Consider the following 115,343-nt stretch of genomic DNA (forward strand, 5'->3'; position numbering starts at 1 on the left):
TGTTTAACGGTATAATTTTACAATTTTGAAACTCACACCCTAAATACTCCACTAAAACTATATATTTTTCTTTAAATAATAATGCAAGATTTTCACTATTTACAACACTTCAAAAAGTAGGGGTTCTGGGATTATATAATCAATATCTAAAATATCTTCATACTTGCACAAGAATACATGAGTAAAAGATTTATCTTGAAAATACTTTAGCTTATAAGAAAAATCATCTTTAAGACCAAGCTCCTCAAAGCTCTTTTTTAAAATTTCATCTTCGCTAATAGGATTTGCAAATTTAATATATAAAAGCTTTTCATAAGCAAGAAAATCTTTTAGAATTGTTTTCTTACTCATCATAAAGGATTTTCTTAAGGTTTTGCTCGTTTTTATGCCAATTTTTCTCAAGTTGAACGAACAATTTTAACATTACCTTTTTTTGTGCTAATTTTTCTATTTTAACCCTAGCTTCTTTACCTATACGCTTAATTGTAGCACCATCTTTACCTAATATCATTCCTTTGTGAGAATTACTATCTGTAATGATAATGGCATTGATATAATAAATTTGCTCTAGTTCTTTGATTTTTTCTATTTTTACTTCAGTGCTATAAGGAATTTCATCACTTAAATTTTCATATATAGCTTCTAAAATAAAATCTCTATAAATATCCTTTTCATTTGTGGTAGTAATAAACTCAGGATCAAAATAATACGGATGTTCAGGCAAATACTTAATCATCTCATCTAAAAGAATTTTTTTATAAAATTTTTGCTTTGCAGAATAGGGGATAATAGCACTAAAATGTGAGCTATACTGAGAATACTCACTTAATTTTTTAAGTAAAACTTCTTTTTTTACCAAATCAACCTTATTGATTAATACAATATGTGGCACTTTAGGGTTTAAACTTAAAAAATTTTCATAATCTTTAATATCATCATAAATACTAGCTACAAATAAAATCACATCACAATCTGCAATGCTTTTAATCGCCAAATCAATCATAAGCTGATTCATAGCTTTAGAGCTTGCATGCAAACCTGGTGTATCTATAAAAATAAGCTGATGATTTTCATGCATTATAATCGCATTGATCTTTCTTCTTGTGGCATTTTGCTTATGAGAAACCATAGCAACTTTTTCTTCTAATAAAGAATTTAGGATAGAACTTTTTCCTGCATTAGTTCTACCCACTATGCTTATAAAGCCACTTTTCACAAGATATACCTAGCTAAATCTTTATTTTCTATGATATCTCCAAGTTTAACTTGCACTTTAAAATCATCTATTTTATAAACTTTTCCAGCATATTCATCTGCTTCAAAACTAATATCTTCTAAAAGTTTTTCCACTACTGTATGTAAGCGTCTTGCACCAATATCTTGCATTTCTTCATTGGCCTTACTTGCTATTTTTGCTATTTCTCTAATAGCCTCATCTTCAAAAACAAGCTCTACATTTTCAGTTTTTAAAAGCTCAATATATTGTGTTAGTAATGAATTTTTAGGTCTTGTTAAAATAGCATACAAAGCATCTTCATCTAATGAATCAAGCTCAACTCTTAAAGGAAAACGCCCTTGAAGTTCAGGGATTAAATCACTTGGTTTGCTTAGATGAAAAGCACCTGCTGCAATAAATAAAATATGATCAGTTTTTAAAGGTCCAAATTTAGTTTGTATAGTACTACCTTCAACTATAGGAAGCAAATCTCTTTGCACCCCTTCTTTGCTTGGATCTTGACGGTTTGAATTTGAGCTTGAAACTGCTACTTTATCTATCTCATCAATAAAAATAATCCCTTCATTTTCTGCTCTTCTTAAAGCCTCGCCTTTAATGCTTTCCATATCAAGAATTTTCTCACTTGCTTCTTGAGCTAAGGCTATTCTTGCATCTTTTACTTTCATTTCTTTTTTAACTTTTTTATTACCCACGCCAATAACTTTTACTATATCTTGCATAGCACCCATTTCAGGTGGTAAATTTGGATTAGTATCAAACACGCTTTGTGAAATTTCAACTTCTATTGTGCTATCATCTAAATCACCAGCTTTTAATTTCACGCGCATTTTTTCTAAAGAATTTTGATATTCTTCTTGTTTTTCTTCACTAACACCTTTTGGTAAAGGCGGTAAAAGTTTTTCTAAAATCTTATTTTCTATAAATTCATTAATTTTGTCTTTATTTTTTTCTTTTTCTTCATTTTTTACTAAATTTAAAGCAGCATTAGCTAAATCTCTAACCATGCTTTCCACATCACGTCCAACAAAACCAACTTCAGTATATTTACTTGCTTCAACTTTTACAAAAGGAAGTCCCATCATCTTAGCAAGGCGTCTTGCAATCTCTGTTTTACCAACCCCAGTTGATCCTATCATTAAAATATTTTTTGGCATGATATCATCTTGAAGTTCAGGACTAAGCTGCATTCTTCTATAACGATTTCTTAAAGCAATTGCTATGATTTTTTTGGCGTTTTTTTGTCCAATTACATAATCATCTAAAAATTTTACAATCTCTTTTGGAGTTAAATTCATTTATCATCCTCAATTACATAAGTTTTAATATTTGTATTAGTATAAATGCAAATTTCACCAGCTATTTGCAAGCTTTCTTTAACTAATTCTTCTTCATCTAAACTTGAATGTTTAGCTAAAGCTCTTGCAGCAGAAAGTGCATAGTTACCCCCGCTACCAATAGCTGCTATAGCACCATCTTCAGGCTCAACTACATCTCCAGTTCCTGAAAGTAAAAATATATGATTTCTATCTAATACTAGCATCATTGCTTCAAGTTTTCTTAGGTATTTATCCTTACGCCATTCTTTTGAAAAATCTATTGCAGCTTTTAATAAATCACCCTTAGAACTAGAAAGTAGTTTTTCAAACATATCAAAAAGATTAAAAGCATCAGCAGTGCTTCCTGCAAAACCTGCTAATACTTTTCCATTATTTAATTTTCTAATTTTAACTGCATTATTTTTTAAAACAGTGTTTCCAAAACTTACTTGTCCATCTCCGCCAATTACAGACTTATTTTTACCTTTATAAGCTAAAATTGTAGTTGCGTGAAACATTATTCTCCTTTAACTTCTAGCTTAAACACAGCATGAATTGCATGGCCTAATTTTGCTGAAATTTCATGCACACCAAGTTCTTTTATAGTATCACATTCTAAGCTTTTTTTATCAAGCTCTATGCCTTTTTGATCCTTTAGCGCATGTGCGATTTCATCTTTAGTAACCCCACCAAACAAGCTTCCATTAGCTCCTACAGGCTTAGCTATACAAATAGTGATTTTAGATAATTCTTCTTTTAATTTTTCCAAATTTGCAAGCTCAAATCTTAAATTTTCTGCCTTTTTCTTTTGCTCTGCTTCGTATTGTTTTAAAACTTCATGTGTAGCAGCTTTGGCAAAACCTTTGGCAATTAAAAAATTTTGTCCATATCCATCTTTTACTTCTTTAACTTCTCCTGCTTTTCCTAAGCTTTTTACATCTTTAATCAATAATACTTTCATTGTTTTCCTTTTTTAAAATTTTCTTCCATTTTTACCTGCGATGATAAATCTCAAAGCATTTAATCTTATAAAGCCTGCTGCATCTTTTTGATCATACACAGCATCTTCTTCAAAAGTACAATAAGCCTCGCTAAATAAACTATCATTCGCACTTTCTCTGCCTATTACCATTACATTACCTTTATATAATTCAAGTTTAACTTTACCATTTACATATTTTTGTGACTCATCAATTAAGGCTTGAAGCATTAATCTTTCAGGCGAGAACCAATAACCATTATAAATTAAACTTGCATATTTTGGCATTAATTCATCTTTTAAATGCGCTGCTTCTCTATCAAGAGTGATACTTTCTATAGCACGATGTGCTTTTAAAAGTATACTTCCACCTGGAGTTTCATAACAACCTCTACTTTTCATACCCACATAGCGATTTTCAACAATATCAAGACGACCTATACCATATTTTGCACCAAGCTCGTTAAGTTTTGCTAAAAGCTGCGCAGGAGACATTTTTTCTCCATTAATAGCACATAAATCGCCTTTACTAAACTCAAGCTCTATCACTTCACTTTCATTTGGAGTTTCTTTTAAATCTTTCACCCAGCGCCACATATCTGCTTCAGGTTTAGCCGCAGGATCTTCAAGCACTAAACCCTCATAAGAAATATGTAATAAATTTGCATCCATAGAATAAGGTGATTTACCTGGTTTTTTAGCTATATCAATGCCATGTTTTTGTGCATAAGCTAAGAGTTTTTCACGGCTATTTAAATCCCATTCCCTCCAAGGAGCAATGATGGCTAAATTTGGATTTAGCGCCAAAGCACCTAATTCAAAACGCACTTGATCATTCCCTTTACCGGTTGCCCCATGGCTAATAGCATCTGCTTTTGTTTTATTTGCTATTTCTACTAAAGCTTTTGCTATCAAAGGTCTTGCTATACTTGTACCTAGTAAATATTCTCCTTCATAAATAGCATTTGCTCTAAACATAGGAAATACATAATCTTTTACAAATTCATCTTTTAAATCTTGAATAAAAATATTTTCTTCTTTTACACTCAAAGAAAGTGCTTTTTTTCTAGCAGGCTCAAGCTCTTCACCTTGTCCAATATCTGCTGTGAAAGTTACTACTTCACATTTATACTCATCTTGTAACCATTTTAAAATTATACTTGTATCAAGTCCACCAGAATATGCTAAAACCACTTTTTTGATATCTTTTTTCATTGTCTTTCCTCTTTGTAAAAATAATTGTAAAATTTAACGAATTTAGCTTAATATAATGTAAAATATTCAGACATTTTATAACATTTTCTTGTATTTTTTGATAAAATATTTTTATGAGAATAGATAAGTTTTTAAATGTAGTTAATATCACTAAGCGCCGTGCTATTTCAGAAGATATGTGTAAAAGTGGCGTAGTAAGTATAAACAATCAAGCAGTTAAAGCTAGTAAAGAAGTAAAAATTGGCGATGAAATAAGCATTAAATTTATAGAATATACTAATATCTATAAAGTCTTAGACATACCAACAACCAAAAGCATACCAAAAGCTATGCAAGAAAAATATGTGGTAAAAATTCAATGAAAGAAATGATTTTAAGCCAAAATGAGCTTTATAAGCTTTGTGAAATTTTGCCTAAAAATGGAGTTATTTTACTTCAAGGGGATTTAGCAAGCGGTAAAACTACTTTGGTGCAAAATTATGCTCAATTTCTTGGAGTGGAAAAAACGCTTAATTCTCCTACATTTTCTATCATGCAAGAGTATGATTTTCAACAAGGTAAAATGTATCATTATGATATTTATCAAGAAGGTTTTAATGGACTTTTAAAAAATGGTTTGATTGAAAATTTTTTTGAAGAGGGTTTGCATTTGGTAGAGTGGGGTGATGAAAAATTAAAAAAATACTTAGATAAATATCAAATTTTTAATATAATTTTACAAATCATTCCTTATGAAAATAAAAGAAAGTATATAATACATGAGTAAGCTAGAAGCTAGAAATTTAGAAAAAATCATTAAAAAAACTAAAATCATACATGATGTTTCACTAGAAGTGCAAAGTGGGGAAGTTGTTGGACTTTTAGGGCCTAATGGGGCAGGAAAAACTACCAGTTTTTATATGATATGTGGACTTATTTTACCAACAAGTGGGCAGGTGTTTTTAGACTCACAAGATATCACAAAAGAACCACTTAATAAAAGAGCAAAGCTTGGCATTGGGTATTTACCTCAAGAAAGTAGTGTTTTCAAAGACTTAAGCGTAGAAGAAAATTTACTTTTAGCCGCCCAAGTAATATATAAGGATAAAAATTTATTAGAACAAAAGATAGAGCAAATGCTAGAATTACTTAGCATAGAACCTATTAGACACAGAAAAGGTATGAGTTTAAGCGGGGGCGAAAGAAGGCGTTGTGAGATAGCAAGATCACTTATGTGTGATCCTAAATTTTTACTTCTTGATGAACCATTTGCTGGGGTTGATCCTATAGCAGTGAGTGAAATTCAAAGTTTAATTAATGATTTAAAAGCTATGAATATAGGTGTTTTAATCACCGATCATAATGTAAGAGAAACTCTAGCAATTTGCGATAGAGCTTATGTAATTAGAAGCGGAAGGTTGCTAGCTAGTGGCAATGCTAATGAAATTGCGCATAATGAAGATGTGAAAAAATACTATCTTGGAAGTGAGTTTAGACTTGAATAATGCTTAAACAAAAAACCTCTATAACACAAAAAGCAAAACTATCACAAACCTTAAGATCTTGGCTTCCTATATTGCAAGCTAATATTGAAGATCTAAAAGAAAGCTTAGATGAATTTGCTAAAGAAAATCCTTTTATAGAGATTAAAGAAAACTCAAGCATTACAAACAATCAAAACAAGTATTATCAAGAATATTTTAGTAAAAATACCACCACGCAAATGATTGATGCAAAAAGCTTGGAAGTAAAAAATGTGTATGAACTTTTAAGCGAGCAAATCATACCACCATTTTTTCCTACTAAAAAATCCCAAACCATTGCTGAAAAAATCATAGAATGTTTAAATCATGAAGGTTATTTTGAATATGATGAGGAAATTTTAGGTGAATTTGATCCTTTAGAAGTAGAAAAAATCAGACAAAGATTTAAATACCTTGATCCCGTTGGAGTAGGGGCAAAAGATAATCAAGAAGCTTTTATTTTTGCACTAGAACATTTTGACTTAGATGATGAGCTTTATGAGTTTTGCAAAATGTTAATTTTAAATTTAGAAAATGCAAAAGATTTTATCAAAGATCCTTTGTATAAAAAGGCTATAGCGATAATTAAAAAAATCTCCATTCCGCCTTTTTTAGAATATTTTGAAGAGAGTATGGAAATCATTCCTGATATATTTATTTATCAAGAAAATGGTGAAATTAAAATTAAAATCAATGATGATTATTACCCTGAAATTGCTTTTGAAGCAGATGGTTTAGATCATGAGTTTTTAAGTGCTTATTTAAAAGATGCTAAAAATTTAATCGATGCACTAGCCATGCGTAAAGCTACCCTTTATAAAATAGGGCTTATGATTATAGAATATCAATATGATTTTTTCATGGGCGGGGATATTAAACCTATGCAGCTTAAAGACTTAGCACAAGATCTTGAAAGAAATGCTTCTACCATTTCAAGGGCAATTGCAAATAAATACCTAAGTTGTGATAGAGGTTTAATACCCTTAAAGTCTTTCTTTACCACCGCAGTTGATGATGGTGAAACTTCTAATGCAACTATTAAAGATTTTCTTAGTAATTTAATTAAAAAAGAAAATCCTAAAAAACCTTTGAGTGATTTAAAAATTCTTGAACTCACTCAAAAAGAATTCCCAAGTGTACAACTAGGGCGTAGGACTATCACTAAATATCGTATGCAACTTGGCATAGGAAGCTCAAGTGAGCGTAAAAAATTATATGAATTGATGTAGGAAAAGATGAATTTAGAAAGTATTTTTGAAAAAACCATAAAACAAAATGTGCGTTTAGTAGCAGCTAGCAAGTATGTTCAAGATGAACAAATTCGAGAGCTTTTTAAGCAAGGTGTTGTAGAGTTTGGAGAAAATCAAGTCCAAGCTTTAGCTTTAAAAAAAGAAAAACTTCAAGATTTAGAAATCAAATGGCATTTTATAGGTAATCTTCAAAGTAACAAAATCAATCTTTTAATCAAACAAAACCCGTTACTTTGGCAATCTTGTAATGGCTTAAAAAGCGCCAAAGCTGTAGATAAAAGACTTAATTATAAATTAGATACTTTATTAGAAATAAATACTGCCAATGAAAGTTCTAAAAGTGGTATAGAGCAAAATAAGGCCATAGAAGAGTATTTGCAAATACAAGAAGAGTGTAAAAATTTAAATCTAGTAGGCATTATGTGTATAGGTTCTATGGATAAGGAAAAAGTTCAAGAAAGTTTTGAGCAAACTTTTAAAATCTATGAAAATTTACAAAAACATGGGGCAAAAATTTGCTCTATGGGTATGAGTGGGGATTTTGAGCTAGCTATAAAATGTGGCTCAAATATGGTGCGTTTGGGGAGTATTTTATTTAAATAAACCCCATTTGTTTTGCTTTTTCTATCATAAAATCTGCACCATTTTCACTTTTTAACTCTTGCAAGGCTAAAGATTTTTCTTCTAATGAGAAATTTTCTACCAAATTTAAAAATTGATATTTTTCTTCTTGGGTTAAAATTTCACATAAATTACGCTCTTTTAAATACAAAGCATTAAAATACTGATGATTTTTAGCTGCATAGGGATAAGGTATGAAAATACAAGGAAGTAAATTTGCACTAAGCTCAAAAAGACTACTTGCACCTGATCTTGATATGGCTAAATCTGCTTTAGAAATTTTATCTATAATGTTTTTATCAAAGTCAAAAAGCTCTACATTGACATTTAAATCCTCATAAGCTTTTTTACATCTTTCATAATCATTCTTGCCACATTGATGAATGATATTTATACCTTTTTCTTTAAAGTATAAAGCATTTTCTAAAGCAAGATCATTAATAAATTTAGCCCCTTGAGAGCCACCAAGAAAAATAATATTTTTTAATTCTTTTCTCACTCTTGCTTTTTGTGAAAAAATTTCGCTAATAGGATAAGGACAAAAGAAAGTATTTGCTTTATTAACTTGATCATCAAAAGCAGTAAAAAAAGCTTTAGAAAAAGGCTTTAAAAGTGAATTTAAACTTCCCATTTTTGAATTTTGCTCATGGATTAAAAGTGGGATATTTGCCATTAAAGCACCAAAGGCACCTGGAGCACTGCTATATCCACCCACACTAAAAACTACTTTAATATTATGTTCTTTTAAAATTTGTTTTGTTTTTCTTGCAAGTTTTACAATATGCAAAAACGATTGAACCTTAGCCAAGCCTTTTTTATTAACAACGCCTTGAGAACTTAGAAAGTATTTTTTATAAAAACCATCTTCATTTTCAAACCAAAGTCTATCTTGGCCATTTTCACTTCCTATGTAAATACACTCTAAACCTTGTTTTTTTGCACTTTGTAATAAACATCTAGCTATAGCCAAATGTCCTCCTGTGCCTCCACCTGTAATTACTATCATTTATCCTCTTTATTTAGCTTTTCTTCTAAAATAGCAAGTCTTGCTTCTAATTTAGCGATTTTTTCTTCATAATCAATCTTACCATGTTCTTTAATATAAGCAGGTATGCCAATAGCTGTTAAATTTGACCCAACATCTTTTAATACAACTGCATTTGAACCTATTTTGGCGTTTTTACCTATGGTAATATTGCCTAAAATTTTAGCCCCAGAACCTATAATCACACCATCTTCTATAGTAGGATGTCTTTTGGTATTTTTATCTAAACTCGTTCCACCCAAAGTAACACCTTGATAAATCAAAACATCATCACCTATAATAGAAGTCTCACCAATCACAACCCCACATGCATGATCTATAAATATCCTTCTACCCAAATGTGCCCCAGGGTGCAAATCAACTCCAGTAAGAAACTGTGAAATTCCACTAATAATTCTTGCTATTTTTTTAAAACCTTTTTGGTAAAAAAAATGTGCAAAGCGATAATTTACCACAGCCCAAACGCCAGGATAGTTAAAAACTAATTCCACACAAGATCTATATGCAGGATCTTTTTGCTTTGGCATAGAAAAATCTTCTTTGATTAGTTTAAAAATACTCATTTAGAACCTATGCTTTTTAAATATCCATTATCATTTAAAAATAAATAAATTTCACCCAAAATATGCTTTTTTTGATTTTCATTAACAAGTTTTGAAGCATAAATTTTTTCATTAATATTATCCATAATTGCATGAATATCATAGTCAAGATCTTCTAAGGTATCTAAAATAGATTGAGCCTCTAGTACGCTTTCTACTTCAAAACCCTTTTCATTAATGCTTATACAAGCTTCGGTTGGATGTGTAAAAAGATTATGCTTCATACCAAGGACTTCTTGATAAGCTCCCACTAGGAAAAATCCTAAAAAATAATCTTCAGCTTCTACATCAATATCATGTAAAAACAAAGGATTATCTTTAGAATAAGAAATTTCTCCATCACTATCACAAGTTATATCCCATATACTTGCGCTTCTTGTAGGTTTTTTATTGAGTCTATCAAGTGGCATGATAGGGAAATTTTGCTCCAAGCCCCAAAAATCAGGTAAAGACTGAAATACTGAAAAATTCACTAAATATTTTTCTTGTACTTCATTTTGCAAACTCGATAAATCAGCTTGATCACCCACTAAAGAAATAGCTTTTCTCATAATCAAATGCACTAAAATTTCACTATTAGAGCGATCTTGTAAATCTACATAACCCAAATCAAACAAGGTTAAAATACTCTCCATATGATCAATACTATCATGTAAATACTCAAGCGCATTAGAAGCTTTTATATTTTTATACAAATCATAAAGCTCATCAATAAGTTTTGGATTTTTATCTTTTAATAAAAGCTTGCTTTCTGTGTATTCTTGAGAAAAAAGCTCTAAAACAGGCGCTACTAAAACAGCATGATTAGCCGCTACAAAACGCCCACTTTCTATAAAAATATCAGGCTCTAAGTCTTTTTTTTGTTCTGCAATGCCTTTTAAAATAAACACAACATCGTTTGCATACTCACTTAAGGTGTAATTTCTACTTGTTTCATTTTTAAACTGAGAGTATTCTACTGCCAAACCCCCGCCAAGATTAATAGCTTTTAAATTTTTTGCACCCATTTTTCTAAGCTCAGTGTAGATATTACCCGCTTCATTTAAAGCTTTTTTCAAAGGATGAATTTCAGTAATTTGTGAGCCTAAATGAAAATGTATCATAGTAAATTGATCTAAAAGTTTATTAGCTTTTAAAAGATTTACCGCTTCAATAAGCTCAGTAGATGTTAAACCAAACTTTGAATTTATACCACCACTTTTTGCCCAAATTCCTACCCCAGCTGAATGCAAGCGCACCCTTAAGCCTATATTTGGCTTTGGCTTAAAACGATTTTTAGCAATTTCAATCATCGCTTCAAGCTCATTAAGTCCTTCCATAGTTAAAGTGATATTATGACCCATTTCACACGCTATAAAGCCCATGTTTATAAGTTCTTTATCTTTAAAACCATTAACCGTTATAGGTGCACCTTCATTATTATAAGCCATAGCTAGTAAAAGCTCAGCCTTACTTCCTGCTTCTAAGCCATAGTTATATTCTTTACCTAGATTAACTAAATTTTTTACAAAACCTGGATATTGATTGACTTTTAAAGGATACACAGCATTAAAAGAACCTTTATAATTAAATTCTTTTTTTGCTTTAGCAAATTTATCATAAATTTGCTCAATTTGCTTATGGATTAAATGAGGAAAACGAAGTAACAATGGCCCCTTATAACCATCATCACGCAAAGTATTTACTATATCTATAATAGCAGGTTTTTTACCATGATTTACACATACTTTGCCATTTTCAATGATAAAATTATTTGCACCCCAAATATTAATACCATAATCAATCATAACTCATTCTCCAAATTTGCTAATTTTATATTTTTAGTATCTTTATTTTCCAAATTTTTATAAAAAATCTCTTCTTTTTGCATTTCATCTTCACCTATACACAAAAAGATTTTAGCATTAGCATTATCTGCTTGGTTTAAATGCTTTGCAAGTTTTTTTGCTTCATAGCTTAAATATACTTTATGTTTTTTTCTTAAAGTATTTGCTAATTTAAAAATAGTATCTATATAAGCTTCATCCATAGCACAAAGATAAATTCCTTCTCTTGATTTTACGCTTTGTTTTTGCTCTAAAATAGCCATAATCCTTTCTATACCCATAGCAAAACCCACGCCATAGCCACTTTTACCATCTAAATACTCAATCAATCTATCATATCTTCCACCACCTGCCACAGCAGCTTTTGCACCGATTTCATCACTAACAAACTCAAATGCACTTTTAGAATAATAATCAAGCCCGCGTACTAATTTCTCATCACATTCAAACTCAACATCATTTTCTTTTAAAAGTTTTTGTAATTTTTCATAATCTTTTTTACAACATGGGCATAAATTTTCACTTAGTTTTGGCGCATTTTCGATTAAACTTTGACAATGATCATTTTTACAATCAAGCACTCTAATAGGATTTAAGTCTTTTCTTCTTAAGCAATCCTCACAAAAACCTTCTTTAGAATTTAAAAAAGCTATGAGTTTTTCTTTATATACACCCATACATTCTTTACAGCCTAAAGAATTAATTTTCAAGCTTGTGTGAATTTCTAAGCGTTTAAAAATTTCATTTAGCATTAAAATAATACTCGCATCTTCATATACATTTGCTATGCCAAAGCTTTCTACACCAAATTGATGAAATTCACGCAATCTTCCTTTTTGTGGCCTTTCATAGCGAAACATAGAGCCATGATAAAACCATCTTTTAACACTTTGAGCCTTATCCATTTTAGCTTCTATGTATGATCTTACCACTCCAGCTGTCCCTTCAGGCCTCAAACACACATCATTACCTGCTTTATCAACAAATTCATACATTTCTTTGCCAACTATATCAGAGCTTTCCCCAACACTTCTTTTAAAAAGCTTAGTAAGTTCTAAATGCGGACAATTAATAAAAGTAAAACCATAGTTTTTAGCTACTTCTTCACAAGTTTTAACTACTCTTTCATAAAGAATAGCTTGGTCATCTTGTAAATCTTTCATTCCTTTTAAAGCATTAATCATCTATAAATTCCTTAATCTTTTCATGTAAATTTTCAATACTCAAAGAAGCATCTAATTTTAAAATTTTTATATCTATTTTAGTTTTTAAAAACTCTAAAGTTTCTTCTAAAGCATTTTGTATATTTAAAAAATACTCAATCCCTCTTTTTTCAATACTATCTAGATCTTTTTTAGAAAGTCTTTGCTCAATAAGCTCTTTAGAACCATGCAAAAATACAACCTTTTGTGGAAAAAGTCCACCTGTGGCAAAAGAATTTAACTCAAATAAAATATTTTGATCAAAATCACATCTTGCATAAGCCATATTAGAAATAAAACTACGATCTGAAATGATAAGTTTGTTTTTATTTTGCGCTAAATGCATGTCGATTAAATTTGCTCTATCTGCTAAAAAAAGCAAAAGCTCAGCCTTTTTAGAAAATTGCATTTTACTTTCTAATAAAATTTTTCTCAAATGCACTCCAAGCTCACTTCCACCTGGTTCTTTAGTAAAAAATGCATTATGAAAATATTTTTTCAAAAGCTCTATTTGCGTGCTTTTACCCACACAATCAACCCCTTCAAAAGCTATATACAATCTCTCTCCTTTAATAAAGGTATAATTTCTTTTGGCACAAGCTTGCTCACATCACCATTATGAGCACAAATTGATCTTACTATAGAGCTTGAAATAAAAGAATTTTTTAAATTTGGCATAAGATATATGGTTTCAAAATCTTCCCAAAGCATGTGATTTGCATAACCAAGTTGCAGTTCATACTCAAAATCACTCACCGCTCTTAAGCCTCTTATAATGATATTTATTTGCAAATTTTTAGCAAGATCTACTAGTAAGTTATCAAAAGTTACAATTTTAACATTTTTTAAGTCTTTTGTAGCAATTTTTACCATTTTTTCTCTATGCTCTAAGCTAAACATAGGCTTTTTACTCTCACTTTTAGCTATAGCAACGATTACTTCTTCAAACATCTTACTAGCTCTAATGATAACATCTAAATGTCCATTAGTGATAGGATCAAATGTCCCTGGGTATATACAACTAGCCATCATTGCCACCTTTGGTATAAATTATGCTCAATATTTGCTAGATCAAGCCATTTTCCTATGATAAATTCATATAATTTTTCTAAATTATCAATCTTAGCATAACTTGCTATTACAGGAGGAGCAATGATAACTCCATAGCTAGAAAGTTTAGCCATTTGTTCTAAATTTAAAGTAGAATAGGGCATTTCCCTTACTCCAAGTATAAGTTTTTTGCGTTCTTTTAAAGCCACTCCTGTAGCCCTTGTAAGTAAAGTATCATTTATACCACAAGCAATTTTTGCTAAAGTGTTAATAGAGCAAGGTGTGATAAAAGTCGTTTCTATGCCAAAAGATCCACTTGCAACGCATTGACTAATGTCTTCATTATCTAAAAAATTTACATGTTCAAGCTCAAATTTATCTTTTATGTGTTGCAAAAAGTCTATATTTTCTAAAAGAGAATTTTCTTTTGCAAAGCTTATTTTTGCATTTTTGCTTATAATGGCATAAATTTGCCCTTTTTCTTTTAAATGTTTTAATAATAAAAAGCCAAGCTCACAAGAACTAGCCCCGCTAATACCTACTAAAATTTTTCTCATTTTAACTCCACATAATTTTTACTAATAACTTTACCATGCACGACTTTTCCATCTTTATTCTTAAGGCGAATTCTTTGGTTTAAATTCCCACTTTGCAAGGCTTTTAATTCTATCATCATGCTTAAATCCCCATCTTTGATAATACCATAAACAGAATCATTTCTTTGTATAAGGGTTTTGGTTTTAAACATATTATATTTTAAAATCATATTTTCTCTTATATTGCTTTTGGCTATTAAATTTGCGATTTCATCTTTTTTTAATACACCTTGAGGAGCTTTATCAAAAGGAATTTTTAAAATTTTAAAACTAGCAGGACTTAAATTTTCATTACGCGAAATAGGGCGCGTAGTTTGTAAAACTTCTAATTTTGCCTTTAAAAAATACTTAAAAAATATATTTTTTTTAAACTGCTCTGGAGTTTTAAATTCAGCCTTTACAAAACCATCAGCTCTATCAAAATTATGATTACCTAATTTTAAAAAAATATATTGATTAAAATCAGCAGGCAAGCTTGATTGAGTGTTAAGATCTAAAGAAATGATTTCTAGTTGCGGATAATTTGTCTTAAATTCTTTAATCAAAGCTAATTTTACTTCATCAAAATTTGAAGCAAAGCTAAAAGTATAAAAAAATAAAACTAGAATGATTTGTTTAAAAAACAATACAGCAACCTTTTATAAAAATATATTAATCATATAATACATTAAAAAAGTTTGATTTTAGTTAAAAGAAGTGGAGCGGGAAACGAGATTCGAACTCGCGACCCCAACCTTGGCAAGGTTGTGCTCTACCCCTGAGCTATTCCCGCATTTTGAAAGTAGAGTGTGATTTTATCAAAACTTTATTTTATTGTCAAGTTTTTAAAATTAAGGAATGTTTTTTGCTTGTGATTATTAAATTTTAAAGGAGTACTCATGCAAGTAAATGATAAAAATAGTCCGCTAGCCCTAAATAATATGACAAAAATCAAAGAAAAAAACACATCTTCAGATGAATTTCAAGCTACTTTAAATGCTTTAAAAAACAAAGAAGAAAAAGAGTATAAAAAAGATAGCAACAATGCTTTTAGTAATACAGATTTAAATATAGGTTCGATTTCTAAAGATTATAGCGTATATGCTTGGGAGAAACTACGCCAAAGCAAATACCAAAAAAATGAAGAAAATATCTTAAATAATCTTTTTAAAACCTTAGATAAAGCAAGAAGTTAATCATTCAAAATAGCAATACCCTATTAAATTTTTAAAACTTTAACTTCTTGATCTTTTACTAATTTTATATCATCAATTTGCGTGATTAAAATATGCGTGTTTTCACATAAAGGTTTTAGCATACCTGAGCCAAATTTAGCTTCACTTGGTTTAAAATATCCATCGACTAATTTTCCAAAAGCAAAATCATTTCTTTGACCTTTGAAATTTAAATCTTTAGTCAATCTTGCATTATCAAATTTCAAAAGTTCTTTACCATAAAGTAAATTGAGTATATTTTTTGCAAAAATACGCGTTGAAACTAAAGAGGCTAAAGGATTTCCTGGTAGGGCTAGAAAAAACATATCGCTTTTACTAAAAAGTTTTACATGCTTGCAAAGTTTAGCATTGACTTTTTCAAAAATAGGGCTAAAATCACACTCAAGCAAAGCTTGTTTGATAAAATCAGCCTCACCCACGCTAGCTCCACCACTGCTTATAAGCATATCAAATTCTTTATTTTTTAAAAGCTTTTTATATGCATTTAAATCATCTTTTATAAGCCCTAAATACTCAACATCAGCATAATCTTGCAAAATAGCATAAATTCCAAAAGCATTTGCATTGTATATGCTGTATTCATCGGCATTTTCCCAAGGTTCTACAAGCTCATCTCCGCTTGAAAAAATCCCAACACGCAATTTTTTAATGACATTTAACTCATAAATTCCTTGAGCAGCAAGCATAGCTATCATACCTGAAGTGATTTTTTGTCCCTTTTTAAACAAAAGCTCTCCAAGCTTTGCTTCCTCGCCTTTAAAACGGATGGCATTGTTTTCTTTAGCGTTTTTGGCATTGAGCTTTTCATCTTCAAGCAAAGCTTCTTCAAACATTAAAATGGTATTTGCATTTTGAGGAATTTTAGCTCCTGTCATAATTTTATAGCATTCATTTTTTTCTAAAATATAATCATTTTTATCGCCTGCTAAAATGCTTCCTTTTATTTTTAGCAATTCATTCTTATGTGCATAATTTAACGCATAACCATCTAGAGCAGAATTATCAAAAGTGGGTAGGTTTTTTTCCACAAAAACATCTTCATATAAAATACACCCCAAAGCTTGCGTCAAATTTACTTTTTGAAATTCATTTTTTGCTTTGATTTGTTCTTTTAAAAAATTTAAAGTTGCAAAAATATCTCTCATTCTTCAAGCCTTCTTATACTTGCACCTAGTTTTTTAAATTTTTCTTCTAAATTTTCATATCCTCTATCAAGATGATAAATTCTATGAATTTTACTAGTTCCTTTAGCTGCTAAAGCTGCTAAAATCAAAGCAGAAGACGCACGCAAATCAGTAGCCATAACATCAGCTCCCAAAAGCTCTTTAGTGCCATTTATAGTAGCAATATGCCCGTTTAATCTTATATCAGCTCCCATTCTTAAAAGCTCACTTACATGCATAAAACGATTTTCAAATAATCTCTCATCAATAATACTTGTACCATTTGCTTTTAAAGCTAAAGCCATAAATTGTGCTTGCATATCCGTTGGAAAACCTGGATATTCGCTAGTTAAAATTTCAACCGGTTTGATTTCTTTAGCAGGATTTATACTAATACTATCTTCATTAATATCAAAGCTAAAACCCATTTGCTCTAGCTTTGTCAAAACTGCGCTAAGATGGCTTGCATTGACTTTTTTTAGAGTGATTTTTGAGTTAGTGATAGCTCCTGCACACAAATAAGTTCCTGCTTCAATGCGATCAGGAATGATTTCAAAAGGTTTAAATTCTAAAAGTTCTCCACTTGTGCCATAAATTTCAAGTTCAGAAGATCCTATGCCTTGTATATCAAGCCCAGCCCTAGCTAAAACCTCACAAAGTTGTACCACTTCAGGCTCTTTAGCAACATTTAAAAGTCTAGTTTTACCATGAGCTAGAGCTGCTGCCATGATGATATTTTCACTACCTGTAACAGTGATTTTATCAAACATTACATCAGCACCCTTAAGCTTTCCGCTAGCTACCACATAACCTTGCTTGATCTCAATATTAGCCCCCATTTTTTCTAAAGCTAAAAGGTGTAAATCAATAGGGCGTTGGCCTATAGCACAACCTCCCGGTAAAGAAACTTCGCAATTTCCAAATCTAGCTAGTAAAGGCCCTAAAGTAAGTATGGAAGCGCGCATTTTACGCACGATGTCATATTTTGCTATGGTTTTATTTAAATGCTTTGTATTTATTTTTGCAAAATTGTCTTTAAAAGTATAATTTGCTCCTAAATTTTCAAGCAAAGAAAGTAGGGTGCAAATATCTGCTACATTTGGTAAATTTGAAATTTGAACTTCATTTTTAGCTAAAATACTTGAAGCTATCAAAGGAAGTGCTGCATTTTTTGCACCACTTATTATCACTTCTCCATTTAACTTTTCAACACCATCAATCTCTAAATAAGTCATTAATTTTCCTTAAAATATATACATAATGATATAATAATATTTTACTACAAATATTATATAAATTAATAAGATTAAAGGTATTTTTTGGGAGTTTTTCTAGTCATACTTGGTGGGATATTTTGGGTTGTAAGTGGAGTTTTGGCTGAATATTTGTTTAAAAATCATTATTCTGCTGAATGGGTAAGTTTTTATCGTTTGCTTTTTACTGGCGTTATTTTAATAATTTTGGGTGCAAAAAATTTAAATTAAAATTACTAAAGCAAAAACAAGAACTTAGCTCTCTTTTAATTTTTCTATCTTTGGTTTATTGATAACTCAATATGGTTATTTTAAAGCCATTTATTATACCGATGCAGGAACTGCCACGGATGATACAATACAACGCACCATTAATCATAATGCTTTTTATGTGTTTTAAAAATAAAATTTTACCTAAAAAAATAGAGCTAATCGCTTTGTTTTTAATACTTTTTGCCTTATTTTTACTTATAACAAATGGGGATATTAATGCATTAAAACTTGACATAAGAGGTGTTATTTGGGCTTTTTTGGAGCTCTTGGAGTGGCATTTTATTCTTTGAGTGCTAGACTTATCATAGCAAAATATGGCTTATTTTTAATCATGGGTTTGGCTAGTTTATTTGCTTCTTTTTTGCTTTTTGTATTATTACAAGGAAATATCCCAAAACATGATTTTTCTTTAAATTCCTTTTTGGCTATGAGTGGGATTGTATTTATAGGTACAATAGGGGCTTTTTGTTTATATTTAAAAGGAGTTGAATTAATAGGAGCTTTTAAAGCTAGTATGATAGCTTGTATAGAACCTGTGGCTGCTACTTTTATGAGTTTTTTATTTTTAGGAACTATTTATAGCGTGATTGATCTTTTTGCTTTTGCTTTGATCATTCTTAGTGTGTTTTTAAATGCTAAAAAACATTAAAGTCATTGCATAGCTTGCATTGCTTGAGATAACATTTGAGTTATTCTTGCATAAATGCTTTGCATTTGCGAATTTAAACTTTGAATTTGAGAATTGATCATTTGAGCTTTTTGTGGATCTTGGCTTGATTGTAATTTAGCATTTAATTCTGCTATTTTAGTTTGTATTTTAGAAAGTTCTTTATAAAGCTTACTTAACTCATCTTCTGATTTTTCTCCATTTTGACTTTCTTTAACACTTTTTTCAAGTTCTTTTATACCTTGAGTAAATTTAAACTCTATAAAATTCTTATTTTCTTTGCTTTCTTTTTCTTTTGTTTGAGTGTTTAAAACATAAGGATTGATTTTACTAGCATAATCATTTATTTGCATGATATATCCTTTCTTTTAAAGGATATATCGGATTTTTTTATAAAAAATTAATTTCTATCGTGAAGTTTTTTTGCTACTTCTGCGGCTAATTTGAGCTTTTCATTATCAAAGTGTGTGTAAATTCTTGAAGTATTTAAGCTTGCATGACCTAGTGCTTCTTGGACCAAAACTAAATCTTTTTGTTTTTTATAAAGTAGGGTAGCAAAAGTGTGTCTTAACATATGAGCTCCGTTTTTTTGCTTGCGAATTCCTGCTTTAAATAAAATTTGTTCTACTATACGAGAAACATAAGCTTGGGTTAGGGCTTTACCATTGCGATTGACAAACAAAAGCCCATCACAAGAAAGATAATTTACCCTTACATCTTTTAAAAGATGTTCTATAAGCTCTTTTTTAATCATCACAACGCGGTATTTATTACCTTTAGCTCTAATGCGTATAATATAAAGATCATTTTCTTCGCTAATATCTTTTAATTTTATATTAATAGCTTCACTAACCCTAATTCCTGTAAAAATGATGATTTTAATAATCAAACGATTGCGTATAGTATTGCTTTTAAAATCTGTATTATCGATAGCATCTAAAAATTTACTCACTTCATCTTCACTCATATACTCAGGTAGCTTAACCCCCTTAGAACCACTTATACCCGCCCAATTTTTAAGATTAATATCAAAAATGTGCGCCTTTTGATCTTCTTCATTTTGCTTATCTAAAAATGCAAAAAAATTAATCACAGCTATACGATAATTTTTCTTACTCGCATCAGATAAAGAAGCACTAATACTTGCTAAAATTTCCACTAAAAGCTCTTCATCAATTTGTTTTAGTGAATAAAGCTTGTAAAATAACAAATACTCATAAAGTTTTTTCAAAGGATTAAAATACGTATTTACACCGCTAAGTCCTGCATTTCTTGCTTTTTTTACATAAGCATCAAGCTCTTGTATATTTTTAACACCCTTATTTAGAGCTAAATTTACTACAGCCAAGGCTTGGGGGTCTTTTAATTCCTTATTTGACAAAGAATTAAGCTTAAATTTCACATATCTACAAAGCCAAAATAAAAATGACTTTTCAAAATTTTCTTTATAATCTAGAGGATATTTCATTTTTAGTCTCCAAAACTTCTAAAACAGCTTAAAAAATTATAAAAAAATATTACTTAAAAAATATCAAGCTATAATTATAAAAAACAAAATAGGGTGATAATATGTTTTTTAAGAAAAAAACTACGCAAAAGCAAGTAAACCAAAGCAACACCTCAAAACAAAATAATACTTCAAATGACTTTGCACAAGAAAAAAGGCTTTATGAATTTAGAGAAAATATGAAAAAACTTAGTAAAGATGAAAATAGCGCTAAACTTTTAGCAAGACAACTTTCAAGATTAATCCAAAAATCCAAATAAAACCAAAAATTCCATACAAGCTAAACTTTTATATTTATTTTCCTTTTAGCTTTTTTAGTCTATAAAAATATTTTAACTTAAACTTAATATGTATGTAAAATTATATGATAAATAGTAAAATCTTGAAATTATATATATTTTGTATTGAAAACTATAATTTTCAAACTTTTATATTTATCTACACTTTCATAAGTAAAATGTATTTTAAAATACCTATATTATAGTATTTTAAAGCATTTTGATTTTTGAGTGAAAATAACTTATCCATAAAAAAATAAGTATAATTTTTTGAAAAATATTATAAGTTATTTTATGTAGCTATGAAAGACTAAAGATGTATATTTTTTATTTCAACTAAATTTTAGTTTGTATTTTTGCTTAAATAAAATTGAAGTTTAAAAATGTAGATTAGTTATTTTCTTGACTTTTAGGATAATCAAAAAACACAACTTCCCCACTGTGTTCTTTTATATCTTTAAATTCTTTTATATCAAATTGCATACATAAAATAGCAGAAGTTGGAAAATTTTCTAAATCTATATGGGCTAAATATTCACAAAGTTCTTGCAATAAAGGATTATGCATAATTAGCACTACCCTACTCTCTTTTAATTCTTTTATAAAATTTAATACATCCTCTAAATTACCATCATAAAAGTTTTTTTCTATCTTAATATCTTTTTCTTTTAAAGAAAAGCTTTTGCAGAGTTTTTGCGCTGTTTTTATACAACGCCTAGCAGGACTTGAGATAATGCTTTGAGCTTTAAATTCTAAATCTTTAATCCTATAAATCATAGTTTTTAGATCATCTTTTCCACTGGAACTAAGCTCTCGTTGCAAATCTTGATCGTAATTTTCTTTTTGAGCTTTAGCATGACGAATAAAATAGATATATTTCATCTTATAACCTTAAATTTACCCAAAACATATCCACATATAAAGCCAAAAATATGTGCATACCAAGCTATATTTACACCCATAAAAATAGGCACAAAGCTCATTAACAATATAGCTACGATAAGTCCTTTAGTAGCAGTTTTATCCAAATATGCATAATATCCCATTAAAACACATATAGCACCACTTGCACCCACTACATTTACAAAACTACCATCAAAACTCAAATACACATAAAAAGCACTAAGTAAAGAGCAAAGAATTCCACCGATTAAATAAAGCAAAGCGAATTTAAAACTTTTTAAGTATTTTTCAAGCATAGAGCCAAATTGAAAAAGCACTATCATATTTAAAATCAAATGAGGCCAATTTCCATGCATAAACATTGAGCTTAGAATTTGCCAGTAAAATCCTTGAAAGAAAAATAAATTTAAACCTAAAATAGCATCTAAATTTAAAGATCCAAAATAAAGATAATTCACAAAGACAAATATCACAATATTTAAAGCGATTAAAAAAGAAGCTATCATTGCCCTACTTTGTATTTTTAATAATTATAACAAAAAGCTATTTAAATTCTAGCTTACACATAAAATTCACACTAATAAGATACAATATCGTCAAAAATAAAATAAGGTTAAAAATGAAAAAACTAGCTTTAGCTTTTTTTATCACTCTAAATACTCTTAATGCGGGCATAGTCATAGCACCTGATTCTTTGCCGGTAAACATCAAACAATTTATTAAAGATTATTTTAATGCAGAAATAGGTCTAGTAGAGCAAGATGGTTATTCTTATGAGATTTATTTAAGCGATGGGAGCGAGATTGAGTTTTCACTTAATGGAGAATTTAAAGAGGCTGAAAATTTTAGATCGTTAAATTATGCGATTTTACCCCTAGCAATACAAAATACCATTAAAAATATCTATCCTAACACAGCAATCATAGAAATAGAAAGAAAAATTTCTTATTATAAAATCAAACTTAATAATCAAATGAAACTTTACATAGATGATAACGGAACGATTTTAAGGCAAAAATTTGATGATTAAAAGCTTATTTGATTTTACTCAAATAAGCTAATTTTGAATTATTTTTCCAAAAAGGTTTTAACTCATCATAACTTATAAAAATTTCAATTACTCCTGTTGAATATGGAGCTATATCATAAGGCTCCCATATCAAAACTAATCCGTTTTTTCTCACTTCGAAAATTTCACTTATTTTAAGCTCTTTAATATCAAATAACTCATTTTCATTATATAAACTTAAAATTTTTTGCTTAATCATATTCTGAAAATCTTCATTTTCTATTTTTAACTCATTTTTCAATCTAAGAAGCTTCATGTCATCAATACTATAAGTTTTTCTTAAAAAATTAGTCATACCATGAGCACCACCTTTATACTCATAAATATTTTTTCCCAAAGAGATAATATGCTCATCTTGATAAAATATATAAGCTTGAGAAAAAAACTCATTATTAGAAATATCTTCTTTATTCCATTTACCAAAACTTTCTTTTGCTTTTTGTTTTAATGAATTTTTATCCAAATTCTCATTAAAATCATCAATAATTTTTTCTAAATTTTTATTTTGACTTGATAGTTTTAATATATCTTCACTAAAATCAAACTCAATGTTCTTATTGTCTTCTACTTGTTTTTGTTCTTTAAGTGATAATTGATAAATACTTGCGTTGGATTTATTAGTTAAAAAGCTAAATTCTTTTTTTATACCATCTATTTTACATAGGGCTTCAAATTTATTTTTGTATATATCTTTTAAAACGCAAGTTCCAAAATCTGCTATATCTATATAATACTCATCATTTTTAGCACTACCCCAAAAACTGTATTGCTTTTGTTTTGTTTGGACAAATCCATAGCTAGTATTGCTTTTGCTAGAGCTATATAGGTAAATATCAAATTCATTTCCTTTTAAAATATTTAGTGTAAATGTATTTTCATTATAAGCATACAAACTCGCGCATAAACTTAAACTCAAAGCAATCTTTTTAAACATTTAATCCCCTTGCACTCTTATAATCAAACTTTTTGGCAATTTAAAATACTCAATCCATTCTTGTTCTTTTTGTCTCATCTGTCCTTGATCTATCTCATGATCATAACCTTGTAAATGAAGCATAGCATGTATAAAAAGCAGTGCCATTTCTTCTTTTTCACTATGTTTATATTCCATAGCCTTTTTACTTACTTCATCTAAATTTATCACTATACTGCCAAGTAAATTTTCACAATTTTGCACTAAAGGAAAAGATAAAACATCTGTAGTTTTATCTACCCCCCTTTGATTAAGATTAATTTCATGCATGGTTTTTTCATCTACCAAAACAAGTTCTATATTTTGATCACTCATTTTTTGGGCAATTTTTTTAAGAAAAGAAATATCCATTTCTTCTTCACAAAAAATCATTATTATCCTTTTGATTTTATAATTTCAAATTATATCAAAATTAAGGAAAAGTATGAAAAAAGCTCTTTGTATTATAAGTGGTGGTATGGATAGTACTTTATGTGCATATTTAGCCAAAAAAGAAGGATATGAAATCATTGCTTTGCATTTTGATTATAATCAACGCACCATGTTTAAAGAAAGAGAATGTTTTAATAAAACTTGTGAAAAACTTAATATAAAAACAAAATATATTTTAGATGTTTCATTTATAGCAAATATCGGTGGTAACTCTTTAACGGATTTAAATTTAGAAATTCCCAAAGAAAAACTACACGAAAAAGAAGTTCCAAATACTTATGTTCCTTTTAGAAATGGCATTTTTTTATCTATTGCAGGAGCTATAGCCGAAAAAGAAAAATGCGAAAGTATTTTCATAGGAGTAGTGCAAGAAGATAGCAGTGGTTATCCTGATTGTAGTGCTAATTTCATACAAAAAGCGAGTGAGTTTATCAATGAAGGCACAACAAAAACTTGTAATGTTACAATTAAAACCCCACTAGTTCATCTAAGTAAAGGACAAATAGTTGATTTAGCCTTAAAAGAAAAGGTAGCCTTAGAGCATACTTGGTCTTGCTATGAAAGAGAAGATAAAGCTTGTGGCAAATGCGATAGTTGTTTATTAAGATTAAAAGGCTTTAAAGAAGCTAATGTGAAAGATTTTATAGAATATATTTAAAAATTTATTTTCATTTTATTTTCGTTTGTATAATTTGCATTTTTAAATATTAAGGAGAAAACATGAAAAAATTACTACTTGGTTCTTTTTTAGCTGCTTCTATTTTAGCAAGCAATGCTTTAAGTAAAGAATTTATTCTAGATAAAGCTCATACAAATGTAGCTTTTAAAATCAAACATTTACAAATTAGTAATGTAAATGGAAATTTTAAAGACTATGATGCGGTGATTGATTTTGATAGTGCTAAATTTGAATTTAACAAACTTCAAGCAAATGTAAAAGTTGCTTCTATAAATACTGAAAATAAAGCAAGAGATGCTCATTTACAACAAGATGATTTTTTCAAAGCAAAAACTCATCCAAACATCACTTTTACCATGAGTAAATATGAAAAAATTTCTAATGAAAAAGGTAAAATGTATGGTTCGTTAAACATTGCTGGTGTAACTAAAGATATCGTTTTAGATACTGAAATTGGTGGGGTTATTAAAACAGATAACGGTAAAGAAAAGGCAGGATTTACTTTACAAGGACAAATTAAAAGAAGTGATTTTAAATTTGCACCTGATACTTCTAGCTTGACACTTAGTGATGAAGTGCAAATCAACATCGAAGCAGAAATTAACGAAAAATAATTTAAAAAGCATTTTACTCTAAAGTAAAATGCTAATTTTATTACTTATTAAAATAATTAATCAAACAAACTAATATTTTTTTCTTGAGTAAGAAAGTATTCTAAAAAGTCTTCTTTATTTTCTTTGATCAGACAATATTTAAAATCAAAAAAATTTTTTAATTCATTTAAATTTACATAGGAAAAATCACAAAATAATGAATTTCTTAATGCGATTTTAAAGCCCTTGGTATATTGAAGTTTTTGCGCTATAAAATCAAAGTCTTTTTCATTTTCTACAAGCAAAACCACTCTAGAACTACCCCCAAAAGCACAAATTTCATTTTTTGAGTTCAAAAAATAGGCTTTAAAAAGTTCTAATTTTTTATCATTAAAACTAAAGGGTAATTTTTGACTTTCTATAAATTCAATAAAACTAGCAAAAATATCTGCATAAAAAAATGCAAACTTTAAATCTTTAAAATACAAATTTTTACAAAGCAAACTCGTTTGAAATAAAGATTTTGAGCCTAAAATTTCATATTTACAAGCTTTTAAGGTATGAAAATTTGATTTTAATTTTAAAATAAATTTTTCATTATCAGAACAAAAGAAAGTTTTTTCTTTAGAATTTTTTAAAAGATCAAAATCTAATAAAATATTTGAGTTTAAGGCTTTAAAATTAAAGGCTTTTGCAAATTTTAATTCTACATGATTACAGTGTAGAAATTCATAAGATTTTTCTTCGCATAAAAATCTAAAAAGCCTAAAAATAGCTTCTTCAAGATCATCAACTTGAAGATAAAACACATCTTTATCTTCAAGATTTAATTTCTCCTCGCTTACTATAACATAAGCTCCAAGTTTTATAGCAAAACTAGCTTGTTCATTATTCTTAGCAAAAAATACACTTGCTTGTTTGACTTTGTTTAAATCTATACTAAAATCATAAACACTAGAAGTTGCTCCATAGTTTAAAACTTGGGCATTAACAAGCTCAATAAAATTAGAAATATTCATTTAGCCTATTATGGCCCCATTTTCTATAAAACTTTGTGGACTAATTAAAACTAATTTTTCACCTTTTTGGGCACTTAAAATCATGCCTTGGCTTTCATGGCCAAAAATTTTAGCTTTTTTTAGATTGGTAATCACACAAACTTGCTTACCTATTAACTCACTAGCTTTATAAAATTTAGCAATACCCGAAAGCACTTGTCTTAGTTCACCATTTTCAAGTTCAAGTTGAAATTTTAAAAGCTTTTCACTGCCTTCTATATTTTGACAATCTTTTACTAGTGCTACTTTAATTTCAATTTTTTTAAAATCATCAATTTTAATTTGAGCTAAGCTTGGCTTCTCTTCTACTTTTTCTTCTTTTTTATTTTCTTGGGTTAATTCAACTTTTGGAAATAAAGCTTCACATGCACTTGATTTTAAATCGCATAATTGATTATTTAAAATTAGTTTTTGATAGTTTTCGTTTGAAATTTCAAAATTTAAAGCATTGGCAATTTTTAAAGCTGTTTTTGGCATAGCAGCTGAAAGTAAAATAGTAACTTTTGTTAAAATATTAGCACATAAAGCCACTAAGGCATTAGCTTTTTGCATTTGATCATTTTTAATTAAATTCCAAGGCTCATACTTACTAATACTTAAATTTGCTAAAGACAAAGCCTTAAGAAGCTCTTCTAAATAGCGATTTGGCTGAATATTTTCCAAAGCATTGATCGCATTATCTAAATACTCTTTACATTCGTTTAATTCTTGATTAAAATATAAATTCACATCTTTACAATCAATAATATTTTGAGAATACTTAGCACTCATACCGATAATTCTGTTTAATAAATTTCCAAGCTCATTGCTTAATTCTGCATTGATTCTAGTGATTAATGCTTTTTGTGAAAAATCCCCATCATTGCCAAAAGGAACTTCTCTGAGTAAAAAATATCTAAAAGCTTCTAAACCAAAAGTATCTGCTACTTCTTTAGGTGCTACTACATTGCCTTTAGATTTGCTCATTTTTTCACCATCTTTAGTCCACCAACCATGTGCTGCTACAAATTTAGGTAAAGGAAGTTCTAAACTCATCAAAAACGCAGGCCAATACACTGCATGAAAACGCAAGATATCCTTACCTACAAAATGAATATGAGCAGGCCATAGATCCATATTTTTATCATCAAGTCCATAGCCCAAAGCACTCACATAATTCATCAAAGCATCAAGCCAAACATACACCACATGTTTTTCATCATTTAGTTCTTTCGGAAGTTTTATACCCCATTCAAAACTTGTTCTTGTAATAGAAAGATCTTTTAAGCCACCTTTTACAAAATGGATTAATTCATTAGCCTTATTTTTAGGTAAAATCGGCTCTTTTTCTTTATACCATTTAAGAATTTGATCTTGATATTTAGAAAGCTTGAAAAAATAACTTTCTTCTTTTAAAAGCTGTGTTTTTTTACCACAATCTGGACAATGACACTCATTTACAAGCTGAGTTTGGGTAAAATAACTCTCACAAGAAACACAATAAAAGCCTTCATAAGTTCCTTTATAAATATCACCTTTATCAAACATTTTTTTAAATGCTTTTTGTACGCTTAACTTGTGATTTTCATCTGTAGTTCTAATGAAATAATCATAAGAAATCTCAAACTCATCCCAAAGTTTTTTGAACTTAGAACTGATTTCATCTGCATATTCTTTAGGGGTAAAATTTCTAGCACTAGCAGCTTGCTCTATCTTTTGGCCATGTTCATCTGTACCTGTTAAAAAGAATGTTTTTTCTCCTTGCAAGCGATAAAATCTAGCCAAAGTATCTGCTATAATCGTAGTGTAAGCATGACCAATATGAGCCACATCATTTACATAATATATCGGAGTAGTAATATAACGCATTTTCAACCTTTAATTAAAAATCAAATCCACCTTCTTTACCTTTAGACATACTCTTATAAACTGCATCAATATACTCTTTTCTTAAAGAGCATTCAAAAACCATAGAGCAAGGTAAACAAGATTTTAAGTTTTTATCATTTTGACAAGCTTGAAGTTCATTTTTTTTAACTTCTAAAGCTAGCTCAAATTCATCTTTAACTTCAGCCATTAAAGCCCTTTGTAAGCTTGTTTTAGTTTTTCAATTTCATATTTTGAACCCAAAAAGCATGGCGTACTTGCATGGATTTTTTCAAATTCTAAATCAAGCAAAGAATCATTTTCTCCATTAGTAGAAAGCCCTCCTGCTTTTTCAAAAATAAAAGCAAAAGGAAATACCTCAAAATATGCTCTTAATTTTCCATTTGGCGCATCACTTGTTGCAGGATATGAAAATAATCCTCCACCTTTGAGTAAAATTTGGTGTAAATCACTCACCATAGCACCAGAATATCTTAAGCGATATCCTTCATCAAATAAAGCTTTTATAAAAGCTCTATGAGTATTTAACCAATTTTTTTGTGTCCCACCACTTGCGTTTAATTTGCCTTTTTCGTTTAATTTTAAATCCTTGACAAAAACAAATTCATCATTTTCATTTAACCTATAAAGCTTAGGAGTATCTATGCATACTATAAGCTCTAAACGTACACCATAAATAGCATAAACTGCTGCTTTTAGATTTTTTGCACTAGCCTTTTGCTCATAAATAGCAAAAATAGAACCTATAGCAAAATTCACATCCACCAAAGATGAGCCATCTAAAGGATCATAAGCAACGACGTATTTTTCATTTTCATTGATTAATAATTGCTCTTGTTTTTCTTCACTAATTAAGCTTTTTATACCTTTGCTTTGCTTTAAAATTCTAGTAATAATCTCATCGCTTTTTACATCAAGTTTTAATTGATTATCTCCGGTGGCATTTTGAGAAGTAGTATAATCAAAATCTTTTAAATATCTAAGTTCTTTTGAAATTTCAATCACTGCTTTTTGTATATCGTTAATTAATTCTTGCATATTTTACCCCTATACTTTTTTTGAATTTTTTAATATAAAATCACAAATACTTTCTAAATCATCCAAATAAAGCCAAGTTAAATTTTTATTTTCGATTTTCTCATAGCTTGCAATAGCCTTAGAATAAGCAAAATAGCTCTCATCTACTTCTTTGCAAAAAACACTAATTCTTGGCATATCTAAGGTTTTTAAGCCCTCTATAAATAAAAAATCAAATTCCCCTAGTTTGGAAATAGCTTCATCTAAAGTACTTGGAGAATGTGTAAATAAAGTTGTCCTCGTAGGGCTTAAAACCATTACATCAGCACCACTTTGAAAAAATTTAAAACTATCTTTTTTTGCTATATCAAAACTTGCTTTATCTTTTGGATCATGTTTTATAATACATACTTTATAATTTTGTTCCATAAAATATTTAGCAACTTGAGTTATTAAAGTTGTTTTACCTGAATTGGAAGGCCCACTAAAAGCCATTGCTAATCTTTTCATAACTTCCTTAAATCAAAGAAAATAAACAAAATTATATCTTTTTAAAAGTTAAAAGCTTATAATTATAAAAAAATTAGGAATAAAAAATGAAAAAAATTTATATGATTATTTTTTTAACACTTATTTTTACTGCATGCTCAAATAAAACCCAAAAACAAAGCGAAATCGATTTAAAAAGCCAAACTCTTATGTATGCACAAAAAATCAATTTTAATTATAAAGATAATAGAGTAGTTGCTTTGTTAAGTTATCTAAATCCTGTATTAGATAAAAAAAGCCAAAAAGAAGTTTTTGTGCTTAGTTTTTTACCAAATATCAATATCAAACAAGAACAAATTTCAATACTCATAGATGGAGAAAAAACTAACTTAAAAGCCTTAGATCAAAATGATGAGTTGTTTAAATATATCATCAAAAGTGATTATGCAAGTTATTACAAAATCACCCTTGATGAGTTGGTACAAAAACCTATTTTACAACTTGATTTGTGTTTTGAGAATCAGTGTTTTGAGTTAAAGTTTCAAAAAATTTCGAAATCGGTGTATTATCGTTCAGAAGATGCAAATACACAATATAATTAGCTAAAACTTTTTTAGCATACACCCTACTTTCTGCATAAGGAACAAGTTCCATAGATAAAAATGGCTCGTACTTTCCCGCTCTAAACATATCTTCTCTTTTGAGCATTCTAGTAGCAAATCCTATACCTCCATTATAAGCATAAGCCACAAATACCGGAGAATTAAGTTTAGATTCTAAATAATCTAAATGATGATTTGCAAAAGTATAGGCTGTTTTTGGATCAAAAAGCATATCTTGGTCAAAATTTGGAATTTGCAATTCTTTATTGCCTATATGATTAGCTAAAAATGGAATAAATTGCATAATACCTAAAGCATAAGAAGTAGAAATGGCTGTTGGTATAAAACGACTTTCTTGTCTAGCTAAAGCTAAAATCATAGCCTTTCTTTGTATAGAATAATCTTTTAAATACTCAAAATAAGGCATAATGAAATAATGTTTTTTAAAACCCTCAGCTCTTTCTTTAATATAAGCATAAATAGCGATATTTTCTTTAGTATAAAAATCTTTTGCAAGTTTTTCTAGCTCATTAGGAGTGCCTTTTGCAATTTCTTTTGCAAGTTTTTGCCAAGCAAAAGGATCTTTCATATCAAAATCATTTTTTTGTTTTTTTGGCTTTAATTTTTCTATTTTAGGCAAAGGCAAGCCTTTTAACTCTCTTGCATAAAGACTATAAATATTTAAAGAATCACTTTGAGCAAGCTCATCAAGATACTTTTTATCTTGAGTGATTAAATAAATCCAAAAATTTGCATTATCTGCTAAAGGCTTGCTTTTAAAAGTATCTTTTGCTACTTGGAAAAATTCCAGTGCTTTTTTATCGTCATTTTCTAAAATAGCATTCACTCCCAGATAAAAAGCATTATCTTGAAAAGTTAAATTTGCATCCACATTGACCAAAGATTTTCTTATCAATGGACTTTTTTTCTTAATGATAATTTCTTTTACAAAATTTGTAAATTCTTTTTCTTTTGCTAATTCATCAGCAAAATCTTTTTCTAAGAAAAAATCCTTTTTATCTTTTAAAAAGCCATAAATTTTATAAAAATTTGCACTATCATAATTTAAAATTGCATAACTTAGAGGATCTTTAGTATTAAAAGCTTCTAAAAGCTTTACTAAATTTGGATTATCTTGTGGGATAATTTTTTTCATCTCATTACGCGTTGAAGCATTAAGATCTTGTATAAAAGTTAAACTGTTTAATCTTATAAGCTGACAAGTAGCATTAGCATCTAAGATATTTTGCGTGTTAAATTTATAACAAGCTTCATATTCTTTATTATATCCCAAAGGTGGAATAATCGTTTCAATAGCATTTTTAATACGCCCTGCATAACGATAAATATGTTCTTTTAAACCCTCAACTTCTTCTTTTTTAAATTCATTTTTTTCTAATAAACGATATAAATAATAATCCTTAGCCAAAGAATTTGGTTTTTGCTCTAATTCTTTATAAGAATACATAGCACTATTTGCAAAAACTACTCCGGCTAAAAGCAATACTACACTTTTTTTCAACACTTATAAACTTCCTAAAATTAAATTTGATAAAAATATTTGAATAAATTTTAATCCTAAAATAATAATCAAAGGTGCTAAATCAATACTTCCTATAGTAGTAGGGATAAATCTTCTTACAAAAGCATAAGCAGGATTAGTTAAACGATATAAAATTTGCACTATAGGATTATACGGATCAGGCCTTACCCAAGAAATCAATGCAGCAATGATTACAATCCATACATAAATTTCAATCACTAAAGAAAAAATTTGCACCAAAGATACAATCAAACTTGTTCCAACTCCCATTTTACTCCTTTATAATTTCTTCAACAAAAGGCTTAATTAAAGTATAAATTTCACTCATTTCAGGTCCGTGAGTAACCCCTGTTAATACTAAACGCAAAGGCATAAAGAAATTTTTACCTTTTAAATTTGTTTTTTCCATCAAAATCTTTTTAAACTCATCGTATTCTTGAGGTAAATCCAAATCTTTTAAAATCTCTTTAATCAACTTACATTCATTTTCAAATTCATTATAATTTTTAACTGCAAAAATGGCCTGTATTTTTTCTCTTATCTCATTTAGCGTGCTAGCTTCTTGAGTATAAAATTTTGCAAGCTCCGCTACATCTTTACCTAAATTCAACAAAGAATTTAATTTATCATTATCAAGCATTTTTATATGCTCACGGTTAATTTGCATTAAACGCTTAGTGTCAAATCTTGCGGGAGATTTTGAAACTTTTTTCAAATCAAACCATTCTATGGCTTCTTCTAAGGTAAAAATCTCTTTTGGAGTTTTATTGCCTAAAAGGATTAAATAATTTGCAATAGCACTTGCTAAATATCCATTATCAAGCATCCATTTTACACTAGAATGAGCCTCTCTTTTGCTCATTTTAACACCTTCTTCATTTAAAATGATAGGTAAATGTGCATAAGTCATACTTTTATCATAACCCAAACTAGCTCTAATATGTTCTTGCTTAGGAGTATTTGAAACATGATCTTCTCCCCTTATAATACAAGTAACACCTTCTAGCATATCATCAACCGCACAAGCAAAATTATAAGTTGGGGTTTTATCTGCTCTCATAATCACAAAACTATCAATATCTTCAGGATTAAAACTAATCTCGCCTTTAATATAATCAGTAAATTGCATTTGTGATTGAGGTTTTTTAAGACGGATTACAAAAGGTTTCTCACAATTTAACACATCAATATCTGCTAATTTTTCACAAGTGCCATCATATCTATATGCTTGATTTTTACTTTTAGCTAATTCTTTTTTATGCGCTAACTCATCCTCAGTACAAAAACAAGCAAAAGCTTTTTTTTCACTTACTAGCTTTAAAGCCATTTGACGATGAAATTTCAAATTCTCACTTTGTACATAATAATGCTGCCAAGTTATACCAAATTCTTTTAAAATAGCTTTTATTTCTTCTTCTTTTCCAGTAATATTTCTAGCATTATCCGTATCTTCAATACGCAAAATAAAATCTGTATTTTCTTGTCTTGCTTTAATATAATTAAACAAAGCTGCTCTTAAATTTCCAATATGCATATCTCCAGTAGGCGATGGTGCAAACCTATACATTATTTATCCTTTTAAAACTTTTTTATCATTATACAATTAAATACTTGCTATTTATTTTAAAAAAACAAAGTTCACATAAAATTCACTCAATATTTATATGATTTCACAAATAATTCAATTTAAAGGATAAAAAATGAAATTAAAAATAGCTTTAGCGGCATTAACTCTAGCAAGTTGTGTTTTTGCAAGAGATATGGTTGTAGGTGTAAATGCTTTACCGGCAAATTCTAAAAATTTTATACAAAAACATTTTACAGGCTCAAACATTGCTTTAGTTAAACAAGATATTGATAGTTTTGATGTTTATTTAGATAATGGAACTGAACTTGAGTTTTTTATCAATGGAGATTGGAAAGAAATTGATGCAAAATACAGACCAATTGATACTTCTTTTTTAAGTCCAAATGTTTTAGCAACGATTAAGAAAATGCACCCAAATGCAAGTATAATTAAAGTTGAAAAAGAAATTCAAGGTTATAAATTTAAACTAAATAATATGATGGAAATTTATACTGATGTAAATGGAAATTTCTTAGGACAAAAATTTGATGATTAAAAATTAAGCTAAGCTTTTTGCTTAGCTTTTATAAGAATTTAGAGCAAGCTCTTGTATATTATAATTAGCAATTCTCTCATAAGCAAAGCCTTTTTTCTCTAAAAAATCAAGTAAAATTTTCTCCATTTTTTCTAAAGCATTCAAGACTTCTTTTGAAAGTTCAAAACTCAATGGTTCTATGCGTTTTGGCACACAGGCTAAAATTTGAGTTTTAGGTAAATCTCCCATAAGCTCCATATATTGTAAAGTTTGAAGCATTTCAACCTCATGTGCGCTACCACTCCAATTAACTTTTTTTGGCATTGCATCATAAGGAAAGAAAAAAATATCTCCGATCTTAGCATCATCTGCTGCAATACAATCAATCACAACCATTTCATCATATTCAGCTATAATATAGCTAAGTTGCAAAGCCAAAGTTCCACCATCTACAAAGCTCACTGAGTCTTTTTCGTGATAAAACTTATAATTTTTTTCTAAAAGTTTGCAAAGATGAACGCCTAAGCCCTCATCTGCAAACATAATATTACCAATGCCTAAGATTAGAAGTTTCAATGATTTTCTCTTACAAATTTATAACCACTAAAGATAGCATCTAAAGCACCATCTTTGCCTTTAACTGAGTTAAACACAGCCATATAAATATGCACTGGAACAAAAATCAACACAACCCACATTAAAATTCTATGGTAGGTTCTAACATCAGCTAATCCACCTAACATTACCTCAATAGGTCTTAAGATATTGTATAAAAATCCACCCAAGCCTTCATGATACACATGCATATAAAGGATTAATCCCGTTAAAATAAGCCCAAACATAACAAGATAAAAGAAAAAATAAGTTGCAAATTGCAAAGGATTGTACACACCTTGTAAATGCGGGTGCTTTCCTAAGAAAATGTAAAATTTAATCTGATCTATCCATAATTTTACATTAAAAATATCTTTGATACTTCTTCTTTCATTTGCACTTTTTGGATCAAAAAAGAACAAATATGTTTTAAAAAGCACACAAGCTATCATGATGAAACCAAAAATTTGGTGCACCATGCGGTATTTTGCCTGCATAAATAAAGTCGGTTCAGATGAAATAGAAGGAGCTTGGAAAACATAAGAAATATAATATCCAGTTCCCACTAAAATCACGATTGCAACCGCTCTTAACCAATGTGTAAAACGAAGGCCGATACTAAATTCATACTCGGCCTTTCTGTTTGATTTTAAGGAATGTTTAGAATCCATACTAAAGTCCTTTCCTTATAAATTTACATTTACTTTATACTCGCTAAGATTATTGCCTTTAGTATCCATTACATGCACAGCACATGCTATACAAGGATCATAAGAGTGAATAGCTCTTATTACCTCCAAAGGCTGTTTAACATCAGCTAGTTTCATACCGATAAGACATTGCTCATAGCTACCACCTACTCCATTTGCATCTTTTGGACTTGCATTCCAAGTAGAAGGTACTACTGCTTGCCAATTTTCAATTACACCATTTTTAATTCTACACCAATGGCTCAACGCACCACGAGGCGCACTTCCCATAAATCTACCTTTGTATTCTTTGTTTTTATCAATTACATAAGTAGCACAAGTACTTTCATCTGTTTTTAAATTTTCAACCAAAGAATTAAATGCTTTTAAACCATGATCAGCAATGATTTTAGCTTCAATTGCTCTAGCACCGGTTCTTCCTAAAGTACTCATAAGTGCTTTAACTGGTAAATTCGTAGCTTTCAAGAATGAATCAACCGCTTCTACTACGATTTTATTACCCTTAGCATAATTAACTAAAATATTTGCTAATGGTCCAACTTGCATAGGTAAATTTTCATATCTTGGAGCTTTAATCCAGCTGTATTTACCTTTGGTATCAAATACCTTACTATGAACCATATTGCCTTTATCATCAATACTTTCACCATCAACTAAGCCTGTATAGTTTGGATTGGTTTTACCATCATAAGGATGTAAAGCTTCATTGTCTGCATACCAAGCTCTTGTAGCCTCTTCGGTGATTTTAGCTTCATCTACTTCTTCAACCTTACTCAAATCACCATTTCTAATAATACCACCTTCAAACAACCACTCATCACTTGAAACTTGGAATTCTCTCTCGGTGTAGAAGTTATTTACCCCTACATCATTTAATACGCTTGCTTCTTTAGAATAAGCTTTTGCTGCCATGATTAAATCCGGATAATAAGCACGATTAATAAAATCAGCTACTTCTTGGAATTTAGTCATATATTCAGCCATTCTTGATGGGTTTAAAAGATCCATAACACAAGTTACACCACCTACTGTTAAACTTTGTGGATGAGGATTTTTAGCACCAAAAATTGCCATAGCTTGAGCTATTGTTCTTTGAATTCTTAAACATTCTAAATAATGTGAAAGTGCAATAAGGTTTTGCTCAGGAGTAAAGCGATAAGTTGCGTGTCCATAATAAGCATTTGCAAATGGTCCAAGATTTCCTTTATCTACAAAGGTTTTTAGTCTTTGTTGTACTTCTAAAAGTTTATCTGCACCTGTTGCATAAGGCATATCGGTATATTTAAATGCTTCATCACTTGCTTTTTTTACATCAGCACTTAAAGCACTTACAACATCAACAAAATCAAGCCCATGAAGTTGATAAAAATGCACAGGATGATCATGCATATATAAAGCTGCATTCATTAAAGTTCTAGTTAAAACTGCGTTTAATGGTGGAGTAATACCTAAAGCATTTTCCACTGCAATAATCCCTGCTCTATAGTGTGAAAAAGTACAAACACCACAAATTCTTTGAGTTAAAAAGCCCGCATCTCTTGGATCACGACCTTTTACAATAGTTTCTAAACCTCTCCATAGAGTTGATCCTGAATATGCTTCTTTAATAACATTATTTTCATCAACTACCACTTCAACTCTTAAGTGTCCTTCTATTCTAGTAAGTGGATCTATAATAATTCTTTTTGACATTCTTAATCCTTATTCTTTTCTAATGAAGCAATCACAGCATGCGCAGCAACAGCAACACCTGTTACACAAAGCACACCTATACCTATTTTATCTGAAATACTATCCGCACCCAAGCCATAAACAGTATCAAATAACCTTCCTGCCATCACTTCTTCAAAAGGTCCCATAGTATCCCAAAAATCCGGTTCAGAACAACCTATACAACCATGTCCAGCTTGTACCGGCCATGAAGTATGTTGATTAAATCTTTCTTTTGAACAGTTATTAAAAGTATAAGGTCCTTTACAACCTACTTTATAAAGACAATATCCTTTTTTCGCTCCCTCATCACCAAATTGTTGCACAAACTCACCCGCATCAAAGCGTCCTCTTCTTTCGCAAAGATCATGAATTCTTAAAGCATAAGCCCATTTTGGTCTATTGTAAGCATCAAGTGCTGGTAATGTCTGATACAATATATAATGAATCACATTACCTATAATGTTTTTCTCACTTGGAGGACAGCCTGGAACATTAATAACTGTTTTATTTGTAACTTTGCTTAAGCTTACAGCATTACTTGGATTAGGTCTAGCAGCTTGAATACCACCAAAAGCTGAACAGGTACCTATAGCAAAAATAGCCAAAGCATTATCACAAGCTTGTTGTGCTATTTGTTTTCCTGTTTTACCGTGTGGTCCTATGGTTAAAAAGTTTTCTGTAGCACCTGTTGGTATACCACCTTCTACCATTAAAATATATCTACCTTTATATTTTTCCATAGCAGCTTCAAGATTATGCTCAGCTTGCCAACCTGCTGCACCCATTATAGTTTCATGATATTCTAAAGAAATATGATCAAAAATTAAACTATCAATAGTAGGAGCATCACTTCTTAATAAACTCTCAGAACATCCTGTACATTCAGCCATATGAAGCCAAATCACTGGAAGTCTATCACTAAGCTCAGCAGCTCTTGCAACTACTGGAGCAAAGCTAGCAGGTAGTGCTAAAAATGCAGTCATTGCACTAGCCCATTTCATAAAATCTCTTCTTGAAAAACCTGATTGCTCTAAGGCTTTAGAGATAGAAATCTCATTTTTCAAAAGAGGAAGTTTTTCTAATGCGTCTAAACGGCGATTAAAAATATCTAAATCACTCATTTGTTGTTCCTTAAATAATAGAAATATCATTAAAGATTTTAAAACATTTATTGTTAAGAATAGATAAAAAATAATAATTTTTTAAACAAATATACGAAGCATTTACAATTTAATGCTAATTAGGAGATTTTTACTCTAAAATAAGCAAGTATTGCACTTGCTTATTGTTTAACAATGATAATCTCATCATCTTTAGAATCTATAATAATCTCATCGTTTTCATTTAATTCATCCGATAATATCATATCACTTAATTTATCTTCTACCATGTCATATAAAGCTCTTTTTAATGGTCTTGCACCAAAATCAACATCAAAACCAACCTTTGCTATTAACCTAGCAGCATTATCGCTCAAGCTTGCTTTAATACCTCTATTTTCAAGACTTTTTTGCAAGGTATTAAAAAGCAATTTAACTATTTTTTCAGCTTCACTTTCTCCCAAAGGATTAAAAGTAATAATATCATCCAAACGATTTAAAAACTCAGGTCTAAAAAAGCTTCTAAGAGCTTCTTTAATAGCTTTTTCTCTTTCTTCACCCTTTAGCTCCATGATAAAATTTGCACCTATATTAGAAGTTAAGATAATGATAGTATTAGTAAAATCAACCGTTACACCTTTACTATCTGTAGCTCTACCATCATCTAAAATTCCCAAAAGTATATTAAATACATCCTTATGAGCTTTTTCTACTTCATCAAACAAAATCACACTATAAGGCTTTCTTCTAACAGCTTCGGTTAGCTCCCCGCCTTCTTCATGCCCTATATATCCTGGAGGTGCACCTAAAAGTCTTGATACGCTATGTTTTTCCATAAATTCACTCATATCAAAACGCACCATAGCTTTTTCATCATCAAATAAAAATTTAGCCAAAGCCTTAGCACTTTCTGTTTTACCTACTCCAGTTGGCCCTAAAAACAAAAAGCTTCCTATAGGCTTAGTTGTTTGATTTAGCCCTGCTTTATTACGCTTAATAGCTTTAGCCAAGGCACTTAAAGCCTCATCTTGCCCTATGACGCTTTCTTGTAAATACTCTTGAATGTGTAAATATTTTTGCTTTTCAGAAGTAAGCATTTTTTGCACGCTAATGCCTGTCCATTTACTTAAAATACCAGCTACTAAATCCTCATCTACTTGATTTTTAAGCAAAACTCCTTCTTGGGTCATTTGTTTCCATTTTTCTTCTAAATTTAATACCTCTTTTTCACACTCTAAAATTTTGCCATATTCTATTTCAGCAGCCTTTTGAAAATCTCCTTTGTTTTTAGCTAAAACAGCTTCATTTTTTAAAGTATCGATTTCTTTTTTCTTTGCACTTATGCCATTAAATACTGCTTTTTCATTTTCAAATTTAGCATTAAGTTTGATTTGCTCTTCTTTTAAATTTGCTAATTCTTTTTTAATCTCTTCCAATCTTTTTTCATTAGCTTCATTTTCTTCCATTTTTAAAGCTTCATTTTCTACTTCCAAACTTTCAATTTGCTTTCTAACCTTTCTTAGTGAATTTGGCTCACTTTCTATTTGCATTTTTAATTCCGCTGCGGCCTCATCAATTAAATCAATCGCCTTATCAGGTAAAAATCTATTAGCTATATAACGCTTAGATAGCTTTGCAGCTGCTACTAAGGCACTATCATTAATAGTTACATTATGATGAATTTCTAATTTTTCTTTTATACCTCTTAGCATAGCCAAAGCTTCATTTACGCTAGGTTCAGCTACATTTACGGGTTGAAATCTTCTTTGTAAAGCAGCGTCTTTTTCAAAATATTTTCTATATTCTTTTAAGGTTGTAGCGCCTATAGTATGAAGCTCACCTCTTGCTAAAGCAGGTTTTAAAATATTTGCTGCATCCATACTTCCTTCATTTGCACCCGCACCTACAATGGTGTGAATTTCATCTATAAATAAAATTATATTTTTATGTTTTATTACTTCATTTACAACAGCTTTTAATCTATCTTCAAATTCACCTCTGTATTTTGCTCCTGCTATTAAAGCACTCATATCCAAGGCTATGACTTTTTTATTTTGCAATGAAGTAGGAACATCTTTTTTAACTATCCTTTGTGCTAAGGCTTCTACTACAGCAGTTTTTCCTACTCCTGGTTCACCTAATAAAATAGGATTATTTTTAGTTTTTCTGATTAAAATTTGCATTAATCTTTGAATTTCTTCTTCTCTGCCTATGACAGGATCAAGTTCATTGTTTTTAGCTTTCATAGTCAAATCAATACCAAATTTAGACAAAGAATCAAGCGTTTCATCGCTTGTTTTAGTTTCTATTTTAGCTCCTGCTCTAATGAATTCTAATTCTTTTTTAAACTCATTTAAATCTACAAATTTAGATAAAAGTTCTTTAATAACCCCGCTCGTACTTTCTGAAACAAGCCACATATCCACAGCCAAATAGCTATCTTTGTTTTCTAAAGCCAAGCCTTTTGCTTTTTCTAAAGAATTAATAAATTCATTTGAAAATTTAATATTATCTTTATTTACATTTGAGCTAGTAGGAAAAGATGAAATTTTACTTTTTACTTCTAACTCAAATGCCTCTTTAGAAACATTTAATTTATTAAAAACTTGATTTAGTAAACTTGAACTATCAACACTTAAAGCCCATAATAAATGCAAAGGTTTTATTTCACTATTCTTAGAATGAATGGCCAAAGAAATCGCACTTTCTATATTTGAAAGCATAGAATCTGTTAAAAAATCTTGTATATTTGCCATTTTTACTCCTTTTTACTTTTATATGAAGTGTATTATATAACTTTAGTCTATTATTGTCAAGTTTATTTAGTTATATTTATAAATAATTTTTTATATATACACACTAATATAATAAAAATATTTACTTTATTTACGATTTTTTAAGCAAAAATAACTAAAATTAGATAATTATTTTATGAATTCATATTTATTTTGGAGTTTTTCCTTTGAAGACAAAAAGAAATCTTATTATCGCAGCTAGCATTTGTAGTTTAGTAACTGCTTCTTTTATTTTTACGAATTTACAAGCTAAAAACCCCACTCCTAGTGAAACAGAAAAGAAAATAGAAGCTTTATCTAAACTCACAAGAACCATGTCTATCATAGAACAATACTATGTTGATGATGTTAATTATACAGATTTAGTTGATAAATCCATAGCAGGTTTACTAACAAATTTAGATGCTCATTCTTCTTTCTTAGATGAAAAAGGCTATAAAGAACTTAAAGAACAAACTAATGGAGAATTTGGAGGACTTGGCTTTACTATTACGCAAAAAGATGGAGCAATTAGCGTTGTAGCCCCTATAGAAGGAAGCCCAGCAGATAAAGCAGGCATTAAAACTGATGATATTATTTTAAGAATTAATAACGAATCAACCTTAGGTATGACTTTAAATGAAGCTGTTTCTAAAATGCGTGGAGAACCTAAGACAAAGGTTACTCTAACTATCTATAGAAAAGGCGATGCAAAACCATTTGATGTTAATTTAAAAAGAGATATTATAAAAGTAGATAGTGTTTATACAAAACTAATTGAAAATGAAAACTTGCTTTATTTAAGAGTAACTAATTTTGATAAAAATGTCGTAGATGAAGCTAGTAAAGCAATCAAAAAATATTCTAATGTAAAAGGAATTATACTAGATCTTAGAACCAACCCAGGTGGTATTTTAAATCAAGCTGTAGGTTTGGTAAATCTTTTTGTAGATAAAGGAGTCATTGTCTCACAAAAAGGAAAAATAGAAAGTGAGAATGTAGAATTTAAAGCAAATCCTAGTAAAAAAATCACTAACGCACCTTTAGTAGTGCTTGTAAATGGTGGTAGCGCTAGTGCAAGTGAGATTGTAAGTGGGGCTTTACAAGATTTTAAACGTGCTATTATAGTGGGTGAAAAAACCTTTGGAAAAGGTAGTGTGCAACTTATATTACCTATGGATGAAAAAGGTAAAGAAGGCTTAAGACTTACTATAGCAAAATATTATTTACCAAGTGGTAGAACCATACAAGCTGTCGGGGTTAGTCCTGATATAGAAGTATTCCCAGGAAAAGTAAGTAAAGAAGAAAATCATGGCTTTGAAATCAAAGAAAGCGATCTAAAAAAACACCTACAAGCTGAACTTGATAAAATCGGACATCAAGAAAAGAAAAAAGATAACAAAGAAGATAAAAATATCATCACCAAAGAACAAATTGATAATGATATACAATTAAAAACTGCAATAGATGCAATCAAAATTTTAAACATCACAAAAGGAGAGTAAAATGGCAACAAAACTAGATCTTTTATACGAGGGAAAAGGTAAAAAAATGTTTAAAACTGATGATGAGAATTTACTCATCACGGAATTTAAAGATGATTTAACTGCTTTTAATGCAGAAAAAAGAGGTAATGAAGCGGGAAAAGGTGCGTTAAATTGTAAAATTAGTACTGAAATTTTTCATCTTTTAGAAAAAGAAGGTATTAAAACACATTTAGTAGAAACTATCAGCGATAAAGAACAAATTGTAAAAAAATGCAATATTATACCTATTGAAGTTATTACTAGAAATGTAGCCACAGGATCTTTAACAAAAAGATTGGGCATTAAAGAGGGTACGATTTTACCTTTTGCTGTAGTTGAGTTTTGTTATAAAAATGATGATTTAGGCGATCCTATTATCAATGATGAGCATTGTTTGATTTTAAATTTAGTAAAAAGTGAAAAAGATTTAGAATTAATAAAAAACATTGCAAGACAAATCAATTCTATCTTGGTTAAATTCTTTGAATCTAAAGGTTTAAGATTGATTGATTTTAAATTAGAATTTGGTATTGATGGTGAAGGAAATATGATACTAGCTGATGAAATTAGCCCTGATAGTTGTAGATTTTGGGATAGCAAAACTAATGAAAAATTAGACAAAGACCGCTTCAGACAAGATCTAGGTAATGTAAAAATGGCCTATGAAGAAGTATTAAAAAGAATTTTAAGTTAGGAAAAATAATGAAGGTAACTGTAAATATCACACTAAAAAACGGGGTTTTAGATCCTCAAGGCAAAGCCATAGAAAAGGCTTTGCATTCTTTAGATTTTAATAACATAGCAAATGTTAAAACCTCAAAACAAATTAGTTTTGATATAGCTTGTGATGATAAAGAAGAAGCTTTAAAACAAGTTGATTTAATGTGCAAAGAATTACTTGCAAATACTGTGATAGAAGATTATGAGATAATATTATGAAAGTAGCTATTATTCGTTTTCCTGGAACTAATTGCGAGTTTGATACAGCTTATGCTTTTGAAAAACTAGGCGTAAAAACTGAAATCATTTGGCATGAAAGACAAGATTTTAGCGCAGATTTAATCGTTTTACCAGGTGGATTTTCTTATGGAGATTATTTAAGATGTGCAGCTATTGCAAAACTTGCTCCTGCTATGAAAACACTTAAAGAACATGTGCAAAAAGGTGGCTATGTACTAGGTATTTGCAATGGCTTTCAAATTTTATTAGAGCTTGGTCTTTTAAAGGGAGCTATGAAACATAATAATAACTTAAGTTTTATTTCTAAAATGCAAGCATTGCAAGTAGTATCAAACAATAATGCTTTTTTGAAAAATTTCCAAAAAAATGACATTATAGAATTACCTATTGCTCATGGAGAAGGAAATTATTTTAATAGCGAAGATGGTATTAAAATGTTAGAAGATAAAGATATGATTTTATTAAGATATATCAATAATCCAAATGGATCTTTAAACGATATAGCTGGAATTTGTAATGAGAATAAAAAAGTCTTTGGACTTATGCCACACCCTGAAAGAATGTGTGATGATATACTTGGCTCAAAAGTAGGACTTAAAATGTTTGAAGGATTTTTAAATTGCTAAAAACCTTCAAAGTTTTTTGTATTTTTTTACTAGCACTTAATTTATATGCTCAAGAAAACAGTGTTTTTGAAGATTATAACACCTTAGAAAAAAATTACAATCAATTAGATGATCAAGCTAAACAAATTTATCAAACCATCGCTCCAAGTGATGAGAGTAATTATGAAAGTAAAGTCAATGATGAAAATTTTATTCCTCAAGGTTCTTTGGTATTAAATGCAAAAGAATACACTGATGAAGCTTATATAGATGAAGCTTTTGCTATAGATCTTGAGGTTATCACCACAACTAATGTAAGTTTTGATTTAAATGTGAGCTTTGAAAAAAATGACGATATGCTTTGGATCAATCCTAATCCTATTTGGGAGCAAAAAGCTAATTCATATCACACAAAATTATGGTTTGAAGCAAAAAGTTTAAATGCCAATTTAAATAAAATCATCGTTTCTTTAAGCAGAAATGATCATATTTTTCAAAGCTCATCACTAATTATAAAACCTATTAGACTTAAAAAAATCGACGCCCCTTCTAACAAATACTCACACATAGTTGCAAGTAATTTAGAAGTAAAACAAGTAAAAGCAAGCCATTTTGATAATGACAATATGATTTTATTTATAAAACTTGTAGGAGAAAACACAAACCTAGCAAGTTTTAATATAAAAGATATTCAAAAACAAGGTGTAGAGGCTATTAAAGGCGATTTTGAAAAACAAAGTGGATTTTATTATGCTATTTTAGATAAAAGCAAAACGCGTTTTGATTTTTCTTATTTTAATTTAAATTCTAAAGAACTAAAAGATTTTTCCTTAAAAATAGAACTTAAAGAAGATAGTATAAGCACACAAAGTGATTTAAATCCAAAAACTAATGATTTTAATTTTTACAAACAAGTGTTTTTGTGGAGCTTGTGTGGTATTTTTGCTTTATGGTTTGTATTTAAGAAAAGCTATGTAGCTTTAGGCTTAGCAATTTTGGCTCTAATAGCAAGTTTTTTAGCCCAAAATAACATATATAAAGCTATATTAAAAGCCGAAAGTAAAGTACAAATTTTACCAACTCTAAACTCAACTCATTTTTATTCTGGAAAATATAAACAAGAAGTAGAAGTGCTAGATTCAAGAGATGAATATAAAAAAATTTTATTTAATAATGGAAAAATAGGCTGGGTAAAAAGTGAAGATTTATCAAAGATTTAAAGCTTTAATATTTTGGATTGAATTTATTTTATCTATTATATTTTTATGTATTGCTTTTTTATTATTACAATCACAAGAAAAAATTTGGAAAATCAGAAAAGCATGGTCAAAACTACAAAAATATGTAATAAATTATAAAATCCAAACTCAAGGTTCTATACACCCTCAAGCTAATTTACTTTTAATCAATCACCAAAGCTTGTTAGATATAGTTGTTTTGGAAGATTTATACCCAAAAAATATATCTTGGATAGCAAAAAAAGAACTTGGCGAACTCCCCGTTTTTAAAACTTTGATTAAAAAACCTAAAATTATTTGTATAGATAGAAGCCCAAAGGGTCTAGTAAAACTTTTAAAAGAAGCTAAAGAAAGACTAAAAGAAGATAGAATTTTGGCTATTTTTCCAGAAGGTACAAGATCTAAAACACAAAAACTTTTAAAATTTAAAGTTGGAGCTAAAATTTTAAGTGAAAAACTTAATCTAAAAGTCCAACCTGTGGTAATTGTTGATTCAGCTAAAATTTTAGACACACAAAACTTTAGTGCAAAGAGTGGTGTTTTAAAAGTAGTATTTCTTGATCTTGTTGATACAAGTAAAGATGATTGGCTTGATCAAACTAGAGAAAAAATGCAAACAATCTTAGATAACGAAAGGTCAAAAGCTTGATTAGTACGGTTTTGGCTGTAGGTTTTGGTGGCTTTTTAGGGGCTATATCTAGAATGCTTACTAGTAGCTTTTTTAATAAAATCATTCCACATGATTTTCCCTATGGTACTTTACTTGTTAATATCATAGGATCTTTTTTAATGGGCTTGTTTTTTTCTTATGCAAACTCTAAAGGCGTGCATATTTTTACTAAAAGTTTAATTAGCACGGGTTTTTTAAGTGCTTTTACGACTTTTTCAACTTTTTCTTATGAAAATTTGCTATTTTTGCAAAGTGGTGATTATTTTCACTTTTTTCTAAATATTATTTTAAATATTATCCTTTGTCTTTTGGCAGTATGGATTGGTTTTTTAATTTTTAAATAAAGGAGATATAAATGCAATTTCAAACTGAAGTTAATCAACTTTTACAACTTATGATTCATTCTTTGTATTCAAACAAAGAAATTTTTTTAAGAGAGCTTATTTCTAATGCAAGCGACGCACTTGACAAACTTAGTTATTTAAGCGTGAGTGATGATGCTTATAAAAATTTAAAATTTGAACCAAAAATTCAAATCAACTTCAATCAAGAAGCAAAAACCCTAACCATAAGCGATAATGGTATAGGTATGAATAAAGAAGATTTGATCAATCATCTTGGAACCATTGCCAAAAGTGGTACAAAAAGCTTTTTAGAAAACTTAAGTGGTGATGCCAAAAAAGACTCTCAACTTATAGGACAATTTGGTGTAGGCTTTTACTCTGCTTTTATGGTGGCTTCTAAAATAGAAGTTTTAAGCAAAAAGGCATTAGATGATAAAGCTTATCTTTGGACTTCTGATGCAAGTGGTTATGAAATAGAATATGCAAATAAAGATGAGCAAGGCACTTGCATAACCTTACATTTAAAAGATGAAGAATTTTTAAACTCATACCGCATTGAAAGTATAGTAGAAAAATACTCAAATCACATACAATTTCCTATTTTTATGGAAAAAGAAGAGTATTTACCACTAGAAGAAGGCGAAAAAGAACCTAAAAAAGAATTAAAAAACACTCAAATTAACACAGCAAGTGCTTTATGGAGACAAAATAAAGCAAGTTTAAAAGCTGAAGATTATGAAAGATTTTATGAACAAAACTTTCATGATTCAAACAAACCTATGCTTTATATCCACACAAAAGCTGAAGGTTCTATAGAGTATAATTCTTTATTCTTTATACCTGCACAAGCTCCATTTGATTTATATAGAGTAGATTATAAAAGTGGTTTAAAACTTTATGTAAAAAGAGTTTTTATCAGCGATGATGATAAAGAATTATTACCAACTTATTTAAGATTTGTACGCGGGATTATTGATGTAGAAGATTTACCGCTTAATGTTAGTCGTGAGATCTTGCAAGAAAATAAAATCTTAAAAAGCGTTCAAGAAGCAAGTGTTAAAAAAATCCTAGCAGAACTTAAAAAATTCAAAGAAAAAGATAAAGAAAATTATCTTAAATTTCATGAGAATTTTGGAAAAGTTTTAAAAGAAGGTTTATATGGTTTTGGCGAAAATAAAGACGCTATAGCTAAGCTTTTATACTTTAAAAACTCAAACAAAGAAGAATTAATTGATCTTGAAGAGTATAAACAAAACTTAGCTGAAGGACAAAATGAAATTTTTTATATCAGCGGAAAAAATGAAAAACTTTTAAGAAATTCTCCATTACTTGAAAGCTATAAACAAAAAAATATCAATGTTTTATTACTTGATGAGGAAATTGATACCATAGTTATGCCTATGATGAATGAATTTGAAGGTTTAAAATTTAGCGCTATCAATCATCTAGCTAGTGAAGAAACTAGCGAAGAACAAAAGGCTGAATTTGCAAGCTTACTCATCAAAATAAAAGAAGTTTTAAAAGATGAAGTTGAAGTGGTAAAACTTAGCCAAAGACTTTCAAATAGTCCAAGCTGTATTGTTTATGATCAAAATAAACCTGATTTTGCTATGCAACAAATTCTTAAACAAATGGGACAAGAACAACAAGTTAAACCTATACTTGAAATCAATCCTAATCATGAAATTTTAAAAGCCTTAAAAGAAAATGATACCTTAGCTAATGAAATGGCACATATTCTTTTAAATATGGCTAAACTTAGTGAAGGTATGGGTATAGATAACCCTAGCGAATTTAACAATGCCTTAAGCAAAATCGTTTCTAAGGCTTTAGAAAAATGAAAAATATAACTATTTCTAAAGATATTTTACACGAATTTTGCATTATAGATGTAAGAACCCCAAGCGAATGGAAAAGCGGGGTTATAAAAGAAGCTATACTCATCGCACTTTGCGATGATAATGGCTTTATGAATGAAAATTTCATCCAAGAGTTTAAAGAAAAAGTAGATTATCAAAATAAAAACATAGCCTTTGTATGCGCTACAGGCTCAAGAAGCAAACACACTGCTATGATGATAGAAGATGCTCTAGGTATAGAATGTACTAATTTAGATGGTGGCATGGTAGCACTTTTATCGCAAGGCTATGAAGCTACAAAAAAGGAAAGTTGATTATGAAAAAAATATTTTTATCTTTAGCACTTTGTGCTAGTTTTGTTTTAGCAGAAGTGAAAAATATCGATATTAATGCGGATATTTTGGAAAATTATCAAGTAATTGATGTTAGAAAACCTAGCGAATGGGCACAAACTGGTACTATAAAAAATGCCATTAAAATTAGCTTTTACAATGAAGATGGCAGTGTAAATGAAAATTTCGTTGAGGAAATTAAAAAGATTTCAAGTAACAAACCTATCGCTATAGTTTGTAGAAGTGGCTCAAGAAGTGCTAAAGCTTCTGCTTTATTAGATCAAAATGACATAGAAGTTACTAATTTAAAAGGTGGTATGAACGCACTTTTATCGCAAGGTTATAAAACCTCAAAGTAAGTCTAGTTAGACTTACTTTTTCTTTGGTCTAAATACAGAAATTACCTCTTCATTATTTTCAATATAAGCTCCACCTATTAAATCCACACAATAAGGAATAGCAGGAAATATAGGCTCAATGCATTCTCTTATAGCTTTTGGATTACCCGGTAAGTTGATAATCAATGATTTTCCTTTTATACCTGCGCTTTGTCTTGAAAGTATAGCCGTTGGTACATACTCTAAGCTTTTTGCACGCATTAACTCCCCAAAACCTGGAAGCATTTTATCACACACTGCTTGCGTTGCTTCTGGTGTCACATCACGCAAAGCAGGCCCTGTACCTCCTGTAGTAAAAATCAAATCACATTTTACTTCATCTGCTAAATAAGCTAATTTTTCCATGATTAAATCATACTCATCAGGAATTAGCTCATAATAAAAGCTTTTTTCATTCTTTATATAAGAATCTAAAATTTTTTCTATCTCTACTCCGGATTTATCTTCATAAACTCCACTACTTGCTCTATCTGAAAGTACTAAAATTCCTATTTTTACCATTTTTACTCCATTATGATTTTTTCTACATCTTGTTTTTCTATTTTTTCATTTTCTAAAAGAATACTAGCTAATCTCACTACTTTTTCTTTCATTAATTCTAAAAATTCTTTCACTTCTTGCTTTTGCTCTTGCAATAAACCCTCATTTGCCATAGCAAAAGTTTCCATAAAAGTGAGTAATTCTTTAACCTTTAAAAGATCACTTTGTGCATTAGTGTAACTTTCATTAAAAATAAGCTCCATAGCAACTGAGCCTGCTAGAAAAACTTTTATTTTATTTAATAATTCTGATTTTGATTTGATGGTATTTTCATACTCTTTAAATCTATCTTCAATTAAGGTAATTTTTTCAAATTTAACATCAAAATAAAAAGCACACAAGGCTTTAGCTGCTTGATATGTGGCTTGAATTTTTCTTTCCTTATCACTTAGAGAGAAAATCTTTTTTTTACCCATTAAAACTTTATTAAGCACTGCAAAAAAATCATTTTCTTCTATTAAATCTGATTTTCTTCTTATAGCATTAATAGCCGCTTCATTAACTAAAGTCTCTAAAGCTGCTCCGCTAAAACCCACACTAGCTTTTGCAATTTTTTCTAAATCTACACTAGATTTTTTTTCTTTCATATAATTTTGTAAAATATGCATTCTATCTTTAAAATCAGGTAAAGATATAAAAATTCTTCTATCAAAACGCCCTGATCTTAATAACGCATTATCCATAAGATCGATTTTATTTGTAGCAGCCATTACTATAACCCCGCTATTATCTTCAAATCCATCCATTTGAGTTAAAAGTTGATTTAGCGTATTATCTCTTTCTACATTAGAAAAATCCCCCCTACTTTTACCAACTGCGTCAATTTCATCTATAAAAATGATACTTGGAGTTTTTGATTTAGCTTTTAAAAAAAGCTCTCTAACTCTTTTTGCGCCCATACCCACATAAATTTCTACAAAACTAGCCCCACTTTGATAAAAAAATGGTACCCCAGCCTCACCTGCTACTGCTTTTGCTATCAAGGTTTTACCTACTCCAGGAGGACCTACTAGTAAAACACCTTTTGGCATTTTCACGCCAAAATCTTTATATTTTTGAGGATTTTTTAAAAAATCAACAATTTCTAAAAGCTCTACCTTGACCTCATCAACTCCTGCTACATCTTTAAATTTAACTTCACTTACTACATCTTGTATAGCGCTATTTTGTTCATTTTTTTCTAAAATATTTTTTTCTAAAGAAAGTAAATTTTGTCTATCTTTACTTTTTTTATTAAGAAAGAGTAAAAAACTTACAAGAAAAGCAAGCAAAATAAATATCAAAAAAAACTCACTTAAATTATAATCTTTAGCATATTCTAAAGGAATTTTTTGCCATAAAGCATTTAAATCTACTACATCTTTAGCAATTAAAAAATTTCCTTCTTTGCTTTTTAATAATATTTCATTATTTTCTACTATGGCTTTTTGAATTAAATTTTGCTCTAAAAGCTCTTCATAAGCAGCTTTACTAATATAATCAGGTTGATTTTTTATAAACGCAACTATTACAAAAACACAAAGCAATAAAAATGAAGCTAAGATAATCTTTTTATTTTTCATCCTCTAGCCTTACATAGTTACAATCTTCTTTGCATTCATATTTTTCAATATTTATCCATTGTTTAGCAATATCTTCTTTGCTTGTAATTTTGATTTTATTAAAAAATTGATCATAGCCTTCATAAAAATCATCTTTTTTACTTTCTACTAAAATTTCTAAAGTACCTTTTTGATTTTTTCTAAACTCATAATTATTTTGTGCGACTATATCTTTTAAAATATTTAATCTTTCTTTGGCTATTTCACCATTAATTCGCTCACTCATAGAAGCAGAATACGTTCCATCACGCGGTGAGAAAATAAAAGCATGAATATGTGTGAGTTTAAATTGCTTGAAATTTTCTAAAGCTTCTTGCCATATTAACTCACTTTCTCCAGGGTGTGCTACGATAAAGTCTGTCCCTAAAGCAAAACCTTTTTGACTTAACTCATTAAACAGTGCTAAATCATTTTGCGTGTGTGATCTTCTACGCATTATGCGTAGCATTTTTTCATGGGTGTGTTGTAGGGCAATATGCAAATGCTTTTCAAGCCAAGGCTCATTTAAAATTTCTTTAAAACTCTCATCAATTTGAGCAGGCTCCAAACTCCCAAGTCTTACTCTTTTTATACCATTAACCTTGCCTATTTCTTGTAATAACTTTCCAAGTGTAGTTTTATCTTTTAAACCATAACTTCCTATATTAGTACCCGTTAAAACTACTTCACTATAACCATTTTGAGCCAAAAGTTTGATTTGCTTTATTATTTCCTCACTTGGCATACTTCTTGATTTACCTCTAACACTTGGGATTATACAATAACTACAAGCAAAGTCACATCCTTCTTGAATTTTTACAAAAGCTTTAGTGTGATTTTCATAATTACTTACGATTTTTGTATCGATAAAGCGTAAATTTCCAAGCTCATAAAAGGCTTTATCTTGCGAGATTAACTCATTAATTTTATCTTTATTAGAAGCTCCTAAAACTCCAAAAATTTCTTTTTTATCAAAAAAATCCTTTCCCTTGCTTACAGCACCACAGCCTGTAAGTATAACCTTAACTCCATTTTTCTTTACACCATTAATATAGCTTCTAAGCCCGCTATCAGCACCATTTGTAACCGTGCAAGAATTTATCACTATCACATCAGCTTCTTGCTCGTTTTGTGTAACAATATGATCTTTAATATAAGTTTTTAATAATTGCGTATCATAAATATTAGTTCTACAACCAAAAGTTTTAAAATATACCTTTTTTTTCAAATATCTTCCTTATTTTCTATAAATTCGTGTTTTGCCATATATAAATTTTGCGATGGATAAGCTATTTTTATATCATCATGTTTATTAAATTCATTGATAATCTCTTTACTTATATTACTTCTTAAAATCAAAGCCGCATAAGAATTTGTCATATACCAAGCAGAAATTCTCATGCCATAACCTTCTAAAAATGTAAAAAACCTAGGCTCTACTTTAGGATTTCTAATGCTGTATTCATTTCTTAACTTACTCATAGATTCTTTTGCTATTTTTGTATAACCTTTAGAAGCTTTTATAACGATTTCTTCTACTATTTCTAAGGCTTTTTGATGATTTGAATCAAAAGTTAAAGTAATATCAAGTCCATCCCAAACTGTCTTCATACCATGATGAGTATAATTTGATATGAGATTAGTAAATATAAAATTATTTGGTATGAAAATTATCCTACCACTTCTTCTATTATCTGTATAAGTTAGTAAAGAAATATCTTCATATAAGGTTATTCTTAAAAATGAAATGTCGATTATATCACCGATATAATATGTATTGTTTTGAAAAACTCTAACTCTATCGCCCACTCTAAAACTTCCACCAAAAACTATCACACACCAACCAAGCATAGACATAAACATATCTTTCATAGCAATAGCCAAACCAGCAGAAGCAAAACCAAGCACAGTAACCAAATAGCTAATATTTTCAATATACCCAAAAAGCAAAATCAAAATAATCACATTAATATTAATAAAATTAATGATTTTATTTGCTGTATAAAAGCGATCATTATCGCCTATATATTTTCTAGCTATAAATTTGAGTAAAAATGCTATGGCTACAACGATAATAATAGCCAAAACTATATTAAAAGCTCTTACGCCTTGAATTTTAATAGAAGCTGTTGTTTTCTCAATTTCTTCTTGAATTTTTTTCTCATACACAGAATAAGAAATTTCTCCAAAACGCAAGGTTTGTGAAAAATCTCTTACCATTTGATTAGATATTTTTAAATGCTCATCATGTTCTTTACTTGGAGCTAATTTAGCTATCTCAGCAACCAAAACATTTTCTTTTATAAGCTCATCTAAAGTCTGCTTAAAACTATTCAAAAGATTAATATATTCTTCTTTATCGCGTCGTAGTTTTTTTATGTGTGAGTATGCTGAAATGATGGCTAAAGGATTAGTTAGTTTATCTATTTTATCAACTTCTTCAGGTGCTAAAACCATCTTTGAAAAATTTGCACTTTTATACTCACTTAAAAGCTCTAATCTTTCTTTTAAAATTAAAATTTGCCTTTCTATAATGCTTTTATTGCGTTCATTAGCCTTTAAACTTTCTTTTTCTAAAGCTAAAATCTCATCTTGGGTTTTTTTATAAATATTAAAATTATTATATTTAATCACCCAAGTATTGTAAGCTAAATTATTATGTAATTCATTGAGTTTTTGATCTAAATGTTCTATATCATCTTGTGCTAAAAGCACTATAAATGGTAAAAATAAAAGCAAAAAAATCTTTTTCATACAAACACCTCTAAAGTGTGTAAAATATCTTCTTTGCTTATATCATTTTTTATGCAAGCTTTTCCCAAACCACAAGCTAAAATGAAATTAATCTTTTGAAAATGTGTCTTTTTATCCAAGAAAAAGGCATTATAAAACTCTTGTGTATTTGCAATTTTATAAGATATGGGTAATTTAAATTTCATAAGTAAATTTTGTAGTCTTTGGCATTCTTGCTTACTTAATAATCCTAAATTTAACGCTAGAATATTTGCCATATTCATACCTATAGCCACGGCTTCTCCATGTAAGTACTTTTTATACACTGTTTGATTTTCTATAACATGAGCAAAAGTATGCCCATAGTTTAAAAGCATTCTTAAGCCACTTTCTTTTTCATCTTGTGAAACCACATTAGCTTTAAGCTCTATGCTTTTTTGGATGATTTGAGCCAAGGTAATATCATCAAGTTTAGCATTTAAAAATTTATCCTCATCTAAATTTTCTAAAAAAGATAAAATTGCTTCATCAAAAACCACAGCCATTTTGATAAATTCAGCCATACCAGCAGCTAGTTCTCTTGAAGGTAAGGTTTTTAAAAACTTACTCTCACAATACACCGCTTTTGGTTGATAAAAAGTACCTATTAGGTTTTTGCCAAATTTATTATTCACTCCAGTTTTACCACCCACACTTGCATCCACACAAGCTAGTAAAGTTGTTGGGATATTGATAAATTCTATCCCTCTTTGATATATACTTGCTACAAAACCACCCATATCAGAGATCACCCCACCACCAAAGCTTATAAGCAAGCTTTTTCTATCTAACTTATAAGCACACATTTGATCTAAGATATATTCTATAGTTTGTAAATTTTTATACTCTTCACCATCTTTGATTTTTATAACAAAAAGTTCTTTAGCTCGAATTGTTTCCAAAAGTATATCTAAATGTAATTTTGCTACTAATTCATTAGTTAAAATCACGACTTTAGTATCAAAATTTAACTTTTCTAGCTCATTTATATAGACATTATAACTTGTATTTTTATCTAAATTTACCTTAACTTGCATTATTTTCTCACAGTGATGGTATAAATAATTGATAATTTTTATTCATCTTATAATATATCGTATTTAAATCCGTTTTTAAAATTTTATTGAAGTTACTACCTAAAATTTTTTCATTAAATGGTACAAAATGCAATATATTTTGTTTATAAGAAAATTTATTGATAGGATTATGTTCTTTTTCTTCTATTAAAAGTAATTTTTCATCATGAAGTTTTGAAAGGCTTTCAAAATACTGATGATATTCAAAAATTTCGGCTTTGTTTAATTTTAAAGCATAATAATACAAAGTAAGTCCTAGTTGAATTTGCTTATTTAAATCAAGCATAATAGAAGCAATACCTTCTATATCTTCAAAATTTGAGCTTAAAACCACCGATGATTTTAAATCCGCAAAATCCCCTTTACCTGCTTTTAACACAGGAATTTTTAAAGTAAAAAGAAAACTTTTTTCTTTTTCAAAAAGATAATCCTCCACCACTAGCAAACCTATGCTAGTATTTTCCATAAAAGGTTTAATGTTTTTTATATTTGTACTTTCAAAGTCAAATATCACTTCAGTACTATTTTTATGCAAGGCTTTAAGTTTATAATACATAGGATTTAAAGTAGGATTAATCACTTTAAAATAAAGCTTTTTACTATTAATCCTTATATGCAAAAGCAAGCTTGCAAAAATAAGCTTTTCTATGGCAAACTCACTCATTTTTTTCATATCTATAATACAAAGTATATTATCCCCAAAAGGCGATGGAAAGCGTCCTAAACTTGTTTTAACATTAGTAAAAACACTTTGTAAAACTTTAGGATCGCCTACGATTAAAATACTATCATTTGGCATTAAAATAAGCCCAGGTCTTGCTAAAATAAATTCATTATTTCTATAAACCATTACGATTTTAAAGCGTTTTTGACTAATAGAACTTATATGTCTGTAAGCAAAGCTTGATCCTGCAGGAATTCTAACCTCCATAATCTCACCTTGCCCAAGTCCTATAAATTGAGCAGTTGATGGCATATTATCCAAACAGCCTGTTAATCTCGTGCTTAAAGTATCATAGATATTAATCACTTCACAAAAATTATCATCAATTTGAGTATTCCATAAATCCATGATAACTATATTTAATCTTGGGTGTAATTTTCTTAAATTTTTATAGCAAGCTAGCATATCAGCTTCTTCTTGCATGTAAATGATAGCTTGATGGAATTTTTCTTTTAATAAATTTTCTAGCTTAATCAAACTCGTAGGATCAAACTTATAAAAAGAGATTTGTTCATTTTCTAAGCTTAAATCCACACTATCATCATTATAATAAACAACACTCAAGGACTCTTTGAAAGTTTTATTGCTATGAATTTTCCTTAAAAAATCTTTCGCATAAACTCCATCAGCTAATAATAAAATTTTATTCATTTACACCTCTAAAATATAAAGTATAATTATAGCAAAGTTATAGTTTATATTTTAAAGTTTTTAATACTGGTTTTTGTTTTAAAAATACTTTTATCAAAAATATGCTTAACAAACTAGCAATCACTATAAAAATAATATAAATATAAAAATACTTCTCATACATAAAATTAACAATAAAGGGTGTTAAAAAACCTAAAATCGCATAAGAGATATTATAAGCAAAAGAAAGACCGCTTGATCTTAACTCTGTAGTAAAAATTTGGGTCATAAAAATAGGAGCAAAAGCTATAATACCTTGCGCAAAACAAGCAAGCAAATAAAATGATAAAAACCACTCATTATAAAAGCTAAAACTTATACCAAAAGCTCCAAAAACCACAGTAAAAATCAAGCAAATCCTAAAATGTCCTAAAAAATCCGCTAAATACCCTTGTGCTAAACTTCCTAATATGATCATAATTATGGCCAAATTTTGATATGTCAAAGCAGTAGTTTTACTAACTCCTAATAAGCTTTCAAAATATTGTGGTAATATCATTAAAGTAGCTACTCCACTTGTTAAAACCACAGTAAGTAAAGCGCATATTAACATACTTTTCTTATGCGTTTTTAAAGCTTGTAAAAGTGGAAAATTTAAAATTTTTTCTTTTTCTTTTATATTTTTAAAAGCTGGTGTTTCGTTAAGTTTTGTACGCAAAAATAAAGCTAATATGCCAAAAAATCCTCCTATAAAAAAAGGAATTCTCCAAGCAAAGCTTTCTACTTCTTCTTTATCAAAATACGCATATATACTTAAAGTCGCTAAATTTCCAAGTAATAAACCTAAAGTTAAAGTCGCTGAAATAAAACCAAGTGCCAAACCAAGTCTTTTTTTACTCACAAATTCACTCACAAAAATCCAAGCACCACTAACTTCAGCTCCTATGGCTAGTCCTTGAGCTATCCGTATAATAAAAAGCATAAAAGTAGCTAAAAGCCCCACACTTTCATAAGTAGGTAAAAAGGCCAAAACAAAACTTGGCACGACCATTAAAAGCATACTGATATAAAAAACATTCTTACGCCCTTTAACATCTGCAAAATGCGCTAAAACAACAGCACCAAAAGGTCTAGCTAAATACCCTGCTCCAAAGGCTACATAGGTATAGATTAATGGCCAAAAATCATCATTTTGAGGAAAGAAAATTTTTGCAAAAACACTTGCAAAGAAGATAAATAAAACAAAATCATAAAATTCTAAAATACCACCTAAAGAAGCATAGATGGTATTTTTAAAGGCTTTTTGCATTATTAAATTTTGCCACCTTCGATTACTACATCATCAGCTTTTACATCATCACTAAAAAATGGCTTTAAAGTTTCATCATAAGCTTTATGAAAAAACTGCTCATTTTGTAATTTTATAGTCAAATCATTGATAAATTTCAACATAGCTTCATCGCCCTTTTTTACAGCAGGAGCTATAACATCATGATTTCCAAGTTCTTTAATCACCACTTCAAAATTTGGATTTTCTTTAGCCCATGCAAAAAGCAATGCATTATCATGACTTAGCGCATCGCCTCTTTTACCGATTAAAGCTGCAAAAGTTTCTGTGTTTTGATCAAATTTAATGGTTTTAATTTCTGGCATATTTTTTGTAAAATACGCATCAGCTGTTGTACCTTTATTTAAAATTAAAGTTTTACTTTTTAAATCATCTAAAGTTTTAATATCTGATCCTTTAGGGGCCACTACCCCAAGAGCAACTTTCATATAAGGCAGTGCAAAATCCACCACAGCTTCTCTTTCTGGAGTTTTAGTAAAATTAGCTAAGATTAAATCTACTTTATTTGATTCTAAAAACTCCACCCTATTTGCTGCTTCGACTAAAACAAATTGTACTTTAGACTCATCCCCTAAAAGCTCTTTTGCTATGCGTTTAGCAAAATACACATCATAGCCTTGATTTTTCCCTTGAGCATCTAGGTAACCAAATGGAGGTTTATCGCCAAAAACACCTATACGGATAACACCTTGTTGTTTGATTTTTTCTATGGAGTTTTCATTGGAACTTGAATTTGAGCAGGCGCTAAAAAAAAGTGCCATTAAAAACGATAAAAGAAAAATCTTTTTCATATTTTTTCCTTATGATTGAAATTTAATTTTTAAACCTTATATTAATTTTTTAAACAAATCTTTTCTAAAATAAAATTAACGATGAAAATCAAACAAATTGAGAAATTTCTTCGCACGATCAGTTTTTGGATTTTCAAAAAATTCATCAGGCTTTGAAATTTCTACTATTTTGCCATCATCCATAAAAACTATTTTATCAGCAACTGCTCTAGCAAAACCCATTTCATGCGTAACTATAAGCATAGTCATACCATCTTTTGCTAAATTTAAAATCACATCTAAAACTTCACGCACGATTTCAGGATCAAGCGCTGCTGTAACTTCATCAAAAAGCATGATTTCAGGATTCATACAAAGGCTTCTAACTATGGCTATGCGTTGTTTTTGTCCGCCACTTAATTCTTTAGGATAAGCTTTTAATTTATGCAAAAGCCCTACTCTATCAAGCCAGTATTTTGCTTCTTCTAAAACCTCTTCTTTTTTTCTTTTTTGCACCTTTAAAGGCCCTAAGAGTATATTTTGCTCCACATTTAAATGATCAAAAAGTTCATAAGATTGAAATACCATGCCTATTTTTTGGCGAATTTGAGTCCATTTTTTATAATTTTTATCAATTTTTTCATCATCTACAAAAATAGCTCCACCAGCCATTTCTTCTAAACCATTAATACATCTTAAAAGTGTAGATTTCCCACAACCACTTGGACCTAGTATAACCACTACTTCTTTTTGATTTACTTCTAAATTTATATCTTTTAAAACATGATGATCATCATAATATTTTTGTAAATTTTGTATTTTTAAAATGCTCATATTAGCTCCATTTTTTCTCTAAAAACTTTGAATATACCGACAAAGGATAGCAAAGTATAAAATAAATCAATAAAATCAAACCATAAATCACAAAAGCTGCGTAAGAGTTTTGAAATAAATTTAGCTCAATCACTTGTTGACCTACTTTAATAAGCTCTATACCGCCGATTAGATAAATCACTGAAGTACTTTTGATAATTCTTGTAAAAAGATTAATACTCATTGGTAACAATCTTCTTAAAGATAAAGGTATGATGATAAAAAGATAAACTTCAAATTTATTAAAGCCTAGTGAAAGTCCTGATTCATACTGGTGTTTTGGTATGCTTGTTAAAGATGATCTAACTAAATCCATCATCTCAAACACACCCCAAATACTAAAAACAATAATACTAGAACCCAAAGCACTCAAATGCCATCCAAACCATTTCGCCAAGCCAAAATGCACTATAAAAAGCCAAACAATCAAAGGCATAATACGCACAAACTCGAGCATAAAACGACAGAAAGCATAAAGGATTTTATTTTTAGAATGCATTAAAATTCCAAAAAATACTCCTCCTATGAGTGAAATCAAAACACTAATTAATGAAAGCTCTAAAGTAACCTTTAAGCCTTGTGCTAGTCTAAAAAAGGTATCTTGATTTAAAATTTCAAACATAATTTAACCTTTTTTCTATACGGTTTAACACTAAAGATAAAGGTAAAATCAAAATCAAATAACAAAGCACCAAAGCAAATAAAGCTTCATTACTTTTATAATAAAGTCCTATAAGATCTTTAGCCACATATACTAAATCTGCTAAAGCAATAATGCTTACTACTGAAGTTTCTTTGAGTAAAAAAATGATATTTGCACTAATGCTTGGCATAGCTATACCCAAAGCTTGAGGCATGATAATATAGCAGAAATTTTGCCATTTACTCAAACCCAAAGAAAGTCCTGATTCGTATTGTTGTTTTTTCACTGCTTCCATGCCTGCTCTTAAGCTCTCAGCCATATAAGAACCACCTAAAAAACTAAGTCCTATCACAGCACAAGCAAAAGAACTAAGGTGTATCCCAAACTCAGGCAAGGCATAATATAAAAAGAAAAGTTGGATTAATAAAGGTGTGTTTCTTGAAAATTCTATATAAATTTTACAGATTGTATTTAAAAAAGAAAATTTAAAATAACTTACTCCCACACAAAATAAACCTACTAAAAATGAAAAAAATACTCCATAAATAGCAAGTTTTAAAGTAAGCCAAGAAGCTTGTATAAACATAGGGCTAAACTTGATTAAAAAATCAAAATCCATAAAACCTTCCATACTTTAAATACAATATTGTAACAAATAAGACTTAAAAAGACTTAATTAAATTTTGCATTTTTTCTTTATTTAAAATTGCTATTTTACCTTTATTTGTGCAAATAAGCTCATTTTGTTTTAATTCTTTTAAAAAACGCGACAAAGATTCTGGAGGTAAATTTAAAATCACAGCGATTTCTTTTTGCTTTAAATTTTGTAATTTTTCTTCATTTTCTAGTAAAAAGCTTACTAGTCTTGATTTTAAATCCAAAGATTTTTGTCTGATGAAATTTTCTAAAATTCGAATTTTACCGATTAAAGAAGTCAAAAGCAAAAAGCTAAATTCCCCATTTTCTAAGCATAATTTTCTAAATTCATCAAAATCAAAAACACAAATTTCACAATCTTGCTCACAAATAGCATTAGCTGGGTAATTAATACCCTCAAACACAGGCATTTCAGCTATAAAATTTACCGGAGTTAAAGTATGCAGTGTCAGCTCAAAACCTTTTGCATTCACCTTATATATACGCACTTTTCCACTTAGTAAAATGTAAATTTTATTTGCTTTTTCACCTTGAAAAAATAAAATATTCCCTTTGTTAAAATGTTTTTTCTTGCCTTTAGAAATTAAAATTTCAAAGTGTTTATCCATTTTCTTTTTCCATATTTTTAATACTTTCTTTTGCTTTTAAAACTAATTCTTCATCATCTGCAAAATCAAAGAATTTAAAATGATTGCCATGTTGCACTCTACCATCTAGCAAATCCCCGCTTAGTCTGTTTTTTAAATCAAGCTCAGCTATTTTAAATCCATCTAAAGTTTTAGCAAATTCAAGCAAACGACTTGGAATTTCTTTTTGCTTAGTATATAAATAACAAAAACTCTCAAGCCCTACTCTACCTACCCTACCTCGAAGCTGATGTAAGGTAGCAAGCCCAAGTCTTTCAGCTCCAACAATAACAATCACACTAAGTCTTGGTAGAGAAATCCCCACTTCAACCACCGTTGTAGAAAGTAAAATCGTGCCTTTTTCTCTAAATTCTTGTAAAATTTGATCTTTATTTTTATCTTTTCCATGTGTTACATAAACATTTTTGTATTTGTTTATCCAGTATCCTTGTGCTTGTTCTAGTGATAAATAATCTATATTTTCACTTTCATTTACCAAAGGATAAATGATGATTACTTGATGATTTTTAGCTAGCTCATCGTCGATTTTTTTAAGCAAATATTTAAAATCTTTATCTTGTATGCAAAAAGTTTTAATGTCTTTTTTAAAAGGCATTTGTTTAATAAAACTAAAATTTACAAGCTCACTTTGTATCATAGAAAGAGTTCTTGGTATAGGTGTAGCAGAAAATTGCACGATATGCGGAGCATATTGAGAGTTTTTGCTAAGCTCACTTATTTTTTGTCTTTGATTAGAACCAAAACGGTGTTGCTCATCTATCATCACTAAAACTGCTTCAAATTCTTCTTGATGAATGAGTGCATGTGTACCTATGATAAAATGAGCTTGTTCTTTTAATTTTGCTAAATCTTTATCTTTTTTACCACCTTTTAAAAGCAATACATTAACAAAATCAGGCAAAAGTCTTTTTGCTTCATGATAAATTTGCTCTGCTAATATACTAGTTGGAGCCATTAAAATGGCCTTTTTAGGATACACTAGCAAACTTGCAGCAAGTATAACCAAAGTCTTACCACAACCCACATCGCCCATTACCACACGCCTTTTAGCAACTTTATTTTGTAAATCTTTTTTAATATCTTCTATCGCTAAAAGCTGATCATTTGTAGGGCTAAATTCTAAACCTTTAAGCCAAGATCTTATATCAAAAAGTTCTATTTCATAAGCATTTTGTGATATTTTTTTACCCTTTAAACGCCTTAGATGATTAAAAATTTCTATATATTTTAAGTCTTTAACTATGGCGTTAAAATTTTCATAAAGAGTTAAATCATCATAATTGTGTAAATTTAAAAGTAAATTAATGTATTTTTGTTCTAAATTTAGTGCTTTTAAATTAGCTTCATTGACATATTTTAAAATAAGTTTTTTTATACTTTCATCTTTAATAGAACTAATTTGGTATTTAGGGACTATTTGACCTATATTTGTTACTATTTTTGGGTTTATAAACTGCCAAATTCCATTAAAAAAATTCATCTTTGCATGGATACAAACCAAAGCATTATGCTTAAAAATTTTAAAATGCCATTTATTAGGATGAAAAATTACTATATTTGCTTTTATACCCCATTCTAAACATTCACAAAGCATAAAAAGCTGAGAGTGATGATTTTGCGTGCTGATAATTTTTACATTTTGGGTACAAAATGTATCTTTTGGAAACTTTGAAATTCTAAAATCATCAAATTTTTTAGGTAAAATCAAAGCCAAATCGATACAATTTTTAACCCCTAAAGCATGAAGTAGTTTTAAATCCTTTTCTTCAACTTTCATTTTCTATACTTGCAAAACTCACTTTTGTAATTTCACTATGAGCTTTAATAAAGTCATTTAGTTCATCTAAGGTAGTGTTTTTGATCTTTTGCATTTCTTCTTTTAAATTTCCAAGTTTTAAACCATGTAAATATTCATTTAGCATTATATCTAGTCTTTTAGCCAAGCTTTCATACCTTAAAGGCATAGAACCTACTAAAAATTGCTTAGCTAGTTGAAATTCTTTTTCACTCACTCCATTTTGGACAAAATTTTCAAAAACTTCCTTAACTAAAGCTTTAGCCTCATTAGAGCTTTCATTTTTAGTTTGCAAATACCCAAAAACTCTACTATAATTTAAATTTACATCAAGCATAGCATATGCTGAATACGCCAAGCCTCTTTTCACACGCACTTCTTCCATCAAACGCGAACCAAAACCACCTTGACCCAAGATAAATAAAGCAAGTTTAGCTAAATACATTTTTTCATCATTAATTTGTATATTAAATGGAGAGCAAAAGTATATATAAGCTTGTTCGGTACTTTTTTGCTCACTTACTTCTATACTCTCATCAATGAGTTTGTAACTTTTGTTTTGATTTGGAGTATTTCTTTTTAGAATTTGGCAAATTTTTTCTACTTTAATCTTTACTTCATTTTCTTTAATATCTCCACCAAAAACAAATAAAGCATTATCAAGCACTAAATTTTCACTCATAAAATCTTGCAATTCTTTTAAGCTAATCTTTTCTATGCTTTCTTTAGTCCCATCAAGACCACTAGCAAAAATTTCATCTTTGAAAACATTTTTATTTAAAAGTCTTTTTGCTTGATAATCATAATCAGTGTTTAAACTTGCAAGCTCACCTAAGGCTAAAGTTTTTAATCTTTGTAAGATTTTTTCATCAAAACGCACATTTAAAAACAATTCTTGCAATTTTTCTAAAGCAAAATCAAAATGTTCTTTCAAGCATTTAATACTAATTTGAAAATGCTCAAAACTAGCCTTAGCATAAAGCTCTATAGCACGGTATTCTAAGTTTTTAAAAAACTCATCATCACTTCCTTCGTTTAAAAGCCTAGCAAGCATACTTGCACAACCTCTATTATGTTTTTCTGCTATTTTTCCACTATTTTTAAAAATGAGCTTAAAAAATACCACAGGAAGCTCGTTTTCATACTCATATATTATGTCTATTTTAGTATTATTAAATTCTAAATTTAGCATTAAAACCTTTCTAAAATATTATAAGCTGTGTCACGTTTAGCAGGTAATTCTCCTATATCTTTGATAAGTTCTATCATTTGTTCTTGATTCATTCTATATTTTGCACCAGCTGCGGCTACGACATTTTCTTCCATCATAGTTGAACCTAAATCATTTGCACCAAATTTTAAAGCAAGTTGGCCTATTAAAGAGCCTTGTGTTACCCATGAACTTTGTAAATTTTTAAAATTATCCAAATACAACCTTGCTAAAGCTAACAATCTTAAATATCTATTAGAACTTTGCTTGATGATTTCAGGATGTTTTTTAATCAAAGGAGTATTTTCGCTTTGAAATGACCATAAAATAAAAGCTCTAAAACCATTTGTTTTATCTTGTAAATTTCTTAAATGATCAAAATGTTCGATGATTTCCTCATCATTTTCAACCGTACCAAACATCATAGTAGCAGTACTTTTCATACCTATATTATGTGCACTCTCATGCACCCTAAGCCAAGTAGCTGTGTCACATTTGTGTGGTGCTATAATATCTCTTACTCTATCGCTTAATACTTCAGCACCTGCTCCAGGTATAGAAAAAAGTCCTTTAGCTTGTAGTCTTTTTAAAACCTCTTCAATAGAAATTTTAGAAACTCTTGCTATATAAGCTATCTCTACTGCTGAAAAACCGTGCACAGTGATGGTTGGATAATTAGTTTTTATATAAGAAAGTAAGTCTTCATACCATTCTATTTTAAGTTTTGGATGCACCCCACCTTGAAATAAAATTTGCGTTCCACCTATGGCTTGTAATTCTTCTATTTTTTGCCCTATTTCTTCGTATTTTAAAATATAAGAATCATCATCTTTTTCTTTTCTACAAAAAGCACAAAAATCACAATCAATACAGCAAATATTTGTATAATTTATATTTCTATCCACCACAAAAGTAGTTATTTTTTCAGGGTGAAGCTCTAATTTTTTCTCATATGCCATTGCACCTAATTCGTATAAAGGTGCATTTTGGAGTAAATTTAATGCTTCTTTTTTACTTAATCTATTCATTATTAACCTTTTTTATAAAAAAGAATTATTATAGCATTTAAATGTAAAATAATCTTAAAAACGATATAATCAAGCCCTTTAATTTCATATATTCATAGGATACTCATGACTTATAGGTCTTTATTTAAAAACAATAAAACTTTTCGTCTTTTAGCAACAGTACAATTTATAAGTTATTTTGGTGCATGGTTTTCTCAAGTAGGTGTTTTTACTCTTTTAACTAAAGAACTACAAGCACCTGCGAATATCATAGGTTTTTCAGCTATTTTTGTTTTTTTACCTTCTATTATACTTGCACCTATAAATGGAGTTATAGTAGATAGATTTAAACCCAAGAATTTATTGCTAACAATGATTAGTATTGAGATGATTTCTATTTTTATGCTAATTTTTGTAAATTCTTTAGCTATGCTTTGGTTTTTATACTTTTTAACCTTTGTGCGTATGGCGGTTGCAAGTATGTATTTCCAAACAGAAATGTCAGTTTTACCTAAAATTTTAACCCCACAAGAATTAAAACTAGGTAATGAACTTCATAGTATTATATGGGCTGTATCATATGCTTTGGGTATGGGTGCAGCAGGACTTTTTATAGATCTTTTTGGAGTAAAACCAGCTTTTATAGCCGATACTTTAATGTTATTTTGCGCTATGCTTATACTTAAAACTTTAATCTTGCCTGATGAAAAAAACACCACACAAAACAATCTTTTTATACTAATTAAAGAAGGTTTAGCTTATGTATTTAGCAATAAAAAAATCATTCATTTGATTTTGCTTCATGGAGTTGTAGGGATAACCGCTTATGATGTTTTAATCACTCTTTTAGCTGAATATGAATATGCAAAAGTTATTTCCATACCTCTAGCCATAGGGCTTTCTAATGCCATAAGGGCTATATCTTTACTCATAGGACCTTATGTTCTTAGTCCTTATATTAATAAAAACACTTTAGTATATTTATATTTAGCGCAAGGCGTAGGCATAATGCTTTGGGCTTGTTTGCAATTTAACTTTTATCTTGCCTTTATAGGCTTAGTAATGGCAGGTTTTTGCACTTCATCTTTATGGAGCTATACTTACACACTTTTACAAAATGATTGCGATAAAAGATACTATGGTAGAGTGATTGCCTATAATGATATGGTGTATTTAACCTTTAGTGCAATTATTGCTTTTTCAACAGGATATTTATTTGAATTTTATGGAGTAAAATTAAGCCATTTTACTTTTGGCTTAGGAGTATGTTTTATCTTTGCGGCAATTTATTGGTGGTGGTTTAATAAAAAATATAATTAATCCACCTTAGAATAATAAACCCCGCCCGCTGAAAAGTTCTTATCAAAATACGCTGTTTCAGGCACAAGATCTGATTTTCCTGGATATATTCTACCCTCTCTATTTAATATCTTATAAAAACGCTCCATAAGTCTTATTTTAAAATCTTGATCAAAATAAATCATCATATTTCTTGAAAAAATCACATCAAATTTCCCAAGCTTAAACAAAGAATCATCAAAAACATTACAAAGCTCAAAACGACATCTACAAGCTAAAGTCTCTTTTTTAAGCTGATACATCCTATCTTTTACATCAAAATAACGCGTTTTTTGCATAGTGTTTAATCTAGCTACTGAACGCTCTGAATATATCATTTCGTTGCATTTATCTATCATTTTTTTATTAATATCTATACCAACTATATTCATACCTTTAACAAAATTCTCACTTGCTAAAATAGCTAAAGAATACACTTCTTCGCCACTTGAACATGGGGCACAAAGCACATTTACAGGTCGATCAAGAGATTTTATATAAAAAATTACATCTTTTAATTGTTCTAATTCTCTAAAAAAATATGTCTCACAAACTGTGATAAAATCCATAGTTTCTTGTTTTAAATTTCTTTGAAACTGCACTTTTTCATTTAATTCACTAAGACTACTTAAACCTAATTCTTGTAAAAATTTAGGAAGTTTTATAGATAAAATATCTTTTTTAGTATTAAGGTTATTTCCGCTTATTTGTTCTACTATTTTTATAAAATCATTCATTTCATTTTCTGTAATTTTTATCATCTTTCCATCCTATGACTTGATAAAATTAATTATTTCTTTTTTGAGCTCTATTAAACTCATAGGCTTTAAATTTGGGTTAGTATCTCTAGCTTTTTTTGGCATTCCATATACTATAGAATCTGCCTCATTTTCACACAAGCACCTTACCCCAACCTTATAAAGCTCAAACAAAGATTTAGCACCATCATCACCCATTCCTGTCATAATCAAAGCTAAAATTTTATGATATTTGCAAAGATTTACAGCCGAATGAAACAAAACATCAATTCCTGGATTAAAACTACTTGTTTGCTCTGTAGCATTTAATACCAAAGCATTATTTCCGCTTAAAACCATATTTCTTTGGCAAATATAAATTTTATTTTTTAAAACTTCTTTATCGCTTGGTATAATCACATCACTTTTTGCTTCTTTGTTGAATTGATTTACAAAAGAAGGAATAAAAGCTGGGTTCATGTGCTGAGCAATCACCACCGCGCAGTCTTTAAGTTCTACATCGTTTAGTAAAAACTTTAGTTGGCTCGGACCACCCGTTGAAGAACCAATCAAAATAAGCTTCATTTTTTACCTTAAATAATTATTGTTATTATATCAAATAAATATTTGAAAATATCAAAAAATAATTATATACAAGAAAGAAAAATTTTAATTAAATATGATAAAATTAATACTTTAAAATTTCAACGATAAAGTGATTGTTAAATGTTAAGAGAAAAAATTTACATAGCAAGTGATCATGCTGGCTTTGTTTTAAAGCAAGAGATTGTCAATTTTTTACAAGAAAAAAATATAAGCTTTGAAGACTTAGGTCCTTTTAGCGAGGATCGCTGTGATTATCCTGATTATGCGCATTTATTAAGTTCTAAAATTGATGAAAATAGTTTTGGAATTTTAGTATGTGGATCAGGTATTGGTATGAGTATAGCAGCAAATCGCCATAAAAATATACGCTGTGCTTTGTGTAATGAACCTTTAAGCGCTAAACTCTCAAGAGAGCATAATGATGCAAATGTTTTAGCCTTAGGAGCTAGATTAACCGGAGTAGATATGGCTTTTGAAATTATCTCAAATTTCATCAATACTACTTTTAGCGGTGGAAGACATTGTGCGCGAATTAGTAAAATAGAGGCAAAATTATGATTTTAAGTTGGCTTGTATTAACTGTATTAATTTGTGTTAGTATTTATATGACTATTATGTTGCTTTATTATAAAACCTTACTTCATAAAGAAAAAGTAGCAAAAGAATTTATAAAAAACAACCTTGATGATACTGAAATAGTTATTAGAAAGCTACAAGTACAACTTCAAAGAAGTTTAGGAAATATAGATATTCTAACCGAAGAGTTAAACAAAAGCAAAGCGGACTTAACTTCTCTTAGAACAAGAAATTCACAATATCGTATCGAAAATGAAAAATTAAGACAAAGAATTAAAGAATTAGAAGCAAAAATCGAGGCATTATTATGATGAAAGAACAAGATAAAAAATACTTATTAGATAGCATTAGAGCTATTAAGGATTTTCCAAAAAAAGGGATTATTTTTAGAGATATCACTACTTTGCTAAATAACAAAGAAGCATTTGCGTTTTTGATGGATCACTTGGTAGAAAAATATCAAAACGCAAAACTTGATTATATCGTTGGTATAGAAAGTCGAGGTTTTATTTTTGGAGCTGCGCTAAGTGCTAGATTAAAACTACCTTTTGTGCCTATTAGAAAACCGGGTAAATTACCTTCAAAATGCTTGCAAGAATCTTATAGCTTAGAATATGGTAGTGACACTATAGAAATTCACACCGATGCATTTAATAATCAAAAAGCAAATGTTTTACTCATAGATGATCTCATCGCAACAGGTGGTACAGCTATCGCTGCTGTTAAACTCATAGAAAAACTCAATGCAAAATGCGTTGAAGCTTGTTTTTTACTAGAATTGAAAGATCTTGATGGGGCTAAAGAATTAGCTAAATTGACTTCTGTTTATAGTGTTTTAGAGGTTTAAAATGGAAGAATTTTTAAAACAACTTTTATATGATTATAAAAATTGGGCTTATATCATCGTGTTTTTATGGTGCATACTTGAGGGAGAACTTGCACTTATTTTAGCAGGTATTTTTGCACATGAAGGCCATGTGAATTTAGGACTTATCATCTTTGTAGCAGGTTTAGGTGGTTTTGTAGGCGATCAAATATATTTTTATATAGGAAGATATAATAAAAAATACATTCAGAAAAAACTCCGCACCCAAAGGCGTAAATTTGCCATAGCACATTTACTTTTACAACGTTTCGGCTGGCCTATTATCTTCATACAAAGATATATGTATGGCTTTAGAACTATTATACCTATGAGCATAGGATTAACACGCTATAGTGCGAAAAAATTTGCATTTATTAACCTCATTAGTGCTTGGGCTTGGGCTGCTATAACCATCTTACTTGCTTGGTTTTTTGGGAAAGAAATTTGGCTTGCAGTAGAATGGGCTGGAGATCACTGGTATTTTGCAGTGCCAATTATTGCTTGTTTTTTGCTTGCTTTATTTTTAGGTATGAAACAAATAGAAAAATCAATACTTAGAAAAAGGACTCATAAATGACTTTTAATTTTAAAGAAGAAGCTATAAATTCTATAAATGCTGATTTTGAAATCATTTTAATACAAGATAAAAAGATAGAAAAATACACTCAAAGTCAAGAACTTTTTAAGCTTTCAAACTATAAAGGCGAAGGAATTTGCATAGATATGCAAAATAAAATTCTTTATAGCGAACTTAAAAGCTTAGAATATGAAGACATAAGACTTGCGTTTGCAAATGCCTACAAGGCTTTAAAAAAACTTGAAATCAAAAGCGTTAAAACAAAAAGTGTCGTAGGAAAATGTGTTGTAAATAGCTTTAATGCTATGATTCAAGGATTTACTTTTGGTGCTTATGAGTTTGATAAATACAAAAAAGAAAAAACACCAAGCAAGTTAGAGAATATTTTCATCTCAAAAGATGAAATCAATGACAAAACATATAACCTAGAAGAAGCTTGTATAGGTATAAACTATGGTCAGGTTTTTTCAAATGCTTGTGATTTTGCAAAAAATATCGTAAATGAAATTCCTCAATTTTATACTCCTGCAAAAATGGCCGAAGACGCACTTAGTTTAAGTCAAAATGATTGTAAGATTTCATGTAAAATTTATGAAAGTGATTTCTTAGAGCAAGAAAAAATGCAAGCATTTTTAGCGGTAAATCGTGCTTCAATCCATCCTCCAAAACTCATTCATCTTTCATATAAACCACAAAATCCAAAAATGAAAGTAGTGTTTGTAGGCAAAGGGCTAACTTATGATAGTGGTGGGCTTAGTTTAAAACCTGCTGATTATATGCTAACGATGAAATCTGATAAAAGTGGCGGTGCAGCGGCAATGGCTATTATTAAAGGTGCAAGTGAATTAAACCTTGATATAGAAGTGCATTCTATCATCGGTGCAACTGAAAACATGATAGGCGGAAATGCTTACAAGCCTGATGATGTGCTTATTTCAAGAGAAGGTGTGAGTATAGAGGTTAGAAATACCGACGCAGAAGGAAGATTAGTTTTAGCAGATTGTCTTTCACTTGCTCAAGATCTAAAACCTGATTTATTAATAGATCTTGCTACTTTAACCGGAGCTTGTGTAGTAGGACTTGGAGAATACACAAGTGCCATCATGGGAAATAATGAAGATTTGCAAAATGATTTTTTCAAAATAAGTAAAAAAAGTGGAGATTTAGCTACTATTTTACATTTTAACCCACACTTAAAAGAGCTTATCAAATCAAATATAGCAGATGTTAGTAACACTTCTTCAAGTCGCTATGGTGGGGCTATTACTGCAGGGTTATTTTTGAATTCTTTCATTAGAGAAGAATACAAAGACAAATGGTTACATTTAGACATCGCAGGGCCAGCTTACTTAGAAAAAGCTTGGGGTTATCATAGCTTTGGTGCAACCGGAGCAGGTGTTAGAATGTGCCTTTCATATTTACTTTATCTTTCAAGGAAATAAAAATGAGTTTATCAGTTGGTATAGTAGGACTTCCAAATGTTGGAAAATCTACCACTTTTAACGCACTAACAAGAGCGCAAAATGCTGAAAGTGCAAATTATCCATTTTGCACCATAGAACCAAACAAAGCGGTAGTGCCTGTACCTGATCATCGCTTAAAAGAGCTAGCAAAGATTGTCAATCCACAAAAAATCATACGCTCAAATATTGAATTTGTTGATATAGCAGGCTTAGTAGCAGGAGCTAGCAAAGGCGAGGGCTTGGGTAATAAATTTTTATCTAACATACGCGAAACAGAGATGATTTTACACATCGTTCGTTGTTTTGATGATGAAAATATTACCCATGTTGCAGGTAGTGTTGATCCTGTGCGTGATGTACAAATCATAGAAACAGAGCTTATATTAGCAGACATAGAACAACTTAGTAAAAAAATAGAAAAACTCACTAAAGGCGCAAAAGCTAACGAAAAAGGTGCAAAAGAAAGCTTAGCTTTAGCTAATGAGCTTTTAGAGCATTTAAATCAAAACAATAATGCAAGTTCATTTCCAAATAAAAATGAAGTCTATCATGCTCTTATAAAAGAACTAAGATTGCTTTCAGCTAAGGAGGTGATATATGGAGCAAATGTAGATGAGAATTCACTTTTAGAAGATAATGAATTTGTAAAAAATCTTAAAGAATTTGCCGCAAAATCAGGCCATGAAGTTATCAAACTTTGCTCTAAAATAGAAGAGGAAATGATAGCTTTAAGTGATGAAGAAAATTATGAATTTTTAAAATCTTTAGGGGTGGAAAGTAGTGGACTTGAAGTGGTCATACGCACAGCCTTTTCAAAGCTTAATTTAATTAGCTATTTTACAGCAGGACAAGTAGAAGTTAGATCATGGACTATACAAAGAGGTTGGAAAGCACCAAAAGCAGCAAGTGTGATCCATAATGATTTTGAAAAAGGTTTTATCAAAGCTGAAGTGATTTCTTATGAAGATTATATCGCTTGTAAAGGCGAAAGTGGTGCTAAAGAAGCAGGAAAACTACGCCTTGAAGGGAAAGATTATATCGTACAAGATGGTGATGTAATGCATTTTAGATTCAATGTTTAATCTTAAAAAGATTAAACATTTTTAAAATTCATTTAAAAGCTATAAATGTTTCAAAATTTACCCATTTAAAAACACTTTCTACTTTAGAAAATCCTGCCTTTTTAAGCATAGCTATGTTTTCATTTTGAGTATAAGGAATGAGGACATTTTCTAAGGCTTCTCGTTTGCTTGAAATTTCTAGCTTACTATAACCTTGCTCTAGTTTATATTGCTCATAAATTTGTATCATTTTTTTAGCTATTTTGACATCTTCATAAAGAATTTTTTCACTAAGCACAAATATACCATTTTCTTTTAAGTTTTGATAGATTTTATCAACTAATTCTTGTCTTTTAGGTGGGCGGATAAACTGCAAAGTATAAGTAGCTATAAAAACATCATTTTTAAAAAACTCAAAATCATCTAAATTTTTTTGATGAAATTCTACCCTAGCTCCAAAGGCTTGACATTTATTTTTGGCGATCTCTAACATAGCATTAGCTTCATCAATACCGCTTAAAAGAAAATCTTTTCTTTTTTCATAAAGTGCAAGCAATAAACTAGCCGTAGAGCAACCAAGATCACAAATTCTCGCATTTTGTGGTGCAAAATGATCAATAAGTTCGACTATGAGTTTTAAATTTTGCGTATAAAAAGGCACAGATCTTGACACCATATCATCAAAAACACTTGCTACGCTTTTATCAAATTCAAATTGTTTTTCTAAGGGTTTTTTAAAAATTTCATCTTTCATTTAATTTTCCTAAAATTTCTTTTGCTTTTTTGATATCTTTGCTAATTTGTGCTTTTAATAAGGCTAAGTCGTTAAATTTCTCATTAGCTCTTATAAAGTCAATAAAACTTAACTCAACTGAAATTACTTTTGTGTTTGTGAAATTTTCATCTAAAATATGCGTTTCTAAAGCAAAATTTTCATCAGTAGATCTTATGCCTATAAAACTTACACTATGATAGCTTTTATTTTCAATCTTTACTAAAGTCGCATATACGCCATCTTTGGGTAAAAAGAAGTCTTTTGTATGTAAATTTAAAGTTGCAAAAAGCTCTTTAGCGCCTATACCTTGACCTTTGATGATATTTGCTTGTATATTATAAAATCTACCTAGAAAATTTTTAGCTTCTTTGACTTTTGCTTCTTTAAGTAAGGTTTTAATCATACTTGCATGAACACTTTTATTTTGAATTTTAAACTCATCTATGATGATGGTGTTTATACCACAAAGACTTTGTATGTCTTTGGCGCTACATTTTCTTTCTTTGCCAAATTTAAAATCATAACCTACGATAATCTTTTCTAGTTTGGGAAATTTTTGCTTTAAAAGTTTTAAAAAATCCCCACCTTTATAGTCCTTGATTTTATCAAAATCACAAAAAATCAAAGGAAAATCAACCAAATTTACTCTAAAATCCTTAGGTGTTAGGGCTTCTTTTTCCTCTTTAGTGATGATAAATAAGGCGCCATTTTCATCTAAATGCTTAAAAAGCTCAAAATGCCCCAAATGCATACCATCAAAACGCCCTATGGCTAAATTTGTGATCTTAGTTTTTTCTATAGGCGTAGAAAAACTCAACATTACCTTCTTTTCCTTTTAAGTGTGACTCTTGACTTGCTTGCAAGATCCAACCAAGCTTTACACAAGCTTTTTCAAAGCTTTCTTTAGCATTTTTGATAGCTTTGGTATCTTTTACCACTCCGTTTTTATCACGCTTAGCATTTTTACCTACTTCAAATTGAGGTTTAAAAAGCAAGATGATAAGATCTTTAGCAAGTTTATCTATATGAAAAATCAAATGTGTTAAAGATATAAAACTCACATCACAAGTGATAACATCATATAAAATTTCACTTTTAAACTCACGCAAATCAGTGTTTTCACAAATTTGGATATTTTCTAAATTTCTTAAGCTCTCATGAAGTTGGTTAGAACCTACATCTAAAGCTGTAATGTGTTTAGCATTATTTTGGTGTAAAATTTGCACAAAACCTCCGGTCGATGAACCTATATCTAAACAAATTTTATCTTTGATAGTAAATGTATGCTCTTGTAAAAAATGCTTGAGCTTAAAAGCAGCTCTGCTTACAAAAAGCTCTTCTAAAAGCGTGAGTTTTAAACTCTCATCTTCTAAAGGATTTAAAGATGTGATTTTAAAAGAGGTTTTTTTAAACTCGCCATTGAGTAAAATTTGCTTGTTTTCTATAAGCTCACAAGCTTTATTGCGAGAAATGTTTAACTTTGCACTTACAAAGACATCATACCTCATCATCACCGCCTAAAAGAGCGTTAAACTCAGCTTCATTGATGCACTTAACTCCTAAACTTTGAGCCTTTTCAAGCTTTGAGCCTGCTTCACTTCCATATAATACAAAGTCAGTTTTCTTAGACACACTTGAACTTACCTTTGCTCCAAAGTTTTCAATTAGTTCTTTAAAATGATCGCGTGATTTGCTTAAAGTGCCTGTGATAACAAAGGTTTTATTAGAAATATTATCATTTATAATAAGCTCTTTTTTCTCATCCTCTAAATGCAAAATTTCATAAAAATGCTTAATGCGATTTGCATTGACATGGGTAAATTCTTCTAAGCTTTTAGCCATTTGTTCGCCAAAGCCTTCTAAATTTGCATAAGCTTCATAGCTTTGCATAAACCATTCAAAGCCAAAAGATTGAGCTAGTTTTTTAGCTGCTACTTCGCCAATATGCTCTATACCCAAAGCAGTGATAAACCTTGATAAAGGGCATTTTTTTGCATTTTCAATAGCACTTAGAAGATTGTTGATTTTTTTTTCTTTAAAACCTTCCAAGCCTTCAAAATCACTATATTTTAAGAAAAATATACTTTCTATGTTAGTGATTTTTCCTTCTTTAAATAAAAGCTCGACGATATTTTCTCCAAGGCCGTCTATATTTAAACACTTTTTAGATACAAAATGTATGATAGAATTTACAAGTCTTGCTTTACAGTCTAGGTTTTGGCATTTTAAAAAAGCACCCTCATCTAAAAGCTCACTTAAACACTCAGGACAAAGAGTTGGTTTAGCAATCTTACTTTCTAAACCATCACGCCTTTGAGTAAAAACTTTAGTGATTTTAGGTATAACATCTCCACTTCTTATCACACTTACGCTATCGCCTATCATCACTCCAAGTCTAGCTATCTCATCAAAATTATGCAAGGTTGCAGACTTTACGATAACCCCATCTAAATTTACAGGCTCTAAAACCGCCACAGGGGTAATCACTCCGCTTCTTCCAACTTGCAAATTAACCCCAAGCAATGTTGTAGTTTTTTCCAAAGCAGGAAATTTAAACGCAGCCATAAATTTTGGAAATTTCACGGTATAACCCAAAAGCTTACAATGAGCTAAATCATCTACCCTTACAACCATACCATCCATCATCATAGGCTTTTGATCTCTTTTTTCTAAAAGCTCGTGATATTTTTCTAAAACCTCATCTAAAGTCTTAACACAAAAAACAAAATCATCTTTTAAAAAACCAAGACTTCTTACAAACTCCATTACTTCAGAGTGCTTGCTAAATTCTAAAGAATTCTCCCCCACTCCCCAAGGATAAAATTTTAAATTTCTTTCTTTTGTAATGCTTGTATCAAGCTGTCTTAGTGAACCACTTGCTGCGTTGCGTGGGTTTGCAAATAAGCTCAAGCCATCTTTAGCTCTTTTTTCATTGATTTTTTCAAAATCTTCTTTTAAAATTACCACTTCGCCACGAATTTCTATCTTGTCTTTATAAGGAATTTTTTGAGGTATGTTTGATATTTCTTTTACATTTAAAGTAATATCCTCGCCTACTTCTCCATCACCCCTTGTAGCACCGCTGATTAAAATACCATTTTCATAAGTAAGATTTAAACTCGCTCCATCAAATTTAGGTTCTATGAAAAAATCAAATTCACATTTAGCTCTTTTTGCCCAAGCTCTAAGCTCAGCTTCATCAAAAACATCTTCCATAGACCACATTTTTGCACTATGTGCAAGTTTGTAAAATTCACTTTGTATAGTTGGGGCGATATTTTGCGTAGGAGAATCTTTAGAAATCTTTTCTTGATGAAGCGTTTCAAATGCTTTTAACTCTCTTATAAGTTTATCATATTCTTCATCGCTTGCTAAAGGCTCATCATCTTCATAATAAGCCCTCATCCATTCTTTTGCTAATTTTACCTTTTCTAAATACTCTTGATAAGTCATCATTACTCCAAAGAAAGTTCATCCATAGCTTTTGCAAGTTCAAACATTTGCTTATGTTCATACACATCATGCACTCTTATAATACTTGCACCATTTTTAAAAGCCTCTAAATGTAAATAAAGTGTGCCCGCTAGTCTTTGCTCAACACTTGAGTTAAAATAAGCATTTATCATACTTTTCCTACTAGCTCCGATTAAAAGTTCTTTTTCAAAGCGTAAAAAATGCTCTAAATGTTTGATTAACATCATATTATGCCAAGGGCTTTTACCAAAACCAATACCAACATCTAAAATCACATCTTCTAAACCAAGCTCACTTAGCCTTTCTAGCTTTTGTGTAAAAAAATCATCAAGCTCGGCTAACACATCTTCATAATGCGGGTTATCTTGCATATTTTGTGGGGTATTTTGTATATGCATGAGTGTATAAGTGGCTTTGTATTTTAAAGCTAGCTTGGCTAAATTTTCATTTTTAAAACCGGTGATATCATTAATAAGCTTAAAGCCTTTATTTAAAGCATATTCTAAACAATACTCATCAAAACTATCTAAACTAAAAATACATTTTTCATAAAGTTTTTCTTTATAGATTAAATCTAGGGTATTTTTTAAGCGTTTAAACTCTTCTTCTTTCCCGCAATACACACTTCCAGGTCTTGAAGAAACTGCGCCTATATCTATATAATCAGCCCCTTGAGAAATCATGAGTTCGATTTTTTCTAAAACTTCATTTTCTTTAACCCTACTTTGAGCGTTAAAACTATCTTCATTAACATTAATCACACCCATGATTTTTGCATATTTTGGTTTAGCAAAATTAGACTTTAAAAATAGTGCTAAATTTTTAAGCTTAAAATCTTGCAGTTTTTCTTTTTCTATAAGCTTTTTAGTTTGATCTTGTGTTACCATAAGCAAGGCATTAGTATGTTCTTTACCTAGTATAACTTCTTTGTGTGTTACAAGTTCAGCTCCAACCCTTAGTGCGTCTTGTTTAAGTATATTTGCAGCAGGTGCTCTTAATTCTTTGATAAGAAAAAAATGAATTTGAGTTTTTTCACTCATAATTTTCTCACCTGCTTTGTGTGGCTTTATATATTTAGAAATTTGTTCAAAGTCTGTGTTGGGATTGATTTTAATGATTTTCATTTTTTCTCTCGTGTAAAATTAAAGCTATGGTGCTTAGTAAAATAGTTGGCTTTGCATTTAATTTAGCTAACTCATAAGCTTTATAAAAAAATTCAATTTCTTCATCGTTTAATTTTATATCTTGTTTAAAACACTCATAGCTTAAAACACTAATTAAATCTAAACACTCATGCTTGTCTATATTTTCATATTGTTTTAATAATGAAGCAATTTGAGCTAGATCCATTTTTTTAAGATCTAAATTTAAAGACATCTTTTCTTTTTGAATTTTATGCTTTTCTATGATAAATCTTGAAAGTATAGTAGGTAAAAAAACATTTTTTGAAGGAGCTACGATAATAAAATATACATTTTTTGGTGGCTCTTCAAAAAGCTTTAATAAAAAATTTTGTGCTTCTTCACGAAAAGACTTAGCTAGTATAACAATAATTTTAGCTTGTGCTTCAGCCATATAACTTTCTTTTATAATAGCCCTTGCCGTTGCTTGAGCGTTTTTGTCATAAGTTAAGTCATTTAATCTTAATTCTAAGTCAGGATTTTTAGGTATGAAAAATTTAAGATTTTTTGCTCCATATTCTTCTGTGAGCTTTTCTTGCATTAGCTCAAAATCATTATGAATAATGATTTTATTTCTTAGATTCAAATTTCTACCTTAGAAAAAAGTACAGCCTCTAAGCTTTGTTCAAATACTTTATATAAAGAAATAAGTTTATAGTCTAATTCTTTATCGCGTGAAGAAAGATAAAAACTATTTTGCAATTGCTCATCAAAAAGCCAAAGCATACTTTCTGCTTTAGAATTAGCGATTTTAAATTTAAACCCTGTATTAGTTCCTATATAAAAAAAGGCATAACCATTAGGAAAAGAAATGCTCAAAAGATCATTAAGCAAATCTATATCTTCTTGGGTATTGCAAGCTTTATTATAAATTCCTTTTAAAGATACAAAAGGTACTAAAGGTCTTGTAGTATTAGCATTGATTTGGCTTAAAAAATACTCTTCAAACCAAGCTCTTTGCTCATCAGTAATCACAATAAAAGTATAACCTTGCAAAAGCAAAGCTAGCTTAGAAGCGATCAAAGGCGACCATTCAAGACGCCTTTCTTCTAACCAACTTGTATAAGTGCCATTTTCTCGGATTTGTTCTAGGGTAAATTTTAAAAAACTATTACTCATTTATATATCTAGTTTATAAACTTCATGCAATACTCTTACAGCCAATTCGCCGTATTTTTCATGCACGATAACTGAAATTTTAATTTCACTTGTAGAAATCATTTGTATGTTGATATTTTCATTTGCTAATGCTTTAAAAGCTGCCGAAGCTACTCCAGAATGTGATTTCATACCCACGCCCACAACTGAAACTTTTACCACAGCACTATCTGTTTCTATATTAGCATTAGCACCTAAAACTTTTTTCATAGCATTAGTTGCTAAATCAAGCTCGTTTTCAGGCACAGTAAAGCCCAAATTTGTAGCTCCATCTACACCTACATTTTGGATAATCATATCTACATTGATATTTTCATTTGCTAAAGTCCCAAAAATTTCAGCAGCAATTCCTGGCTTATCATCAATATTTCTTAAAGTAACCCTTGCTTGGTTTTTATCTAGTGCTATACCACTAACCAAAGCTTGTTCCATATTTTCCTCCTTAGTAATAATCGTCCCTTCATTTTCATTAAAGCTACTTCTAGTAACTAATTTTACATTTAATTTTTTAGCAAGCTCTACAGAGCGATTTTGCAAAACTTTAGCTCCTAAACTTGCAAGCTCTAGCATTTCTTCATAAGAAATTTTATCTAGCTTTTTAGCCTTTGGTTCAATTCTAGGATCAGTAGTATATACTCCATCTACATCGGTATAAATTTCACACAAATCAGCATTTAAAGCTCCTGCTAATGCAACTGCACTTAAGTCACTTCCACCACGACCCAAAGTAGTAACATTACCCATTTTATCAATACCTTGAAAGCCAGCAACTACTACAATATATCCTTCATCTAAAGCTTTATTGATATTTGTAGTATCAATGTGTTCTATTCTTGCTTTAGTATAAACATCATCTGTAACAATCCCTGCATTGCGTCCGGAAAATGCAGTGGCTTTTAAACCCATTTCATTTAATGCAATAGCAAGTAAAGATGAAGTTACGCGCTCACCACTACTTAAAAGCATATCCATCTCACGACCTGAAGGATTTTTACTAAAATGATGAGCAAAATCAATAAGCTCATTAGTAACCCCACTCATCGCTGAAACTACTACAACTAGCTTATCGCAAGTTTTTTTACTTTTTGCCACTCTTTTAGCAACTTCATCAATACGCTCAAGCGTTCCTACACTCGTTCCTCCATATTTTTGTACGATCAGCATTAAATATACCCCCTTTCTTTAAAATATTTCAAAACCTTGATATATATAGGTTTTTTAAAATGGTTAATCATATCATAAACATCTTCTAATGAAGCAAATTTATATGCATCAAATTCAGGATTTTTAGTATTTAGATTAATAATAGCTTTATTTTTTAATCTAACTAAAAAATATTTTTGACTTTGACCATCATAAGGATACATTTTTTGTGCAACCTTAGGTGGAAAATCATAACTAATCCATTCAGGATGTTCGGCTAAAATTTCAATCTCATCTGTACCTATTTCTTCTTTTAATTCTCTAAATAACGCACTTTTAGCATCCTCTCCTTCATCTATACCACCTTGAGGAAACTGCCATATATCTTCCATATCATTGCGTTTAGCGAGTAAAATTTTACATTCAAAAGGATAAGCTGATGATAGTACAACAGCGGCTACATTTGGCCTATATTTTTTTTCTTTTTCCATGATTTTCTTATCCTTGACTTTTTAATAATATAATTCTAACAAAAAAATACGAATTTATAATCACATTTTAAAGAAGTTTTATGCATTTATACATACATATACCATTTTGTGAAAGTAAGTGTTTTTATTGTTCTTTTACTTCACTTAAAAAAAAGGACTTTGAAAAAGATTATTTAAATGCCTTAATGCAAGATATAAAATATCAACTAGATTTTTTTAAGCTTGATAAAAATTCCATAAAGACTGTTTTTGTAGGTGGTGGTACGCCTAGTTTAATGGAAGCTAGTTTTTATGAAAAAATATTTATTTTTTTACAAAGTTATTTACAAAAAGATAGTGAAATTAGTATAGAATCTAACCCCAACTCGAGTAATTTTTCATGGCTTAAAGAGATAAAAAATCTAGGTTTTAACCGTATTTCTTTTGGAGTGCAAAGTTTTCATGAAAAAAAACTACAATTTCTTGGACGCATTCATGATCAAAAAAGCATTTTTACTAGCATAGAAAATGCAAAAAAAGCAGGATTTGATAATATCAACTTAGACTTAATTTATGATACAAAACTTGATAATAAAAAAATACTTGATTATGAAATTTCTAAACTAACCCTACTTGATATTAATCATGTGAGTGCTTATAATCTAACTATAGAAGAAAAGACAAGATTTGCTAAAAAATTTCATTTTAAAAAAAATGCGCCACGCCTTGCAAAATATTTTATCAAAGCTATTGAAAACCTTGGTTATAAACAATATGAAATCAGTAATTTTGGACAAATTTGCAAACACAATCTTGCTTACTGGCAAGGAAAAGACTATATAGGATGTGGTTTAAGTGCGGTAGGATTTTTAAAAAATCAAAGATTTTATACTAAAAAAAGTTTAAAAGATTATATCAATGATCCTTGTTTTAGAGAGATTGAAAATTTAAATTCAAAAGATTTGTGTTTAGAGCATATTTTCTTAGGACTTAGAAGTATTATAGGAGTGGATGAAACAAAACTAGAACCTTTAGAAAAAGAAAAGGCAATGTTTCTTAGCAAAAAAGGAAAATTAGTTTACAAAAATGGAATTTTTTATAATACTAACTACCTTTTAAGCGATGAGCTAGCTTTGTATATTAGCACTTAAGTTTTACATTCACAAGAAATTCTTTTTAGCTCAGGAAGCTTTATAGAAAGTTCATTGATGTTTTTTAGTATATCATTGCAAAAATTATTTAAATTTTCTTTTACTCCATAATACGCCCAAACACCTTGCCTATCTACTTCTAAAAAATTAGCTTCTTTTAAAATTTTTAAATGTCTTGAAAGTCTTGATTGACTCATATTTAAAGAACTTTGCAAATCACACACACAAAGTTTTCCGTATTTTTGTAAAAAAGCTAGGATTAAAATTCTACTTTCATCATTAATTGCACTTGTTATTTTTAAAAACTCTTGCATAAAAATCCTTATATGAAAAATATTAAAAAACCAAAACTAATTGCTATAAAAACAATCATACCTGCAAATAAAATCAAAAAGCTTGTTTTAAAAATTCTTTTAAGCAAAATAAGCTCAGGTAAAGAACACCCTGCTCCTGCTATTAAAAAACTCATCATTATACCAAGTGGAATTCCGCTGGTAGTTAAAGCTAGTGCTACAGGTATCATAGCTGTGCAATTCATATAAAGTAAAACTCCTATAAAAGCTGCTATAAATACACCCAAAACTCCATAATCTTTCATATAATTTTGAAAAAAATCTTGCGGAAAAGCACCATGTATAATAGCACCTATAGCCATACCTATAACAATATAAGGTAAAATTTTTTTATACTCTTTAAAACTTTGTGAAAATAATATTTTGATTTTATTTTCTTTAGTTTTGTTTTTAAAATTTAAAATTTTACTTGTTTTGGAATTTTTGTTAAAAACCAAGCTAGATTTTTGACAACATGAGCTTTGAAAAGTATTATTAGAACAACATGACTTTTGCTCTAATTCATTTTTTAAAAAGTCTTCATTAAAAAATCTTTGAGTGTTTATTTTAGAAACACAAAAAGCAAGAAATAAAATCACACAAAATAAAAATCCTACATAAAATAAAGATATTTTTAAGCCAAAACTCACCATAAACATCACCACTATAATGGGATTGATTAAAGGTGAGGTGATTAAATAAGCTATGCATACCCCAAGTGGGACTTTAGCTTTTAAAAATGCGTTTAAAAGCGGTATGCTTGAGCATGAGCAAAATGGGGTTAAACAACCCAAAAGTATGGCTTTTATATAGCTTGTAAAAGAATCTTTCTTTAAATGCTCATTAAAAAATTTGGCATAACGCTCATTTAAATAAGCAATAAGCATACTAACTAAAATAAACAAAACAGATATTTCTATAAACAAAATAAGAAAATCTTTTAAAATAAAAACTAATTTTTCCATGCTCTTCCTTTTTATTTTTAAACAAATATAACAAAAATATATTAATATATCAAGATATCTTTATATATTAATATAGTAAAAGTAATAATATTTTTAAGTATTTTTATGTAAAATGTAAACCATATATTCAAGCGAAAGAAGATAAAATAATGAGTTTTGGTGAAATTTTAGTTATTTTAGTTGTAGCTATTTTAGTACTTGGGCCTGAAAAATTACCTTCAACTATAGTCGAAATTGCAAAAATTTTAAAAGCCATTAAAAGTAATATCGATGAAGCAAAAGCGAGTATTAACAAAGAACTAAAAATAGCAGAATTAAAAGATGAAGCACAAAAATACAAAGATGAATTCTCACAAACTAATGAAAATATCAGAAAAAAACTAAGTTTTGAAGAATTTGATCAACTCAAAGAAGATATTTTAAATAATACCAAAGAATTAAAAAGTGAAATTAATGATTTAGAAAAGGATATACAAGAACTTTCTAATCTTGAAGAAAAAATTCAAAAAGATGAAAAAAATACTCAGAAAATGGAAAGCTAAGAATGTTTGAAGAATTAAAACCGCATTTAGTAGAACTTAGAAAAAGATTATTTATAAGTGTTGCTTGTGTTGTTGTGATGTTTTTTGTATGTTTTAGTTTTAATAACTACATCATAGATATACTAAAAGCGCCTGTTGAAGCAGCCTTACCTGAAATTTCAAGACAAATGACCTTCGTTGAATTGCAAGAGCCTTTGTTTACTGCGATGAAGGTATCGTTTTTTACAGCTTTTTTGATTTCTTTACCGGTTATTTTTTGGCAGTTTTGGAAATTCGTAGCACCAGGACTTTATGATAATGAAAAAAGATTAGTAGTGCCTTTTGTAAGCTTTGCTAGCATTATGTTTGCACTTGGTGCTTTGTTTTGTTATTATATAGTTATACCTTTGGCTTTTAAATTTTTGATTGATTTTGGGGTGCAAACCCAAGATTTTAAGCCTTTAATTAGCATAGGTTTATATGTAGGCTTTTTTACTAAATTAGTAATTGCTTTTGGTTTAGCTTTTGAAATGCCTGTAATAACCTTTTTCTTTGCTAAACTTGGACTTGTTGATGATACTTTTTTGAAAAAACATTTTAGAGTTTCAGTTTTAGTGATTTTTGTTTTCTCAGCTATGATGACACCGCCTGATGTTATATCACAATTTTTAATGGCTGTGCCTTTGTGCGGACTTTATGGGATTTCTATTTATATAGCTAAAAAAGTTAATCCTAGTCAAAAAGAAGATGATGAAAATGATTGATAAAGATCTTTTGCTTTCTAGTTATGATTATGATTTACCTAATGAACTTATAGCAAATTTTCCTATCTTACCCAAAGAGAATGCTAAACTTTTATTTTATGAAAGATGTAAAGATCAAATTTCACATTTACATTTTAAAGACTTAGCTAGAATTTTACCACCTTGTGAAATCATCTTTAATGATACCAAAGTTATCAAAGCAAGAATTTATGGAAACAAAGAAAGTGGTAGCAAAATAGAACTTTTTATCAACCATCCTTTAAAAAATAATGATTTTTTAGTGCAAATTCGGGGTAAGGTTAAAGAAGGACAAATTTTATATTTTGAAAATTCTTTAAAAGCTAAAATCAAAAAATTGCACAATGATGGCACAAGAGAAGTAGAATTTTTTAATGATGAAAAAGAGCTTAGTCATCATGAAGTTTTTGAAATTTTAGAAAAAATAGGTCATATACCTTTACCACCTTATATAAAAAGAGCAGATGAAGCACAAGATAGCATTAACTATCAAAGTATTTTTGCTAAAAATCAAGGCGCAGTTGCTGCACCTACTGCGAGCTTACACTTTGATGAAGCAATGATCAATGAACTTAAAAAAAATCATAATATCCATACTATCACACTACACGTTGGTGCAGGAACTTTTAAAGGTGTAGAATGTGAAGATATACGTGATCATAAAATGCATTCAGAATTTTTTCATATTGATGATGAAACTTGTGCTTTGATTGATTCTTCTAAGAAAATACTAGGCGTTGGTACCACTGTTACTCGTTGTATAGAGTATTATCATAGAAAAAAAATAAAAGAAGGTTTTTGTGATTTGTTTTTACACCCACAAAACACCCCGCAAAGACTTGATTATTTACTTACTAATTTTCACTTACCAAAATCAACTTTAATTATGCTTGTAGCAGCATTTATAGGTAGAGAAAAAACCTTAGAGCTTTACCATGAAGCTATAAAAAATAACTATCGCTTTTATTCTTATGGCGATGGAATGCTAATTATTTAGTCTTTTTCTTGATATATTTTTTATCAATATAACCCAAATCTATAAGTTTTTGATAAATTTTAGCCAGTATAGGTCCCCCTGTGCTACTACCACTTTTCCCATGTTCGATTAAAACCACTACTACATATTGTGGTTTTTCATAAGGTGCATAAGAAGTAATCCAAGCATGAGATCTTAAAAAATACTCTAAATCCTCTTCTTTAATACGCTTTTTTTCACTTTGAGAAATTCCAACTACCTGCGCTGTTCCTGTTTTAGCTGCTATGGTAATAGGCGAATTTCTTAAAAATCTTGCCGTAGTTCCACCATCTTCATTAGCAACTTCATACATCGCACGCCTTAAAAGTGGGAGTTTTGATAATTCAAAAGTCGTAAAAACACTTTCATTATTGTCAAAATTTATCTTAGTAACATTATCATCAACGCTATGTAAAAAATGTGGAGTGATATTTTTAGCCGTAGCAATCATAGCTGTAAATTTAGCCACTTGCATAGGAGTAGCAAGAAAATCACCTTGTCCTATGCTTGTATTTAAAGTTTCACCTTGATACCATGGTTGGTTGTATTTTTCTTTTTTCCAAATTCTATTAGGTACTGTTCCTATAAATTCATTAGGTAAATCAACTCCTGTTTTTGTACCAAAACCTATTCTTTCAAAAACAGAACTAATAGTATCAATACCAACTTCTAAAGCGCCTTTATAAAAATACACATCACAGCTTTCTCTAATAGCATCATTCATATTTACATAACCATGACCTATAGCTTTCCAACATCTAAATTTTCTACCACCAAGCTCAAAGTTAGAATCACACAAATATTTATGATTTTCATTTACTTTACCACTATCTAAAAAAGCTAAAGCTGTACCCATTTTCACAACTGAGCCCGGAGGATAAAGACCGTTAATAAGTTTATTAGTAAAAGGGTGATTTAAATCATTAGAAAGTTTATCCCATTCTTCTTGGCTAATACCCGTAACAAAAGGATTAAGATTATACTCAGGAAAACTACCCGCTGCTAAAATAGCCCCGCTTTTTACATCCATTATTATAGCCGCACCTGCTAAATTTTCAAAAATACTAGCTAAGTATTCTTGCAAATCAAGATCTATACTTAAAGTGATATTACTTGAAGTAGGTTTTTTGTAAGAAAGCTCTTCTATTTCTTTATTTAATGCATTTACCTTACTAACCTTTTCGCCCTTTTGGCCTTGTAAAATTTCATTATAAGAACGCTCTATGCCACTACGCCCTACATAGCTAGTTAATCTTGCAATTTCATTTTCATTCATATCGTTTAAATTTGCTTTTCCAACATAACCTATAACATGACTAGCTAAAGCATCATAAGGATAAAATCTTTGAGTAGTAGATTTAACTTGCATATTTTCACGCAAATTAAGCTTAGTAAAATGCTTAATCATGGCATCATATTCTATAAATGGCACCACTTCTATATAATCTTGATTATAATAAGAATCCGCTTTTATATAATTTCGTTTTAATTTAGTTATATTTAAATCAGGAAAAGCATCTACTATAGCTTGTAATTCTTGCTCTAAAAGATTTCTGTTTTTCTTTTTTATATGCAAATATGGCTTTATAGAGATTGAAAAACCTAATTTATTTACCGCTAAGGGTCTACCTTTAACATCTAAAATTTGTCCTCTTACAGGTGCTAAAAACTGCGTTTTAATGGCATTTTGCTTGGCTATTTCTTCATAATAAACATTAGATTTTATACTTATATAATACACTCTAGCAAGCAAAAGCATAAAAAAACAAGCTATAAAGCCCATCACCAAGCGCATACGCATAATCAGATTTTTCCTTTAAAAATAACAAAAGAAATCAAAGCTTCAACAGCAAAAAACCATAAATATTCAATACCAAATTTTAAAATTTCATTATTATCTAAATATGCTAAAAACACATCAAAAAGATAGATGAAAATATAAGCACAAAAAGTGAATATAACGAGCAAATAATGCCCTAGTTTTAATTTACTTTTAAACCAATCCACAAAAAAATGATAAAAAATAAAAAAAGCTATCCATGAGCTAAAAAGATAAAATCCATGAATAACATCAATTAATAAAAGATAAAACAAAGAAAAATACCATCTAAAATCAAGTTTATTAAGGGTTCTTTCTTTTTCTTTTAAAAGCACTATCATGTAACAAAAAAATACCCCAAATAAAGGAGGTATCCAATAATACACAGAGCTTAGTACTTGATAAAAAATCAAAGATAGATAGAAAAATAAATAAGAAAAATCAAATCTATTTTTTACTAAATTTCTACTCCTCATTAAAACCCAAGCTCTCTAAAATGATTTTTTGTTCTAATTTATCAATACCACTTTTTTTCAAATTTGACACCAAAATGGCATTTTTATTTGCATTTAAAATTTTTGCTTTTTGGCTTTGATTGAGCTTATCTGCTTTCGTAAAAACTGTTATTTTTTTTTGATCAGCTCTAATAAAAGAATCTAAATACAAATCTAAATTTGTATCAATATCTAAATTATCATGTCTTGAATCTATTAGATGAATAAAAAGTTTAATAGAGCTACGCTCTTTTAAAAACTCATCTAAATTTTTATTCCAAATAGCCTTAGTTTTTTTGCTCACTTTAGCATAACCAAAACCAGGTAAATCAATAAACATTAATTTGAATTTATCTTCATCTTTTTTACAATCAACTTCAAAAAAATTAATAAGCTGTGTTTTACCTGGAGTTGAAGAGCTTTTTGCTAAATTTTTATTCTTACAAAGAGTATTAATCAAAGAACTTTTACCCACATTAGAGCGTCCTAAAAAAGCGATTTCAGTGTATATAGGTTGTGGGGCTTCATCTATTTTGGAAGCAGAAATTAAAAATTTAGCATTAAGTATCATTCTTTTACTTCAAATACAAATTTAGCGGGTTTTTTATCTTTACTCACTACTCTATAAGTCATATTTTTTCTATCTACTATGATTTTATCCCCTATGAGTTCTTTTTTTGTTTGTATTTCTGTAATTTTTGCATTGCCATTAATCTCATATGTATCCTTAGCTACATTATAAACAAACTCATCACCACTTCCATGATAAGTTTTATCTTTCATCATGATTTTAAATTTAGCATCTTTGGTGGCTATATATTTAACAGGCTGTTTATTCTTCATATAAATAACCAATTTTTGTGAATTTAAAACATCTTTGCCTTTTTTAACTTCCACATCACCGGTTAATACACTTGTTTCATTTTTTTCATCTAAGTAAAAATCTTTAGCGTAAACTTCTATTTTTTGTGCACCAAGTGCAAATAAATTTAACAAACACAAAAAAATTATTGCTCTAAAAACCATGCTTTTATTCCTTGAATTTTTAATTCTTTTTGATTTACATCATATAAAAAATTATCCCCAAAAACTTCATTTAAACCTATATATGCTTTAAAATTATCATTAGAAAATAAAATTTTATTTTTCATATCATAAGTTGCTTTTTGGGTAAAAATAGAAGTTTGATTATGATCAAAATAGCTTACATTACCTTCTAAAATGGATTTTTCATCATTCCTTACTAATAAATCTGAACTTAAATTATAATCAAGCGCTTGCACTTTAAAATCATCAAAAATATCTTTATCTTGGTATTTTACCCAACGACTTGCCTGATATGTAGCCTTAATTACACTAGCATTTAACTCATAATCAAGCACATCAAAAGCTTGCATATTTGCCACATCTATCTTTTGTGGTTTTATGGCAAATAAATAAGGATCTTGGGTACTTAAAATCACCATAACAAAGGCGAATAAACTCATTAATATAGCAAAAATTTTTATCGCCAAAGTTTATCCCATTGAGCTTGCATATTATTATGTTCAATTAAAATTTCAATCATCTCACTCACTGCTCCATTGCCACCTTTTCTATTTAAAACTTTATCAGTTTTCAAAGCCTTATGTGCATCTTTTGGCTTAAAGCTATATCCAACTGCTTCAAGCAAGCTCATATCATTATAATAATCCCCAATAGCAGCACATTGAGAAAAATCTAAATTTAATTTTTCTAAAATTTCTTTAGCACAAGCTAGTTTATCACTAATACCTTGATAGACTAAATCAATTTTTAAATCCCTAGCTCTAAAATACACACACTCACTAGTTCTACCTGTAATGATAGCAACTTTTTTACCAAGCTTTTGCCAAGCTTCAATTGCTGCGCCATCTTTTACATTAAATTCTTTAATCTCACCATAATTTTGTGTGTAGATGATTTTACCATCTGTTAGACAACCATCTACATCTAAAAAAATAAGTTCTATCATGATTTTACTCTCTTACTATAAACGCACCTGGGAAAGATCCACTATCAACAAAATCTCTTGCTTCTTGCTCACTTCTAAAACCTTTTAAAAATACTCTATGTAAGCCATCTTTAGCACTTGTTTGTATAGTTGAAGTGTAAGAATTATAATTTTTATATCTACTTGCTATTAGCTCTGCGCCACTTTTATTTCTAAATGCTCCAATTTGCACCATAAAAGATCCACCTTGGAAAATATGACCACTATCAGCAATCTCTCCACTGCTGCCTAAATTAGAATTAGTATGCACTGAACCTGAGTTTGCACTTGTTCCAAAGCCAATTACTTCAAGTCTTACAGGAGCTGTTCCTGCTTGAATCATATCTATATCTCTTGCAGCCATATTAGATAAATCTATAATCCTACCTGCTACAAAAGGTCCTCTATCGTTAATCCTAACAGTGGTTTGACGGTGATTTTTTAAATTAGTTACTTTTACTATGGTATTCATAGGTAAAGTTTTATGAGCTGCAGTATAAGCGTGTTGATTATAAGTTTCACCATTAGAAGTTTTTTTACCATGAAAACCCGGCCCATACCAACTAGCTATACCATCAGCAGTCTCACCTACTTCTACTACTGTTGGATAATAAGTTTTACCATTAATAGTATAAGGCTTCATAGTGCCTTTTAAGCCTGTATTATTATGCTTTATACTTTTAAAATCTCTTTCTGGATAATACACAGTAGGCGTGCTAATAGGTACCATACTACAAGCACTGAATAAAACCCCTACACAACTAACGACTAACGACTTTTGTATGAGAGTTTTTTGATAATTTTTGAGTTGTTTTGATTTTTGCATTATTATTCTCCTTAATTTTTAACACAAGTTTTTGATTAATATTGATTAAATTTCCTTTGATTTTATTATATTCTTTAATGCTTTCAACACTTATTTTGTGTTTTCTTGCAATAGTATAAAGACTATCACCCTCTTTTACTATATAAATTTTTGTATGCGGAATGGTTGTATCCACCTTAGCTAATTTTACATTCTCTAATGCCTTTTCTACCGCCACGCTTTTACTTAAAGGAATATACATGTAATAATCTTTTTTATCAGGTGGAGTAAAGTCATAATTAAAATGTGGATTATAACGTTTAAATTCATTATAAGACATCTTAGCTACTTTGGCAAGTTCTCTTAAAGAAACACTTGGTGGAACAGGTATTTTTTTAACTTCACTTGATAGGGCATAATTAAGCAAGGCACTATCTTGTGAAATTAAAAAATCATTATTATTAGCCAAAAATGCCATAGTAAGAATTTTTCTAATAAAAATTCTTGTTTCTAATGGCAAGTATTTTTTATCAGGATCAAGCAAGATTCTTAAATCATCACTTTTTGCTTTTTTTATAGCTTGGCGTAATTTGCCATCACCACAATTATAAGCCAAAATGGCCAAATACCATTTTCCAAATTGCTCTTTTAGTTGTTTTAAATAAGTAATAGCTGCATAAGTTGATTTTACTAAATCTTTTCTCTCATCTACATAAGGATCTATCCTTAAACCCAAAGTTTGTGCCGTTGGTTTCATAAATTGCCAAACACCTACTGCTTTAGTTCTTGAGATACTATGAATTTTTAAACCAGATTCTACAATCGCTAAGTATAAAAATTCTTGAGGGATATTTTCTTTTTCTAAGATTTTACGGATAATTGGGGTGATTTTGTAAAATTCCCTCATAGTATCCACTAAAGTTTTAGAATGCATATCCATGGAAGATTCTTTAAATTCTAAAAAAATCATATCGCTAAGATAACTTGCTTCTATATCTAAATTTCTTAAAATTTGTGCTTGTTGCGTGTAATGCTCTGGAGTAAATTGCAAGGCCTTAGCATTTAAACACAATAATACTAAAATAAAAAATAAAAAGCTTTTTTTCATTATAAACCTTGAAAAAACAAACGATTGGTGTTAAAATTAGTAAGTTTTATTATTTCATTTTTTGATAAATTTAAAAGTTCGGCCATTTTTTGAGCTACAAAATGGGTCAAAATAGGATCATTTACCTTGCCACGATGTGGTTCTGGAGTTAAATAAGGTCCATCTGTTTCTAAAACAAGCTTATCTTTTGGAATTTTAGGTAAAATTTCTACTAGCTTTTTTGCATTTTTAAAAGTTAAAACCCCGCCTATACCAAAATAAAAACCATCGTCTGCTAGCTGAAGTAAAAGCTCACTAGCATTAAAACAATGCAAAACACCACCTTGTAAATCTTTTGCATATGTTTTTAAAATATTAAAACTATCTTCATTAGCCTCACGCACATGCACAATCAAAGGCTTTTTATGTTCAATAGCTAGCTGAATTTGAGCTATAAAAACTTCTTTTTGCTTTGCTTTTATTTCATCCTCATCAGCATTTAAACGATAATAATCAAGCCCACACTCACCCACTGCAACGCATTTTTTATCATTTATAAATTCTTTTAAAATATCTAAATCAAAATCATCTATATCATAAGGATGTACCCCACAAGAAAAATACACATTTTCATAATTATATGCGATCTCTCTTGCTCTTGGCAAATCTTTTATATCCGCACCAGGTATGATGATTTTATCTACTCCATTAGCAAAGGCATGATTTAACATCTCATCCAAATATCCAAAATAAACTTGACTATCTAGATGACAATGCGTATCTATGATTTTTTCGCTAAAATCACAATCTAAAAACATACCTCTACCCTATTTTTACCATTAGACTTAGCTAAATCTAGTGCTTTTTGAGCATTATTAAGCAAATCTTGCATCTGACTTGTTTTAACTCCAAAAGCAACTCCCACAGAAACACTGTAATCTACTTCATCTAGGGCTATTAAAACACTTTCTTTAGCAATATTTACTCTTATATTCGAAAAAGCTTTTAATGCCTCTTTATGTCCGGTGTTTTTTAATAATACATAAAATTTACCATCTTCAATTTTAGTTGCTAAATCCATACCACGAATTTGATCTTTGATTTTTTTAGCTGTGTGTTTTATCACTCCATCACCGCAATCATAACTTAGCTCATAATTAATTGTTGCAAGATTGTCTATATCAATTAATGCCAAAGCCATTTCTTCATTTTCTTGCATATCTTCTAAATAATCTAAAAATCTTTTTTCAAAATTTGCATAATCATCAAGACCTGTTAGCAAATCTTTACCCAAACTATATTCATCAAGTAAAACACATTTTTGCATATAATCTAAACAATTATTCACTCTACAATTAAGTGATTCTTTTTGGAAAGGTCTAATTACATAATCATTCACACCTTTCCTAAAAGCTCTTGCCTCTAGCGCATCGTCTTTATCTCCAACCATAATCACACCAAGCTCTATTTTAGAGTATTTTGAGCGAATTTCTACAAGCAAATCTTCCCCATTAATTACAGGCATAGTTGCATCGCAAATTACTAATTTTGTATCAGGATTATCACTTAAATAATTTAGCGCCTCTTCTCCATGTGCTGCTGCTAAAACATTAAAAAGTTGATTATTAAGATTTTTTTTCATTTCCGCACGTAAAGTTACATTAGCAATTGCTAAAATAATTTTAGTTTTATTATTTTTTTGAAGCATTCTAATGGAGCTTAGCATTTCATCAATACAGCTTTCACTATCTTTTTGAATATAGCCTATAATATCTTTTTCCATAAATTTCTTACGCGTTTGCCCATCACTACTTCCTGTAAGCACTATAGCAGGAATATTTTTTTCTAAAATTACATCTACCACTTCTCCATTGGGAGCATCTGGCAAACAAAGATCTACAAAAGCCATAAAATAATCATTTTTCACTAATTCTTTAGCACTATTCATATCAAAAGCAACATCTACTTTTAAACCTAAAGTATTTTCTACTTTTTTTGCTAAAAGTTTCGTAAGCATTTTATTATCATCAATAATTAAAATTTTTTCTTCCATAGCCAACTCTCTTTATAGTTTAAAACTATTATTATACCATATAGAAAATTTACTTTTTATTTTTAAAGTAAAGTTCTAGTAAATTCTAAAGCTTCTTGGGTAATATTTTCCCCACTTACCATTCTAGCAAGTTCTCTTACTCTTTCTTCTTTTTCTATTTTTCTTACCCTACTTTCATTTTCTATTTTTTCTACTAAAAAATGGTTACTTGCTTTTGATGAAAGTTGCGGTAAATGCGAAATTGCAAAAATTTGGTAAAACTTAGCAAGCTCTTTTAAAACTTCAGCTATACTCATTGCTTCTTTGCCACTTAAATTTGCATCGATTTCATCTAAAAATATTATCCCACTAGCTTTATTGGTAACATTACATTCAGTTGCAATAAAAGAAAGTCTTAAACGGTTTATCTCGCCTGAGCTTAAATTTTTCAAACTAGCTTCATTGATATTTAAACTCACTTCATCTTTACCTAAAATACTTAAAGCGCAATCTTTAAGTTCTAATTTAACTTCTTTCATATAAAGTTTTTCAAGATAAAAATTAAGTAATTTTTCAAGCTCTTTTAATCTTTTTTTACGCAAAGTACTTAATTTTTGGCTTTTCTCATCTAAAAGCATTTTAGCATTTTGTACTTTTTCTTCTAATTCCTTTTTTTCAAAACTTAAATTTTCATAATGAGCTAATTCTGCTTTTTTCTTCTCTAAAGCTTCTAAAGCTTCCTCTATGCTTCCATATTTTGAAATCAAAGAAGAAAGTTTTTCTATCCTATCAAGCACTTCTTCTATATCAAAATCAAAATCATCAAAACTTTGATTTTCCCACACTACCCTTAGTTCATTTAAACACTCTGAAAAAAATAAACTATCAACATCACTAATTTGCAAAGCTTCAATCACTGCTGATTCTAATTCAAAAATTCTGCTTGCCCTATTCCAAGCAACATCAATTTTGTCTTTTTTAGAAAGTCTTTTTTTAAAACTCATCAACTCATCAAATTCGCCAATTTTTGGATTAATGCTTTGGATTTTTTGTATTTCAAAGCTCGTAAATTCTTTTAATTCTTCTACCTTTTTTTCTTCTTCTTGAATTTTTTCTAATTTAGTTTTATTTTCCATATATTCTTTATAAATATTTTTATACTCATTTAAAAAATCTTGAAATTTATTATCCTCTTTTGATTGTATAAAATCAAGTAAGTTTAAAAATCTTTCATTTGAGAACTCATTATTTTCCTTAGCTGAAAGATATTTTACAAATTTCTTAGAAAGCAAGGCTAAATTCTTTTTTGAAATAAGTTGATTATTGATAAAATAACGCGAGCTTTTATCTTTTAAAAGTTTAAATACATTTAATTCTTCATTTTCGATACCAAACTCATCTAATTCAAGCTCATCATTTAATAAAACTTCCACCATTTTAGCTTCACTCTCACTTAAAGCAAAAGCTGCCAAAATGGCCTTAAAAAGCACCGATTTTCCAGCACCACTTAAGCCAGTAAAGACAGTAAGTCCAGCTTCTAAGTCTAATTTTGCTTGTTTAAAACCTAAATTTTCTTTAATCAAAATACTTTCTATCATCACTTACCCCAATTTAACTTTTCTTTTAAAACTTGGAAATAATCTCTATCTTTTTTATGTATAAAACTAAGTTCTTTTTTACTAAGTCCTATAAGAATTTTATCATATTCTTTAGGATCAATCACTTCTTGCCCATCTAAGTACAACAAACAATGCTCAACTTTTAGCTCAAGTTCAAAACCATAAGGTAAAACTATAGGCCTTTGAGTTAAAGAATGAGAACAAACTGGAGTTAAAACAAAAATTTCACTCCAAGGATGCACTATAGGTCCACCCGCACTAATATTATAAGCAGTTGAACCACTTGAACTAGCTATGATTAAACCATCTCCATAATAAGCATTAAAAAGTTTATTTTCAAAAAAAACTTCCACATTTGCCATTAAAGCATTATCACGAGAAAAAACTGCGTCATTAAAAGCAAATTTTTTAATGATTTTGTTTTTTTTACAAAGCGTTATTTGAAGCATTTTGGCTTTTTCTATTTTAAAATTACTTTTAAAAAAATCTTTAAAAAAACTTTCTACCTCACTAAAAGAAAAAGCAGTTAAAAAACCTAAATTTCCTGCATTTATACCCAAAATAGGCTTTTTTGCTTGATAAGCTTGTCTGCATAAAGATAAAAGCGTGCCATCCCCACCTAGAGAAATCAAAAAATCTAATTTTTTTAAATCTTTTAGATTAATTTTTTCTTGATCTAGTAATACAAGCTCTATATTTTTTTGCAAAAAAATTGTTTTTAAAAAAGCAATTTGCTCATTTAAATTTGTATTTAACCTGCAAAATAAGCCTATTTTTTGAATTTTTTCTATATTTATATTTTTTTTCATAAAAAAATTATAACAAAACTTAGCTAAGCAAAAGAATAAAATACTATAATAACAAAATTGAACAAAATTAAGCTAAGGAAAAATTTTGAGAACTCATTATAATACAGAGCTTAACATACAAAATGTTGGCGCGGAAGTAACATTATGTGGTTGGGTAAATTCTTACCGTGATCATGGAGGTGTAATTTTTATCGATCTTAGAGATCGTAGTGGACTTATACAGTTAGTATGCGATCCTGCAGATAATCAAGAAGCACACAATATAGCTTCATCAGTAAGAAATGAATATGTTTTAATAGCACAAGGAAAAATTCGCCCACGCGGTGAAGGACTTGTAAATCCAAAATTAAAAACTGGGGAAATAGAAGTTGTTATAAGCAAACTTACTATTGAAAATGAAAGCGCTGTAGTGCCTTTTGCCATAGGTGATGAAAGTGTAAATGAAGAATTAAGATTAAAATATAGATTTTTAGATTTAAGAAGTAAAAAACTTTATGATAATTTTGCTCTAAGATCAACTGCTTGTATTGCAACAAGAAATTCTTTAGCAAAAATGGGATTTTTAGAGGTTGAAACTCCTATTTTAACCAAAGCTACCCCAGAAGGCGCAAGAGATTATTTAGTACCATCACGCGTACATCAAGGTGAATTTTATGCCCTACCTCAAAGTCCTCAACTTTTCAAACAACTTTTAATGTGTTCAGGATTTGATAGATATTTTCAAATTGCAAAATGTTTTAGAGATGAGGATTTAAGAGCAGATCGCCAACCTGAATTTACTCAAATAGACATAGAAATGAGTTTTTGTGAGCAAAAAGATATCATAGCTATGGCAGAAAATTTACTTAAAGATATTTTCAAAGCTTGCGGAAAAGAAATTAGCATACCTTTTAGACAAATGAGTTATAAAGAAGCTATGGAAAATTATGGTTCTGATAAGCCTGATTTAAGATTTGATATGAAATTTATTGATGTAATTGATATTTTTGCAAAATCAAATAACGAAATTTTTGCAAATATTGCAAAAGATACAAAGAAAAATCGCATTAAAGCTTTAAGAGTTCCAAAAGGCGATACGATTTTTTCTAAACGCCAAATGCAAAGATTTGAAGAATTTGTGCGCAAATTTGGAGCGGCAGGGCTTGCATTTATACAAATGAAAGAAGATGGTCCTAAGGGTCCGCTTTGCAAATTCTTTAGTGAAGAGGATTTAAACGCTTTAATTCAAAGATGTGAATTAGAAGTTGGAGATGTAGTATTTTTTGGTGCAGGGGCTAAGAAAACTGTGCTTGATTATATGGGTAGATTTAGATTATTCCTTGCTGATGAAATGAAAATTATTGATGAGGATAAATTAGAATTTTTATGGGTTATTGATTTTCCTATGTTTGAACAAAATGATGATGGAAGCTATTCTGCAATGCACCATCCATTTACTATGCCAAAAAATATTGATGAACAAGATTTAGAAGAAATTAATTCTATTGCGCATGATGTGGTATTAAATGGTGTAGAACTAGGTGGTGGTAGTATAAGAATTCATAAAAGCCCTATCCAACAAAAAGTATTTAAACTTTTAAATATTGATGAAGAAGAGCAAAGAAAGAAATTTGGCTTCTTGCTTGATGCATTAAGCTTTGGAGCACCGCCACATGGTGGTATAGCAATAGGCCTTGATAGACTTATCATGCTTTTAACAAAATCTTCAAGCATTAGAGAAGTTATAGCATTTCCTAAAACACAAAGAGCACAATGTCTTATGACTCAAGCTCCAAGCGAAGTAAGCAATGAACAAATGAGAGAACTAGGTATAAGATTAAGGGAGAATACTAAATGAAACAATTATTTTTAATCATAGGCGCACCAGGTAGTGGCAAAACAACTGATGCAAGCATTATAGCTACAGATGATGCAAATATTACTCATTATTCTACAGGTGATTTACTAAGAGCAGAAGTGGCTAGTGGAAGCAAACTTGGAAAGACTATTGATAGTTTTATTTCTAAGGGAAATTTAGTTCCACTAGATGTAGTTGTTAATACCATCATCACTGCTTTAAAAAATGCACCAACTAACACGATACTTATCGATGGCTATCCAAGAAGTGTTGAGCAAATGCTTGAGTTTGATAAGGTATTAAAAAATCAAAGTGAAGTAAATTTAAAAGGTGTTATAGAAGTTAAAGTTAGCGAAGAAGTTGCTAGAGAAAGAGTTTTAGGGCGTGCTAGAGGTGCTGATGATAACGAAGAAGTTTTCAATAATAGAATGAAAGTTTATTTAGAACCTTTAGAAGAAATAACAAATTTTTATACCAAAGAAAATATCCACCATGTAATCAATGGTGAAAGAAGTATTGAAGCTATCGTAGCTGATATGAAAAATTTAATCAATGATTTATTAAAATAAAGGATAAAAAATGGATATTAGCAAAATCAAAGTTGGAGAAGTACCAAACAAACTTAATGCAGTTATTGAAATTCCTTATGGTTCAAACATTAAATACGAGCTTGATAAAGAAAGCGGAGCCATCATGGTTGATCGTGTGATGTATTCAGCTATGTTTTATCCAGCAAACTATGGTTTTATACCAAATACTCTTGCAGATGATGGCGATCCTATTGATGTTTTGGTTTTAAATGAATACCCTATCCAAGCAGGAGCTGTGATTCCTTGTCGTTTAATAGGGGTATTATTAATGGAAGATGAAAGCGGTATGGATGAAAAATTACTAGCTGTTCCTGTAAGCAAAATTGACCCAAGATATGATAATATTAAAAGTTTAGATGATTTACCAAAAGCAAGCTTAGATAAAATCAAAAATTTCTTTGAAACATATAAAATGCTTGAACCAAACAAATGGGTAAAAGTAAAAGAATTTGCAGGCATTGAAAAAGCAAGTGAAATTTTAGAAAATTCTATTAAAAATTATAAATAATCAAAGTCCTTTTAAGGACTTCACAAAGGATAAAAAATGAAAAGTATTATTGCTTTTAGTATAGCTTTTGTGGTGCTAATAGGCGCTAGTATTGGTTTTTATATGTGGTATTTTGAAGATGATTCAAATACTTATGTATATGATTATAAAAAAAGTAGTTCTTATCAAAGCTACACTCCGCCAAGTACTCAATACAACCAAGAAAGAAATAATATAAGTGATAATACTTATCAACCACAACAAACAGTTCAAGAGCTCTTAAAAGAAGAAACTCCAGTACAAAATAATCCTATCATAGATGAAAATACAAGCACTCAAGAAGTCGCGCCAACAACCAAAACAAATATAGCTGAAGTTTCTAAAAATGAAACTATTACACCTAAAGCAACCCGAGAAGAACACAAAGTTCCAGTTGAAAACAATAAACAAACAAGCGTAAAAAAAGAAAAAACAACAAAATATAAAAATACCATGCAAGAATACATTGCAAAAGGCAAAACTAGCAGATATGAGCCAAGTTTGAGTGATGATTTTGTTAAAGTTTATGTATTAGATGGAAAAAGCTTAAGTGATTATAGAATTGATATGTTAAAAGAAATGATTAATCCTGTTAAAGTTAATTCCCAAGATTATAATTTAACTATTTTTATTGATATGCTTTCAAATGACAATATGAAACTAAGCATATATAATAAAGATATTGTTTTTGCTAAAAATAAGAAAAAATACAATTATGTAGATGTTAAAATTTCTGATTTAAAATTTTTATTTGAAAGAAATGGATATAGTGAATACAGCAATGAAAATCTACTTGAAAAAATCAATCAAAATCTAGCAAGAGAAGATATAATCAAAAGAATCAAAATTCAAGGTTATGCAGACGATAGAGGTAGCACTTTTGCAAACTATATGATAGGGTTAAATAGAGCAATGAACGTGGCTAAACATTTCTTTAGTTTTACTGAGGTTATAGAAATAGAATCTTTAGGAAAAGATACCTACCCTACTAAAGATAAGTCTGATTCTCAAAGACAAAATAATCGTAAAGTAGAAATTAGTTTTTTATAACTAATTTCTAAATTTCAAAACTTCTTTAACAATTTTAAGCTAACATAACAATTTATTTTCATTCTCAAGGTAGCAATTATGTATGATAAATCACTAGAAAAAGAATATTATAAAATTTGCGAAGAACGCGGATATTTTGAAATCAATGGTAATGAAAAAATTCAAGAAAAAGGTAAAAACTTTTGCATTATGATGCCTCCACCTAATGTAACAGGCGTTTTACACATAGGTCATGCTCTAACTTGTACTTTACAAGATATCACAACGCGTTATAAAAGAATGGATGGTTATAAAACCCTTTACCAACCAGGGCTTGATCATGCAGGCATTGCAACACAAAATGTTGTAGAAAAACAACTTTTAGCTCAAGGCATTAAAAAAGAAGAACTTGGTAGAGAAGAATTTATAAAAAAAGTATGGGAATGGAAAGAACAAAGCGGTGGTACCATAGTTAAGCAAATGCGAATTTTAGGTATCACTCCTGCTTGGAGTCGTTTGCGCTTTACTATGGATGAAGGTTTAGTAAATGCGGTAAAAAAAGCCTTTGTAGATCTTTATGACAAAAAGCTTATTGTGCGTGGAAATTATATGGTAAATTGGTGCACTCATGATGGAGCATTAAGCGATATAGAAGTAGAACATAAAGAAAATAAAGGAAAATTATATTATTTAAAATATTTCTTAGAAAATTCTCAAGAATACATCGTAGTAGCCACTACAAGACCAGAAACTTATTTTGGTGATAGCGCTGTGATGGTTAATCCAAACGATGAAAGATTTAAACACTTAATAGGCAAAAATGTCATTTTACCTTTAATAGATAGAAAAATTTCTATTATTGCTGATGAGCATGTAGATATGGAATTTGGTACAGGCTTTGTGAAAGTAACCCCAGCACATGATCATAATGACTATGAAGTAGGCTTAAGACATAAACTTGAATTTATTACTATCTTTAATGAAAAAGGTATTTTAAATGAACATTGCTTGCATTTTAAAGGCTTAGAAAGATTAGATGCAAGAGATGTTATTATAAAAGAATTACAAGAAAAAGGTTTTGTTGAAAAAATAGAAGACTATACTAATCAAGTAGGATATTGTTATCGTTGTAAAAATGTAGTTGAACCTTACATTTCTAAACAATGGTTTGTAAAAAATGAAATCGCAAAAGAAAGTATAGAAAAAGTTAATCTTGGTGGAAGCAAATTCTACCCTGCGCATTGGATTAATAGTTTTAATGCTTGGATGAGGGATTTAAAAGATTGGTGTATTTCAAGACAACTTTGGTGGGGTCATCAAATTCCTGTGTATTATTGTGAATGCTCACATGAATGGGCAAGCGAAGAAACTCCAAGTCAATGTCCAAAATGCCAAAGCACTAATTTCAAACAAGACCCTGATGTTTTAGATACTTGGTTTTCTTCAGGTCTTTGGGCTATGAGTACTTTAGGTTGGGGTAATAAAGACTGGGGTAAAAACACACTTTGGCATGAAGATGACTTAAAAGATTTCTATCCAAATTCTTTATTAATCACCGGTTTTGATATTTTATTTTTCTGGGTTGCTAGAATGATGTTTCAAAGTACTAATGCATTAGGTGAGCTTCCTTTTAAAGATATATATTTGCATGCTTTGGTTAAAGATGAGCAAGGTAGAAAAATGAGTAAGTCTTTAGGTAATGTCATTGATCCTGTGCAAAGTGTGGATGAATACAGTGTTGATATCTTGCGTTTTACTCTTGCTCTTTTAGCTATCCAAGGTAGAGATATAAAATTAAGCAATGACAAACTTATACAAGTTAGAAATTTTACGAATAAGCTTTATAATGCAAGCAAATTTTTACTTTTAAATGAAGAAAAATTTGAAGATTTAGATAAAAGCAAAATTCAAACTAACTTGGCAAAATACATGCTGTCTCGTTTTGAAGTATGCGTAAAAGAAACAAGAGAAAATTTAGATAATTACCGCTTTAATGATGCAGCAAATACTTTGTATAGATTTTTCTGGGATGAATTTTGTGATTGGGGGATTGAGCTTAGTAAGGCTGAAAAATCAAGCATAAAAGAGCTTGGAAGTATTTTTAAAGAAGCATTAAAACTTTTAAATCCTTTTATGCCATTTATTAGTGAGTATTTATATCATGAGCTAAGCAAAACTTCTATCCAAACTCATGATTCTATAATGATTTCAAGATATCCTAAATTTAATTCCAGAAATGAAAAAATAGAAAAATTATTCAATATCATTATAGAAAGTATAGTGAGTTTACGCCGCGCAAAAACCTTAGTAGAACTTGCAAATGCAAAAATTCAAAAAGCTTGTATAAAATTAAACGATGAGAGTTTAATGGCTGAGTTAAAAAATTACACTAATTTCATCTCAACACTTGCAAAATGTGAAAACATCGAATTTATTAGTACAAATTTAGAAAAATCCATTAGAGATGTAAGCGAGAATTTAGAAGTATTTATACCAACTCAAGATCTTGATTTAAGCGGTGTTTTAAATAGACTTAATAGTCAAAAAACAAAACTTGAAAAAGAATTTAACAAGCTAGATGCTATGATGAAAAATGAAAAATTTATTTCTAATGCACCGGCTGCGGTTGTTGAGCAAAATAAAACTCAACTTGAAAGCATTAAAACTCAACTTGAAAAAATCAATGATGAAATTTCTAATTTAGAAGGCTAATAAGTGATAAAAGTACAAAATCTTAAAAAATATTATGGCAAAGAATTAGTTATAAATGATGTTTCTTTAGAAATTAAAGAAGGAGAAATTTATGCTCTTGTTGGACACAGCGGGGCAGGAAAATCAACTTTGCTAAGATGTATTAATGGTTTGGAAAATTATCAAAGTGGTAGCGTAGAAGTTTTTGGTAAAGAAATAGCTACCTTAAAAGAAAAAGAGTTAAGAATATTTAGAAAAGATATAGGAATGATTTTTCAGCATTTTGCACTTATGAGTAGAAAAAATGTATTTGAAAATGTAGCTATGCCTTTAGAAATTCATAATTTTGACAAAAGCGCAATTCAAAAAAGAGTTAATGAGCTTTTAGATCTTGTGGGACTTTTAGCTAAAAGCAAGGCATATCCAAATGAACTAAGTGGTGGGCAAAAACAAAGGGTAGCCATAGCTAGAGCCCTTGCTTTAAATCCTAAAATTTTACTAAGCGATGAAGCTACTTCTGCACTTGATCCAAATACCACAAACAATATTTTAGAGCTTATTGCTAAAATCAATCAAGAATTTAACATCAGCGTAGTATTAGTAACTCATGAAATGGAAGCAGTAAAACAAATAGCACAAAAGGCTGTATTATTAGAACATGGACAAATCATAGGTCAAGGAAAAATCGAAGATTTATTTTTAAAGCCAAGTGAAAAAATGCGTGAATTCCTAGGTGAAAGTGATTTTTTACCACAAAATGGAGTTAATGTGCGCTTATATTTTTGCAAAGAAAAAGCAAATCAAAGCATTATCACTCACATGGCTAGAAGTTTAAATATTGATTTTAATATAGTTTGGGGCAAGATAGAAAAACTAAACAACAATGCTTTAGGAAATTTGGTGATTAATATAGAAGCTAAAGATCAAGAAAAAGTTTTAAAATATTTACAAGAAAATGGCGTTATTTGGGAGCTTGTGTAATGAATTTAGAAGCAATTTTAAGAAATTTTGAAAACATACTTTATCCAGCATTATTAGAAACTCTTTATATGAGTTTTACAGCCACTTTTTTAGCCTTTTTAATCGCACTTATCCCTGCAATTGTGCTTACTGTTACTGATAAAGGTGGCTTATGTGAAAACAAAAGCATTTATAGCGTGCTTGATTTTGTTATCAATATTTTAAGATCTTTTCCATTTTTAGTACTCATTGTAGTTTTAAGTCCTTTTACAAAATATCTCATTGGTATTAGTATAGGCACAACTGCCACAATAGTACCACTTACTATAGGAATTGCACCTTATTTAGCTAAAATGATTGAAAGTGCATTTAAAGAAATTGATCCTGCTATCATTGAAGCAGCAAGATCTTATGGTGCTAGCAAAGCGCAAATTATCTTTAAAGTAATGTTTAGTGAAGCTTTGCCAAGTATTATTAGTGGTATCACTTTGATTTTAATCATCGTAATAGGATTTTCTGCTATGGCAGGAACTGTTGGTGGTGGTGGTTTAGGTGATGTGGCTATTCGTTATGGTTATGAGCGTTTTAGAACTGATATTATGATTCAAACCGTTGTGGTTTTAATTGTTTTAGTTCAAATCATACAATTTATAGGAAATATTCTTTATAAAATTACCAAAAGATAAACAATGAAACATAAACTTGGTATTTTGCTAGCAGCAACTAAAAATTCAAGCTTTACCATAGGAACTTTACTCATTAATATCATGGATGTTATGGGTAAGAAAGTAGATATATTTTATATTTTACATGATGGTTTTAGCTTGAATGATCAAAATATCATGCAAAAAATTGTTAAAAACAAAACAATTAAATTCATTCCTTTTACCCAAGAAGATTTTTTAGCTACTCTTGGTAAAAATCAAAACGATATTAATAATTTATTTTTCTTAAAAAGATGGACGCATATGGCTTTTGCAAGATTTGAAGCTTTTAAGTTTTTAGATGAATGCGAGAGTATTATTTATCTTGATTTTGATGTTTTACTTTTAAAAAGCATAGATGAACTTAGCAAATTAAGAGCTAGAAAATATCATTTTGGCGCAAGATTAGGTAAAACTTTACTTCAAACAGCTCTGCCTTTGGAAAAAAATCATAATAATAAGCGTGTATATCAAACAGGGATTTTAGTTTTTACTGATCTTATACCAAATCCTTTACAGTGTTATCAATTTATCTATAACTATCTTTCACAAAATACTAAAAACTGGCAAGATCAAGGAATTTTTTCCTTAATGGCTTATGAAAATCACTTTAAAGTCAAAGATTTAAAAGACAAATACACAGGAAGCACTCATTATCTTACAAATCTTACGCAAAATGCCTCTATAGTTCATGCTTGTGGAACTAATAGTCGCTTTTGGAATAGTAAATTTTGCAATCAAACATGGCCTAAATGGCAAGAATACTATGAAAAATGGCTAAAACTTAGCGGAAGCAAATATACAGGAACTTTTTATAAAGATAACAAACAATCCGTCCAACGTACAAGATATCATTTATCATACAAGCTAGGCTATGCTTTTATAGAATGTGCTAAAAATAAGAAAAAAATTCCTTTTTTGCCTTTTACCTTGTTAAAGATTTACTATAAACACACAAAACTTGCCAAGCAATATCAAAAAGATTTAAAGACAAAACCTTATCTTAAACTTCCACCTTTATCAAGCTATGATGATTATAAAAGCGAAGGTATTAAAAACCAAAATACTTATTCTTACAAAATTGGACAAGCACTCATTAAGGCTCAAAAAAATTGGCATAAGGGTGGTTATGCGGATTTTATAAAAGAACTCAAACATTTTGCCAAAGAATACAAAAACAAACAAAAATAAAACTTTTCCTATCTTATTAATATTTTTACAATATAATCAAATATTTTAAAAACTATAAAAAGGAGTTAAAATGAAATTGTTAAAACTGCTCACTGCAAGCACAATTTTAGGTGCAAGTTTATTTGCTAATGAAGTTATCAAAGTAGGTGCAACACCAGTACCTCACGCTGAAATTTTAGAACAAACTAAAGATTTATTAAAAAAAGAAGGTTACACATTAGAAATTAAAGAATTTAATGACTATATTTTACCAAATCTTAGCACAGATAGCAAAGAACTTGATGCAAATTTCTTCCAACATCAGCCTTATTTGGATGAGTTTAATGCTAATAAAGGCACAAAATTAATTAGCGTTGCAAAAGTTCATATCGAACCAATGGCTGTTTATTCTAAAAAATATAAAAACATCCAAGATCTTCCACAAAATGCTACCATAGCTGTACCAAATGATCCAACAAATGAAAGCAGAGCTTTAGATATTATCGCTAGTACCAAGCTCGTTAGTTTTGAAAATAGCGCATTAAAAACTCCACTTGATATTAAAGATAATCCAAAAAATATCAAATTTAAAGAGTTAAAAGCAGCACAACTTCCAAGAGCTTTAGATGATGTTGATTTTGCAGTGATTAACTCAAACTATGCTTTATCAGCAAATTTAAATCCTGTAAAAGATTCTATTTTAATAGAAAGTAAAGAAAGTCCTTATGCAAATATCTTAGTAACCACTCAAGATAATAAAGATAACCCTAAAATCAAAGCTTTAGTAAAGGCTTTACAAAGTCAAAAAGTAAAAGATTTTATCAATGAAAAATACCAAGGTGCAGTGGTCCCTGCATTTTAAAAATAACCTTGAGTTTTAAAACTCAAGGTTATTTATTTTTAATAAGTTCTGTGGTAATTTTAGCTATTTCTAATTCTTCTTCTGTTGGAACAATTAAAATTTTAATTTTAGAGTCTTCTTTACTAATCTCGCCATTTCTAAGCTGTGCATTTTTATCTAAATCTATATCAAATCCTAAATGCGCTAGTCTTTGACAAACTTTTGCTCTAACAATATCATCATTTTCGCCTATACCAGCTGTAAAAATCAACGCATCAACTCTAGGTAAAATCGCAAAATATGAACCAATATATTTACTCAAACGATAACAAAACATATCAAGAGCAAGTCTTGCTTTTTCGTTATTTTGTTCAATTTGAGCTTCAATATCTCTAAAATCATTAAACCCACAAATTCCATAAACACCACTTTTTTTATTCATTATAGTATCTAAATCAGACGGGTTTAAATTTAATTCTTTTGCTAAAAATGGCAATACAGCAGGATCAATATCTCCACATCTAGTCCCCATGATCAAACCTTCTAGCGGTGTAAAGCCCATAGAAGTATCTACGCATTTTCCATTTTCTATAGCACAAACACTCGCACCATTTCCAAGATGAGCGCTAATTGCATTAAATTTATTAATATCTTTACCAAGTATATGTGCAGCTTGCTTGCTTACATAAGAATGTGATGTACCGTGAAAGCCGTATTTTCTAACTTGATGTTTTTCATAAAACTCATAAGGCAATGCATACATATAAGCATAATCAGGCATACTTTGATGAAAAGCTGTGTCAAAAACTGTCACATTAGGAACTTTTGGAGCAGCTTTTATCATAGTTTTAATGCCTATTAAATGCGCAGGGTTATGTAAAGGTGCTATGTGAGCAACTCTATCAATTTCTTTTAAAATTTCATCATCTACTAAACAATGTTTGGTTAAATTTGGACCTCCATGAACTATCCTATGTCCACACCCATCAAGTTCATTTAAATCATGTAAAATTCCACTTTGAGCAAATAATTCATTTGCTAATTCAATACCTTGCTCGTGATCTTTAATCGCTAATTCTTTTTGGTATTTTTGACCATTTTTTAGATCTTTTAATTCTATTTTAGAGCTTTGCTCGCCTATTTTTTCCACTAAACCAGATGCTAGGGCTTCATCTTTTTCAAAAAGCTTAAATTTAATTGAAGATGAACCTGAATTTAAAACTAATATTTTCATTTTTCTCCTTATTCCTGTGCTTGAATAGCACTTAAAATCACAGTATTTACAATATCTTCTACCAAACAACCTCTACTTAAATCATTAATTGGTTTTTTAAGACCTTGTAAAATCGGGCCAATAGCTAAAGAATTTGCTGTTCTTTGCACTGCTTTATAGCAAATATTTGCCGCATTTAAATCAGGAAACACATATACATTTGCCTTTCCTGCTACTTTAGAATTTGGCATTTTGCTTTTTGCTGTTAGCATATCATATGCTGCATCAAATTGTATAGGACCTTCTAGCTCAAGTTGAGGATATTTTTCTTTAGCTATTTTAGTAGCTTCTTTAATTGCATCCACGCTAACCCCACTTCCGCTATCTCCACTAGAATATGAAAGCAAAGCCACTTTAGGATCAAGTCCAAAAGCCTTAGCACTATTTGCACTCACATAAGCAATTTCAGCAAGTTGTTCAGGGGTTGGATTTGGCATAACAGCACAATCAGCAAAAACCAAAACCTTATCTTCTAAAGACATAAAAAACATACCAGAAACCAAACTCACATCAGGTTTTGTTTTGATAATTTGCAAAGCAGGACGAATAGTTTCAGCAGTAGTTGTACTTGCACCACTTACCATAGCATGCGCTTTTTGAGTATGTACAAGCAAGGTCGCAAAATATGTTTTATCTTGTACTAACTTTTTAGCTTCTTCTTTACTCATACCTTTGCTTTTTCTAGCTTCATACAAAAGCTCTTCAAATTCTTCATTATATTGAGAATTTTTAGGATTTATAATACGTACACCATCGATATTAATATTTAAACTATTAGCTTTAGCACAAATTTCATTGCTATCGCCTAGTAAAATCAAATCAACAATCTCATTTTGCATTAAAAACTCACTAGCTTTTAATACTCTTTCATCAAAACTTTCAGGTAAAACCACTATTTTTTTATCTGCTTTTGCTTTTTCAAAAAGCTCATAAGAAAATCTTGCCTGAGTTTTATAGGTATATTCTTGTAATAAATCTTGAGTAAAATCTTCATTTTCTTTTAACAAAACAAAGTCGCTAAGCTTTTGGCTTAGTAAGAAATTTAACATAGTATGACTTTCATCTTGACTTTTTGCATATAAAGGAGTGTTCAACTCTTTAGCTAAGGCTATATTTAAACTCAAATCACCCATCAAACCAAAATCATCTACTCCAACCACTATAACAAAATCATTTTCATTTTTTATTTTTTCATAATCTTGAATTATTTTTTTAAAAAAATCATTTGAATTTTGAGTAAATTTGCTTTGATAATTATTTTTTTCAAAACTACTAAAAAAATCTAGCTTGAAATTGGTTTTTGAGCATATTAAAGCAATTTTTTCTTTATTTTTCTCACAAAAAATAGGAAAATAAAAAGCTATTTTACCTTGAACTTTTTCTAAAGACTGTGTTAAAAATTTCTCATCAATACAATTTAATAAAAACATGGATTTCATTTTTTCCTCTTTTTTAACAAAATAATTGTTTTTTTGTAATATAATAATTTTAAAATTCATCATAATAATATAAGGTTATAAAGCTATGAAATTTAAAAATGTTAATTTTTACTTGTTACCTTTTGTAATGTTTGGTTGTAGTGCCACAGTCGATCCACATATTAATATGAAACCTCCAACTTATGTAGAAGAATTAGCTCCAAAACAAAATCATAACACCCAAAGTAATCCTGGATCGCTGTTTGGTAAAGGAGATAATCCTTTGTTTTCTGATAAAAAAGCAATGAATGTAAATGATTTAGTTACTGTGGTCATTAGAGAAAATGCTACACAAAACTCGCAAGGCTCTAAAGCTACAAGTAAAAATAATAATGTTAATTTAGGTGGAGGACAAATAACCACTGGTGCTGGACTTAGCAAAGCTAGAGATTTTATCAATGATTATACAAATATAGGTTATACCACAGCAAGCACTTCACAATATCAAGGCACAGGAAGTCAAACTAGAAGTGAAAATTTCCAAACCACTATTTCTGCTAGAGTGATTAAAGTTTTATCTAATGGAAATTATTTTATAGAAGGAAGTCGTGAGCTTTTAATTAATGGGGAAAAGCAAATCATTCAGCTAAGCGGGGTTATAAGGCCTTATGATATTTCTCAAGATAACATGATAGATAGTAAATATATAGCAGATGCAAAAATTCTTTATAAAACTGAAGGTGATATAGATAAATCAACGCGTAAGCCTTGGGGGACAAAATTCATGGAAACCATTTGGCCTTTTTAGGCTAAATGGTTTTACATAAAACTTGGTGCATCATTAGAAAATAAAATCAAATCTCCATTTTGAGTTAATTTTGATAAAGCTTGCACAAGTTGAGATTTTTCTTTTAATACATAAAAATCTAATGTAATATGTTTTTGTAAAATCACACTATTAGCTTCTGAAGTAATAATTACAAAATCAAAACATTCATTAATTATCTTACATAATTTTATATTTTCTTCTTCATTAACTTCAACTATACCAGGAGTTACTAAAACTTTTCTTCCTTGATAACTTTTGCAAAGCTCATAGCTTTGACTCATACCTTTAAAATTTCCATTAAAACCATCATCTATGATAAATTTAGGTTCTTTAGAAATCACCTGCAAACGATGCTCTACTGCTTTTAAATTTGATACACTTTTTATAATATTTTCTATTTTTATTCCTAAATAATGAGCAAGCAAAATACATACACTAATATTATAAGCATTAAAAGCACCTAATAAATTTGCATGAAAATCATAAATATCATCATCTAATCTTATTTTAAAATCTAAACCTTCTAAACTTGCCCTAACATCACTTAAACAATCATCATAAAATTCATTTTCATATAAGGTGCTTGAGTGTAAAAAGTATTTTTCCAAACGCTTGGATTTTAAAGCTTGCAACTTAGCTCTGCGGATATTATCTTGAGTTTTAAAATACTCCAAATGCGCTAAACCAATCTCACCAACTATGCAAATTTGAGGATTTAAAAACTCTGTAATTTCTAAAATATCATTTTGTTCTCTTGCACCAGCTTCTACGATATAAATTTCAGTATTATTTTCTAAATTTTCATTGATATCTTTTACTATACCCATAAAAGTATTAACGCTTCTTGGAGTTTTATAACACTTAAACTCATCTTTTAAAAGTTCGTATAAAAAATTTTTTATACTTGTTTTTCCAAAACTTGCAGTAATTAGTATAATTTTTAATTTTGGATTATCACAAATCTTTTTATTTGCCTTTTTTATAAATGTATTTTGGTTTATTTTTTCTACTAAAAAGCTAAATAAAAATGCAGCTACTAAAGCTTCCAAACCTATCCAAAAAAATGGCATAAATACTAAAGTAAAAAGCGACAAAAATAAAAAATAACGCTTAATCCTAGCAGTAAAAACTAGCTTTTTATCTAAATTTTTATATAAATATCCACCATATAGTAAAGATAAAGCAAAAACTATAAAATATAAATAAAAATTTCCACTATATAAAGAAAACACAAAAGCAAAATAAGGAATTATTAAAAAATATAAATGCCACAAAGGCTTAGCAAAATGTAAAATTATGCGTGAAAATTTATAAGAGTACCATTGCAAAGCTAAAATCAGGTAAAATCCGAGTAAAAAATTCAAACTTAAAAAAGCTATCATACTAATCATTTTTTAAAAATTCCTCATGTATTTTTTCACTTATAAAATCAGCATGTTTTAAAAAGAAAAAATGATCCCCATCTAATGCAAAAAAATTTCCTTTTTGTGCCAAAGAGTGGATAATCGCTCCACTTTTTAAAGGCGTAGCCTTATCTTCATTACCCCAAAAAATCAAAATAGGGTTTTTAAGCTTTTGAAATTCATTTTCTAAATTTTCATTAACAACCTTCTTAAAGGTTTCATACATCACTTCACTCATACCTTGAGCGTCTTTGCTAATAAAAAATTTCCTCCAAAAATCCCCATAAGGAAGATTTTTTAAAATTTTAAACAAGGCTATTTTAAACCTCACTTTAAAGCTTTTTGGCAAAACCACACCTGCACTAGAGAGTAAAATCAAACCCTGAAAATTAGCATTTTGACACATAATAGTCGCAACTTTTCCACCAAAAGAATGTCCCATTAAATAATCTGCCTTTTGCTCAATTGTAGTTAAAAAGTCTTCTATAACCTTAGCATAAGCATAAGAATCCATAGCTGCATCTATGCTTGAATTTCCAAAACCAGGCAAATCTAAATAAATTTGTTTAAAATCATTCAAAGGCTTTTCAAAAGCTTGTTTCATAAGCTCTTTATTAGCACCCCAACCGTGTAAAATAAGAATTGTTTTTTCGCATTTTGGATTGATGATTTCATAACTTAAATTATAAAAATATCCATTAGAATATACTCTAGTTTTTGCCATTTCTAGCCTTTTTTATCTTTATAAATCTTTTCTAAAAGCATTACAGCTTCATTTAAACGCTCATATTCTTCAAAGCTTAAAAGCACGGCTTCAAATTTATTATTTTTTACTATCACCACCCTGCTATTTTCACTTTTTTTTGTTTTTTCAAGCATAGTACTGAAATTTCTTACCACTTCAGTTGCAGTATAAATTTCATCTTTGCTAAAAGTAGCCATGATTATAATTTACCTTTTTGTCCATTAATGCTGTGAATAAAAGCATAATCGATCTTAATTTGCTTTTCTAGCTCTATATTTTTTGCTAAATTATCAACTGTATTAGTAAAATCTTCAAATAAATAATTTGCCAATGATCCTGGATTTGGATTGATCTCATTTAAATAAACCTCATCACCTATCACAAAAAAATCACAGCGAATCAAAGCTCCTTTAAATAAAGGATTATAAATTCTCGTAAAATTATCCCTTAGTTTTTGTTTTAATTCTTCACTAATATTTGCTTCACTTACTTTAGAACTTTCTGAAAAACCTAAATATTTTTGTTCAAAATCTAAAATTTCATTTTTTCTAGGCTCTTCAATGATAGAAAATTCCATTCTTTCATCTATCATACAACCTGCTAAGTTATATTCTTTAATATTGCTTACAAATTGTTCTACCACTACATCCTCATCAAATTCAAAAGCAACATCTTTAGCATATTTAAGCTCGCTTTCATCTTTAACTATGCTTATACCTATACTACTACCCAATCTTGCAGGCTTTAAAATACAAGGAAAGCCTAAAGAAATATTTTGCTCTTTATGTAAATTTAAAACCTTATAATCAAGTGTTTTTACCCCTACGCTTTGTGCATAAAGTTTAGTTAAAACCTTATTAAAAGATAAAGCACTAGCTTCTATGCGCGGTCCTATGTATTTTATACCATAAAAATCAAGCAAAGCAGCTATTTTGCCATCTTCACCATCTTTTCCATGTACGATATTTATCGCTATATCAATGTCAAGTTTTTTCTCACCTAGCATAGTTTTTATAAAAAATCCACCCTGCTTTAGCACCAAGGCTTTTTCTTTTTTATAAGCACCACTGCTAAAAGTTTTTGCATTCATTTTTTCTTCATCTATAAGAAAAAATTCCTTATTTTTATCACAAAATATAAATTTTTTTTGTGCTTTGAGTACTTTTTTTAATACTACAGCACTTACAATGCTAATTTCATGTTCATAAGAATTTGCACCAAAAATTACACCATATATCATTATATTTTTCCTTTTACTATGCTAATTTTTTCAAAGCCTCTTTAATAAGCTCACTAGTATTTTTACTCTCACAAGTTCTTAAAACTTTTAAAATATTTTCTTGTTTAAAGCCAAGTGAAAGTAAAGCTGCCAAAGCTTGCGCTTGATCTTGATTGGAATTTTCTATATTGATTTTTGCATCACTTAACTCAGCTATAATTCTTTTTGCACTCTTTGGACCAATACCAGGAACCTTTTTAAAAACACTTTCATCGCCATTTTGTAAAGCCGCATAAAAAGTATTAGTATCTAAGCTTGAGCAAAGAGCCATAGCAGTAGTTGCTCCTATACCACTAATTTTGATTAATAATTCAAACATTCTTTGCTCGTTAATGTCTAAAAATCCATATAATTTATGAGAGTCTTCTTTAATAATTTGAGTGATTAAAAACTCAACCTCTTGATCTTTTTCAAAATTACTTGAGCAAAAAAGCGACACATAAATACCATAACTTACTCCACTTGAAGTTTTTAAAATTACAAAAGTAGGTTCTTTTTTACTCACTATTCCTTCAATCGCCACTATCATTTAGCTTCTTCCTTATAATTACCAATAGAGCGAATTTCATAAACACTTAGTCCATCTTCAGCATCTATTTTTTCAAGCTCAAAACACTCAATCATCTCATCATTACGCGGATGATAGCTTAACTCTTTTCTAGGATTTAATAAAACAAATTTAACCTCATTTAAATCCATCCATTTTCCACTTTTATTAATAATTTTTGATTTTAAAAGTTCATCTTGAATTTTTTTAAGCTTTTCTATATTTGCTTTTTCTTCCTCTTTTAAAGTTTCTATCTTATTAGCTAAAATATTTAAATTTTCAATCTTTTGATTAAAATCTTTAATAGTAATCTTATAAGCTTGTGGTATAGCTCTTTTTGCGCTCATTAATTCTTTTACCTTTTGCTGTAAAATTCTCACAGAATCTTTACTCACATGGATAGTATGCTTGGTTTCTTCAATTTCTTTGACTAAATTTTCTTGTTCTTTTTTCAACTCTTCAATATGCAAAAGTATTTCCTCGCCACTTTTTTCTTTATCAAAAGCTTTGAGATCTTGAATTACAAGTTTATTACCACTTCCTTGAATTTTTTCAACGCGGATTAAACTTTTAGCACTACATAAACAATTTCCACCAAGTTCTTGTATATAAATTTCATCAGCAATAATCTCCCCACCCACAGCCTTTTTAATATTTACTTTTTTAGCCTTGATAGAGCCATTTTCTAAAGTTTCAGCAAAAACTTCCTCAGCCTCACAATATCCTCTTAAAATATTAACCTCAACCTTTTGCCCTATAATAGTGCTTTTATGATGCATATTACCTTTAAGAATTACTTTTTTACCTCTTAAGACAGAATCTTGAGCCATATTACCAGTAACTTCTAATTCCTGAGCCTCAACAGTAATCCTAGAACCTATTGCATCTTCTAAGCTATTTGTATTTTTAATCACAATAATAACTTGTTTATCAAAACCCGCCCAAATAGAACCCGTACTTTTAAAATCAACCTTGTTAAACTCTAAATAATTTTCTATCTCATAAATAGATTTTTTTTGGATAATAAAGCCATCTTTTTTGGCAATATATTTTATACTTTCATCATCTTCTTTAACTTCAAAATTATCAGAACAAATAACTTTTTCTTTGTTTGTTTTTGGCGGGAGGGCTTTTAAAATTTTAAATCTTAAATCTTTACCATCACTACCCTCTTTTGGTTTAATCCTCTCAATAGCCACCTCATCTTTTCCTATAGGTGCTACATAGTTTCTATTCATCACATCATTGTGTTTTTTTAGATTTTCTAGATAATGATATTTGATTTCTTCATTTGTAGGCTCTTGCGGATTAACTCCCTTACATACTTCAAATTCAACTTCAAAATCAAATTTTTGCTTTTCTTTAACTTTAGTATTAAAATCAATAATTTGCTTTTTAAAATCAAAAATTCTAAATCC

General features: G+C 29.4%; 125 protein-coding genes, 1 tRNA gene and 2 pseudogenes (1 of these 128 running past the window's edge). 44 read left to right on the plus strand and 84 right to left on the minus strand.

What is annotated here, in order from left to right; genetic code table 11:
• Positions 1-99 precede the first annotated feature (99 nt).
• From L8W55_RS00005 to L8W55_RS00030, 6 genes are read right to left on the minus strand one after another with little or no spacing between them, the layout of a single operon-like run.
• Positions 100-354, minus strand: coding sequence for a hypothetical protein (locus L8W55_RS00005; RefSeq protein ID WP_263676736.1), 255 nt, complete (start codon positions 352-354; stop codon positions 100-102).
• Entirely contained in the window at positions 344-1,216 is an 873-nt protein-coding gene (era, locus tag L8W55_RS00010; RefSeq protein WP_263676737.1) for a GTPase Era, read from the minus strand. The genes L8W55_RS00005 and era overlap by 11 nt, the downstream gene beginning before the upstream one ends.
• Positions 1,213-2,532 (minus strand): ATP-dependent protease ATPase subunit HslU, encoded by a 1,320-nt coding sequence (hslU, locus tag L8W55_RS00015; protein WP_133318898.1) that lies wholly within the window; start codon positions 2,530-2,532, stop codon positions 1,213-1,215. The genes era and hslU overlap by 4 nt, the downstream gene beginning before the upstream one ends.
• Positions 2,529-3,071, minus strand: coding sequence for an ATP-dependent protease subunit HslV (gene hslV / locus L8W55_RS00020; protein ID WP_039618282.1), 543 nt, complete (start codon positions 3,069-3,071; stop codon positions 2,529-2,531). The genes hslU and hslV overlap by 4 nt, the downstream gene beginning before the upstream one ends.
• Positions 3,071-3,514, minus strand: coding sequence for a 50S ribosomal protein L9 (gene rplI / locus L8W55_RS00025; RefSeq protein WP_039618280.1), 444 nt, complete (start codon positions 3,512-3,514; stop codon positions 3,071-3,073). The genes hslV and rplI overlap by 1 nt, the downstream gene beginning before the upstream one ends.
• Positions 3,515-3,526: 12 nt before the next feature.
• Positions 3,527-4,747 carry an argininosuccinate synthase gene (locus L8W55_RS00030; RefSeq protein ID WP_263676738.1) on the minus strand — a complete coding sequence of 407 codons (1,221 nt, stop codon included), beginning with the start codon at positions 4,745-4,747 and terminating at the stop codon, positions 3,527-3,529.
• A gap of 113 nt (positions 4,748-4,860) precedes the next feature.
• On the opposite strand from L8W55_RS00030, the gene L8W55_RS00035 reads away from it, so the two are divergent.
• From L8W55_RS00035 to L8W55_RS00055, 5 genes are read left to right on the plus strand one after another with little or no spacing between them, the layout of a single operon-like run.
• Positions 4,861-5,109: an RNA-binding S4 domain-containing protein gene (locus L8W55_RS00035; protein WP_263676739.1), complete on the plus strand. Its 249-nt coding sequence runs from the start codon at positions 4,861-4,863 to the stop codon at positions 5,107-5,109.
• Entirely contained in the window at positions 5,106-5,513 is a 408-nt protein-coding gene (tsaE, locus tag L8W55_RS00040; protein ID WP_263676741.1) for a tRNA (adenosine(37)-N6)-threonylcarbamoyltransferase complex ATPase subunit type 1 TsaE, read from the plus strand. Before L8W55_RS00035 ends, tsaE begins: the two co-directional genes overlap by 4 nt.
• Positions 5,506-6,231, plus strand: coding sequence for an LPS export ABC transporter ATP-binding protein (lptB, locus tag L8W55_RS00045; RefSeq protein ID WP_039618272.1), 726 nt, complete (start codon positions 5,506-5,508; stop codon positions 6,229-6,231). The genes tsaE and lptB overlap by 8 nt, the downstream gene beginning before the upstream one ends.
• Complete coding sequence (locus tag L8W55_RS00050) at positions 6,231-7,478, plus strand: RNA polymerase factor sigma-54 (RefSeq protein WP_263676742.1); 1,248 nt, start codon at positions 6,231-6,233, stop codon at positions 7,476-7,478. Before lptB ends, L8W55_RS00050 begins: the two co-directional genes overlap by 1 nt.
• Positions 7,479-7,484: 6 nt before the next feature.
• Entirely contained in the window at positions 7,485-8,102 is a 618-nt protein-coding gene (locus L8W55_RS00055; RefSeq protein WP_263676744.1) for a YggS family pyridoxal phosphate-dependent enzyme, read from the plus strand.
• Here the strand turns inward: L8W55_RS00055 and L8W55_RS00060 are convergent.
• From L8W55_RS00060 to L8W55_RS00100, 9 genes are all read right to left on the minus strand, one after another.
• Positions 8,095-9,126, minus strand: a complete 1,032-nt coding sequence (locus tag L8W55_RS00060; protein ID WP_263676746.1) for a UDP-N-acetylglucosamine--N-acetylmuramyl-(pentapeptide) pyrophosphoryl-undecaprenol N-acetylglucosamine transferase — start codon at positions 9,124-9,126, stop codon at positions 8,095-8,097. The genes L8W55_RS00055 and L8W55_RS00060 overlap by 8 nt on opposite strands.
• On the minus strand, positions 9,123-9,728 hold the full coding sequence (gene cysE, locus L8W55_RS00065; RefSeq protein ID WP_263676748.1) for a serine O-acetyltransferase: 606 nt from the start codon (positions 9,726-9,728) through the stop codon (positions 9,123-9,125). The genes L8W55_RS00060 and cysE overlap by 4 nt, the downstream gene beginning before the upstream one ends.
• The gene (speA, locus tag L8W55_RS00070; RefSeq protein ID WP_263676750.1) at positions 9,725-11,554 is read right to left on the minus strand and encodes a biosynthetic arginine decarboxylase; all 1,830 of its coding nucleotides are present in this window, start codon (positions 11,552-11,554) and stop codon (positions 9,725-9,727) included. Before speA ends, cysE begins: the two co-directional genes overlap by 4 nt.
• Positions 11,551-12,777 carry a histidine--tRNA ligase gene (gene hisS / locus L8W55_RS00075; protein WP_263676752.1) on the minus strand — a complete coding sequence of 409 codons (1,227 nt, stop codon included), beginning with the start codon at positions 12,775-12,777 and terminating at the stop codon, positions 11,551-11,553. The genes speA and hisS overlap by 4 nt, the downstream gene beginning before the upstream one ends.
• Complete coding sequence (tmk, locus tag L8W55_RS00080) at positions 12,770-13,354, minus strand: dTMP kinase (protein ID WP_263676754.1); 585 nt, start codon at positions 13,352-13,354, stop codon at positions 12,770-12,772. Before tmk ends, hisS begins: the two co-directional genes overlap by 8 nt.
• A complete protein-coding gene (gene coaD / locus L8W55_RS00085; protein WP_263676756.1) occupies positions 13,345-13,824 on the minus strand; it encodes a pantetheine-phosphate adenylyltransferase in 480 nt (159 codons plus the stop codon). The genes tmk and coaD overlap by 10 nt, the downstream gene beginning before the upstream one ends.
• A complete protein-coding gene (locus L8W55_RS00090) occupies positions 13,824-14,402 on the minus strand; it encodes a UbiX family flavin prenyltransferase (RefSeq protein WP_263676757.1) in 579 nt (192 codons plus the stop codon). Before L8W55_RS00090 ends, coaD begins: the two co-directional genes overlap by 1 nt.
• Positions 14,399-15,067, minus strand: coding sequence for a flagellar basal body P-ring formation chaperone FlgA (flgA, locus tag L8W55_RS00095; RefSeq protein WP_263676758.1), 669 nt, complete (start codon positions 15,065-15,067; stop codon positions 14,399-14,401). The genes L8W55_RS00090 and flgA overlap by 4 nt, the downstream gene beginning before the upstream one ends.
• A gap of 71 nt (positions 15,068-15,138) precedes the next feature.
• A tRNA-Gly gene (locus L8W55_RS00100) sits at positions 15,139-15,213 on the minus strand.
• 106 nt (positions 15,214-15,319) lie between these two features.
• On the opposite strand from L8W55_RS00100, the gene L8W55_RS00105 reads away from it, so the two are divergent.
• Positions 15,320-15,616 carry a hypothetical protein gene (locus L8W55_RS00105; RefSeq protein ID WP_263676759.1) on the plus strand — a complete coding sequence of 99 codons (297 nt, stop codon included), beginning with the start codon at positions 15,320-15,322 and terminating at the stop codon, positions 15,614-15,616.
• 23 nt (positions 15,617-15,639) lie between these two features.
• Here L8W55_RS00105 and L8W55_RS00110 read toward each other — a convergent pair whose 3' ends face one another.
• Together L8W55_RS00110 and murA are read right to left on the minus strand one after the other, a co-directional pair.
• Entirely contained in the window at positions 15,640-16,800 is a 1,161-nt protein-coding gene (locus tag L8W55_RS00110) for a molybdopterin molybdotransferase MoeA (RefSeq protein ID WP_263676760.1), read from the minus strand.
• On the minus strand, positions 16,797-18,053 hold the full coding sequence (gene murA, locus L8W55_RS00115; RefSeq protein ID WP_263676761.1) for a UDP-N-acetylglucosamine 1-carboxyvinyltransferase: 1,257 nt from the start codon (positions 18,051-18,053) through the stop codon (positions 16,797-16,799). The genes L8W55_RS00110 and murA overlap by 4 nt, the downstream gene beginning before the upstream one ends.
• A gap of 84 nt (positions 18,054-18,137) precedes the next feature.
• Here murA and L8W55_RS07930 point away from each other — a divergent pair.
• A pseudogene (locus tag L8W55_RS07930) lies at positions 18,138-18,993 on the plus strand (DMT family transporter).
• A 2-nt stretch (positions 18,994-18,995) separates the two neighbouring features.
• On the opposite strand, the gene L8W55_RS00130 reads toward L8W55_RS07930, so the two are convergent.
• Together L8W55_RS00130 and L8W55_RS00135 are read right to left on the minus strand one after the other, a co-directional pair.
• The gene (locus L8W55_RS00130) at positions 18,996-19,364 is read right to left on the minus strand and encodes a hypothetical protein (RefSeq protein WP_263676764.1); all 369 of its coding nucleotides are present in this window, start codon (positions 19,362-19,364) and stop codon (positions 18,996-18,998) included.
• Between the two features lie 47 nt (positions 19,365-19,411).
• Entirely contained in the window at positions 19,412-20,479 is a 1,068-nt protein-coding gene (locus tag L8W55_RS00135) for a tyrosine-type recombinase/integrase (protein WP_263676765.1), read from the minus strand.
• 101 nt (positions 20,480-20,580) lie between these two features.
• On the opposite strand from L8W55_RS00135, the gene L8W55_RS00140 reads away from it, so the two are divergent.
• Positions 20,581-20,778 (plus strand): molybdenum cofactor biosynthesis protein, encoded by a 198-nt coding sequence (locus L8W55_RS00140; RefSeq protein WP_263676766.1) that lies wholly within the window; start codon positions 20,581-20,583, stop codon positions 20,776-20,778.
• A 408-nt stretch (positions 20,779-21,186) separates the two neighbouring features.
• On the opposite strand, the gene L8W55_RS00145 is transcribed toward L8W55_RS00140, so the two are convergent.
• Together L8W55_RS00145 and L8W55_RS00150 are read right to left on the minus strand one after the other, a co-directional pair.
• Complete coding sequence (locus L8W55_RS00145) at positions 21,187-21,678, minus strand: SixA phosphatase family protein (protein WP_263676767.1); 492 nt, start codon at positions 21,676-21,678, stop codon at positions 21,187-21,189.
• Positions 21,675-22,205 (minus strand): rhomboid family intramembrane serine protease, encoded by a 531-nt coding sequence (locus L8W55_RS00150; RefSeq protein WP_263676769.1) that lies wholly within the window; start codon positions 22,203-22,205, stop codon positions 21,675-21,677. Before L8W55_RS00150 ends, L8W55_RS00145 begins: the two co-directional genes overlap by 4 nt.
• A 113-nt stretch (positions 22,206-22,318) precedes the next feature.
• On the opposite strand from L8W55_RS00150, the gene L8W55_RS00155 reads away from it, so the two are divergent.
• Complete coding sequence (locus L8W55_RS00155) at positions 22,319-22,729, plus strand: PepSY-like domain-containing protein (protein WP_263676770.1); 411 nt, start codon at positions 22,319-22,321, stop codon at positions 22,727-22,729.
• Positions 22,730-22,733: 4 nt separating this feature from the next.
• Here L8W55_RS00155 and L8W55_RS00160 read toward each other — a convergent pair whose 3' ends face one another.
• Positions 22,734-23,702, minus strand: a complete 969-nt coding sequence (locus L8W55_RS00160; protein ID WP_263676771.1) for a DUF3298 and DUF4163 domain-containing protein — start codon at positions 23,700-23,702, stop codon at positions 22,734-22,736.
• Positions 23,703-24,113 (minus strand): rRNA maturation RNase YbeY, encoded by a 411-nt coding sequence (gene ybeY, locus L8W55_RS00165; RefSeq protein ID WP_263676772.1) that lies wholly within the window; start codon positions 24,111-24,113, stop codon positions 23,703-23,705.
• Positions 24,114-24,165: 52 nt separating this feature from the next.
• Here ybeY and queC point away from each other — a divergent pair, with 52 nt between their 5' ends.
• Entirely contained in the window at positions 24,166-24,831 is a 666-nt protein-coding gene (gene queC / locus L8W55_RS00170; RefSeq protein ID WP_263676773.1) for a 7-cyano-7-deazaguanine synthase QueC, read from the plus strand.
• Between the two features lie 62 nt (positions 24,832-24,893).
• Positions 24,894-25,466 (plus strand): YceI family protein, encoded by a 573-nt coding sequence (locus tag L8W55_RS00175; protein ID WP_263676774.1) that lies wholly within the window; start codon positions 24,894-24,896, stop codon positions 25,464-25,466.
• A 56-nt stretch (positions 25,467-25,522) separates the two neighbouring features.
• Here L8W55_RS00175 and L8W55_RS00180 read toward each other — a convergent pair whose 3' ends face one another.
• The 5 genes from L8W55_RS00180 to mobB are packed head-to-tail and all read right to left on the minus strand — an operon-like array spanning position 25,523 to position 29,896.
• Positions 25,523-26,464 carry a hypothetical protein gene (locus L8W55_RS00180; RefSeq protein WP_263676775.1) on the minus strand — a complete coding sequence of 314 codons (942 nt, stop codon included), beginning with the start codon at positions 26,462-26,464 and terminating at the stop codon, positions 25,523-25,525.
• The gene (gene metG, locus L8W55_RS00185) at positions 26,465-28,351 is read right to left on the minus strand and encodes a methionine--tRNA ligase (RefSeq protein ID WP_263676776.1); all 1,887 of its coding nucleotides are present in this window, start codon (positions 28,349-28,351) and stop codon (positions 26,465-26,467) included. It abuts the gene before it with no gap.
• 13 nt (positions 28,352-28,364) lie between these two features.
• A complete protein-coding gene (locus tag L8W55_RS00190) occupies positions 28,365-28,559 on the minus strand; it encodes a hypothetical protein (RefSeq protein ID WP_263675498.1) in 195 nt (64 codons plus the stop codon).
• Complete coding sequence (locus L8W55_RS00195; RefSeq protein ID WP_263676778.1) at positions 28,559-29,407, minus strand: class 1 fructose-bisphosphatase; 849 nt, start codon at positions 29,405-29,407, stop codon at positions 28,559-28,561. The genes L8W55_RS00190 and L8W55_RS00195 overlap by 1 nt, the downstream gene beginning before the upstream one ends.
• 9 nt (positions 29,408-29,416) lie before the next feature.
• Positions 29,417-29,896, minus strand: coding sequence for a molybdopterin-guanine dinucleotide biosynthesis protein B (gene mobB, locus L8W55_RS00200; protein WP_220566249.1), 480 nt, complete (start codon positions 29,894-29,896; stop codon positions 29,417-29,419).
• 86 nt (positions 29,897-29,982) lie between these two features.
• Between mobB and L8W55_RS00205 the strand changes: the two genes are divergently transcribed.
• Complete coding sequence (locus L8W55_RS00205) at positions 29,983-30,477, plus strand: hypothetical protein (protein WP_263676780.1); 495 nt, start codon at positions 29,983-29,985, stop codon at positions 30,475-30,477.
• Here the strand turns inward: L8W55_RS00205 and L8W55_RS00210 are convergent.
• From L8W55_RS00210 to gltX, 3 genes are read right to left on the minus strand one after another with little or no spacing between them, the layout of a single operon-like run.
• A complete protein-coding gene (locus L8W55_RS00210) occupies positions 30,365-32,002 on the minus strand; it encodes a lytic transglycosylase domain-containing protein (RefSeq protein WP_263676782.1) in 1,638 nt (545 codons plus the stop codon). The genes L8W55_RS00205 and L8W55_RS00210 overlap by 113 nt on opposite strands.
• Positions 32,003-32,290: a YggT family protein gene (locus L8W55_RS00215; protein WP_263676784.1), complete on the minus strand. Its 288-nt coding sequence runs from the start codon at positions 32,288-32,290 to the stop codon at positions 32,003-32,005.
• Between the two features lies 1 nt (position 32,291).
• Complete coding sequence (gene gltX / locus L8W55_RS00220) at positions 32,292-33,587, minus strand: glutamate--tRNA ligase (RefSeq protein ID WP_263676785.1); 1,296 nt, start codon at positions 33,585-33,587, stop codon at positions 32,292-32,294.
• A gap of 133 nt (positions 33,588-33,720) precedes the next feature.
• Between gltX and L8W55_RS00225 the strand changes: the two genes are divergently transcribed.
• The gene (locus L8W55_RS00225) at positions 33,721-34,143 is read left to right on the plus strand and encodes a PepSY-like domain-containing protein (RefSeq protein WP_263676786.1); all 423 of its coding nucleotides are present in this window, start codon (positions 33,721-33,723) and stop codon (positions 34,141-34,143) included.
• Positions 34,144-34,164: 21 nt separating this feature from the next.
• On the opposite strand, the gene L8W55_RS00230 is transcribed toward L8W55_RS00225, so the two are convergent.
• The 5 genes from L8W55_RS00230 to L8W55_RS00250 all read right to left on the minus strand — a co-directional run bounded on the left by L8W55_RS00230 (position 34,165) and on the right by L8W55_RS00250 (position 40,995).
• Positions 34,165-34,698: a HyaD/HybD family hydrogenase maturation endopeptidase gene (locus L8W55_RS00230; protein WP_263676787.1), complete on the minus strand. Its 534-nt coding sequence runs from the start codon at positions 34,696-34,698 to the stop codon at positions 34,165-34,167.
• Positions 34,695-35,387 carry a Ni/Fe-hydrogenase, b-type cytochrome subunit gene (cybH, locus tag L8W55_RS00235; protein WP_263676788.1) on the minus strand — a complete coding sequence of 231 codons (693 nt, stop codon included), beginning with the start codon at positions 35,385-35,387 and terminating at the stop codon, positions 34,695-34,697. The genes L8W55_RS00230 and cybH overlap by 4 nt, the downstream gene beginning before the upstream one ends.
• A 15-nt stretch (positions 35,388-35,402) precedes the next feature.
• On the minus strand, positions 35,403-37,118 hold the full coding sequence (locus L8W55_RS00240; RefSeq protein ID WP_263676791.1) for a nickel-dependent hydrogenase large subunit: 1,716 nt from the start codon (positions 37,116-37,118) through the stop codon (positions 35,403-35,405).
• A 2-nt stretch (positions 37,119-37,120) separates the two neighbouring features.
• Positions 37,121-38,260 carry a hydrogenase small subunit gene (locus L8W55_RS00245; RefSeq protein WP_263676793.1) on the minus strand — a complete coding sequence of 380 codons (1,140 nt, stop codon included), beginning with the start codon at positions 38,258-38,260 and terminating at the stop codon, positions 37,121-37,123.
• A gap of 161 nt (positions 38,261-38,421) precedes the next feature.
• Positions 38,422-40,995: an ATP-dependent Clp protease ATP-binding subunit gene (locus L8W55_RS00250; protein ID WP_263676794.1), complete on the minus strand. Its 2,574-nt coding sequence runs from the start codon at positions 40,993-40,995 to the stop codon at positions 38,422-38,424.
• Positions 40,996-41,201: 206 nt separating this feature from the next.
• On the opposite strand from L8W55_RS00250, the gene L8W55_RS00255 reads away from it, so the two are divergent.
• From L8W55_RS00255 to L8W55_RS00300, 10 genes are read left to right on the plus strand one after another with little or no spacing between them, the layout of a single operon-like run.
• Complete coding sequence (locus tag L8W55_RS00255; protein WP_318529896.1) at positions 41,202-42,518, plus strand: S41 family peptidase; 1,317 nt, start codon at positions 41,202-41,204, stop codon at positions 42,516-42,518.
• A gap of 1 nt (position 42,519) precedes the next feature.
• Positions 42,520-43,233: a phosphoribosylaminoimidazolesuccinocarboxamide synthase gene (purC, locus tag L8W55_RS00260; protein ID WP_263663357.1), complete on the plus strand. Its 714-nt coding sequence runs from the start codon at positions 42,520-42,522 to the stop codon at positions 43,231-43,233.
• A gap of 8 nt (positions 43,234-43,241) precedes the next feature.
• On the plus strand, positions 43,242-43,478 hold the full coding sequence (purS, locus tag L8W55_RS00265; protein ID WP_039618190.1) for a phosphoribosylformylglycinamidine synthase subunit PurS: 237 nt from the start codon (positions 43,242-43,244) through the stop codon (positions 43,476-43,478).
• A complete protein-coding gene (purQ, locus tag L8W55_RS00270; RefSeq protein WP_263676796.1) occupies positions 43,475-44,125 on the plus strand; it encodes a phosphoribosylformylglycinamidine synthase subunit PurQ in 651 nt (216 codons plus the stop codon). The genes purS and purQ overlap by 4 nt, the downstream gene beginning before the upstream one ends.
• Positions 44,119-45,324: a hypothetical protein gene (locus tag L8W55_RS00275; protein ID WP_263676797.1), complete on the plus strand. Its 1,206-nt coding sequence runs from the start codon at positions 44,119-44,121 to the stop codon at positions 45,322-45,324. Before purQ ends, L8W55_RS00275 begins: the two co-directional genes overlap by 7 nt.
• Entirely contained in the window at positions 45,302-45,991 is a 690-nt protein-coding gene (locus L8W55_RS00280; RefSeq protein WP_263676799.1) for a lysophospholipid acyltransferase family protein, read from the plus strand. Before L8W55_RS00275 ends, L8W55_RS00280 begins: the two co-directional genes overlap by 23 nt.
• Complete coding sequence (crcB, locus tag L8W55_RS00285) at positions 45,988-46,356, plus strand: fluoride efflux transporter CrcB (protein WP_263676800.1); 369 nt, start codon at positions 45,988-45,990, stop codon at positions 46,354-46,356. Before L8W55_RS00280 ends, crcB begins: the two co-directional genes overlap by 4 nt.
• 11 nt (positions 46,357-46,367) lie before the next feature.
• A complete protein-coding gene (gene htpG, locus L8W55_RS00290; RefSeq protein WP_263676801.1) occupies positions 46,368-48,197 on the plus strand; it encodes a molecular chaperone HtpG in 1,830 nt (609 codons plus the stop codon).
• Positions 48,194-48,529: a rhodanese-like domain-containing protein gene (locus tag L8W55_RS00295; RefSeq protein WP_263676802.1), complete on the plus strand. Its 336-nt coding sequence runs from the start codon at positions 48,194-48,196 to the stop codon at positions 48,527-48,529. The genes htpG and L8W55_RS00295 overlap by 4 nt, the downstream gene beginning before the upstream one ends.
• Positions 48,530-48,531: 2 nt before the next feature.
• A complete protein-coding gene (locus L8W55_RS00300) occupies positions 48,532-48,906 on the plus strand; it encodes a rhodanese-like domain-containing protein (RefSeq protein WP_263676803.1) in 375 nt (124 codons plus the stop codon).
• A gap of 12 nt (positions 48,907-48,918) precedes the next feature.
• Here L8W55_RS00300 and mog read toward each other — a convergent pair whose 3' ends face one another.
• From mog to L8W55_RS00375, 15 genes are all read right to left on the minus strand, one after another.
• Positions 48,919-49,446 carry a molybdopterin adenylyltransferase gene (gene mog / locus L8W55_RS00305; protein ID WP_263676804.1) on the minus strand — a complete coding sequence of 176 codons (528 nt, stop codon included), beginning with the start codon at positions 49,444-49,446 and terminating at the stop codon, positions 48,919-48,921.
• 2 nt (positions 49,447-49,448) lie between these two features.
• Positions 49,449-51,047, minus strand: coding sequence for an AAA family ATPase (locus L8W55_RS00310; RefSeq protein ID WP_263676806.1), 1,599 nt, complete (start codon positions 51,045-51,047; stop codon positions 49,449-49,451).
• Entirely contained in the window at positions 51,037-52,293 is a 1,257-nt protein-coding gene (gene mtaB, locus L8W55_RS00315; protein ID WP_263676808.1) for a tRNA (N(6)-L-threonylcarbamoyladenosine(37)-C(2))-methylthiotransferase MtaB, read from the minus strand. Before mtaB ends, L8W55_RS00310 begins: the two co-directional genes overlap by 11 nt.
• Positions 52,290-53,819 carry a mechanosensitive ion channel domain-containing protein gene (locus tag L8W55_RS00320; protein WP_318529897.1) on the minus strand — a complete coding sequence of 510 codons (1,530 nt, stop codon included), beginning with the start codon at positions 53,817-53,819 and terminating at the stop codon, positions 52,290-52,292. Before L8W55_RS00320 ends, mtaB begins: the two co-directional genes overlap by 4 nt.
• On the minus strand, positions 53,816-54,874 hold the full coding sequence (gene aroB, locus L8W55_RS00325; protein ID WP_263676809.1) for a 3-dehydroquinate synthase: 1,059 nt from the start codon (positions 54,872-54,874) through the stop codon (positions 53,816-53,818). Before aroB ends, L8W55_RS00320 begins: the two co-directional genes overlap by 4 nt.
• A gap of 7 nt (positions 54,875-54,881) precedes the next feature.
• Positions 54,882-56,288 carry a COG3400 family protein gene (locus tag L8W55_RS00330; RefSeq protein WP_263676810.1) on the minus strand — a complete coding sequence of 469 codons (1,407 nt, stop codon included), beginning with the start codon at positions 56,286-56,288 and terminating at the stop codon, positions 54,882-54,884.
• A 37-nt stretch (positions 56,289-56,325) separates the two neighbouring features.
• Complete coding sequence (locus L8W55_RS00335; protein ID WP_263676811.1) at positions 56,326-57,576, minus strand: MFS transporter; 1,251 nt, start codon at positions 57,574-57,576, stop codon at positions 56,326-56,328.
• Between the two features lie 2 nt (positions 57,577-57,578).
• Positions 57,579-58,376, minus strand: a complete 798-nt coding sequence (locus L8W55_RS00340; protein WP_412175256.1) for a cysteine ABC transporter substrate-binding protein — start codon at positions 58,374-58,376, stop codon at positions 57,579-57,581.
• A 105-nt stretch (positions 58,377-58,481) separates the two neighbouring features.
• Complete coding sequence (locus L8W55_RS00345; RefSeq protein WP_115645435.1) at positions 58,482-59,219, minus strand: amino acid ABC transporter ATP-binding protein; 738 nt, start codon at positions 59,217-59,219, stop codon at positions 58,482-58,484.
• 1 nt (position 59,220) lies between these two features.
• Positions 59,221-59,880 (minus strand): amino acid ABC transporter permease, encoded by a 660-nt coding sequence (locus L8W55_RS00350; protein WP_263676814.1) that lies wholly within the window; start codon positions 59,878-59,880, stop codon positions 59,221-59,223.
• Complete coding sequence (locus L8W55_RS00355) at positions 59,873-60,520, minus strand: amino acid ABC transporter permease (protein ID WP_263676815.1); 648 nt, start codon at positions 60,518-60,520, stop codon at positions 59,873-59,875. Before L8W55_RS00355 ends, L8W55_RS00350 begins: the two co-directional genes overlap by 8 nt.
• A gap of 43 nt (positions 60,521-60,563) precedes the next feature.
• Complete coding sequence (locus L8W55_RS00360; RefSeq protein ID WP_115645429.1) at positions 60,564-61,166, minus strand: Crp/Fnr family transcriptional regulator; 603 nt, start codon at positions 61,164-61,166, stop codon at positions 60,564-60,566.
• A complete protein-coding gene (recG, locus tag L8W55_RS00365) occupies positions 61,159-62,982 on the minus strand; it encodes an ATP-dependent DNA helicase RecG (protein ID WP_263676817.1) in 1,824 nt (607 codons plus the stop codon). The genes L8W55_RS00360 and recG overlap by 8 nt, the downstream gene beginning before the upstream one ends.
• Positions 62,972-64,192, minus strand: coding sequence for a M16 family metallopeptidase (locus L8W55_RS00370; RefSeq protein WP_263676818.1), 1,221 nt, complete (start codon positions 64,190-64,192; stop codon positions 62,972-62,974). The genes recG and L8W55_RS00370 overlap by 11 nt, the downstream gene beginning before the upstream one ends.
• A complete protein-coding gene (locus L8W55_RS00375) occupies positions 64,192-65,238 on the minus strand; it encodes a dehypoxanthine futalosine cyclase (RefSeq protein ID WP_039618147.1) in 1,047 nt (348 codons plus the stop codon). Before L8W55_RS00375 ends, L8W55_RS00370 begins: the two co-directional genes overlap by 1 nt.
• Before the next feature lie 105 nt (positions 65,239-65,343).
• Between L8W55_RS00375 and L8W55_RS00380 the strand changes: the two genes are divergently transcribed.
• Positions 65,344-66,537, plus strand: a complete 1,194-nt coding sequence (locus L8W55_RS00380) for an MFS transporter (RefSeq protein ID WP_263676819.1) — start codon at positions 65,344-65,346, stop codon at positions 66,535-66,537.
• Here L8W55_RS00380 and L8W55_RS00385 read toward each other — a convergent pair.
• On the minus strand, positions 66,534-67,316 hold the full coding sequence (locus tag L8W55_RS00385) for a CheR family methyltransferase (RefSeq protein WP_263676820.1): 783 nt from the start codon (positions 67,314-67,316) through the stop codon (positions 66,534-66,536). The two genes, L8W55_RS00380 and L8W55_RS00385, sit on opposite strands and share 4 nt — an antisense overlap.
• Before the next feature lie 9 nt (positions 67,317-67,325).
• Positions 67,326-67,877, minus strand: coding sequence for a CheB methylesterase domain-containing protein (locus L8W55_RS00390; protein WP_263675720.1), 552 nt, complete (start codon positions 67,875-67,877; stop codon positions 67,326-67,328).
• Between the two features lie 141 nt (positions 67,878-68,018).
• Here L8W55_RS00390 and rpiB point away from each other — a divergent pair, with 141 nt between their 5' ends.
• From rpiB to ychF, 6 genes are read left to right on the plus strand one after another with little or no spacing between them, the layout of a single operon-like run.
• On the plus strand, positions 68,019-68,456 hold the full coding sequence (gene rpiB, locus L8W55_RS00395) for a ribose 5-phosphate isomerase B (protein ID WP_263676821.1): 438 nt from the start codon (positions 68,019-68,021) through the stop codon (positions 68,454-68,456).
• The gene (locus L8W55_RS00400; RefSeq protein WP_039618138.1) at positions 68,453-68,785 is read left to right on the plus strand and encodes a hypothetical protein; all 333 of its coding nucleotides are present in this window, start codon (positions 68,453-68,455) and stop codon (positions 68,783-68,785) included. Before rpiB ends, L8W55_RS00400 begins: the two co-directional genes overlap by 4 nt.
• Positions 68,785-69,321: an adenine phosphoribosyltransferase gene (gene apt / locus L8W55_RS00405; RefSeq protein WP_263676878.1), complete on the plus strand. Its 537-nt coding sequence runs from the start codon at positions 68,785-68,787 to the stop codon at positions 69,319-69,321. The genes L8W55_RS00400 and apt overlap by 1 nt, the downstream gene beginning before the upstream one ends.
• 1 nt (position 69,322) lies before the next feature.
• Entirely contained in the window at positions 69,323-69,916 is a 594-nt protein-coding gene (locus L8W55_RS00410; protein WP_263676822.1) for a DedA family protein, read from the plus strand.
• Entirely contained in the window at positions 69,913-71,358 is a 1,446-nt protein-coding gene (locus L8W55_RS00415) for a leucyl aminopeptidase (protein ID WP_263676824.1), read from the plus strand. Before L8W55_RS00410 ends, L8W55_RS00415 begins: the two co-directional genes overlap by 4 nt.
• A gap of 2 nt (positions 71,359-71,360) precedes the next feature.
• Positions 71,361-72,461, plus strand: a complete 1,101-nt coding sequence (gene ychF / locus L8W55_RS00420) for a redox-regulated ATPase YchF (protein WP_263676825.1) — start codon at positions 71,361-71,363, stop codon at positions 72,459-72,461.
• 28 nt (positions 72,462-72,489) lie between these two features.
• Here ychF and cmoA read toward each other — a convergent pair whose 3' ends face one another.
• Genes cmoA through L8W55_RS00465 form a run of 9 tightly spaced genes read right to left on the minus strand, consistent with a single transcriptional unit; the run spans position 72,490 to position 80,662 of the window.
• Positions 72,490-73,194, minus strand: a complete 705-nt coding sequence (cmoA, locus tag L8W55_RS00425) for a carboxy-S-adenosyl-L-methionine synthase CmoA (RefSeq protein ID WP_263676826.1) — start codon at positions 73,192-73,194, stop codon at positions 72,490-72,492.
• Positions 73,184-74,035 (minus strand): bifunctional riboflavin kinase/FAD synthetase, encoded by an 852-nt coding sequence (locus L8W55_RS00430; RefSeq protein WP_263676827.1) that lies wholly within the window; start codon positions 74,033-74,035, stop codon positions 73,184-73,186. Before L8W55_RS00430 ends, cmoA begins: the two co-directional genes overlap by 11 nt.
• Complete coding sequence (locus L8W55_RS00435) at positions 74,001-74,723, minus strand: TlyA family RNA methyltransferase (protein ID WP_263676879.1); 723 nt, start codon at positions 74,721-74,723, stop codon at positions 74,001-74,003. Before L8W55_RS00435 ends, L8W55_RS00430 begins: the two co-directional genes overlap by 35 nt.
• A complete protein-coding gene (gene ligA, locus L8W55_RS00440) occupies positions 74,713-76,668 on the minus strand; it encodes an NAD-dependent DNA ligase LigA (protein WP_263676828.1) in 1,956 nt (651 codons plus the stop codon). Before ligA ends, L8W55_RS00435 begins: the two co-directional genes overlap by 11 nt.
• Positions 76,669-76,670: 2 nt before the next feature.
• On the minus strand, positions 76,671-77,813 hold the full coding sequence (gene folP / locus L8W55_RS00445) for a dihydropteroate synthase (RefSeq protein ID WP_263676829.1): 1,143 nt from the start codon (positions 77,811-77,813) through the stop codon (positions 76,671-76,673).
• Positions 77,800-78,411, minus strand: coding sequence for a DNA polymerase III subunit delta' (locus L8W55_RS00450; protein WP_318529898.1), 612 nt, complete (start codon positions 78,409-78,411; stop codon positions 77,800-77,802). Before L8W55_RS00450 ends, folP begins: the two co-directional genes overlap by 14 nt.
• A 41-nt stretch (positions 78,412-78,452) precedes the next feature.
• A complete protein-coding gene (locus L8W55_RS00455) occupies positions 78,453-78,989 on the minus strand; it encodes a HobA family DNA replication regulator (protein WP_133319197.1) in 537 nt (178 codons plus the stop codon).
• On the minus strand, positions 78,990-80,192 hold the full coding sequence (locus tag L8W55_RS00460; protein WP_263676831.1) for an aspartate kinase: 1,203 nt from the start codon (positions 80,190-80,192) through the stop codon (positions 78,990-78,992). It lies immediately after the preceding gene.
• Positions 80,192-80,662 carry an RNA pyrophosphohydrolase gene (locus L8W55_RS00465; RefSeq protein WP_263676832.1) on the minus strand — a complete coding sequence of 157 codons (471 nt, stop codon included), beginning with the start codon at positions 80,660-80,662 and terminating at the stop codon, positions 80,192-80,194. Before L8W55_RS00465 ends, L8W55_RS00460 begins: the two co-directional genes overlap by 1 nt.
• Positions 80,663-80,742: 80 nt before the next feature.
• Between L8W55_RS00465 and hemW the strand changes: the two genes are divergently transcribed.
• The gene (gene hemW / locus L8W55_RS00470) at positions 80,743-81,792 is read left to right on the plus strand and encodes a radical SAM family heme chaperone HemW (protein WP_263676833.1); all 1,050 of its coding nucleotides are present in this window, start codon (positions 80,743-80,745) and stop codon (positions 81,790-81,792) included.
• Here hemW and L8W55_RS00475 read toward each other — a convergent pair.
• Together L8W55_RS00475 and L8W55_RS00480 are read right to left on the minus strand one after the other, a co-directional pair.
• Positions 81,789-82,106 (minus strand): ArsR/SmtB family transcription factor, encoded by a 318-nt coding sequence (locus L8W55_RS00475; RefSeq protein WP_263676834.1) that lies wholly within the window; start codon positions 82,104-82,106, stop codon positions 81,789-81,791. The genes hemW and L8W55_RS00475 overlap by 4 nt on opposite strands.
• Before the next feature lie 8 nt (positions 82,107-82,114).
• Positions 82,115-83,089, minus strand: a complete 975-nt coding sequence (locus tag L8W55_RS00480; RefSeq protein WP_263676835.1) for a permease — start codon at positions 83,087-83,089, stop codon at positions 82,115-82,117.
• Between the two features lie 149 nt (positions 83,090-83,238).
• Between L8W55_RS00480 and tatB the strand changes: the two genes are divergently transcribed.
• Genes tatB through queA form a run of 3 tightly spaced genes read left to right on the plus strand, consistent with a single transcriptional unit; the run spans position 83,239 to position 85,389 of the window.
• On the plus strand, positions 83,239-83,631 hold the full coding sequence (gene tatB, locus L8W55_RS00485) for a Sec-independent protein translocase protein TatB (protein WP_039618091.1): 393 nt from the start codon (positions 83,239-83,241) through the stop codon (positions 83,629-83,631).
• Between the two features lie 2 nt (positions 83,632-83,633).
• A complete protein-coding gene (gene tatC / locus L8W55_RS00490) occupies positions 83,634-84,374 on the plus strand; it encodes a twin-arginine translocase subunit TatC (RefSeq protein WP_047208214.1) in 741 nt (246 codons plus the stop codon).
• On the plus strand, positions 84,361-85,389 hold the full coding sequence (queA, locus tag L8W55_RS00495) for a tRNA preQ1(34) S-adenosylmethionine ribosyltransferase-isomerase QueA (RefSeq protein WP_263676836.1): 1,029 nt from the start codon (positions 84,361-84,363) through the stop codon (positions 85,387-85,389). Before tatC ends, queA begins: the two co-directional genes overlap by 14 nt.
• On the opposite strand, the gene mrdA is transcribed toward queA, so the two are convergent.
• From mrdA to L8W55_RS00555, 12 genes are all read right to left on the minus strand, one after another.
• Positions 85,382-87,208 carry a penicillin-binding protein 2 gene (mrdA, locus tag L8W55_RS00500; RefSeq protein WP_263676837.1) on the minus strand — a complete coding sequence of 609 codons (1,827 nt, stop codon included), beginning with the start codon at positions 87,206-87,208 and terminating at the stop codon, positions 85,382-85,384. The two genes, queA and mrdA, sit on opposite strands and share 8 nt — an antisense overlap.
• Before the next feature lie 2 nt (positions 87,209-87,210).
• Positions 87,211-87,567, minus strand: a complete 357-nt coding sequence (locus L8W55_RS00505) for a hypothetical protein (RefSeq protein WP_263676838.1) — start codon at positions 87,565-87,567, stop codon at positions 87,211-87,213.
• Positions 87,568-87,691: 124 nt separating this feature from the next.
• Positions 87,692-88,291, minus strand: a complete 600-nt coding sequence (yihA, locus tag L8W55_RS00510; RefSeq protein ID WP_263676839.1) for a ribosome biogenesis GTP-binding protein YihA/YsxC — start codon at positions 88,289-88,291, stop codon at positions 87,692-87,694.
• Positions 88,288-88,746, minus strand: a complete 459-nt coding sequence (gene lptA, locus L8W55_RS00515) for a lipopolysaccharide transport periplasmic protein LptA (protein ID WP_263676841.1) — start codon at positions 88,744-88,746, stop codon at positions 88,288-88,290. The genes yihA and lptA overlap by 4 nt, the downstream gene beginning before the upstream one ends.
• A complete protein-coding gene (locus L8W55_RS00520) occupies positions 88,728-89,234 on the minus strand; it encodes a hypothetical protein (RefSeq protein ID WP_263676842.1) in 507 nt (168 codons plus the stop codon). The genes lptA and L8W55_RS00520 overlap by 19 nt, the downstream gene beginning before the upstream one ends.
• Positions 89,225-89,713, minus strand: coding sequence for a 3-deoxy-D-manno-octulosonate 8-phosphate phosphatase, YrbI family (locus L8W55_RS00525; protein ID WP_039618077.1), 489 nt, complete (start codon positions 89,711-89,713; stop codon positions 89,225-89,227). Before L8W55_RS00525 ends, L8W55_RS00520 begins: the two co-directional genes overlap by 10 nt.
• 4 nt (positions 89,714-89,717) lie before the next feature.
• Entirely contained in the window at positions 89,718-90,557 is an 840-nt protein-coding gene (locus L8W55_RS00530; protein WP_412175255.1) for a septal ring lytic transglycosylase RlpA family protein, read from the minus strand.
• Positions 90,493-91,644, minus strand: a complete 1,152-nt coding sequence (locus L8W55_RS00535) for a lytic transglycosylase domain-containing protein (protein WP_263676843.1) — start codon at positions 91,642-91,644, stop codon at positions 90,493-90,495. Before L8W55_RS00535 ends, L8W55_RS00530 begins: the two co-directional genes overlap by 65 nt.
• Positions 91,644-92,441 carry a TatD family hydrolase gene (locus L8W55_RS00540; RefSeq protein ID WP_263676844.1) on the minus strand — a complete coding sequence of 266 codons (798 nt, stop codon included), beginning with the start codon at positions 92,439-92,441 and terminating at the stop codon, positions 91,644-91,646. The genes L8W55_RS00535 and L8W55_RS00540 overlap by 1 nt, the downstream gene beginning before the upstream one ends.
• Positions 92,432-93,676, minus strand: coding sequence for a response regulator (locus L8W55_RS00545; RefSeq protein WP_263676845.1), 1,245 nt, complete (start codon positions 93,674-93,676; stop codon positions 92,432-92,434). Before L8W55_RS00545 ends, L8W55_RS00540 begins: the two co-directional genes overlap by 10 nt.
• A 62-nt stretch (positions 93,677-93,738) precedes the next feature.
• Positions 93,739-95,253, minus strand: a complete 1,515-nt coding sequence (locus tag L8W55_RS00550; RefSeq protein WP_263676846.1) for an AAA family ATPase — start codon at positions 95,251-95,253, stop codon at positions 93,739-93,741.
• Positions 95,253-96,083 carry an NAD(+)/NADH kinase gene (locus tag L8W55_RS00555; RefSeq protein WP_263676847.1) on the minus strand — a complete coding sequence of 277 codons (831 nt, stop codon included), beginning with the start codon at positions 96,081-96,083 and terminating at the stop codon, positions 95,253-95,255. Before L8W55_RS00555 ends, L8W55_RS00550 begins: the two co-directional genes overlap by 1 nt.
• Before the next feature lie 85 nt (positions 96,084-96,168).
• Between L8W55_RS00555 and aspS the strand changes: the two genes are divergently transcribed.
• The 9 genes and pseudogenes from aspS (at position 96,169) to L8W55_RS00600 (ending at position 106,452) form a co-directional block, all read left to right on the plus strand.
• Positions 96,169-97,920 carry an aspartate--tRNA ligase gene (gene aspS, locus L8W55_RS00560; RefSeq protein WP_263676848.1) on the plus strand — a complete coding sequence of 584 codons (1,752 nt, stop codon included), beginning with the start codon at positions 96,169-96,171 and terminating at the stop codon, positions 97,918-97,920.
• Entirely contained in the window at positions 97,917-98,489 is a 573-nt protein-coding gene (locus L8W55_RS00565; RefSeq protein ID WP_263676849.1) for an adenylate kinase, read from the plus strand. The genes aspS and L8W55_RS00565 overlap by 4 nt, the downstream gene beginning before the upstream one ends.
• Before the next feature lie 10 nt (positions 98,490-98,499).
• Entirely contained in the window at positions 98,500-99,018 is a 519-nt protein-coding gene (ppa, locus tag L8W55_RS00570) for an inorganic diphosphatase (protein WP_120759358.1), read from the plus strand.
• Between the two features lie 36 nt (positions 99,019-99,054).
• The gene (locus L8W55_RS00575) at positions 99,055-100,086 is read left to right on the plus strand and encodes a hypothetical protein (protein WP_263676850.1); all 1,032 of its coding nucleotides are present in this window, start codon (positions 99,055-99,057) and stop codon (positions 100,084-100,086) included.
• Between the two features lie 78 nt (positions 100,087-100,164).
• Entirely contained in the window at positions 100,165-102,777 is a 2,613-nt protein-coding gene (locus L8W55_RS00580; protein WP_263676851.1) for a valine--tRNA ligase, read from the plus strand.
• Positions 102,778-102,780: 3 nt separating this feature from the next.
• Positions 102,781-103,737: a methionine ABC transporter ATP-binding protein gene (locus tag L8W55_RS00585; protein ID WP_263676852.1), complete on the plus strand. Its 957-nt coding sequence runs from the start codon at positions 102,781-102,783 to the stop codon at positions 103,735-103,737.
• A gap of 2 nt (positions 103,738-103,739) precedes the next feature.
• Positions 103,740-104,396: pseudogene (locus L8W55_RS00590) on the plus strand (methionine ABC transporter permease); the annotation flags it as partial.
• A gap of 9 nt (positions 104,397-104,405) precedes the next feature.
• A complete protein-coding gene (locus L8W55_RS00595) occupies positions 104,406-105,611 on the plus strand; it encodes a glycosyltransferase (RefSeq protein WP_263676853.1) in 1,206 nt (401 codons plus the stop codon).
• 70 nt (positions 105,612-105,681) lie between these two features.
• Positions 105,682-106,452: a MetQ/NlpA family ABC transporter substrate-binding protein gene (locus L8W55_RS00600; protein ID WP_263676854.1), complete on the plus strand. Its 771-nt coding sequence runs from the start codon at positions 105,682-105,684 to the stop codon at positions 106,450-106,452.
• 28 nt (positions 106,453-106,480) lie between these two features.
• On the opposite strand, the gene L8W55_RS00605 is transcribed toward L8W55_RS00600, so the two are convergent.
• Positions 106,481-107,665, minus strand: a complete 1,185-nt coding sequence (locus L8W55_RS00605) for an acetate kinase (protein WP_263676855.1) — start codon at positions 107,663-107,665, stop codon at positions 106,481-106,483.
• Between the two features lie 8 nt (positions 107,666-107,673).
• Positions 107,674-109,143 (minus strand): phosphate acetyltransferase, encoded by a 1,470-nt coding sequence (pta, locus tag L8W55_RS00610; RefSeq protein WP_263676856.1) that lies wholly within the window; start codon positions 109,141-109,143, stop codon positions 107,674-107,676.
• A gap of 85 nt (positions 109,144-109,228) precedes the next feature.
• Between pta and flgH the strand changes: the two genes are divergently transcribed.
• On the plus strand, positions 109,229-109,930 hold the full coding sequence (gene flgH / locus L8W55_RS00615) for a flagellar basal body L-ring protein FlgH (RefSeq protein WP_039618049.1): 702 nt from the start codon (positions 109,229-109,231) through the stop codon (positions 109,928-109,930).
• Between the two features lie 11 nt (positions 109,931-109,941).
• Here flgH and L8W55_RS00620 read toward each other — a convergent pair whose 3' ends face one another.
• The 6 genes in view from L8W55_RS00620 to L8W55_RS00645 are tightly spaced (at most 16 nt apart) and all read right to left on the minus strand, a layout consistent with a single transcriptional unit that may run on beyond the window.
• Entirely contained in the window at positions 109,942-111,342 is a 1,401-nt protein-coding gene (locus L8W55_RS00620) for a Mur ligase family protein (protein WP_263676857.1), read from the minus strand.
• Complete coding sequence (locus L8W55_RS00625) at positions 111,335-112,078, minus strand: alpha/beta fold hydrolase (RefSeq protein WP_263676858.1); 744 nt, start codon at positions 112,076-112,078, stop codon at positions 111,335-111,337. The genes L8W55_RS00620 and L8W55_RS00625 overlap by 8 nt, the downstream gene beginning before the upstream one ends.
• 2 nt (positions 112,079-112,080) lie before the next feature.
• Complete coding sequence (locus tag L8W55_RS00630) at positions 112,081-112,296, minus strand: type II toxin-antitoxin system Phd/YefM family antitoxin (protein WP_039618043.1); 216 nt, start codon at positions 112,294-112,296, stop codon at positions 112,081-112,083.
• A gap of 2 nt (positions 112,297-112,298) precedes the next feature.
• Positions 112,299-113,339: a D-alanine--D-alanine ligase gene (locus tag L8W55_RS00635; RefSeq protein WP_263676860.1), complete on the minus strand. Its 1,041-nt coding sequence runs from the start codon at positions 113,337-113,339 to the stop codon at positions 112,299-112,301.
• Positions 113,340-113,355: 16 nt separating this feature from the next.
• Positions 113,356-113,907, minus strand: coding sequence for a Holliday junction branch migration protein RuvA (gene ruvA, locus L8W55_RS00640; RefSeq protein WP_263676862.1), 552 nt, complete (start codon positions 113,905-113,907; stop codon positions 113,356-113,358).
• A protein-coding gene (locus L8W55_RS00645) for a FapA family protein (protein ID WP_263676864.1) crosses the window boundary here: on the minus strand, positions 113,904-115,343 show its 3' portion. 417 nt of this gene lie beyond the right edge of the window; only the last 1,440 of its 1,857 coding nucleotides appear in the window; the start codon falls outside the window, past its right edge; it ends in the stop codon at positions 113,904-113,906. The genes ruvA and L8W55_RS00645 overlap by 4 nt, the downstream gene beginning before the upstream one ends.

Source organism: Campylobacter sp. FU_520 (assembly GCF_025772385.1).
GTDB classification, from domain to species: Bacteria; Campylobacterota; Campylobacteria; order Campylobacterales; family Campylobacteraceae; genus Campylobacter_D; species Campylobacter_D lari_C.

Coding starts and splice junctions, on each gene's coding strand:
- L8W55_RS00605 (WP_263676855.1), bottom strand. CDS start 107,665: ATGAAAATATTAGTTTTAAATTCAGGTTCATCTTCAATTAAATTTAAG.
- lptB (WP_039618272.1), top strand. CDS start 5,506: ATGAGTAAGCTAGAAGCTAGAAATTTAGAAAAAATCATTAAAAAAACT.
- flgH (WP_039618049.1), top strand. CDS start 109,229: ATGAAATTTAAAAATGTTAATTTTTACTTGTTACCTTTTGTAATGTTT.
- L8W55_RS00215 (WP_263676784.1), bottom strand. CDS start 32,290: ATGGGAGTTGGAACAAGTTTGATTGTATCTTTGGTGCAAATTTTTTCT.
- L8W55_RS00535 (WP_263676843.1), bottom strand. CDS start 91,644: ATGAAAAAAAGCTTTTTATTTTTTATTTTAGTATTATTGTGTTTAAAT.
- L8W55_RS00475 (WP_263676834.1), bottom strand. CDS start 82,106: ATGCAAGAGTTTTTAAAAATAACAAGTGCAATTAATGATGAAAGTAGA.
- L8W55_RS00340 (WP_412175256.1), bottom strand. CDS start 58,376: ATGGCACTTTTTTTTAGCGCCTGCTCAAATTCAAGTTCCAATGAAAAC.
- L8W55_RS00575 (WP_263676850.1), top strand. CDS start 99,055: ATGAAAAGTATTATTGCTTTTAGTATAGCTTTTGTGGTGCTAATAGGC.
- tatB (WP_039618091.1), top strand. CDS start 83,239: ATGAGTTTTGGTGAAATTTTAGTTATTTTAGTTGTAGCTATTTTAGTA.
- hslV (WP_039618282.1), bottom strand. CDS start 3,071: ATGTTTCACGCAACTACAATTTTAGCTTATAAAGGTAAAAATAAGTCT.
- L8W55_RS00620 (WP_263676857.1), bottom strand. CDS start 111,342: ATGATTAGTATGATAGCTTTTTTAAGTTTGAATTTTTTACTCGGATTT.
- L8W55_RS00375 (WP_039618147.1), bottom strand. CDS start 65,238: ATGAATAGATTAAGTAAAAAAGAAGCATTAAATTTACTCCAAAATGCA.
- tsaE (WP_263676741.1), top strand. CDS start 5,106: ATGAAAGAAATGATTTTAAGCCAAAATGAGCTTTATAAGCTTTGTGAA.
- metG (WP_263676776.1), bottom strand. CDS start 28,351: ATGCGTTATATTACTACTCCGATATATTATGTAAATGATGTGGCTCAT.
- L8W55_RS00385 (WP_263676820.1), bottom strand. CDS start 67,316: ATGATAAAAATTACAGAAAATGAAATGAATGATTTTATAAAAATAGTA.
- L8W55_RS00380 (WP_263676819.1), top strand. CDS start 65,344: ATGACTTATAGGTCTTTATTTAAAAACAATAAAACTTTTCGTCTTTTA.
- L8W55_RS00110 (WP_263676760.1), bottom strand. CDS start 16,800: ATGAGAGATATTTTTGCAACTTTAAATTTTTTAAAAGAACAAATCAAA.
- L8W55_RS00145 (WP_263676767.1), bottom strand. CDS start 21,678: ATGAAATATATCTATTTTATTCGTCATGCTAAAGCTCAAAAAGAAAAT.
- L8W55_RS00310 (WP_263676806.1), bottom strand. CDS start 51,047: ATGAAAAATAAAAAGATTATCTTAGCTTCATTTTTATTGCTTTGTGTT.
- hisS (WP_263676752.1), bottom strand. CDS start 12,777: ATGATTAATGCTTTAAAAGGAATGAAAGATTTACAAGATGACCAAGCT.
- L8W55_RS00635 (WP_263676860.1), bottom strand. CDS start 113,339: ATGATATATGGTGTAATTTTTGGTGCAAATTCTTATGAACATGAAATT.
- recG (WP_263676817.1), bottom strand. CDS start 62,982: ATGAAAGTTGAAGAAAAGGATTTAAAACTACTTCATGCTTTAGGGGTT.
- L8W55_RS00540 (WP_263676844.1), bottom strand. CDS start 92,441: ATGTTTTTAGATTGTGATTTTAGCGAAAAAATCATAGATACGCATTGT.
- L8W55_RS00345 (WP_115645435.1), bottom strand. CDS start 59,219: ATGAGCATTTTAAAAATACAAAATTTACAAAAATATTATGATGATCAT.
- L8W55_RS00545 (WP_263676845.1), bottom strand. CDS start 93,676: ATGGAAGAAAAAATTTTAATTATTGATGATAATAAAATGCTTACGAAA.
- L8W55_RS00160 (WP_263676771.1), bottom strand. CDS start 23,702: ATGTTTAAAAAGATTGCTTTGAGTTTAAGTTTATGCGCGAGTTTGTAT.
- L8W55_RS00195 (WP_263676778.1), bottom strand. CDS start 29,407: ATGCAAGAATTAATTAACGATATACAAAAAGCAGTGATTGAAATTTCA.
- L8W55_RS00330 (WP_263676810.1), bottom strand. CDS start 56,288: ATGAATAAAATTTTATTATTAGCTGATGGAGTTTATGCGAAAGATTTT.
- purS (WP_039618190.1), top strand. CDS start 43,242: ATGAAGGTAACTGTAAATATCACACTAAAAAACGGGGTTTTAGATCCT.
- L8W55_RS00435 (WP_263676879.1), bottom strand. CDS start 74,723: ATGAGGTATGATGTCTTTGTAAGTGCAAAGTTAAACATTTCTCGCAAT.
- gltX (WP_263676785.1), bottom strand. CDS start 33,587: ATGTATAGGTTTGCACCATCGCCTACTGGAGATATGCATATTGGAAAT.
- L8W55_RS00300 (WP_263676803.1), top strand. CDS start 48,532: ATGAAAAAAATATTTTTATCTTTAGCACTTTGTGCTAGTTTTGTTTTA.
- hslU (WP_133318898.1), bottom strand. CDS start 2,532: ATGAATTTAACTCCAAAAGAGATTGTAAAATTTTTAGATGATTATGTA.
- L8W55_RS00180 (WP_263676775.1), bottom strand. CDS start 26,464: ATGAATATTTCTAATTTTATTGAGCTTGTTAATGCCCAAGTTTTAAAC.
- L8W55_RS00140 (WP_263676766.1), top strand. CDS start 20,581: ATGTTTTTTAAGAAAAAAACTACGCAAAAGCAAGTAAACCAAAGCAAC.
- L8W55_RS00130 (WP_263676764.1), bottom strand. CDS start 19,364: ATGCAAATAAATGATTATGCTAGTAAAATCAATCCTTATGTTTTAAAC.
- L8W55_RS00060 (WP_263676746.1), bottom strand. CDS start 9,126: ATGATAGTAATTACAGGTGGAGGCACAGGAGGACATTTGGCTATAGCT.
- L8W55_RS00105 (WP_263676759.1), top strand. CDS start 15,320: ATGCAAGTAAATGATAAAAATAGTCCGCTAGCCCTAAATAATATGACA.
- L8W55_RS00240 (WP_263676791.1), bottom strand. CDS start 37,118: ATGTCAAAAAGAATTATTATAGATCCACTTACTAGAATAGAAGGACAC.
- cybH (WP_263676788.1), bottom strand. CDS start 35,387: ATGGATTCTAAACATTCCTTAAAATCAAACAGAAAGGCCGAGTATGAA.
- L8W55_RS00480 (WP_263676835.1), bottom strand. CDS start 83,089: ATGGAAAAATTAGTTTTTATTTTAAAAGATTTTCTTATTTTGTTTATA.
- purQ (WP_263676796.1), top strand. CDS start 43,475: ATGAAAGTAGCTATTATTCGTTTTCCTGGAACTAATTGCGAGTTTGAT.
- apt (WP_263676878.1), top strand. CDS start 68,785: ATGAAAGAACAAGATAAAAAATACTTATTAGATAGCATTAGAGCTATT.
- L8W55_RS00320 (WP_318529897.1), bottom strand. CDS start 53,819: ATGAAAAAGATTTTTTTGCTTTTATTTTTACCATTTATAGTGCTTTTA.
- L8W55_RS00525 (WP_039618077.1), bottom strand. CDS start 89,713: ATGATAGAACTTATTTTTTTAGATGTAGATGGTTGTCTAACAGATGGT.
- cysE (WP_263676748.1), bottom strand. CDS start 9,728: ATGAGTATTTTTAAACTAATCAAAGAAGATTTTTCTATGCCAAAGCAA.
- speA (WP_263676750.1), bottom strand. CDS start 11,554: ATGATTGATTATGGTATTAATATTTGGGGTGCAAATAATTTTATCATT.
- L8W55_RS00190 (WP_263675498.1), bottom strand. CDS start 28,559: ATGGCTGAAGTTAAAGATGAATTTGAGCTAGCTTTAGAAGTTAAAAAA.
- L8W55_RS00090 (WP_263676757.1), bottom strand. CDS start 14,402: ATGAGAAAAATTTTAGTAGGTATTAGCGGGGCTAGTTCTTGTGAGCTT.
- L8W55_RS00410 (WP_263676822.1), top strand. CDS start 69,323: ATGGAAGAATTTTTAAAACAACTTTTATATGATTATAAAAATTGGGCT.
- L8W55_RS00625 (WP_263676858.1), bottom strand. CDS start 112,078: ATGGCAAAAACTAGAGTATATTCTAATGGATATTTTTATAATTTAAGT.
- L8W55_RS00350 (WP_263676814.1), bottom strand. CDS start 59,880: ATGTTTGAAATTTTAAATCAAGATACCTTTTTTAGACTAGCACAAGGC.
- purC (WP_263663357.1), top strand. CDS start 42,520: ATGGCAACAAAACTAGATCTTTTATACGAGGGAAAAGGTAAAAAAATG.
- L8W55_RS00595 (WP_263676853.1), top strand. CDS start 104,406: ATGAAACATAAACTTGGTATTTTGCTAGCAGCAACTAAAAATTCAAGC.
- L8W55_RS00505 (WP_263676838.1), bottom strand. CDS start 87,567: ATGATAGTGCTTTTAAAAGAAAAAGAAAGAACCCTTAATAAACTTGAT.
- L8W55_RS00450 (WP_318529898.1), bottom strand. CDS start 78,411: ATGCAAGAAAAGCTCACAGAAGAATATGGAGCAAAAAATCTTAAATTT.
- L8W55_RS00630 (WP_039618043.1), bottom strand. CDS start 112,296: ATGGCTACTTTTAGCAAAGATGAAATTTATACTGCAACTGAAGTGGTA.
- mobB (WP_220566249.1), bottom strand. CDS start 29,896: ATGAAAAGATTAGCAATGGCTTTTAGTGGGCCTTCCAATTCAGGTAAA.
- L8W55_RS00400 (WP_039618138.1), top strand. CDS start 68,453: ATGATTTTAAGTTGGCTTGTATTAACTGTATTAATTTGTGTTAGTATT.
- L8W55_RS00555 (WP_263676847.1), bottom strand. CDS start 96,083: ATGAAAAAAAATATAAATATAGAAAAAATTCAAAAAATAGGCTTATTT.
- L8W55_RS00245 (WP_263676793.1), bottom strand. CDS start 38,260: ATGAGTGATTTAGATATTTTTAATCGCCGTTTAGACGCATTAGAAAAA.
- htpG (WP_263676801.1), top strand. CDS start 46,368: ATGCAATTTCAAACTGAAGTTAATCAACTTTTACAACTTATGATTCAT.
- L8W55_RS00370 (WP_263676818.1), bottom strand. CDS start 64,192: ATGCTAAATTTAGAATTTAATAATACTAAAATAGACATAATATATGAG.
- lptA (WP_263676841.1), bottom strand. CDS start 88,746: ATGGTTTTTAGAGCAATAATTTTTTTGTGTTTGTTAAATTTATTTGCA.
- L8W55_RS00455 (WP_133319197.1), bottom strand. CDS start 78,989: ATGAGTAATAGTTTTTTAAAATTTACCCTAGAACAAATCCGAGAAAAT.
- murA (WP_263676761.1), bottom strand. CDS start 18,053: ATGACTTATTTAGAGATTGATGGTGTTGAAAAGTTAAATGGAGAAGTG.
- L8W55_RS00390 (WP_263675720.1), bottom strand. CDS start 67,877: ATGAAGCTTATTTTGATTGGTTCTTCAACGGGTGGTCCGAGCCAACTA.
- pta (WP_263676856.1), bottom strand. CDS start 109,143: ATGAAATCCATGTTTTTATTAAATTGTATTGATGAGAAATTTTTAACA.
- L8W55_RS00205 (WP_263676780.1), top strand. CDS start 29,983: ATGAAAAAAATTTATATGATTATTTTTTTAACACTTATTTTTACTGCA.
- L8W55_RS00580 (WP_263676851.1), top strand. CDS start 100,165: ATGTATGATAAATCACTAGAAAAAGAATATTATAAAATTTGCGAAGAA.
- hemW (WP_263676833.1), top strand. CDS start 80,743: ATGCATTTATACATACATATACCATTTTGTGAAAGTAAGTGTTTTTAT.
- L8W55_RS00050 (WP_263676742.1), top strand. CDS start 6,231: ATGCTTAAACAAAAAACCTCTATAACACAAAAAGCAAAACTATCACAA.
- L8W55_RS00035 (WP_263676739.1), top strand. CDS start 4,861: ATGAGAATAGATAAGTTTTTAAATGTAGTTAATATCACTAAGCGCCGT.
- ychF (WP_263676825.1), top strand. CDS start 71,361: ATGAGTTTATCAGTTGGTATAGTAGGACTTCCAAATGTTGGAAAATCT.
- aroB (WP_263676809.1), bottom strand. CDS start 54,874: ATGCAAGTTAAGGTAAATTTAGATAAAAATACAAGTTATAATGTCTAT.
- L8W55_RS00155 (WP_263676770.1), top strand. CDS start 22,319: ATGAAAAAACTAGCTTTAGCTTTTTTTATCACTCTAAATACTCTTAAT.
- L8W55_RS00565 (WP_263676849.1), top strand. CDS start 97,917: ATGAAACAATTATTTTTAATCATAGGCGCACCAGGTAGTGGCAAAACA.
- L8W55_RS00550 (WP_263676846.1), bottom strand. CDS start 95,253: ATGATAGAAAGTATTTTGATTAAAGAAAATTTAGGTTTTAAACAAGCA.
- L8W55_RS00250 (WP_263676794.1), bottom strand. CDS start 40,995: ATGGCAAATATACAAGATTTTTTAACAGATTCTATGCTTTCAAATATA.
- L8W55_RS00335 (WP_263676811.1), bottom strand. CDS start 57,576: ATGCAAAAAGCCTTTAAAAATACCATCTATGCTTCTTTAGGTGGTATT.
- queA (WP_263676836.1), top strand. CDS start 84,361: ATGAAAATGATTGATAAAGATCTTTTGCTTTCTAGTTATGATTATGAT.
- L8W55_RS00530 (WP_412175255.1), bottom strand. CDS start 90,557: ATGCAAAAATCAAAACAACTCAAAAATTATCAAAAAACTCTCATACAA.
- rplI (WP_039618280.1), bottom strand. CDS start 3,514: ATGAAAGTATTATTGATTAAAGATGTAAAAAGCTTAGGAAAAGCAGGA.
- ligA (WP_263676828.1), bottom strand. CDS start 76,668: ATGACTTATCAAGAGTATTTAGAAAAGGTAAAATTAGCAAAAGAATGG.
- L8W55_RS00005 (WP_263676736.1), bottom strand. CDS start 354: ATGATGAGTAAGAAAACAATTCTAAAAGATTTTCTTGCTTATGAAAAG.
- cmoA (WP_263676826.1), bottom strand. CDS start 73,194: ATGAAAGATGAAATTTTTAAAAAACCCTTAGAAAAACAATTTGAATTT.
- L8W55_RS00430 (WP_263676827.1), bottom strand. CDS start 74,035: ATGTTGAGTTTTTCTACGCCTATAGAAAAAACTAAGATCACAAATTTA.
- L8W55_RS00135 (WP_263676765.1), bottom strand. CDS start 20,479: ATGAAATATCCTCTAGATTATAAAGAAAATTTTGAAAAGTCATTTTTA.
- tatC (WP_047208214.1), top strand. CDS start 83,634: ATGTTTGAAGAATTAAAACCGCATTTAGTAGAACTTAGAAAAAGATTA.
- coaD (WP_263676756.1), bottom strand. CDS start 13,824: ATGGCTAGTTGTATATACCCAGGGACATTTGATCCTATCACTAATGGA.
- ppa (WP_120759358.1), top strand. CDS start 98,500: ATGGATATTAGCAAAATCAAAGTTGGAGAAGTACCAAACAAACTTAAT.
- L8W55_RS00355 (WP_263676815.1), bottom strand. CDS start 60,520: ATGGATTTTGATTTTTTAATCAAGTTTAGCCCTATGTTTATACAAGCT.
- L8W55_RS00225 (WP_263676786.1), top strand. CDS start 33,721: ATGAAATTAAAAATAGCTTTAGCGGCATTAACTCTAGCAAGTTGTGTT.
- rpiB (WP_263676821.1), top strand. CDS start 68,019: ATGTTAAGAGAAAAAATTTACATAGCAAGTGATCATGCTGGCTTTGTT.
- L8W55_RS00175 (WP_263676774.1), top strand. CDS start 24,894: ATGAAAAAATTACTACTTGGTTCTTTTTTAGCTGCTTCTATTTTAGCA.
- L8W55_RS00150 (WP_263676769.1), bottom strand. CDS start 22,205: ATGATAGCTTCTTTTTTAATCGCTTTAAATATTGTGATATTTGTCTTT.
- ybeY (WP_263676772.1), bottom strand. CDS start 24,113: ATGATTTTTTGTGAAGAAGAAATGGATATTTCTTTTCTTAAAAAAATT.
- queC (WP_263676773.1), top strand. CDS start 24,166: ATGAAAAAAGCTCTTTGTATTATAAGTGGTGGTATGGATAGTACTTTA.
- L8W55_RS00600 (WP_263676854.1), top strand. CDS start 105,682: ATGAAATTGTTAAAACTGCTCACTGCAAGCACAATTTTAGGTGCAAGT.
- mrdA (WP_263676837.1), bottom strand. CDS start 87,208: ATGCGTATGCGCTTGGTGATGGGCTTTATAGCTTGTTTTTTTATGCTT.
- L8W55_RS00055 (WP_263676744.1), top strand. CDS start 7,485: ATGAATTTAGAAAGTATTTTTGAAAAAACCATAAAACAAAATGTGCGT.
- L8W55_RS00295 (WP_263676802.1), top strand. CDS start 48,194: ATGAAAAATATAACTATTTCTAAAGATATTTTACACGAATTTTGCATT.
- ruvA (WP_263676862.1), bottom strand. CDS start 113,907: ATGATAGTGGCGATTGAAGGAATAGTGAGTAAAAAAGAACCTACTTTT.
- folP (WP_263676829.1), bottom strand. CDS start 77,813: ATGAAAATCATTAAAATCAATCCCAACACAGACTTTGAACAAATTTCT.
- L8W55_RS00460 (WP_263676831.1), bottom strand. CDS start 80,192: ATGCTGATCGTACAAAAATATGGAGGAACGAGTGTAGGAACGCTTGAG.
- L8W55_RS00465 (WP_263676832.1), bottom strand. CDS start 80,662: ATGGAAAAAGAAAAAAAATATAGGCCAAATGTAGCCGCTGTTGTACTA.
- L8W55_RS00415 (WP_263676824.1), top strand. CDS start 69,913: ATGACTTTTAATTTTAAAGAAGAAGCTATAAATTCTATAAATGCTGAT.
- L8W55_RS00360 (WP_115645429.1), bottom strand. CDS start 61,166: ATGGATAAACACTTTGAAATTTTAATTTCTAAAGGCAAGAAAAAACAT.
- mog (WP_263676804.1), bottom strand. CDS start 49,446: ATGGTAAAAATAGGAATTTTAGTACTTTCAGATAGAGCAAGTAGTGGA.
- L8W55_RS00030 (WP_263676738.1), bottom strand. CDS start 4,747: ATGAAAAAAGATATCAAAAAAGTGGTTTTAGCATATTCTGGTGGACTT.
- yihA (WP_263676839.1), bottom strand. CDS start 88,291: ATGATACTTAATGCTAAATTTTTAATTTCTGCTTCCAAAATAGATGAA.